We start from the raw sequence: 115,343 nt of genomic DNA, 5'->3' as shown, positions 1-115,343 counted from the left end.
AACTCAATGGCTTCTTTACCGCTCATATACTCAATGGCTAACTCTACAACGCATACCGGTTTGAACAGGTCGTCAATTTCCTGCAAACGTCCTTGCTCATGGTCAGGCGAATATCTCGCCGCTAATATTTCAAGAGCGCTTCTCTTTTCTACTTCATCCTCTAAAATACGCGCTTTTCCAAAGACAATGACACTTCGGAAATAAGTAGTATATTCTTCTGGCACTACGTTGTCTTGATCAATAACACAAAAGGAGACTTTATTATTTCTTGCAATAGCATCTAATTTATAGCCGGTTTTGGAGCTATGAAAAAAGATTTTAGAATCGTGATATACATAGCTGAGTGGCACAGCATAGGGATAATCATTATCCCCGGATACCGCCAGCACGCCGGATGTTCCATTATTAAGAACTGCAATACTCTCCTCTAAGGACAAAATCTGTTTTTTGCGACGCATTTCTCTAAACATATAGACCTCTATTTCGTAAAAAAATAAAACGCCTAATATTCATTCCTTCAAGGGCCTAATGGAATGAACAAAAGACGTTTACCCGGCGGCAAATTTAATATCGTATTAATTACTGCTCAAAAATCAAAACTATTTTGTCTTTTATCGTCAAAGACAGTTACCCTGCAATTATCCTTATTATTATAATGCCATGCCTTCCTCAATATCAAGAAGAAACGTGTATAAGAAATGCGTCCCCCTTGCTTGCTATGGGTGCGCCCCATCCCATGAGATTTGTGCTTGCGCCTGTCGCGATTTTTTCGCTATAATGTAACGGTAGTTTAGGAACGGTTTAACCAGCGTTTTAGCCTTGTCGGGGATAATGCCTTGAGCCAGAACGAGCCGCAAAAAGATTTCTTTATCAGCTACAACAAAGCCGACAAGGGTTGGGCGGAATGGGTCGCTTGGCAATTAGAAGCAGCCAAGTACACCACCGTTATTCAGGCGTGGGATTTCAAAAAGGGCGGCAATTTCGTGCTGGATATGCAACGCGCCGCCGGCGGATGCGAACGCCTGATTGCCATCTTCTCCTCCGATTACCTCACCTCGATGTTCACCGCGCCCGAATGGGCGGCTTTCTTCGCCAACGACCCCACCGGGGAAAAGGGGCTACTCGTTCCGGTCAAGGTGCGCGATTGCAAACCGGACGGCTTGTTGCGAGCGTTGGTGTACATTGACCTGACCAAAGAGCAGGAAGATACGGCAGCACAGGCGCTACTGGATGGAATCAAGCGGGTGCGTACCAAGCCCACCATTGCCCCGCGCTTTCCCGGTCAGGGCGTAGCGGCGCAAACCGCCAACGGTTCTAGCCCTGCCCCGCGCTACCCCGGCACGTTCCCGCCCATCTGGAATATCCCGCATCGGCGCAACGAGTATTTCACCGGGCGCGAGGATTTGCTGGATGCCCTCGAAAAGGCGCAGACGAGCGCGATTACGCAAGCGGTGGCGGGTTTGGGCGGGGTGGGCAAAACCCAAACGGCGGTGGAATATGCCTACCGCAATAAAGAGCGGTTCGAGTTGGTGTGGTGGGTGAACGCTGAGTTCGCCACTTCCCTGCGCTCTGACCTTGCCGACCTCGCTTTTGAACTGACGCTGGCGACTCCCGGCGCAACCGAACAAGCAGAAGCGATTGACCTCGCCCTGCGCTATCTGCACACTTGCCCCAAACCTTGGCTGTTGGTGCTGGACAACGTGGAAGAACCCGCCGACATCCTGCATTACATGCCGAACGGCGGCAACGGGCAAACCCTGATTACCTCGCGCTACAACGGCGATTGGGGCAAGAGCATCAAACCCCTACCTGCTCAAATATGGGAGCAGGCTTTCAGCGTGGAGTTCCTCGAAAAGCGCGTGGGAAAGGCTGACCCCGCTTTCGAGGAGTTGGCGCGAGAATTGGGGGGCTTGCCCCTTGCGCTGGAACAGGCTGCCGCCTACATGAACGCGAAATCCAGAAGCGGGGCGGACTACTTGCGCCTGTTCAAAGAGCGGAGAATGGAATTGTTCAAGAAGGGCGATGCGCCGGAGGGCTACCACAACGATAAGGTTGCCACCACTTGGGAGATTTCGTTTCGGGCGTTGGAGGAGGCGAACCCGGCAGGCGCGGAGTTGCTGGAGTTGTGCGCGTGGCTTGGTACCGAGCCTATCCCCTTCAGCCTGTTCCTTGAGAATGCCGAGGAGTTGCCGGAGCGATTGGCGGCAACGGCAGGGGATGAACTGGAGTGGGACGAGGCGATAGCGGCGATAAAACGCTACTCGCTGGCAGAAGTGAGCGAGGAAGGGCTGACACTGCACCGCTTGGTGGGGCTGGCGCTGCGAACGGCGCAAGGCACAGACACCGAACGGCTAGAGCAAGCGGCAGGGCTGCTGCGGGCGGCTTACCCTTACGATAGTGATGACATTAGTACGTGGGAGGAGTGCGGGCGGCTGCTGGAAAGTGGGCTGGCGGTGGCGGGCTACGCCGAGGAACGGGGCGCGGCGCTGGCAGCGGCAGATGGACTGTACAATCAGATTGGCTTGTACCTGAAAAATGCAAGGGCGGACTATCGGCAGGCGAAGGGCTGTTACGAGCGTGGGCTGAAACTCAAAGAGCAGATATATGGGGCGGAACACGCCACCCTAGCCACCGGACTCAACAACATGGGGTTATTGCTACAGGATATGGGAGAATACGCCTCCGCCCTGCCCCTCTACCAACGCGCCCTTGCCATCCGAGAGCAGCAGTTGGGTGAGAACCATCCCGATGTGGCGCAAAGCCTCAACAACATGGGTGGGTTGCTAAAGGCGATGGGAGAATACGCCTCCGCCCTGCCCCTCTACCAACGCGCCCTTGCTATTAGCGAGAAAACGCTAGGTTCTGACCATCCCACTGTGGCTACCCGCCTCAACAACATGGGGAGCTTGCTACAGGATATGGGAGATTTACCCGCCGCCCTGCCCCTCTACCAACGCGCCCTTGCCATTAGCGAGAAAACGCTAGGCTCAGAGCATCCGGGAGTTGCAACAGACCTCAACAACATGGGGAGCTTGCTACAGGATATGGGAGATTTACCCGCCGCCCTGCCCCTATACCAACGCGCCCTTGCCATTAGCGAGAAGACGCTAGGGTCTGACCATCCTACGGTTGCTACCCGCCTCAACAACATGGGGAGCTTGCTACAGGATATGGGAGATTTACCCGCCGCCCTGCCCCTCCTCCAACGCGCCATAGAAATTGGAGAGAAAACGCTAGGGTCTGACCATCCTACAGTTGCCCTTCGCCTCAACAACATGGGAGTGTTGTTGTATCAGATGGGGCAACGGGCGGAGGCAGAGCGGTTGCTTTCTCGCGCGTTGGACATATTCAAACGGACGTTGCCCCCCGCCCATCCCTATATAAAAGGTACAGCAGATGCGTTGGAGGTTGTGAGGGGTTCGGGTTCGTAGGGGCGTTGGGTTAAAACCGGGCGCATCGGAATGTGCCCCCCTGTCCCCCGGATGGGGGATACCCGGACGATGCAAATATACGTTGGGTGGCACAAACACGGGGAATTGGGGCATATGCGCGAACACGTAAGATTCCCGTAGGGGCGTATTTGAATACGCCCTTCGGATGGGTTAAAACCGGGCGCATCGGAATGCGCCCCTACCAATCCGAACGGTGCAAATATACGATGGGTGGCGCAAACACGGGGAATTGGGGCATATGCGCGAACACGTAAGATTCCCGTAGGGGCGTATTTGAATACGCCCGGATTTGGTTTCGTTTGTTGCCACAACCCCCCCGTATTTACCAAACCAACGCCGGGCGCATCGGAATGCTACGAATTAAAACAACCGCGCAAGGTTACGAGAGGAGGCAAATCTCTTGCGATACGACCCCGAAAAACACCACCGACGTTCAATTCGCTTGCAAGGATACGATTATAGGCAGGGTCTTTTTTTCCTGACGATTTGTACTTACCAACGTGAGCAGTTATTTGGTGAGGTCGTGGATACTACGACAAAGCTGAACCGATTCGGTGAAATTGTACAGGAAACGTGGGAATGGTTACCCCTACAATACCCCTCGCTGGAACTTGATATTTGCGTGGTAATGCCCGACCATTTTCATGGCTTGCTTTTTCTGGAAGGCGCATTCGATAATAACAGCAAACCTGAAATCAAAACTTTGGGACATATTGTTAAAGCGATGAAGTCTGTATCTGGGAAAAAAATCAATATATTAAGGGAAACTCCGGGCGCGTCCGTTTGGCAACGTAATTATTACGAGCATGTCGTTCGAGATGAGGCAGATTTAGCGCGTATCAGGGAATACATTACAAACAATCCGGCAAATTCGGAAGCAGATTTAAATAAGAGTTGGGGATAATCAAAACCGAGCGCATCGGAATGCGCCCCTACCCGAACCAACCCGAACCACATCCGAACGAGGCGGTTTTAATTCGTAGGGGCGTATTCAAATACGCCCTTCGGATGGGTTAAAACCGAGCGCATCGGAATGCGCCCCTACCCGAATCTCACCTGTTCGTGCGTTGCGCCCATCCCACGAACAACGCCACCCCATCGCGAGCGCATCGGAATGCGCCTTTCGTTTGTCTATTGCTCTCGATAATATCGGCGATTTATTTCTCGAAGTTTACAAACCCCTTGTTTTAATTCAGCCCTATTTGCCTGAGCGTTCAGACTTGACCAAGCTGTTCAAGTAATAGTAAAGTAAGCAAGCTGCCACACAAATATAGTAAAAGTGGCGAAGCTTTTGGCTCATTAAAAGCCGCTACCCATTCCTAAAGTGAAACTCATACTCGTTCCGTAAGCACAGTCGCTTGCGGAGGTTTGTCATATTGTTTTAGTATCGGTTAGTTTTACTTCTCCCCCCCTAAATTTATTAATGCAGTACACGAAACTCACAAGATTTAGCAATGATAATTCAGCCAAAGGAGGCAATCATGAGACTTGAGGGAAAAGTGGCAGTAGTAACTGGAGCAGCTTCTGGTATGGGGTTGGCTATTGCAACTCTATTTGCGAGTGAAGGCGCATCGGTTGTAGCGGGCGACTGGAATGAGCAGCGGCTTACTGAGGCAGTTAGCGCCATCCAAAGTAGCGGCGGCACGATTACGGGTGTAAACGGCAATATCGCCGATAAGGCTTCCGCAGAAGGGCTGGTTGATTTGGCAATCAGCAACTACGGGCGCATTGACGTATTGGTAAACAATGCGGGCGTGATGGATTATATGCAGGGCGTGGGCGAGCTTTCGGATGACATTTGGCGGCGTGTTCTGGGCATTAATCTGGACGGGCCCATGTTTACCTGTCGCCGTGCTGTTCCGCAAATGCTCAAACAGGGTAGCGGCTCAATCATCAACGTTTCCTCTACTGCCGGACTTAGTGGCGGCGCGGCGGGTGCGGCATATACATCTTCCAAGCATGCGCTGGTGGGCTTGACTCGTAGCACCGCTTGGATGTACGCCACCAGAGGTATCCGCTGTAATGCCATTCTGCCGGGCGGCACTAAAACCAACATCGCCGAAACAATGCCGCAGGATCGGCTCGACCCCACAGGCGCACAACGGGCAGGCGCGTTCGCCGCGCTGATTCCGGCGTTCCTCGACCCGATTGATATCGCCACCTTAGCTCTTTTCCTTGCTTCGGACGAGTCGCGTTACATAAACGGCGCGTTGATAACTGCCGATGGCGGTTGGATGGCGCTCTAGCCAAATCGCGGGGCGCATTTATGAAGATTAACAATTAAATCCGTAAAACGAGGATAGGGGTAAATCCACCAGATTTTACCATCAAACGAGGGCGCATCGCGATGCGCCCCTACAAATCGGTTCTCATGAGATTTGGTTCGTAGGGGCGGTTCGCACCCTCTACGGGGCGCAGGCGAACCGCCCTTCGGAAATCTCACCTATACGGATTTATTTCTTAAAGTACATGAATACGCCCTTCGCCCGTTTGCGCCAATTCCATGAGAATTATTCCACCTACTTGTTGGGCTTTGGGTTAGATAACCAGATCTGTTTTGTCGTACAAATTAACCAGCGGTATTTGCAGGTTAAACCAAGGTAACTTGATAACCTCATCCAGACGGCTGTAAGTTTCCATAAGCCATTTTGTTCCTTCCACCCGCCGATGATATTCCACATATATCCGGGCTTGATCTATTACTAGATAGTTTTCCAGACTAGTTAAAGCTCGGTATAACTCAAATTTTTGACTTCGGTCATATTTTTCGGTGGAAGGAGATAAAACCTCTATTATCAGAATGGGATTGGTAATAGTGTCGGTACGGCTTGTGGCAAACTCAACTTGCCCGCACACCACACTCACATCTGCATAAGTGTAAAGACCGTTAGATTGCACCTGTATCCGCATATCGCTGCTGTAAACTTTACAGGGTTTTCCACGTAATCCGCTGCCCAGTTCAATAATGGCGTTAGCGGCAATCAGGTTGTGAGATTCGGTAGCTCCTGCCATCAAGAAAATATCACCCTTATAAAACTCGTGCTTTTCAAGCGAGCTTTCCTCAAGACGCAAATATTCTTCGGGGGTATAATTTTGTCTGGCAGGCTGCACCATTGGCAGGTTCCTTTCAAATCACCGAAATTCTAAAGTGTCTTTGCCTTGGTAAGCGCTAAAGAAATACCAACATCAGTAATAGCTTTCCTGCTCAGTTTACTTTATTTCATCCCCTTTTTCCAGCCCAACACGGTGATAGATAGGCAGTGGCAAGACATGTTATTTCCGCAAGAGACGCTTTCTTAAAAAGACACGCGCCGGAGTTTCGTACCATTGGAAAAGAATAATGGAAAGAGTAGAGGTGATAATGATTATTGAGCCGTACAGGGCGTAATCCGTTACCCCTGAAACGGAAGAGACAAAATTATTGCCCATAAACAGAATGACCGCATTTTGCAAGAGATAGAAGCTATAACTCGCTTCTCCCATCAGCACAAAAACGGGGGCGGACAGCAACTTACTGGTACGGGTGTCGTAACGCGCCAGCCAGAAAATTATTATGGCAAAGGGGAGGGCGTAAATTGCGCCAAAACGGTAGATTTGCAGCACAGTTTTATCTACCGTCATTATTCCCATCACGCCAAGCAGTGAAATTAACGCCAGCACCGAAACCCAACGCCGCTCTATTTTGCTCACCGGACGCTGTCGCCACAGCAAGAATAATTTCCCCGCCAGAATGCCCATCAGAAACTCGCACAGCCTACCGGGTCCTAACCTGTAAAAAACAAGATATTGGTCGCTGTAACTCCACCCGCTGGCTAAGGTCATCAAACCGAATTGGATTGCCAATAAGCCTACGCCCGCGAATAGCAATTGAGGCACAGTTTTGAGATAGCGTATAACTAGGTATAGCAGGAAGGGGAAGAGCATATAAAAGAATACTTCCGTGCTTACACTCCACGAAGGGATGTTGAAAAACCAAAAGTAATTGGGGTCGAATATGTAAGATTGGAGACCTACCAGATGTACAAGGCTATAAAATGCGCCTGCTTTCTCAAAGTCGTTTACAAAGAACAGGCTAAGCAGGAAAGTTAGCAGATACATGGGGTAGATACGGGCAAAGCGGGCTACCCAAAAGTTCCACAGCTTCCCCTTCAAGCCCTTTTCAAAATTTGGATAGTAAGTATAGCAAAGGATAAAACCGCTCAGCACAAAAAAGAGGCTTACCCCAATAAAACCGTTGAGCGTTAGATTGTTTAAGGCGGGCGGCAAATCTGGGTCAAGCTCAAGAAAAAGCGAAATGTGAAAAATTAGCACCATGAAAGCGGCAATAAAGCGTAGGCTAGAGAGGGGGCGAATCTCGTTTTTGCCACCCGCCACGATTTCATTTTCAGAAGGGTTTTGCTTTTTAACTGCCCCTCTCATAAGTAAGCGGGCAATGAGTACGCTAATCACCAGCGCGTACTCGATTAACGCCAAGCGGTTAAAGTTATAGAAAAAGTTATCTAGGGCAGGGCTGAGGCTTAGTGGGTCGGACGCATACTGAAGCGCCAGCCACAGCGATTGCGCAAGGGCGATCGTGAGAAAAGCTGCCCAGAATTGCCAGCGGCGCGGATGCGGATATACCCCCACGATTAGCAACGCCCACAGCAGTAGCAGCAGACCCACCGAAATAAACAAAGCGCGAGGGGGTATCGGCAACCCGCCCGCTATTCTTTCTAGCTCAATTTTGGTAACAATAACCCCCAACTGACCGCGCCTGTCACTTTTCACCTCAAAGGGGGCAACCTCGAATTGGAAATTGAGTTTTCCATCCTCAATTAAGGGGGCAGGCACAACCACTTCGTATTGATGCAAGCCTTTGGTAAGCGTGCCAATGCTAGTAACCTTTTTACCATTAGCGCGGATGGCTAAGGGAGCAGGCGCAGCCGAGTCGGGCGGATACAACCACAGGCGCAATTTATAATCGGCTTTGGCGAGATAGGGCAGGTTCAGGGAGAATTGGGGCTTTGTCCAGCGGTAAAAGCCAAAACTTGTGTTTTGCTCTTTGGTGAAAAAGCCCGTTTTCTCCAAGTTCAAAAGCCCTAAGGCGGGTTGCTGCTCTTTATTTAAATCTATGGTTAGCTTGGGGTTTTGCGAATAAGTAAACTCAAATAGGAGGGCGATGGCTACAACAACCAAAACGAAAGCAAGCGCTAGAAAGAGAGGTTTTTTAAGCAAGACAATAACTTTCGTTTTCAGGGGGAGATTCTTAACTATCAATCAACCTCAAAATACCATAACGATTTTTTATTGTCAAACCCTTTTTGGTAGGGGGTAGCACGTATCCCCTGAAATTTGTGCTTGTGCCAATCGCGCTTTTCCCGCTATAATGTAACGGTAGTTTAGCAACGGTTTAACCTGCGTTTTAGCCTTGCCAGGGATATTGCTATGAGTCAGAACGAACCTAAAAAAGATTTCTTTATCAGCTACAACAAAGCCGACAAGAGTTGGGCGGAATGGGTCGCTTGGTATCTGGAAGCGGCGGGCTATTCTCTCACCATTCAAGCGTGGGAATCGCTGGCGGGAACAAATTTCGTAGGGTATATGCACAACGCGATTATTTCCTCGCAGCGCATTATCGCCATCCTCTCCGATAATTATCTGAACTCGCTTTACACCCTGCCGGAGTGGGCGGCTTTTTTCGCCGATGACCCCACCGGACGGCAGCGGCTGATTATCCCCGTGAAGGTGGCAGAGTGCGACCCGAATAAGCTCGGCTTGCTCAAGGCAATTGCCCGCATCAATTTGGTGGGCAAAGAGGAAGCGTCTGCGCGGGAAGAATTGCTCGAAGAAATTCGTAAAGTGTTGGCGGAAACGGGCAAGCCCACTACCGCCCCGCCCTTCCCCAAATCCGGCGATGCCCCGCGCTATCCCGGCACGTTCCCCCCCATCTGGAATATTACCCATCTGCGCAACGCCTATTTCACCGGGCGCGAGGATTTGCTGACCGACCTCGAAAAGGCGCAAACCTCTGCCATCACCCAAGCGGTAGCGGGTTTGGGCGGGGTGGGCAAAACCCAAACCGCGGTGGAATATGCTTTCCGCTTTGCCCATACTTTCGAGTTGGTGTGGTGGGTGAACGCTGAGTTCAAGAACTCCTTGCGCTCCGACCTTGCCGACCTCGCTTTCAAGCTAGGCTTGGCAAAGCAAGGCGCAACCGAACAACAAGAGGCGATTGCCAACGCCCTCCATTACCTGCGCACCTGCCCCGAACGCTGGCTGTTGGTGCTGGACAACGTAGAGCATCCCGCCGATGTGCTGCCCTACCTGCCGGGAGGGGGCAACGGGCAAACCCTGATTACCTCGCGCTACAACGGCGATTGGGGCAAAAGCATCAAGCCCCTGACCGCTGGAATATGGGAGCAAAGCCAGAGCGTGCAGTTCCTCGAAAAGCGCGTGGGAAGGGCTGACCCCGCTTTCGGGGAGTTGGCGCGAGAGTTGGGGGGCTTGCCGCTTGCGTTGGAGCAAGCTGCCGCCTACATTATTGCGAAATCCAAGAGCGGGGCGGATTACTTGCGCTTGTTCAAGGAGCGGAGAATGGAATTGTTCAAGAAGGGCAATGCGCCGGAGGGCTACCACAACGATAAGGTTGCCACCACTTGGGATATTTCCTTCAAGGCGTTGGGGGAGGCGAACCCGGCAGGCGCGGAGTTGCTGGAGTTGTGCGCGTGGCTTGGTACCGAGCCTATCCCCTTCAGCCTGTTCCTTGAGCATGCCGAGGAATTGCCGGAGCGGTTGGCGGCAACGGCGGGGGATGAACTGGAGTGGGACGAGGCAATCGGGGCGATAAAACGCTACTCGCTGGCGGAGTTGAGCGGGGAAGGGCTGACGCTGCACCGCTTGGTGGGGCTGGCGCTGCGCACGGCGCAAGGCACGGACACCGCACGGCTAGAGCAAGCGGCAGGGCTGTTGCGGGCGGCTTACCCTTCTGGGGATATAAGCGGGAAAATAGAGGTGTGGGAGGAGTGCGGGCGATTGCGGGAAGCGGGGCTGGCGGTGGCGGGCTACGCCGAGGAGCGGGGCGCGGCATTGGAAGCGACAAGCTACCTGTACAACCAGATTGCAGGGTATCTGCAATATGCGCGGGCGGACTATGGGCAGGCGTTAGGTTGTTTCCAACGCGCCCTTGCCATTAGCGAGAAGACGCTAGGGTCTGACCATCCTACGGTTGCTACCCGCCTCAACAACATGGGGTTATTGCTAAAGGCGATGGGAGATTTACCCGCCGCCCTGCCCCTCTTCCAACGCGCCCTTGCCATTTGGGAAAAGCAACTTGGCGCAGACCATCCCCAAGTAGCGACTGGCTGCAACAACATGGGGAGCTTGCTAAAGGCGATGGGAGATTTACCCGCCGCCCTGCCCCTCTTCCAACGCGCCCTTGCCATTGATGAAAAGGCGTTAGGCTCGGAGCATCCTGACGTGGCGATTGACCTCAACAACATGGGGGGCTTGCTAAAGGCGATGGGAGATTTACCCGCCGCCCTGCCCCTATACCAACGCGCCCTTGCCATTTGGGAAAAGCAACTTGGCGCAGACCATCCACAGGTTGCGCTTGGTTGCAACAACATGGGGGTGTTGTTGTACCAAATGGGGCAACGGGCAGAGGCAGAGCGGTTGCTGGAACGCGCGTTGGACATATTCAAACGCGCCTTGCCCCCCACCCATCCCAACATCAAGGTCGTGGCGGATGCCTTGGAGGTTGTGCGTGGTTCGGGTTCGTAGGGGGCGTTGGGTTAAAACCGGGCGCATCGGAATGCGCCCCTACCCAACCCGAACGGTGCAAATATACAATGGGTGGCGCAATCGGGGGAATTGGGGCATATGCGCGAACACGTAAGATTCCCGTAGGGGCGTATTTGAATACGCCCTTCGGATGGGTTAAAACCGAGCGCATCGGAATGCGCCCCCCTGTCCCCCGGATGGGGGATACCCGGACGGTGCAATGATACGTTGGGTTGGCACAATCGGGGAAATTGGCAAAGGCGCGAACAGGCGAGATTCGGGTAGGGGCGTATTTGAATACGCCCTTCGGATGGGTTAAAACCGGGCGCATCGGAATGCGCCCACCTGTCCCCCGAACGGGGGATACCCGAACGGGGGCGATGGGTGGCGCGGTTCGGTGCGATAAGCCTTGTGTGGCTGACCCCGCTGTGATATATTCTGAATGGATAAACCTTTTTACCAAATCTCAACTTAGGGAGGGGTGCAATATGTTCCCAGTTGCTTGGCGCAACTTAGAGATAAATAACACCATATCACGACCTCGAAGGTTTATTCGCTAGAGCATCCGGTTCAAAACCCGGATAGGTAAGGTAGAGCCGTTCGAGTGGGAGCGGCTTTTTTAATTTGTACAGCCGCGAACGTGAGCAAACGTTCGGGCTTTTTTATTTTAAAAGGAGTTAACCTATGTCGATGAATTTAACTCTGGCAATAGCGTTGGAATGTTCGCCGGAAGAGTGCCAAATAGAACTGGTCGAAAGCGGAGAGAAGCTCACAGTACGCTACTCCGCGCCGGTACAGAAAAACATCAAAATCTTTCCCGGTCAACTGGTGGCGCTGGATTTGAACCCGGCTATCCCCGAAGTTGTCTATCGCTGGCACTATCTAGCGGTGCGGCAAGTGCTTGACGGCAAGGTGGTGTTGGAAGACGGGCGCGGCAGGGCGGTGGAGGCAACTCTAGCGTCCGGTGTGGAGACGCTACCGCAGGTGGAAGATTGGGTGTTTGCCACCGTGGGCGGCTACCCGGCGCAAGCGGAGGTTATAGACACGGCTATCAATGGTCATCCGGCACATCCCGACCAAGTCGCCCGTTACACCTTCCCTCTGGTCGAGGAGTTTTACCGAAAATTGGAGGGAAAAGCTTAGACAACCTTGCACAGGGGCGTGGCTCGACACGCCTCGTTGCTAAAACCGCTTGTTTTAAGGCTTGGTTCAGGGCGCAATATCAGCCGGATGCGCTGGCGCTACTTCGACAAAGTTGTACCCTGTTTTGAGCTTGGATAAACCATTTTAAAACTCTAGCTTAGCTACCTTGACAACTTTTAGTCGCTATGATTAAATTAAGTTAATATGAACAGAGGATTGTACAAAGTTTGTCTTACTTCTATATCTCTACAAGCCAGTAAATTAATTTAGGTTTTGTTGTTTGCCAAATTAGCTACAAGTAAAATTTTTTGTTTCGTTTTATCTTGATAGGGTTTAAAGGAAATTTTCTTTAACTCTTGGCTACTTTTGGTAGCAAGATAATTTTACGCAACTAAAAATTATACCTTTGTTAATAGGGTAAGACAGAATTCAACTAGGAGCAGCTTTACTTCTACTGCTTCTTGTATTGTTTTACCCAAATTAAGAATGGCTAAAACTTTTACAACAAAACAATCACCTATAGCATCATTTGCGTTTGTGTTCGATTTAGCTACGCGGGAGGTTTCGTGTGAGATCGAAAAAGTTGGGTTTATCATTATCTATATGGATAATGCTTTCACTTGTATTGACAGCAAGCTTTGCAACTACTGTAAGTGCTAAGGGGCAAGCAGGGCGTTACATAGCCAAGGCGAAGAGTGCAGCAGATTATACGGCACTTCGTGATGAGGCTACAAAATCTGGAGCAAAAATTGTATCGGATTTGCCAGAGCTAAACACTTTAGTGGTGCAAGCTTCTGCCGATTCGCAAGTCCAGTTATCCGGCAGCTTGCATTTGGAAAGCCTTGCCAAAGACCAAGTGCGGACTCTAATTCAGCCTGAAGGTATGCAAACTGTTACCGCGCTTAAGCAGGGTAAATTGCCTGAAAGAACTCGGGTTAAGGCTGACCCGGCTTCCTCCAATCCCGGTTTGATGTGGAACCTTGACCGCATCCATACCCAAGAAGCTTGGAAATATACGACCGGTAAATCCTCGGTTATAGTAGGCGTAGCCGATACTGGTCTGGATTATACCCACAGTGAGTTGAAGAATCAGGTGTTAGACGTAGTGGATTTAACCGATCCTACACTTTGCAAAGACTACTATGGTCTTTCCGACTCGGAGTTGCCTGCTTATTTCGGTGTCTCTCCCGATATTGCCCCTGTAAATGGTGATTGGAACGGTCACGGTTCTTGGATTGGCGGCAATATTGCCGGAGCTTTGGACAAAGTGGGTATTAACGGCATTGCCCCAAATACAAAACTTGTTGCTCTGAAAATTTCTGAGTGGTGTGGTTCCGCTTATGACTCATCCATTCTTAACGCCTTCATTTATGCTGCCGATCATGGTATTGACGTGGTGAGCATCTCCTTCGGTGGCTATCTAGATCGCAGCGACCCACAGCAGGATGCTATTTATAAAGCCTACGAAGATGTAGTCAATTATGCTTGGAATAAGGGTACTGTGATTGTTGCAGCCGCCGGTAATGAACATCTTCGGATTGGCGATGGCGGCAAAGTCCTCAGCCATGGTCCTCTGACAATACCCGGCGACCCATTTGTTGACTACTATGGTCAGTATGAGACACCCGGTGGTATTAAGCACGTGGTTAATGTTTCAGCAACCGGCAATGTAGTTAATAAATCCTCCGCTTCTTGCCCTACTGGAACTTTTGAAAGTAGTGATGCTACCTGTAAGCCTAGCAGTGACGCGCACCAGCCAGCCGGAGCTGGGAAGAAGAATCAACTCACTTACTATAGCAACTACGGGCCTCGCATTGATATTGCCGCTCCCGGAGGCGCGCGTGAGTTCAACTTGCCAAATGCGGATAGAGGCGGTACAGGCGGTTTCCCCTATACTGCGGTGGATGGAACAACCGCGTGGGAAGAATTCAGTATCACTTCAAACTGGGCAACGCAAATTCCTTGCTTTTTAATTGGTGACCCCAATTTCTATCAGAATGAGTGTTACTCCACCATTCAGGGTACTTCAATGGCTACACCGCATGTCTCAGCCGTTATTGCGCTGGTGGCAAGCTACAACCCGGCTATCCGGCACAATCCTGCCAAATTGGTAGCCGCAGTTAAAGCGGGCGCGACCAATATTTCTGGTAACGCCACTCAACCATTGAGCGCTACCGACACGTCTGCTGGTGACCGAACTGGCTTGCTGTGTCCCACCGGATATTGCCACCTTGGCGGCAAAGCCATCTCTGACCGTGAAGCTTACGGCGCAGGGTTGGTAAATGCGCTTGGGGCAATTCTGGAGAGCAAGAAATACAACGGCAGAAATAGCCAATAGCTGGTATTTCTGTTCGCGTAAGGTTTTTTGCTAACGATAATTGAAAATAAAACCTCCCATTTTTCCGGTCTGGTATAAAATGGGAGGTTTTATATATGGTAACTATTACCCCCTCAAGTGGGGAGTAGGAGAGAGGAGTTCGAGGGGACACCCACCTGTGCCCCGTATGGGGTATGCCACCCCGCACAGGAGTTGCACCCCTGAGAACCCCCACTCGGATTCCCTCAAGTGGGGAGCAGGAGGGAGAAGCCCTTGCGCTGGTAGCCACAATATAGGCAAAGAAAAAGCCGGGGGCGCTTAACCCTCCGGCTTGATTTTTATACAGTGAGCGCGGTATTAGCCTCCGCCGTTATCACCTTCCTTAATAAGTTATGGTGTCACTTGGCTAATACGAGTGTACCAGTTGCCTAGCGAAACCCTAGTTCCACCGCAGCTACCGATCGCCCCTGTGGTATATTGAGCCAGAGTACAGGTTTGCCCGATATATTCACTGGCAATCCAGATTTTGTTGCCAACTGCTACCGCCGCTCCGTAATCACCCCAGCGTGGGCGGGGTGGATTGCCGAAGGCGTTGTAACCGCTAAAACCATCCTGTGGTCCTAGTCCCGCGGCGGCGATTTGAATTTTACCTGCGCCATCTTCTTGATTCAATGTCGCAAAGGCAGCAGAGGGGAAGTAATCCTGTCCGGTTAGGGTGAAGCTTATAACAGCTTTACCTTGAGCGGTAACTGCCATAGCCGGATAAGTTAGGTTGTTGTTAGCCAGCCCGAACTGTCCTTGCCGTGCTAATTCTGCCTTCACGCCACCTTTGGAAAGGGCTGGTTCAATAATGTAGTAAGCGATTCCGGCTTTAGTCGCGCCGCCCACATTTAAACCTGTACCTAACGCACCCCACAACTTATGTTGTGAGAAGTAAACCTGCTGCATTCGGGAATCACTGCTATCGAGCGTAGACTCGACTTCAGTGTGAGCAGGTTCGCCCACGAAAAAGTATTGCCAGCAACCCGGTCCAAAAGGTGTGGGCGTTGTAGTATCGTTTATACATTGCCCCAACGGGAAGTCCCCGGCTTTTTGATCGGCGGCGGGCGGAATACTATAAGACTTAACCTTTATAACGTTATTGCCCAGTTTCAAATTCGGTGCGCTACTGTTCAATGAACTGGTATTGGTTAAAGCCCAAACAGCCAGCCGATTATCTACGCCTGTGCCATTAGCTTCGGGAGCAGCCATCGAACTCAAGAAATATTCAGTACCGCCACCATCATTTTCGTATTGTGAATCGGGCGAAATTGCCGGGATGACAGTAAAGCCCGGATTTCCGGCTACCGCACCCGCTGTATTGAACTGGACAACGGTTATACTCGAAGCCCCGGCAGCCAGCGCTTTCTTGGAAAAAGCGTAAACTTGCGCGCCGATGAATTCAGGTCCGAAGAGTGAATATTCGTTGGTGGTGATATAGAAACCGTTCTTATCGGCGCCGATATGAGGATAGTCACCGATGCACGGGCCATAGCTACAACCGTGATTCGGCGTACCGTCCGTACCATCGTCCTGTACAGGAATTCGATAGATATTCCAGCTACCAAGAGGATTAGAAGTCGTGCTAACTGCTACATCAAGATGGTTTGCTCCGGTGAAAGTCCCGGTTACCGGGTTCACGTCTAGGGTCAATACAGCCTGGAACCACCGTTGAGTCGGCGCATCGTAAAAGCAACTTGGGTCGGTAACAAACGGACCGCGCGCGCCGGTAGTACGATTGATTGCAGCGGTGTAACCGTAAAAGCTGTTCAAGTCGGTTACAGCATTCAGCGCATTACCAGCACTATCATAAACCCGCAGAACATCATTGACCGATTCCATTACGTAAGTACCATTAGAACACATTCCTTGGTCGGGCGGTTCTACTGTAAACTGATTGCCACCGTTGGCGAGACGTTGGTTACGCAGATTCAAGCCATTGAAACTGGTATTCAACTTGGCTTTCGGTGCGCCCTTATCATCGTCATTTCCTTCAGCCTTGTAATTCCCCTTGCTTTGGGTCAGGCTTCTGTTGGTCAACTGGCTGGCAAGGCGCGGAGTAGGCGTAACCCCACTGCCACCACCTTCGGCAGCGCCACGAGGATCGGTGGCAAGTTCGGGGAATTGGTAATTATCACTACCATCTGCGGTTACACGAAAATTCGCCGTACCACCGCTTGCAATCAGGCGTGCATAGCCATCTCCGGCGGCACTTGCAACAAGGGTGGTAGATAAATCGAATACGCCTAAAACTAAGGCTAATAGGGTGGTGAGCACAACAAGTAGCTGAAAGCGAGCAGCCCTCTTGTGATTATGTAAATAATTGAACATTCAATTTATTCTCCTGCGGCATAAGTAGACTCTACCTTATAATGTGGCATACTTAAAGTTAAAATTGGTTCAGCCTCTGAAGCAACAAACTGTTCCCTATCTAATTAGGAAAGCGTTTAACAGCCTTAACAAAAGTTGCGGTAAATTTGCACAAGCTTAATAAACCGCCTAAAGCCATTTGCTTTTAGGTTGACTTAGTTTAAGTAGGTTAAAACGCTCTTAGCAACTAGATTAGTCGTTGGCTTGAGATTTTTGGAATTCTGTAGCTCGTCACTAATTCATTAAGACTGTTTCCGTTGGCGAACTACGGTTTTAAAAACCCAACTGAAATATAACTAAGTGTCTGCTAATTTAGTAAATTGTTGGGAAGTAATAACACTGTTCCGGGCACATTCAGCTTTTACAGCTAGATAAGGAAAGGCTCTTTAACAACCCATAAAAACTGAAGCAATAGCTAAATATTAGAATAGAATTAATAAGAAGTCAAGCATAAATTCAATATTGAATAGGATTGATTATTAGTAACTATTCACACCCCCTAACCCCCTCAAGGGGGGAAAGAGGGCGGGTGAGTTCAAGGGGACACCCCTTGCGACCCCGCACAGGGGTTGCACCCCTGAGCACCCCGCTCCGATTCCGTTAGTTCCCTCAAGGGGGGAAAGAGGGCGGGTGAGTTCAAGGGGACACCCACCTGTGCCCCGTATGGGGTATGCCACCCCGCACAGGGGTTGCACCCCTGAGAACCCCACTTAGTTACACAGGTCTAGAAATGTTTGATTAGCTCGTAGCGCAGGTGCGAAAAGCCCTCGCGTTCGTAGAAGCGCAGTGCAGCGCGGTTCGTGCCGTACACCTTGAGGGTGGCGCTGTGGATGCGGCGCGATTTCAGCCAATCGTAGCAGGCTTCCAGCAACATTGCGCCCGCGCCCTGCTGCCGCGCTTGTTCGGTTACGATTAGTTGCTCGATGTAGCCGTAGTGGTCGAGGGTATAATAGTAATCACTCATGATGCGCACCAGCGCAAAGCCCACCGCTTGTTTGCCCCTGAACGCCAGCAAGGCGCGTACCGATTCGTTATCACCGTAGAGCAACGCGCTAATACATTCTTCCATGTAGCTGGCTTGCGACGCAGGCTTGAAGGTTAGTCCCGGTTCACCCATGCCTAGCTTTTCGTGGTAATCGAAGGTTTCCTGCATCAACGCCCGCGCTGCCTCGCGGTCTTCCGGCGTGTTGCGTCCTTGCCTGACGGTGATGCGTTCGTTGTTGGGGATGTTATCTTTGCGCCAGAACTTACCAAACTCAAAACCCATCTGTATTCCCTCCTTATTGTGGCGTTATTATAGGATAAAGTGGCTAAATCTAACAAATTTGTCAAGCGGCTTTGAACTTGATAACATGCTCTCTAAATGCATTATGGACTCATCCTATATAACAAGGAGGAATACGAATGACCGAGGTGAAAGCCCCGATATCGGGTACAGTTTGGCAAGTACCGGCGGTAGTAGGACAAGCGGTGGAAGAAGAAGAAGATTTGATAATCCTTGAGTCCATGAAAATGGAAATCCCGGTAAGTGCGCCTATCTCCGGCACGGTTAGCGAAATTCTAGTCGAGCCGGGCAGGTTTGTGAATCAGGGTGACGTTCTGGTGGTGCTGGAATAATCGCCATGTTTAATAGAATATTGATTGCAAATCGAGGCGAAATTGCCCGCCGTATCATCCGCACTTGCAAGCGGATGGGCATTGAAACCGTGGCAGTACACAGCGATGCCGATATGATGCTGCCCTTTGTGAACGAAGCCACTTACGCTATCCTAATCGGGCTTGCCCCTGCTCACGCCAGCTATTTGAATATGGAAATCATTCTGGAGGTGGCGCAACAAGCCGAGTGCGAGGCGATTCATCCCGGCTACGGCTTTTTGGCAGAAAACCCGATGTTCGCCGATCGTTGTCAAGAGTTGGGGATGGTGTTTATAGGACCCTCGCCCGAAGCGATGGCGGCGATGGGCGAGAAGGTGGCGGCGCGCGAACTGATGCGTAAGGCGGGAGTGCCTGTCGCCCCCGGCACGTCCGAGCCGATCAGCGATATTGAACTGGCGGTGGCGTTGGCAGAAGAAATCGGCTATCCGGTGCTGGTGAAGCCGAGCGCGGGTGGCGGCGGTATCGGCATGACCATTGCCAATAACGCCGACAAATTGCGGCAGGGTATCAAAACCGCGCAAAGTCGCGCCCAACGCGCTTTTGGCGACGATTCGGTTTTCATCGAACGCTATGTGCCGGGGGCGCGCCATGTGGAAGTGCAAGTGCTGTTTGACGCGCACGGTCAGGGGGTGCATCTGTACGAACGCGAGTGCAGCGTGCAACGCCGTTACCAGAAGGTGATTGAGGAAACGCCCTCGCCCGCGCTGGTGAATAACCCGGAGTTGCGGCAGCGCATGACGCAAGCGGCGTTACAGGCGGCGGCAGCGGTGGGCTATCGCAACGCCGGAACGGTGGAGTTTATTTTGGGAGAGAACGGCGAGTTCTATTTCCTCGAAATGAATACGCGCTTGCAGGTAGAGCATCCCGTTACCGAGATGACGCTAGGGCTGGATTTGGTGGAGTTGCAGTTGCGCGTGGCGGCGGGTGAGCCGTTGCCGCTCAAGCAAGCCGAGTTTGCGCCGAAGGGTCACGCCATCGAGTTTCGCATCTACGCGGAAGACCCGGTGAGTTTTCTGCCGCAGCCCGGCACTATCAGTCTGTACCAACCGCCCGAATTGAGCGAGTTTGTGCGCCTCGATAGCGGCTACGGCAAGGGCGATGCGATTACGCCACATTACGATCCGCTGATTGCCAAGCTGGTGGTGTGGGGTGAGAATCGCGCCGAGGCGTTGGAGCGCAGTCGGGTGGCTCTTTCGCAGTTCCAAATCGAGGGTCTCAAAACCAACCTGCCGCTACATTTGCGCTTGCTGGACGATCCCGCTTTCGTCAGCGGCAATTACAATACCGGGCTTCTCAAAGCTTAATCCGCGTTTTTTTTGGAATTTGTTTTTGTAGGGGCGATTCGCCTGCACCCCGTAGAGGGTGCGAATCGCCCTTTATCCCGTGCCACCCATCGCGGGCTACGAATTAAAACCGCCTCGTTCCGATGCGCCCTTGATGTTAGGATGGGTGCGGATGGCTAAAACGCAGGTTAAACCATTGCTAAACTACCGTTACATTATGGCGGGAAAAACGCGATAGGCGCAGCACAGCGGCAAGGCGCATATTGAGGATAATAACCCTCTCCCATGCTTTCCAAAAAACCCTTATAATATACAAGACAACCTTGTCGGTAATAGTATTAAATTTGTAAAGGGTATTTGATTTATGGATGCACTACATGCGCTGATTGAACATGAACTGCTGGCTAATTTTGAAGGGAATTTGTTTGAGTTTCGGGGCAATATCCCCGCCTTGAATGGGCGCGTGCTAAACAGTTTTCAGCGTTATCCCTTGCAGGAGCAAATTCAGCTTGCGTTAGGGTTGGAGGCTTCGCAGGATTGTGACCAATCTTCCTACGCTTGCACCAAGTCGAAAATGGCATTTCTTAGCTCGGAACTGGTGGGTTTGACCTGTGGCGCAAGCGGTAGAGGCTTCCGCGAGATTATTCCCGCGCTGGCAGGAGTATTTTTAATCCAGCAAGCCAGTTCGATATTGGATGATATTCAGGATGGCGACCGGGAGACCTCGCTGGATAAAGTGCTGGATGTCTCCACCGCACTAAATCTGGCGCTGCTTATGCTCAATCGCGGTCAGGAGATTCTTGTCTGTAACCTTGCTCAACTGGCAGAGCAACGGCACACTCAGACCGATTATTTGGGCGTTGTGGTTGAGCTAAACCGGGCTATCGGGGGCGCGTTGCGCGGACAATTGCTGGATACGCAGGAAACTAAACAGCCGCTCCCGCTTAGGGAAGTGGACATTGAGCAGTATATCGCGAAAATTGCGCTCAAATCCGGTTCACGCTTTTCCTTTTTAGCGGGGTTAGGGGCAATTTTGGGGGGCGCAAACGCCGCCGAGTTGCAATGGTATCGACAGTTTGGCTACCGGGCGGGCATCGCCTTGAACCTGATGAGCGACTTATACGATTATGCGGGCGGCGGGGCGGACGGTATCGAGCAATGCCGGGATTACCGCACGGGCGTTTTCAACCTTCCATTAATCTACCTGTATGAGAATCAACCGGGTGCGGCTGAGAAACAGGCATTTCTGCAATTGTGGGCGCAAAGCTTAGAATCGGCGGAATATTTGCCGGCTTTTAAAGCGATATTGCCGTGGGAAGCGGCTTATCGGCAAACGCTAGAGCTAATCAATCACTACATTGATCAGGCTGAAGAAGCGTTGCGGCAGCTTGACCCTACGCTGGAAAAGCCGGAACATCGGGATTTGCTCTGGCTACTGCGTCAGCACTTGGTTGTCCCTGCCTAATCGGCACTACATATCCCCACGATAAGGAGAGAAGAGCAAGGGGTTTCACCGCCCCTTGTTTTGATTCGGGTTGTTCAGAGTAAAGTTACGCCCCTATTTGATGGTTATTCTATTCACTGTCTTATTATTAATAATACTTTATTGTTTAACTATTTATCTATATAATAATAGTGTTGTTTCGTAATATTTAATAAATACATTAATAAACTTGATGGGTGTAGAACCCGAATAATTGATATAGTAGCTTCCAACTAGCGGAAATTAGAAGGAAAGGAACTATTAATGCTTAATCAAGTTAGAGAAAGAAAGAAAAGGCACATAACGGCGCGGGGGCTGGCAGCTTTGGCTGGTATTGCGTTGCTGCTAGGGCTGATCACCTCGTCCTTCGCCGCCTATACCCCACCCGATTCCACCGCCGACAAGGTTTGGGGGCAGGGCGGGGATTTTACCACTAATACTTTGAACAAAGGCGGCACCTTTGACGGACTGAGCGGGAATTTACCAACCGCCGATAGCCTAGCATTGCCCAACGGGGTATTGGTTGATAGGCAGGGCGGTTTCTATGTGGCTGATAGAGGCAACAGCCGGGTGTTGTACTACCCGGCGGGTTCCACCACCCCCACCAAGGTTTGGGGGCAGGGCGGGGATTTTACCACCAATATTGCGAACAAAGGCGGGGTCCCTGCCAATCTTCCTTTTCTTCCTCGCTACCCCACCGCCGACAGCCTGTATAGTCCCTACGGAATTGCGCTGGATGGGCAGGGCGGTCTCTATGTGGCTGATGGCGGCAACAGCCGGGTGGTGTACTATCCGGCGGGTTCCACCACCGCCACGCGGGTGTACGGGCAAGGCGGGGACTTTACCACCGCTACTTGGAACAAAGGCGGTGCCCATGGTGTACGACAGGACGAAGTTTTCCCAACCGCTGACAGCCTAGATATGCCCTTTGGGGTAGCGGTGGATGGGCAGGGCGGTCTCTATGTGGCTGATCCTTTCAACAGCCGGGTGGTGTACTACCCGGCGGGTTCTACCACTGCCACGCGGGTGTACGGGCAGGGCGGGGATTTTACCACTAATATTGAGAACAAAGGCGGCGTCGCTACCAATCTTTTAATTCCTCCTTACTACCCCACCGCCGATAGCCTATATAGGCCCGCTGAGGTATTGGTGGATAGGCAGGGCGGTCTCTATGTGGCTGATGGCGGCAACAACCGGGTGGTGTACTACCCGGCGGGTTCTACCACCGCCACACGGGTGTACGGGCAAGGCGGGGATTTTACCACTAATACTTTGAATAAAGGCGGTGCCAATGACGGACAGGGTGGGTCTTTACCCACCGCCGACAACCTGGGTGGTCCCTACGGACTTGCGATAGATAGGCAGGGCGGTCTCTATGTGGCTGATAGCGGCAACCATCGGGTGTTGTACTACCCGGCGGGTTCCACCACTGCCACGCAGGTGTACGGGCAAGGTGGGGATTTTACCACCGCTACTGAGAACAAAGGCGGCGTCGCTACCAATCTTCTTATTCCTCTTCGCTACCCCACCGCCGACAGCCTATATTTTCCCTCTGGGGTAGCGGTGGATGGGCAAGGTGGTCTCTATGTGGCTGATGACAACAACAACCGGGTAGTGAAATTCGCCTTTCCTGCTCTCTACTTGGAATTCACTACCCAACCGAGTGGCGCAGCGCCTAATAGTACCTTCTCCACTAAATCGGTAGTGACGGCGAAAGATGTGAACGGCAACTTCGTTTCGAGCTACAACGGCGCAGTGACTATCGCTATCAAGAGCGGCACAGGCACTCCGGGCGCAATTCTCGGCGGTACGCTCACGGTCAATGCCGTGAATGGTGTGGCTACCTTCACCGATTTGCAGATTGATAAGAGTGGGTCGGGCTATGTGCTGACCGCTTCCGCCACCGGCTTGCCTTCAGTTGATAGCACTCCTTTCGATGTGGCAAGACCTTCCGAAATAGTGCCGCAATTTCGGGTTAGCCCTGATCGGGTGGTGGCTACCAACCCAGAGAACCTCGTCTCGTTCAGCTTCAAGGTGAAGAATATCGGGGCGGGCAACGCCAATAAAATCTTGGTGGAAATGCCGATCCCGCAAGGGCTAGATGTGGGCTACCTCGATGGGGCAAGCGCGGGGGTGTGGGTAACGCAAGTGACCGCCACCAGCGTGACAATTGCGCTGCCAAAACTGGAGCAGAATCAGGAAGCGAGCGGTACAGTGGTGTTCCGCCCGAACTCAAACGCGGTAGTGGGAACTGAAATCGAGACGCACTACACGTTGATATATGATGATGACACGGGAAGCGGAATGCGAGTGAACAGCAACAGCCAAGGCTTTGTGTACGGGGAAGCGGAGAGCAACCTTGACGAGAGCAAAGGGGCGGTGCAACCCGGGGCAGCGGTAAGCGCGAAAGCGGGCGAGAAGGTGAGCATCGTGCAGAAGGGCTACCTAGCCAACGAATGGGTCTCGGAGTGGTACACCGCGCCGGACGGAAAGAGCGTGAGCCTCGGGATGCAACTGGCGAACGCGAACGGGGAAGTGACCATCGCGGTGGACACGGCGGGATTAGCGGGCGATTACGCAGTGGTGGGCTACGGCAACCGCTCGGAAGTGACGCAAGTGAACATCCTGTCGGTAGTAGCGGCAAGTTAGTTTAATAGGAATTTATTAACACAGACAAGGGGTTTCACCGCCCCTTGTTTTGATTCGGGCTGGTGGATGGGTGTAACCCGGCGATAGGGACATATCCCCACGATGAAAAGAGGATGAGAAGAGGGGTAAGAGGATAGTGGCATCAGCCCAACTTGCGGGAGCGTAAGTCGCGCAGTTGCAGACCCACCACGCCCGAAATTATCAGCAGCGTGCCGCCCCATTGCAACCCGCTCATGGTGCGTCCTAGAAATATCAGCGAGAGTACGCCCGTCATAGAGGGTTCGAGGGTTTGAATCAGGCTACTGATGGCGGCGGGCAAATACTTCAGGCTGGCATTGAAAAAGGCGTAACCGCACAGCGAAATGAGCGAAAGGGTGATGAGCAGAAACCAACCGTTCCAGTTCAGGGCGGGAGTGAACAGCCGGAAGCCTTCTTGAATTAAACCGAGGGGAGTTAGTACCAGCGTGGCGGACAAAAAGTAGTAGAATAGGTTTATCAAACCGCCTCTGCGCTCGGTACGTGCCACCACCTTTCCTATTAGAATGTAGATTGCGAAAACCAGCCCACTGCCCAATCCCATTATCGCGCCGAGCGGACTTTTTATCAGCGCGGTTGGGTCGGTGATGCCAGCCACCAACCCACAGCCGAGCAGGATTACCACAATCGCGATGACTTGCGCCAGCGTCACCTTTTCGTTCAGCCACAACGCCCCGCCCAACGCCACGAAAACGGGTGAGCAGAATATCAGGGTGGTGGCAACCGCTCCGCCGTTTTCTTGCACCGAGCCGTTAAAGAGCAGCGCGAAAATGGCGATGCCCACCAGACCCGCCAGAAAAAACACGCCCATCTCGCGCCGAGAGATCAGCAACGCGCTGCCGGGATAGCGTTTCCGCACCACCACGCCCAATACTAGCGTAATGATAGAGGTGCGCCAGAAAGCCAGTTCCACCGTCGTCATGCCGAAATCGCGGTTCAGCACTTCTATAAAAAGGGCGGTGCTAGACCAAACCGCCGTCCCTCCGAAAGCCCACAGCAAGCCCGTTCGGTAGTCTTGTGCGTGGCTGTGTAATGGGGCTGAATCGGCTTTAACGGTCAAGGCGTAGCTCGCTTTCTCAACTTAAACCGAGATAAGCCACCAACTCTTCGTAGCCCGCGAAGGTAAAATCGGGGCGGCTGGCGCGTAATTCCTCGAAATCGTAGTAAGGGCTATTTGCCGGGGGTAGGAAAAGCCCGGTGTATGTGCCTGCTTCCTGTCCCGCCGCCACATCGTAGATATAATCGCCCACGAATAGGGTTTCGCCTGCCGCTTTCCCTAGCTTTGACAGCGCTATCAGCACCGACTCCGGGTGCGGTTTGGGCTTTTTGATATCGGTGCTGGTAATAATCGTGTCGAAATAATGCTCAATCTTCAGCCGACCTAGCGTATAAGCCAGCGCCTCTCGCGGCGAGGAAGTGACCAACCCCATTGTCAGCTTCTTTTGATGGCATGCTTCCAGCATTTCTCTTGCGCCGGGGTAAAGTTCTAGCGTGGCGAACGCTTTTAGAAAGCCCTTCTCCATATGTCCGGCAAACTCTCCAAAGGAAGGTGCGCCCACTTGCGCTATCGTTTCGGGCAAGGGCTGATACCAGTATTTTATAAATGCGCGTTCGTCTGCTAACTCTTTATCGTAGAAACTGAAGGTGTAACGATACGTTTCCAGCCATTTCGGTAGCGACTGTACCAGCGTACCATCGAAATCAAACAGAATCGTGGAAAGATTCATCATAGTTAGTCCTTGTCTAGGGGCGTAGCGGAAGCGTCCTTTGCGAAACCCCCTCGAATTGAACCTATTCAACGCGGGCGCATCGAGCCGCGCCCCTACCAATTAAAACCAACCACACGCGGGCGCATCGGAATGCGCCCCTACTACAACCGCGCCAAATCTTCGGGTGTATCAATGTCCTCATGTATGCCGGGATCATCCACCGCAAGCTCAATAACCGCTTGCGGATGCGCCTTCACTACTTCGCGTCCGCCGCTATCGCCCTGCAGGGCTGCCAGTTCGGGGAAGAAGCCGCGTCCGAATAATGCCGGGTTGCCGCGCTTGCGGTTAAAGGTGGGGAAGATGATTTTATTAGCCGAGTCGGGCAGGTTTAGGAAATGGGCAATTAGGTTACGCGCCGTTTCGGGCTTTACACGGGGTTGATCGGCAAGGAGAAAGAGCGCGCCTCGACTTTGGGGGTCAAGCGCCTCCACGCCTGTCGCCACCGAAAAGCCCTGCCCTTCCGCCCAACGCGGGTTGTAGGCTATTTGCAATAGCACATTCTTTGTGTCGGGTGGTCTGATATAGTTGTTGAGAATTTCCAACGCTTCTAGCCCCGCGTTGCCTAGCACCACAATCACTTCGCCCGCGCCAGATAGCAACGCCAGCGAAACTGCTCGTTCCAGCAAGGTTGCGCCGTCCGCCGGGTAGCGTTCCAGTTGTTTGGGTTTACCGTAGCGCCGCGCCGCGCCTGCTGCCAGCACTACCGCGCTTACCTGTTCCATCGTTGCCTCTTTTCTCAGAGAACCGATGCACCCTTACTTAGGGTAGGTTGAACTTTCCGAACTGCTCACTCCCCACCGTTATCAGCACTTGCTTCTGGTATTTGTCGAATTCGTAGAGCGGTTTGCCTTTATCGGGGGGCGGCAAGTTGTCCCACTTGTAACTTTCTTTGATGCTGCACCACTCGCCGCCGCTATCGCACTCCCACAGCTTTACCTCTAGCTTGTTGTTCAGCGAATATGCTCCCATCACCCCGTTATAATTGATGAGCGATTCGATTCGGTAGGCGTGGTCGGTCGTGCTGAAATCGTATGCCAACGTACCCTGTCCGGTGTATGCGCCTGTGCCGATGAAAAAACAAACGATGCCTATAAAGCACAACGCCGGACGCACAAAGATTAAATCGGGTTTGGGGGCAGGATAGAAGACTATGGCGATGAGAGCGGGGAAAATGAGTAGGAAATTGATGATGCCCGCCAGCAGGGTGAGCGATTTGCCGTTGCTATAGAGCCAGAAAGGGATGCTGCCTGTGCCGCTATAAGCAGGCTCAACCCACAATTTCGCTACCAGCGCGGTTGCCAGCGCAAAGACAAAAGCGATTAGTATAACAGCGGTTATATTTTTATCGAGCCTGTACCACATTGCTACTTTCTGTTTCCTAGCTAGAATGCTTTGAGCTAACCGCGCCTAGTATAGCACAGATTAATAGGCAGGTTTAATGGCGCTGAGTAGTTACGCCTTGACCGAATATGCTAACATGGTTTTGACGTAGTGTTCAGTTTAACAGCTAAGGAGGTGCAAGAGTAATGGCGCTTCGCAAGCAGGATCAGGCTTTCAATCTTACGCTTGACTATTATTATGATACTCACCCCACTCGCGAGGATTTGATGGGCGAAAGCACTTCTCAATCGGAGCTTATCCGCTATTTGGTGGATGTATTGCTCTGGCTATATCGTGCCGAAAATTGGTTTGTTGTCTCCAATCTTAATATCTACAACACCAAAGACCACCTAGAATACCCGCTTGCGCCCGATGTAGCGGTTTTCAAGGGAGTACAACCGCCCCATAGCGGGGTTAGAAGTTGGAAAATGCTGCTGCCCGAACGTCCTGCGCCGAGCATGGTTTTCGAGGTTTGCTCAGAAGAGACCATTACCGATGATATAGAGGAGAAGCCGGAGAAGTATGCGCGGTTGGGGGTGAAGGAGTATTTCGCCTATGATCCGCACGAGCCAGTTTTGCGCAAGAAGTACGCCGCGCGTTTGTACGGTTGGCGCTACAACGCCGAGCGGGAAGCGCAACGGATTGAGTCGGACGCGCAGGGGCGTTTGTGGAGTGAGGAATTGGAAAGCTGGTTGGCGGCAGATGGGCGTTATTTGCGGCTGTACGATGCTGCGGGCAATTTGCGCCTAACCGGAGTTGAAGCCGAACGCGCCGCAAAGGAAATGGAACGTTGGCGCGCCGAATCTGAACGAGCGGCAAAAGAAGCCGAACGCCGGAGAGCGGATTCCGAGCAAGCAGCGAAAGAAGTCGAGCAGGCAGCGAAAGAAGCCGAACGAGCGGCAAAAGAAGCCGAGCAAGCGGCGAAGGAGAAAGCATGGGCGCGTTTGCGGGAATTGGGCATAGATCCTGAGACTTTGTGAGCAAGCAGGGCAGTTGCAAGAAACCTTTTTAGGGTAAACAAAGCGCAGGAAAATTTGCCTCGCGCCAACTGTTGCAAAGTAAAGAGGGCTAAGTTATAATCTTTTTGACAGTGTTCCAATGTAAAGTCTATGTAAAATGAATAATACACTTGATTAAGGAATGATAAATTCTCAGTAAATCGGGAAAAGTGCCATTTTTCATAGCATTGGGAAGCCCTAAAAAAGGGGTACTGTCGGAAGACACCTAATCCTCGGAAGGGGTTTGCAGTGAAGTAGTAATAAAAAAGGCACAGCCCGCGCTGTGTTTTTTTTGCTTTTATAGGGGTTTATTTTTAGGGGAGGGCGGGTATGTTACCCTTCGAGAAGCGTTCGGGGCAAAAAGCAAGCTCATGTATTGCAATAGAGTATAATTGTTTGTAGAATAGCACAGTAATTTATTTAGTCCGGGAGCGAAAATTGAAGTTTAATTACGGTGGACAGGCAGTTTTAGAGGGAGTAATGATGCGGGGTCAGCGCCATATGGCGGTGGCGGTGCGCGCGCCGAACGGCGAAATCATCCTCAAAACCGAGCCGCTGCAATCGAAAATATATACCTCGAAACTCTGGCGACTGCCCTTTATGCGGGGGCTGGTTTCGCTGTGGGACGCGCTGGTACTTGGAACGCAAACCCTCTTTTTCTCCGCCAACGTTGCCATGCTCGACCCCGATGCGCCGCAAGGCTCTGAACAAAATGTTGATACCGAGCAAATCAGCGGTTGGGCTTTGTGGAGTACGATGGCATTCTCATTGCTATTCGCGATTGGCTTGTTTTTCGCCGCGCCGCCTTTCATCGCCACTCTCGCCTTTAGCTGGACTGACCAACATATAGCGGTGAACATCGCTGAAGGGGTTATCCGCCTTGCCATATTCATGGGTTATCTGTGGTTGATGGGCAAAATGCCGGATGTGCGCCGGGTCTTTATGTATCACGGGGCAGAACACAAGACTATCAACGCCTACGAAGCGGACGCGAAACTCGAACCGGAAACAGTGCAAACCTTTACCACCGTTCACACCCGTTGCGGCACAAGCTTTTTGCTGGTGGTGCTGGTGGTAGCCAGCGTCATTTTCGTGTTTATGGGCGATTTATCCTTTATCTGGAAGTTGGTTTCCCGAATTTTCATTATTCCGTTGGTCGCGACAGGGGCTTACGAATTTCTGCGCTTTACTGCCGCAAATTATCGCTTCCGGGTGGTGCGTTGGTTGGCTGCGCCCGGTCTTGCCCTACAAAAGATGACCACTCGCCAGCCTGAGTTGCCGATGCTTGAAATTGCCATCGTGGCGTTAGAGCATGTTTTGGCAGCGGACGGCATTATTTCTCAGGAAGAATATGAAGCTCGGCGGCTTCGACTCCCCGTGCGCCCCGCACAACCAGTGCGGGGGAACAGTGGAGCGGCTGCCTGAGAAACTGAACACTATTTATTTAGTTAGCAGTATATTGTCAGAGCAGCCGCAAGGGCTGCTTTTTAAGTTTATCGCATGAAAGGATAGGGAAGTGATTACCGAAGTCGAAGATGAAATGAACCACACCTCGGAAGCGTTGGGCAAAAATGGGGCAATTGTAATCAGACGCGCTCGCATGAAGGATGTGCCGCAGATTTTTAATTTGGTAAATCAGATGGCGCGTCTCAAGAATAATCTGTTACCCCGCAGCATGAGCGAGCTTTACGAGTACGTGCGCGACTTTATCGTGGCGGCGGACGGCGACAAAGTGATCGGCACTTGCTCGCTGCATATTTTCTGGGAAGATTTAGCGGAAGTGCGCTCGCTGGCGGTAGATGTGGACTATCAGGGGCAGCGTTTGGGCGAACACCTGATGAAAGCGATTATCGAAGATGCCCGCCAGCTCCAGATTTTGCGCCTCTTTACCCTAACTACTATCCCCGTTTTCTTCGAGAGGTTCGGTTTCCGCGAAGGTACGAAAGAACAATTGCCTCAAAAGACATGGAGCGAATGTTTCCGCTGTCCCAAGTTTACCGCTTGCGATGAGACCGGCTTGTTGCTCGATCTTGCGCCCGGTTACGTGGGACCTATGCCGGTACGCGCTCTGCCTACCCTGCCATAATAAAAAATCATTTCCCAAAACATGAGGGCGGGATTTCTAGCCCCGCCCTGATGCGGTTTAGCTTGCTGCGACTACGGTCAGAATGTTTACATGGGTAACTTCTGAGCGGTTGCCGTAGCCCACGATGTTGTAATCGCCCGGCGCAAATCCGGAGGTATTTACCACGATGGTTATTTCACCGTTGGCGTTGGCGCGTTGCTCTCCCAAGCTCACGCTCGTGCCGTCCGGTTTTGTGTACCACAGCGACACTATCTCGTTGGCAAGGTAGCCCTTCTGCACAAGGCTGACCTTCTCGCCGACAGTTGCGCTTATCGCTGCGCCGCGCTGAATTGCACCATCCTCGCTGCCGTTCGTTTCGCCGAATACAAAGCGTTGGGAGTTGCTGTTCAAGCTCTTGCCGCATCCCACTTCATCGTCAAACACGACTTTGTAACGCGCCTCGACTTCAGTACCGACTACCGCGCTGGCGTTGGGGCGGAACACTAACGAGCCGTGCGCTTCCTGATTTTGAGCAAGGCTCGGCAGGGCAATGGTCACGGTGGCGGTGGTCACTTGGGTAACCCACACACCCGCGCTTGCGCCATCGAGATAACCTACCTCTAGCCCTTGCGGTATCGGTATTTCTAATCGAACGTAGCTTGCGCTGCCAATCCCGATATTCTTCAGCTTGAAGCTGAAAGAAACGAAGTTCTCCGGGCTAATCGCTACCACCGGAGAGGGGCTAACCCGGAGTTGGGGTATCAAATCGGAGGCTGAAGAGGGATTAGCCTGACCAACCTCAAACGCGCCGATGTCGCAACCCGTGCCTTGTGGTCGGCTAATCCCGCGCTGGTCAGTGATAACTAGGCACTTATTCATCGGAATCGCATCTATTGCCGGGCTGCCGGACAGCAGCGCGATGGTGGCGGTTGCCCCGCCGTTATCGCCGAGAGTACCTAGTTTCGCATCGGTGGTGTTAATGCTGGTGCCGCTGAACCCGCAGCTATAGCTACCTGCCGCCTCTGCCTCAAGGTTATAGCCCCCATCTGTAATGCTTATGCCGCCGATGTAGTTGTAGCAGATATTGTTGCCCTGCAACAGGCTGTTCTGCAAAGTGACCACGCTGGTAAAGCTCCAAATAGCCCCGCCGTCGGTAGCGGAATTGCCGGACAGGGTGGAATTGCTTATTGTCAAACTGCCAGTGCTACTGCTGATATAAATAGCCCCGCCGTCGGTAGCGGAATTGCCGGACATAGTGGAATTGGTTAGCGTCACCGTGCCGCCATAGTTAACAATAGCCCCGCCGTAAGAGGTAGCGGAATTGCCGGACATAGTGGAATTGCTTATTGTAAGCGTACCAAAGTTCAAAATAGCTCCCCCGGTATTGGTAGCGGAATTGCCGTAGAAGGTGGAATTGGTTACCGTCACACTGCTGTTGACGTTGTTATAAATAGCCCCGCTGTAGATAGCGGAATTGCCGTAGAAGGTGGAATTGGTTACCGTCACACTGCCGCTGTCGTTATAAATAGCCCCGCCGTAGCCGCTGGGAGCAGAATTGCCGTAGAAGGTGGAATTGGTTACCGTCACACTGCCGTAGCTCTCAATAGCGCCGCCCAAGGTAGCCGTGCCATTGGTCAGGTTGAGATTGGTCAGGGATAGGCTTTTGCCGAGGTTGACGGAGAAAATCTGATATAGGTTATTCCCGTTGATAGTTACCTTGCCTGCCCCCGTGTTGGTGAGGGTCAGGTTTGTGGCAATAACCCCATTCCACGTCACATCAAGGGTGATGGTGGTATCGGCGGAGCAGGCAAGGTCTTGCGTACCACCATTGTTAACCGCCGCTTGCAGTCCTGCTAGGTCGCAGGTTTGTACTGCTGCTTGCGCCGAGCGCGCGCTTGCTCCAAACGTCGCCAACAACAGGGCGATACCCGCTAACACGACCGCTAACCGCCCTGTTAAGCTTCGCTTTTTTCCCGCTGTTACTTTATTCGGTTTGTGCATGCTTGTTCTCCTAAGACTGTACCTCATATTGTTACCGTTTAGCTTGCCGCGACTACGGTCAGAATGTTCACATAGGTAACTTCTGAGCGGTTGCCGTAGCCCACAATGGCGTAATCGCCCGGCGCAAATCCGGCGGTATCCACGATTAGCGTCACTTCACCGTTGGCGTTGGCGCGTTGCTCTCCCAAGCTCACGCTCGTGCCGTCCGGTTTTGTGTACCACAGCGACACTATCTCGTTGGCAAGGTAGCCCTTCTGCACAAGGCTGATCTTCTCGCCGACAGTTGCGCTTATTGCTGTGCCGCGCTGAATTGCACCATCCTCGCTGCTGTTCGTTTCGCCGAATACAAAGCGTTGGCTGTTGCTGTTCAAGCTCTTGCCGCATCCCACTTCATCGTCAAACACGACTTTGTAACGCGCCTCGACTTCAGTACCGATTACCGCGCTGGCGTTGGGGCGGAATACCAGCGTGCCGTGCGCTTCCTGATTTTGAGCAAGGCTCGGCAAGGCAATGGTCACGGTGGCGGTGGTCACTTGGGTAACCCACACGCCTGAGCTTGCGTTATCCAGATAGCCTACCTCCAACCCTTGCGGTATGGGTATTTCTAATCGAACGTAGCTCGCGCTGCCAATCCCGATGTTTTTCACCTTGAAGCTGAAAGAAACGAGGTTGTCAGGGTTAATCGCTACCACCGGAGAGGGGCTAACCCGGAGTTGGGGTATCAGGTCGGAGGGCTGCCCGCTCATAGCAACATTGAAGGGGTTACTTTGGGCTGAAGTTAAGCCTGTGGCGTTGAAAACCAGCACATAACCCCTCCCGCTCTTGTTAATCCTCAGATTGGAGAAGGTTGCCACGCCGTTAACGGCATTGACTGTGAGTGTGCCGCTAAGCAGTGCGCCTGTTGAGCCTGTGCCGCTCTTGATGGCAACGGTTACTGCGCCGTTAAAGCTGGTATTAGGGTTGCCGTTCGCGTCTTGCACCACCACTACCGGATGAGTAGTGAAGGCTGTACCCGCTACTGCGCCACTCGGTTGGGTGGTTATCACCAACTTGGCGGCTGTTCCGGTTGTTATATCGAAGCTGTTAGTATTGGCTGAGGTTAAGCCTGTGGCGCTGGCGGTCAGCACGTAGCCCGTGCCGCTCTTGTCAAGGCTCAGATTGGAGAAGGTTGCCACGCCGTTAACGGCATTGACGGTGAGCGTGCCGCTAAGGGTTGCGCCTGCTATGCCAGTACCGCTCTTGATAGCAATAGTCACTGCTCCAGTGTAAGGCGTAGGCGTATTACACCCATCGCACACCACCTGAGCAGTGAAAGCTGTACCTGACACTGCGCCACTCGGTTGGATAGTAAATGCCAGTATCGAAGTAGGTACATACTCAAATGCGCCAATGTCGCAATTCGCATCCTGCGGGCGGCTAACCCCGCGCTGGTCAGCGGTAACTAGGCAAGAGGCAGCCGGAATCGCGTCTATTGCCGGGCTGCCGGACAGCAGAGCAACGGTATTGGTTACCCCACCGTTATTTCCGGGAGTACCAAGTTTCGCGTCGGCGGTAACAACGTTGTTGTTGCTGAACCCGCAAGAAGCGCCGCCAACCTCAAGGTTATAGCCATTATCGGTGATTTTACCGATGTTGCCGCCACAGATAGTGCTGCCCTGCAACAGGTTGTTCTGCAAAGTAAGCGTGCTGTCATTATAAATAGTCCCACCGTCAGTCGTGGCGGAATTGCCGTAAAGGGTGGCATTGCTTATCGTCATCTCGCCGCCGTTGTTATAAATAGCCCCGCCGTAGTTGGTAGCGGAATTGCCGTAAAGGGTGGAATTGCTTATTGTAAGCGTGCCCCAGCTAAAAATAGCCCCGCCGAAGTTAGCGGAATTGCCGGACAGGGTGGAATTGGCTATTATCACCGTGCCATAGTCGTTAAAAATAACCCCGCCGTATTGGAGAGCGGTATTACCGGACAAGGTGGAATTGGATATCGTCACCGTGCCGCCGTTGTTATAAATAGCCGCGCCGAAGGTGCCAGCGGAATTGCCGGACAAGGTGGAATTGGATATCGTCACCGTGCCATAGTTATAAATAGCCCCGCCTGTGGTAGCCGTGCCATTGGTCAGGTTGAGATTGGTGAGGGATAGGCTTTTGCCGAGGTTGACGGAGAAAATCTGATATAGGTTATTCCCGTTGATAGTTACCTTGCCTGCCCCCGTGTTGGTAAGGGTTAGGTCTGCGGCGATAGTCCCATCCCACGTCACATCAAGGGTGATGGTGGTATCGGCGGAGCAGGCAAGGTCTTGCGAACCGCCTGCGAGAACGGCAGCTTTCAGTCCCGTTAGGTCGCAGGTTTGTACCGCCGCTTGCGCTGGGGGCGGGCTGATGAAAATTGCCAACAACAGGGCGATACCCGCTAACGCCACCGCTAACTGCCCTGTTAAGCTTCGCTTTTTTTCCGCTGTTACCTTATTCGGTTTGTGCATGCTTGTTCTCCTAAGACTGTACCTCATATTGTTACCGTTTAGCTTGCCGCGACTACGGTCAGGCTGTTCACGTCCGTCATTCCTGAGCGGTTGCCGTAGCCCACGATGGCGTACTCACCCGGCGCAAATCCGGAGGTGTTCAGCAAGATGGTTATTTCACCGTTGGCGTTGGCGCGTTGCTCTCCCAAGCTCACGCTTGTGCCGTCCGGTTTTGTGTACCACAGCGACACTATCTCGTTGGCAAGGTAGCCCTTCTGCACAAGGCTGACCTTCTCGCCGATAGTCGCGCTTATCGCTGCGCCGCGCTGAATTGCGCCATCCTCGCCGCTGTTGGTTTCGCCAAACACTAGGCGGTGGCTGTTGCTGTTCAGGCTCTTGCCGCATCCGACTTCATCGTCAAACACCACTTTGTAACGCGCCTCGACTTCAGTACCGATTACGGCGTTGGCGTTGGGGCGGAACACTAACGAGCCGTGCGCTTCCTGATCCTGTGCAAGGCTCGGCAAGGCAATGGTCACGGTGGTAGCGGTCACTTGGGTAACCCACACACCCGCACTTGCGTTCTCCAGATAGCCTAAATCCAACCCTTGCGGTATGGGTATTTCTAATCGAACGTAGCTTGCGCTGCCAATCCCGATATTCTTCAGCTTGAAGCTGAAAGAAACGAGGTTGTCAGGGCTAATCGCTACCACCGGAGAGGGGCTAACCCGGAGTTGGGGTATCAAATCGGAGGGCTGTCCGATGATAACAACATTGAAGGGGTTACTTTCGGCTGAAGTGAGGTTTGTTGCGTTGAAAACCAGCACATAACCCCTCCCGCTCTTGTTAATCCTCAGGTTGGAGAAGGTTGCCACGCCGTTAACGGCATTGACTGTGAGTGTGCCGCTAAGGGTTGCGCCTGCTGTGCCAGTGCCTGTCTTGATGGTAACGGTTACTGCTCCGTTAAAGCTGGTATTAGGGTTGCCGTTCGCGTCTTGCACCACCACTACCGGATGAGTATTGAAGGCTGCTCCCGCTACTGCCCCACTCGGTTGAGTAATTATCACCAACGTGGCGGCTGTTCCGGCTGTTACATCAAAGCCGCTAGTATCGGCTGAGGTTAAGCCTGTGGCGCTGGCGGTCAGCACATAGCCCGTGCCGCTCTTGTCAAGGCTCAAATCGGAGAAGGTCGCCACACCTGCCGTTGCGTTGACCGTAGCCGTACCGCTAAGGGTTGCGCCTGTCGTGCCTGTTCCACTCTTGATGACAATAGTCACCGAACCGCTAAAGCTCGTATCAGTGTTGCCGTTCGTATCTTGGGCTGTTACCTCCGGTTGAGTAGTGAAAGCTGCGCCCGCCGCTGCCCCACTTGGAGTAGTTACCACCAACTTTGCGCCTGTTCCGGCGGTTACAGTGAAGCCGCTAGTATCGGCTGAAGTTAAGCCTGTTGCGCTCGCGGTCAGCATGTAGCCCGTGCCGCTCTTGTCAATGCTCAAGCCGAAGAAGGTTGCCACGCCGTTAACCGCATTGACGGTGAGCGTACCGCTAAGGGTTGCGCCTGTTGTGCCAGTACCGCCCTTGATAGCAATAGTCACTGCGCCGCTAAAGTTCGTGGCGGTGTTACCATAGGCATCTTGGGCTGTCACTACGGGTTGGGTAGTGAAGGTTGAACCTGCCACTGCGCCGCTCGGAGTAGTTACCGCCAACTGGGTGGCTACTTGAGTCTCAAATGCGCCAATGTCGCACTTCGTACCCTGCGGTCGGTTAACTCCGCGCTGGTCAGCGGTAACTACGCAAGAAGCCGCCGGAATCGCGTCTAGTGCCGGACTGCCGGACAGTAGCGCAACGGTATTGGTTGCCCCACCGTTATTTCCGGGAACGTCCAGTTTCGCATCGGTGGTGTTAATGCTGCCCTTAGCGCCGCTGAACCCGCAGCTATAGCTACCCGCCGCCTCTGCCTCAAGGTTATAGCCATTATCGGTGATGCTGCCAGAACAGATATTGCTGCCCTGCAACAAGCTGTTCTGCAAAGTGACCGTGCCGCTGTTGTTAAAAATAGCGCCGCTTATGGTAGCGGAATTGCTGTAGAGGGTGGAATTGCTAATGGTGAGCGTGCCGCCCCAGTTCTCAATAGCGCCGCCTATGGTAGCGGAATTGCTGTAGAGGGTGGAATTGGTTATCGTCAAGTTGCCGCTGTTATAAATAGCCCCGCCCGTGCCGCCGAAGGTAGCGGAATTGCTGTAGAGGGTGGAATTGGTTATCGTCACCGTGCCGCTGTTATAAATAGCCCCGCCATCGCCGAAGGTAGTGGAATTGCTGTAGAGGGTGGAATTGGTTATCGTCACCGTGCCGCTGTTATAAATAGCCCCGCCGCTCACAGCCCTACCTCCGATCAGGTTGAGATTGGTCAGGGATAAGCTTTTGCCGGAGTTGACGGAGAAAATCTGATATAGGTTATTCCCGCTGATAGTCAGCTTGCCTGCCCCGGTGTTGGTGAGGGTCAGGTTTGTGGCAATAGTCCCATTCCACGCCGCATCTAGGGTGATGGTGGTATCGGTAGCACAATTGAAGTCGAGCGTGCCGCCTGTGCTAACGATAATTTTTAGCGCAGCCAAGCTGCACGTACTTGCTACATCAAAACCGCTGGTATCGGCTGGAGTCAAAGTGCCGCTAGTTGCAGTCAGCACATAGCCCGTGCCGCTCTTGTCAAGGCTCAAGCCGGAGAAGGTTGCCACACCGTTAACCGCGTTGACTGTGAGTGTGCCGCTAAGGGTTGCGCCTGTTGTGCCAGTACTGCCCTTGATGGCAACGGTTACTGCGCCGCTAAAGTTCGTAGCGGTGTTGCCATAGGCATCTTGGGCTGTCACTGTGGTAGTGAAAGCTGTACCCGCTACTGCGCCACTCGGTTGGGTGGTTATCGCCAACTGGGTGGCTACTTGAGTCTCAAATGCGCCAATGTCGCACCCAGTGCCTTGCGGGCGTTTAACCCCGCGCTGGTCAGCGGTAACTACGCAAGAAGCTGGCGGAATCGCGTCTATTGCCGGACTGCCGGACAGTAGGGCAACGGTATTGGTTACCCCGCCGTTATTTCCGGGAGTACCCAATTTCGCGTCGGTGGTGTTAATGCTAGTACCGCTGAACCCGCAGGTATAACTACCCAATGCCTCTGCCTCAAGGTTATAACCATTATCGGTGATACTGCCGCTGCTGTTGAAACAGATTTTGTTGCCTTGCAACAGGCTGTTCTGCAAAGTGACCGTGCTCCAGTTATAAATAGCGCCACCGCTGTTGGTAGTGGAATTGTCGTAGAGGGTGGAATTGGATATCGTCACCGTGCCGCTGTTGTTATCAATAGCGCCACCGCTGTTGGTAGCGGAATTGCCATAGAGGGTGGAATTGGATATCGTCACACCGCCCCAGTTAAAAATAGCCCCCCCCCCCACAGCGGAATTGCCGTAGAGGGTGGAATTGTTTATCGTTACCGTGCCAAAGTTCTCGATAGCGCCGCCCTGTTGTTGAGCGGAATTGCCGTAGAGGGTGGAATTGGTTACCGTCACCGTGCCGCTGTTGTTATCAATAGCGCCGCCCAAGGTAGCATTGCCTCCGGTCAGGTTGAAATTGGTCAGGGATAAGCTTATGCCGGAGTTGACGTAGAAAATTCGGTAGGTGTTTGCCCCGTTGATAGTTACCTTTCCTGCCCCCGTATTGGTGAGGGTTAGGTCTTTGGCAATAGTCCCATTCCACGTCCCATCTAGGATGATGGTGGTATCGGTAGCGCAGGCAAGGTCTTGCGTACCACCATTGTTAACCGCCGCTTGCAGTCCCGCTAGGTCGCAGGTTTGTACCACCGCTTGTGCCGGGCGCGCGCTTGCCCCAAACACTACCAGCAACAGGGCGATACCCGCTAACACAACCGCTAACCGCCCCAAAATGTGCCACTTCTTCCCTAGGTTACTCATAGTAATTTTCTTTGTCTCTTTCTTTGTTTCAAATGACACTGGTAGTTCACTTACTGGTTTAAGTTTGAGAATGCGCTATCCTTTAGCGAATTACTAGGTAGCTTGTTAAAGGAGGTAGGGACATATTTATTATAAATCATATAAGCGCTATTTAGAATTGGCACAATAAGTTTATTAAAATGATTTAATACCCTAAGATAAATATTTAAAAATATATCATTAACTATGAAGCTGTAAGATGAAAGATTAAACATCATGTATATATTGGTTAATAAATAGTGAACAGGAAATCGGTGAATGGGGGTGTAACTTCGCATCAGCAAACTGAATCAAAACAAGGGGCATTAGCCCCTTGCCTGTTATATGTTATTTATATTAAAACTAACTCGCCGCTGCTATGGTCAGAATGTTTACATGGGTAACTTCCGAGCGGTTGCCGTAGCCCACGATGGCGTACTCGCCCGGCGCAAATCCAGCGGTATTTACCACGATGGTAATTTCACCGCTTGCCGTGGCGCGTTGCTCGCCCAAGCTCACGCTCGTGCCGTCCGGTTTTGTGTACCACAGCGACACAATCTCGTCGGCTAGATAGCCCTTCTGCACAAAGCTCACCTTCTCGCCGACAGTTGCGCTTATCGCTGCGCCGCGCTGAATTGCGCCATCCTCGCCGCTGTTGGTTTCCCCAAACACTAGGCGTTGGGAGTTGCTGTTCAAGCTCTTGCCGCTTCCGGCTTCATCGTCAAACACCACTTTGTAACGCGCCTCGATTTCAGTACCGATTACCGCGTTGGCGTTGGGGCGGAATACCAGCGTGCCGCTTGCCTCCTGCTTTTGAGCAAGGCTTGGCAGGGCAATAGTCACGGTGGCAGTGGTCACTTGGGTAACCCACACGCCTGAGCTTGCGTTCTCCAGATAGCCTAAATCCAACCCTTGCGGTATGGGTATTTCCAATCGAACGTAGCTTGCGCTGCCTACCCCGATATTCTTCAGCTTGAAGCTGAAGGAAACGAGGTTCTCAGGGCTAATCGCTATCACCCGGTTAGGGCTAACCCGGAGTTGGGGTATCAGGTCGGAGGCTGAAGGGGGTTCAGAAATAAACTCAAATGCGCCGATGTCGCAACCCGTGCCTTGTGGTCGGCTAATCCCGCGCTGGTCAGCGGTAACTACGCAAGAAGCCGCCGGAATCGCGTCTATTGCTGGGCTGCCGGACAGTAGCGCGATGGTGGGGGTTGCCCCGCCGTTATCGCCGGGAGTACCCAGTTTCGCATCGATGGTGGTCTTGCTAGTACCGCTGAACCCGCAGGTGTAGCTGCCGGTTGATGATTCTAGGTTATAACCCCCGTCGGTAAGGATGCCTCCGGTGTTGTTGTAGCAGATATTACTGCCCTGCAACAGACTGTTCCTTAACGTCACCGTACCATCGTTAACACCATTAGTATAGATGCTTCCGCCGTTGACTGTGCCGGCGGCGGTGTTGTCGAGGAAGGTAGCGCTGGTCACTGTGACTGTGCTGAATTCGTCGTTATAAATAGCCCCACCGTAAGTAGCGGAATTATTGTATAGGCTGGAATTGGTAACGTCGATTATGCCATATATGAATCTGCCGAAGGTGAAATTAGAACCCCTTCTACCGATGTTATAAATAGCCCCACCGTAAGTAGCGGAATTGTTGTATAGGCTGGAATTGGTGACCGTGACGGTGCTAGCAAAGTTACAAATAGCCCCACCGTAAGTAGCGGAATTGTTGTATAGGCTGGAATTACTCAACGTGAATGTGCTGATTTTATAGTAAGTGGTTTTATTCACTAAATCGAGACCCATTAAGAGTGAATTACAGATAGCCCCGCCCGAAGTAGCGGAATTGTTGTATAGGCTGGAATTGGTGACCGTGACGGTGCCACCGACATTATAAATAGCCCCGCCATCACTAATAGCGGAATTGTTATATAGGCTGGAATTGGTGACCGTGACAGTGTTATTACTATTATAATTACCGTTGCTATAATCAGCCCCACTATAAATAGCCCCGCCTTTATCAGCCTTACCCCCGGTCAGGTTGAGATTGGTAATGGACAAACTTTTGCCGGAATTAACGTTGAAAATCTGATACGCGCCCACTCCATCAATAATCAGCTTGCCCGCCCCCGTATTGGTCAGGGTCAGGTCGCTGGTAATGTTCGGATTCCACGTCACATCTAGGGTGATGGTGGTATCGGCGGCACAGTTAAAGTCGAGCGTACCACCGCTGCTAACAATAGCTTTCAGCGCAGCCAAGTTGCAGTTATCCACCGCTTGTGCGGGGCGCGGGCTTACGAGAGAAATCACCAATAAAAGCGCGATACCCGCCAATACTACCAGAAACCATAGCGAGGCGTTTTTTTTCTTTCCTGCTGTTATTTGATTAAACATTGCTGATTCCCTTCCTTTGACTTGACTCGGCGCTTTTCTCCAACAATACTGGTTAAAGTTGGCAGATGAGTAAACCGCTAACCCTCTAAATGAGACAGAGCAAGTAGTTACAAGGCAAGGTTTGTTATTGTGGGTGGTGTAACGCTAGGGTTATTAAACTAGTCTAGTTCCCGCTCGAAAATCTAGTAACTTCCTATAAATAATTATACAAACACGCATTAGAATATTATTAATGTATTATAATTAAATTTGCAAAACGTGGCAAGCCCTCGGTTTCCAGTTTTGTAAAATTGGCGGTATCGCTATTGGTATAAAAAGGAAAAACCTCTACCGGGGAGGTAGAGGCTGTTCGTTTCGCAACAACGTTTATATGAGGCGGAGAGGGAGGGATTCGAACCCTCGAAGGAGGATAAGTCCTTAACCGCTTAGCAGGCGGTCCCATTCGACCACTCTGGCACCTCCCCATATTCAGTTGTATTAGGCGCAAGGCGGAGAGGGAGGGATTCGAACCCCCGGAGACTTTCGCCTCAACTGTTTTCAAGACAGCCGCCATAAACCACTCGGCCACCTCTCCATGCTAGTATGAGGCTTCTGGGAGCCACTCTCTCTCACAACCCTAGGCTGTAAGTACACATGATTATACTTTACCACCCGGCAGAGTGTCAACCGAAAAATAGCCCTGAGCAAGGCAGTTGCAAGGTCGGTATTTCCATTTTCAACGTCCGCCCCAAACGTTAAGAAAATCGTTTTTGTAGGGGCGGTTCGTGAACCGCCCTGCCTGAATCCCTCAAATTGAACCTATCCAACGAGGGCGCATCCCGATGCGCCCCTACGAAATCACCTTACGCCCTTACCCAAACCCTTTGAGAACCGTTTTATAGGGAAGCAATTTCTTTCTTGCAACAGCCCTGTGTAGCCCTGAGCCTACCTGCAATTCGAGGGGATAGGGCAATGGTGCATTACAATGCCGATATTTGGGCTTTAACTAGTACTAATTACTTCGGTTCGATAATTGTATTAGAATAACATTAAGGCTAAAATGATTGACAAGCCTATTCGAGCGTGTTAACATCGAAAAACATGCATCGCCTGCAAATATAATCTTTATCTCTTATTTTTAGGACAATTTCTATGCCCCATGAAGAGAATTTTCTGGCAAGCATCCCATTTTTTGCCTCAACCGATCCAGATGAACTAAAAGAGCTAGCCGTCCGAGTTAAGCGGCGAGTTTATAAACATGGTGAAACGATTTATCATAAAGATGATGCTGGTTCTACCATGTATCTTATTGTGGATGGAACGGTGAAAGTTAGCGTGCCTAGCGAAAGCGGCACCGAGATGATTCTGGCGATTTTGTGCAAAGGCGATTTTTTTGGAGAGTTATCCCTGTTCGATGGCAAGCCCCGTTCTGCTACGGTTACCAGCGTTGGACCGGCAGATGTGTTGATTATTTACCGGGATGATTTTATAGATTTTCTCAAGAAGCATCCAATGGTAGCGGTCAACGTGATTGCTACTCTCAGCCAACGTATTCGTTTGACCGATGCGCTGGTAGAAGATGTGGTTTTTCTCGATATACCGGCGCGTTTGGCTAAGAAGTTACTAGAGCTATCCAATAGCTACGGCAAGCAAAAGCCTGATGGTAGTATAGAAATAGATTTGCGCCTGACTCAGCAAGACATTGCCAATATGTTAGGCACTACCAGAGAAAGCGTTAATCGTCAATTAGTCGCGTTTCAAGAACGCAATTATATTGCAATTGATCGGCAACGTATTACGCTGATTAAGCCCGATGAATTAGCAAAAAGAATTTATTAGGAGAAGGTAAACCGGACGAATGGACGAGAATTGCATATTCTGCAAAATTGTGGCGGGCAAGTTGCCCTCTGCAAAAGCCTACGAAGACGATAAAGTATTGGTCTTCATGAATTTACAACAAAAGAATCCGGGACATACTTTAGTCATTCCCAAAGTACATTACCCAAATATATATGAAATACCTGATGATTATGTAAGTTATGTTGCTCAGGTGGGGGCGCGAGTGGCACGTGCGCTCAAGCGCCAGTTTGAACCGCTCGGCGTAAACTTGCTACAGAATAATGAACCTGCCGCTATGCAAAGTGTCTTCCATTATCATGTACATGTAATCCCACGCTACAAAGACGATGATTTGCTGGCAATCTGGAAAGCAAGCGCGTCTTCTCCCGATGTGCTGAACGCCAACGCGGAGAAGCTGAAAGCGGGTTTGTAAAAGTTTTCAGACAAGGGGCTTAATCCCCTTGTTTTTATGTCTAGGCTCTTTTTCAAAAATTGACTGCCCGATTCCTCTTTGTTCTTTCCACCGGAAAGCTAAGAATCACATGCTCGTTCGCAGGGGTGTTGTCTTGCGACTTGTTGATAAACTCGTCAGCCAGATACATATCGGGGCGAGTTTTCAGGCTATCGCCATACAAGCCTAACAGTTTGCCAAGAAATAAAAACATTTTGCTCATTGCTCTGAACCTATCTGCACTAAATATTACCGACAAATACATATAGAAACTAACCCCCGGCAAGGGTGTTTCAGTTATTGCTATCGGCGTTTCAACTTTTTGGACTTTCGCTTAAAGACAAGGGTCGATGAACTTTAAGAAATGAACCTGTGTGGAGGTGTGATGCAAACCCTGTAGATTTTACCATCCCACGCGGGCGCATCACGATGCGCCCCTACGAACCCAATCCCATGAGAACCGATTTGTAGGGGCGGTTCGAGAACCGCCCGGTCTCTCTTAATACACCGATTCAAAAATTAATCTTCATAAACTTCCTGCTGTATTCCCGGTTCATATTTATGTTCCGGGCGAACATTGCGATAAGAAGAAACGAGTGTTTGAAATTTATAGAATAGCGCGCTGTTTGGTTTCGCGCTTTAGTGCATACTCACGGTTGGCTGCAATTACTTGCCGCCGCTTATCCGCTTGTAGTCCAGAGCAAGACGCTCCGCAATGTGTTGCGTCACTTCGTTATTGTTCCAATATTCGGTATGCGCGGTTAAAGGATTTGTGCCAGTTTGAACCAGAAAATCCTTAACCTTGAACTTACCCTCGAAAAGCACTTCCAAAGGATAGCCAATTAAATCCTGCGCATCCAGAAAATTATACCATACCCCATCGCTGCGAACGGGGTCTAAATCCGGATTGGTATTTTTAGGGTCGAGATAGTCGGGGGTTGCGGCGCTGGTGAAATAGCGCGGCTTTTGCACCCCGGTATCGTCTTCCAGTTCAAGACTGAAAAGCCCGATAGGTGAGCCGATCGTAAAAAGGTTGCTGGGTTTAAACCCGGCGGCTAGCCAAGAGGGGTTTTTGCGGCTATTGTAATAAACCGTGTCGAAAGACACCACCGAGCCGAGGCTATGCCCCACCACCGAAACCGCGTCCCCGCTAGTTACAAAGGGATTTATCTTATCCAAGAGTCGTTGCCGAATCTGGTCGCGCCATTTTGTACTCTGATAGACCATCACATCACTGAGTGAAGTGATAATTTGGCGGCGTATTTGGTCGAAAGCGGCGCGCTCGATTAGCTGATCGAGGAAATTGTAAAGCTTGTTGCGTTCTTTGGTATAAGCGTCAAGAACAAGCAACTCCGCAGTATGTCCAATATCAGAGTAGTTGACATAATCGAAAACAATATATTGGTCATATTCTTCTTGCGAGGCTTTTTCAGGAATAACTTTAAGATGCTTGAGCTTATCGTAGAGCAGGTTCTTAAAATTATAGGTATAGTCGTCATGAAGAACAGAATCAGAAATGCCGTGAACCGTGATAACCACAAGTTTACTCAAGGGAGATATCCTTTCGAGGGAAGGGGGAACACACTACATTGTATGTCCACCCATTACACAGTTGGTATCTGCTGTCGAATATTTTACAACCGGAATGTGAAAAAATCAATAATCAATATTTAGTTAAAAATCAGTGTAGATTGTGTATAATTTGTCATAATTCTACATAAATCCTATACAATGCAAAGAATATCTTGACAATATAAATAATATTTAGTATTATATACGCCCTACCAAAAGCAATAGCTGAGGAGCACAGCACCTCACATACGCCTGTGGTGGCACGCGAAACATAAGGATAAGGTCTCAAAGTCGAGATTCTCACACAAGGGAATATGCAAAGAGAGTAGTATCCGTAATGTTTCTGCCATGCAGGTTTTTGTGTGTGTGCTTATTATCATTTAAGGAGTAATCGCGCATGACAATGACTGCTCTAAGTCTGGAAGCTCTGCCCCAAAGCGCCCCCCGCATATCCGTACTCGATGATAAAAAGTTGCAGCGTCCTCCACGGCTCTGGTTCAACCGCACCAGTACCGTTATGGAAATGCCTTATCTTATTTCTACTCAGGTGGACAGCTTCAAGTGGTTCCAGCGTGAGGGGTTAAGAGAGTTACTCGATGAAATCTCGCCCATAACCGATTTTACGGGCAAGAGCATGGAACTGCACTTTCTGGATTATCACTTTGACAAGCCACGCTATTCCCCCGATGAGTGCCGCGATCGTGACGCTACTTTTGCTGCACCCCTCAAAGTAAATGTGCGTTTGGTTATCAAAGAAACCGGCGAAGTAAAAGATTCCGAAATCTTTATGGGCGATTTCCATATGATGACCGATACCGGTACTTATGTGGTTAACGGTGCAGAACGGGTAGTAGTCTCCCAATTGGTGCGCAGTCCGGGCATCCTGTTTATTCGTACTGATGACCCTGTAACCGGTCACTCGCTGTTCGGCGCAAAGCTGATACCGAATCGAGGCGCATGGCTCGAATTTGAAACCAGCAATAAGAACGTCATCTCGGTAAAGGTTGACCGCAAGCGCAAAATCCCGGTTACGGTGTTGCTGCGCTCAATTCTGGCGGTGCTGGCAGATGATGGGGTAAAGCCTAGCGAAGTTGGTCACGATGAGCATCTAATTGAGATGTTCGCGGAGGCTAATGCTACCGCTTACACCGCTAATTCAAGCGGTGGAGAAGGCGCACCCCGCTTTAATAACCAGTTGCTTATCCAACAGACCATCGAGAAAGACCCCACCAAGAACGGGGAAGAGGCTCTGATAGAGCTTTACAAACGCTTGCGTCCGGGCGACCCGCCCAATATTGAAAATGCGCGCAACTTGCTGTTCTCGTTGCTGTTTAATCCGCGCCGCTACGATCTTGCCAGAGTAGGTCGCTACAAGTTGAATAAGCGTCTCAAACTGGATGTCCGCCCCGATTTGCGACATCTCACCAAAGACGATATTTTCAAAATTGTGGCTATGATCATTCGCCTCAACAACGGCGAAGGGCATGCCGATGATATTGACCACTTGGGCAATCGCCGTATTCGAGCGGTAGGTGAATTAATCCAGTCCCAATTGCGCGTTGGTTTGCTGCGAATGGAACGCGTCATTAAAGAGCGCATGAGCATTACCGACCCAACGACTGCCACCCCTAATAGCCTCGTAAACATTCGCCCGGTAGTAGCGGCAATGCGCGAGTTCTTCGGCGGTAGCCAGTTATCGCAGTTTATGGATCAGAACAACCCGTTGGCAGAGTTGACCCACAAACGCCGTCTGTCTGCCTTAGGTCCCGGCGGTTTGAACCGCGATCGCGCCGGATTTGAAGTCCGGGACGTTCACCATAGCCATTACGGTCGTATCTGCCCGATTGAAACGCCGGAAGGACCGAACATCGGTCTAATCGGTAACTTGGCAACCTACGCCCGCGTAAATGAATACGGCTTCATCGAGACCCCTTATCGCAAGGTGGTGCATCGCGTTGATGCGGTAGCCGAACAATTAGAAGGCAAAATTCTACGCGAGACGATTGCCGACCCCAACACCGGCGAGGTTATTGCCGAAGAAGGGGTGCAAATAAGCCTCGAACTTTCCGAGAAAATCGGTAGCTTGGGCTTACGCACCGTGCGTATTCAGCCCGTTGTAATCGCGCAGATAGATTACCTTAGCGCAGACCGCGAAGAAGAGTATCGCATTGCACAGGCGAACGTGGAATTGGATGACGATGGTCACTTCGTACAGCCCAGAGTAGCGGCGCGTTATGGTGACGAGTTCGTGATGGAAACGCCCGACCTGATTGACTACATGGATGTTTCGCCTAAGCAGGTGGTTAGTGTGGCAACCGCGCTGATCCCCTTCCTTGAACATGATGACGCGAACCGCGCGTTGATGGGTGCGAACATGCAACGTCAGGCTGTGCCGCTATTGCGCCCGCAATCCCCGGTGGTGGGAACAGGCGTGGAATGGCAAGCTGCCCGCGATAGTGGGCGTGTAATGCTATCACAAGCGGATGGGGTTGTTTCTAGCTCTACCGGCGAAAGCATTACCGTCACCGATGATAACGGCGAAGAATACGTTCACAAACTCACCAAGTTTGTACGCTCAAACCAAGATACCTGCATCAACCAACGCCCTAGCATTAATAAGGGCGAACGGGTTGCTAAAGGGCAGGTGGTTGCCGATAACAGTAGCACCGAAAAAGGCGAACTGGCTTTAGGTCAGAACGTACTGGTGGCATTTATGCCTTGGGAAGGCGGCAACTTTGAAGATGCCATCTTGGTCAGCGAAGAACTGGTACATGAAGATACTTTCACCAGTATTCATATAGAAAAGTATGAAACCGAAGCGCGGGATACCAAGCTCGGACCTGAAGAAATAACCCGCGACATCCCGAATGTGGGCGAGGAAAGCCTACGAGATTTGGACGAGCGCGGCATTATCTATGTGGGCGCAGATGTACAGCCTAACGATATTTTGGTAGGCAAGATTACCCCTAAAGGTGAAACCGAACTCACCGCTGAAGAACGCTTGTTACGGGCAATCTTCGGTGAAAAAGCTCGCGAGGTGAAAGATACCAGCTTGCGCGTGCCGAATGGTGTGCGCGGTAAGGTAATCGACGTAAAGATTTTCAGCCGCGAGAATAACGATGAGTTACCGGCGGGCGTAAACCAGATGGTGCGAGTCAGCCTAGCGCAGAAACGCAAAATCAGCGCGGGTGACAAAATGGCAGGACGACACGGCAACAAGGGCGTAATCAGCCGCGTATTGCCGATTGAAGATATGCCCTTCCTGCCGGATGGTCGCCCTATCCAGATTATCTTGAACCCTATCGGCGTACCTTCGCGTATGAACTTAGGACAATTGCTGGAAACCCATCTTGGGTGGGCAGCAAAACGCTTAGGGGTCAAAATTGCTACACCCGTATTTGACGGGGTGCATGAAGAAGAAATCCATAAAATGCTGGAGATGGCAGGCTTACCCGCCGATGGCAAAATCCAGTTATTCGATGGACGTACCGGTGAGCCGTTTGATCAACCCGTAATGGTAGGCATAATGTACTACCTGAAACTTGCTCACCTTGTGGAAGACAAAATTCACGCACGCTCAACCGGGCCTTACTCGCTGGTAACTCAACAGCCGTTGGGTGGTAAAGCGCAGTTCGGCGGGCAGCGTTTCGGTGAAATGGAAGTGTGGGCGCTGGAAGCTTACGGAGCAGCGCACATTCTGCAAGAGATGATCACCGTCAAATCTGACGATGTTATCGGTCGCGTAAAGACCTATGAGGCAATCGTCAAGGGCGAGGAAATTCTCGAAGCAGGCGTACCGGAAAGCTTCAAAGTGCTGGTCAAGGAACTCCAGTCGCTCGGCTTGAATATCGAGGTGCTGAACGAAGAAGAAGCGCCCATCGAATTTGCCGAGGATACCGGCGGCGACTATCTCAGCGAACTGGAAGGCATCAACCTTTCTGGTTTTGAGAATAGCGGCGGAGAATAATAGCACGGAGTCCGAACGGGGTTCTCAGGGGTGTCCCCTTGAACTCCTCTCTCCTACTTCGCCCTTGAGGGGGCTAACGGAATCCGAGCGGGGTTCTCAGGGGTGCAACCCCTGTGCGGGGTCGCAAGGGGTGTCCCCTTGAACTCCTTTCTCCCTTTCCCCCCTTGAGGGGGGCTAGGGGGGTGAATAGCTACGATTAAAATGACACACTCCGCAATTCTGCAAGGAACGGGGGAATAATAAATGCTCGAAGTAAACAATTTTAACGCAATTCGCATCAGCCTAGCTTCGCCGGAGCAAATCCGCGCTTGGTCGCATGGAGAAGTAACCAAGCCTGAAACCATCAACTACCGCACCCTTAAACCGGAGCGCGATGGTTTGTTTTGCGAACGCATCTTTGGTCCTACCAAAGACTGGGAATGCTATTGCGGAAAATACAAACGGGTACGGTATAAAGGGGTTATCTGCGACAAGTGCGGCGTGGAAGTTGCCCGCAGCAAAGTGCGCCGCGAGCGTATGGGTCATATCCAGCTTGCTGCCCCGGTTAGCCATATCTGGTTTGTAAAAGGTACGCCTAGCCGTTTGGGTTTGTTGCTGGATATATCACCCCGCAACCTAGAGCGCGTGCTGTATTTCGCCACCTATGTGGTAACTGAGGTAGATCAGGAAGAGATTAACAAGCTGATTGAACGCGCCAAGCAAGAAGGCGATGAGCGGGTCAAGCAACTTGAGGCAGAATCACAGGCTAAGATTAGCGAAAAGCGCAAAGGTCTGGAAGGGGATGTCAGCAATCTCAATACCAGCGCGGCTACTCGCAAAACTCAGCTTGAAGAAGAATTGCAACTGGCAGTCAGCGGGTTTGAAGCCGAAGTGGAAGAAGTACGGGAAAAAGTTAAGGGGCTGCGCAACAAGGCTGCGCCGACTGAAATTGCTTTCCGCACCAGTATCATTGCACGCAAGGATCAGATGCTGAATGATGATCGCCTTGCCGAGATGGATGAGATTATCGGTAGAGAGCGCGAGAAAATCGAACACGATATTCGCATCCAGCAATCCAATACCCAAACTTTGGCAGAAGGTGAGCGCGACCAGATTCAGTATGTGAAGCAGCAGGAGATCGAACAGGTTCTCGGCAAGCTAAACTCTGACATCGCGGCGGTTCGCGCTGAAGTTGAGAATACTATTGATGAGCTTGAAAGTATTCATCGCCTTCAGTTGCTCAGCGAGAACAAATACCGCGATTTGCGCTCAATCTTCTTCGATAAGCTGAATGTGCCTGCGCCTTTCAAGGCGGGTATGGGCGCGGAAGCGGTCTATCAAGTCGTCAAAGAAATGGACATGGATAAAATGGCGAGTGAACTTCGCCAAGAAATCCAAATCCTGAACGGACAGCGCAAGAAAAAAGCTACCAAACGGTTGCGGGTGGTGGAAGCCTTCCGCAAGAGCGGCAACCGCCCTGAATGGATGATTTTCACCATTCTTCCGGTTATCCCCCCAGACTTGCGCCCGATGGTACAACTTGACGGTGGTCGTTTCGCCACCAGCGATTTGAATGACCTGTATCGCCGGGTTATCAACCGCAACAATCGTTTGCAACGCCTTAAAGAATTGGGCGCACCTGAAATCATCATTCGCAACGAAAAGCGCATGTTGCAAGAAGCGGTGGACGCGCTGATTGATAACGGGCGGCGCGGACGAGTGGTAAGCGGTAGCGGTAAGCACAAGCTAAAGAGCCTCAGCGATATGCTGAAAGGCAAGCAAGGTCGTTTCCGCCAAAACTTGCTCGGTAAACGTGTGGACTACTCTGGACGTTCCGTAATTGTGGTAGGGCCTGACCTCAAGTTGCATCAGTGCGGTTTGCCCAAGAAAATGGCTTTGGAACTTTTCAAGCCTTTCGTAATGCGCCGTCTGGTAGAACGCGGTTACGCCCACAACATCAAGAGTGCGAAGCGCATTGTTGAGCGCGTCAAGCCGGAAGTTTGGGACGTGTTGGAAGAGGTAATCAAGGATTACTTGGTACTGTTGAACCGCGCTCCTACGCTGCACCGTTTGGGTATCCAAGCGTTTGAGGCAGTGCTGATTGAGGGTAGCGCAATCCAATTGCACCCGCTCGTTTGTAAGGCATATAACGCCGACTTCGACGGTGACCAAATGGCAGTTCACGTGCCGCTTTCGCGAAAAGCGCAGGAAGAAGCCCGCGAACGCCTGCTATCGGTATATAACGTGCTGCGCCCTTCCAACGGTCAGCCGGTTATTACCCCGCATCAGGATATTATTCTAGGGTGCTACTACCTGACGATTGCGCGACCGGGTACTTCCGGTGAAGGCAAAGTATTTTCAACTTTTGAAGAGGCTTTGCTGGCATACGAAACGGGTATTATCCATTCGCCTACCAGCGAAGAACGTCCTTTATATATAGAAGCGCCGATTCGGGTAGGTACTCCCGAACATTTGGTGGAGTCGGTTGCAGAACGACAACGCCGTGACAATGAAGTTGCCATTAAAAAAGGCGAGCCTGTGCCGTATCCGGTTTTAAACGGTAAGCTTTATGATACTACCATCGGGCGTATTCTGTTCATTGAAAATCTACCGCGCAAATTACAAACCTTCTTTGTGCGTGAGATTAACGACTGGGTAGGGGCGGCTCGGCTCGATGAGATTATGGCAGAGTGTTACCGGGTGTATGGGCCAGTTCCAACCGCAGTGGTGGCAGACCGTCTCAAGAAATTGGGCTTCAAGTATTCTACTAAGGGTGGTATCAGCATCGGGGTGGAAGACGTAGAAATTCCGCCGATTAAGGATGAGTTGCTGAGAGAAGCCGATAAAAAGGTAGATGCGATTGAGCGTCAGTTCAAACGCGGTCTTTTGACTGAAACCGAGCGTTACAAGCAGGTCATCAGAGTGTGGGATGATACCAAAGATAAGGTTACCGAAGCGGTGCGCAAACACCTTAACCCCTTTGGTTCGCTCTATATGATGACTACTTCCGGCGCGAAAGGTAACATTCGCCAGATCAGCCAGATGAGCGGTATGCGCGGTTTGATGGCTGACCCGACTGGTAAGACCATCGAAATTCCGGTGCGCTCAAACTTCCGCGAAGGTCTTTCCGTGATGGAATACTTCATCACTACGCACGGCGCGCGCAAAGGTCTTGCCGATACCGCGCTACGTACCGCCGACTCCGGTTATCTAACCCGCCGTTTGGTGGACGTGGCTCAGGATGTAATTATCGGTATTTACGACTGTGGCACAGAGCAAGGCATTGTTTTGAGCGAGGCGGATGCTATCGAGAGCGGGCGCATCACCGAGAAATTCGACAAGCGTATCATCGGGCGTATGGCGGCAATTGCTGTCACCCATCCTGAAACCGGCGAAGTGCTGGTGGAACGCAACGGTGAGATTGACGAAGTTGTAGCGCGTAAGGTCGGCGCAGCCGGTATCAAACAGATTTATGTCCGTTCACCTTTGGCTTGTATGGTTCAGTTTGGCGTTTGCCAATTGTGCTACGGGCGCAACCTTGCGAACGGCAAGTTGGTAGATATCGGCGAGGCAGTGGGTATCATTGCCGCCCAAAGTATCGGTGAACCCGGTACCCAATTGACCATGCGTACCTTCCATACCGGCGGTGTCGCAGGTAGTGATATTACCAGCGGTTTGCCTCGCGTGGAAGAATTGTTCGAAGCGCGTGTTCCCAAGAGCCAAGCAATTCTCAGCGAAATTGATGGCGCAGTTGAGATATTCAACGAAGGGGAAATGCGTAAAATCAAAGTAGTTTCGGTTGAAGTTTATCCCGACCCGCACGATATACCGCTCAATTATGAGTTGGTAGTGCGCGAGGGTGACGAAGTGCAAGAAGGTGCGGTACTTGCGCGCAGCAATCTGGTTGAGGATGAGGGCGTAATTACCTCGCGCCTCGCTGGTAGGGTATCCGTTCCTGCCGTCAATAAGGTGGTCATACGCCATGAGGAGCGTGAAGAACGCGATTATGACGTACCGGCAGCTTCCGAAATGCGGGTGCAACCGGGCGAACGGGTGAAAGCCGGTGACCCTTTGACCAGCGGTAGCAGCAATCCGCAAGAAATTTTGCATATTCTTGGAACCGAAGCGGTGCAGCGTTACCTCATTGATGAAGTACAGCGCGTTTATCGCTCACAAGGTGTTAATACCAACGAAAAGCACATGGAGATTATGGTTCGCCAGATGCTCCGCAAGGTGCAGGTTGAAACACCCGGCGATACCGATATGCTTCCCGGTGAGTTGTTCGATCGCTTTGCCTACGAGGAGTTTAACAGTCGGGTTTTGGCAGAAGGCGGCGAACCGGCAACCGCGCAAACGGTGTTGCTGGGCGTTACCAAATCTGCTCTAAAAACCGATAGCTTCCTCTCAGCCGCCAGCTTCCAAGAAACTACCCGTGTTCTGACCGAAGCGGCTATTCAGGGTAGTATCGACCGCTTGCGTGGTTTGAAGGAAAACGTCATTATCGGTAAGCTCATTCCGGCTGGTTCGGGTATCCGACACAAGCCCAAGAAGAAGACGAAAGTCTCTCTTTCTGAGTTGCTGGATATTGACCCGGATAACGAAGAGCATTTGCGAAGGCTGGAAGAACTCGAGGAAGAAATCGAGGAGATGCCGGAGCATAAGCCCGAAATCCTGATGCAATTGCCGTCTGTAGCGGTAGTTGTTAACGGTGAGCGCAGCGCCGAGCAAGAGATCGAACTTGAGGCATTGATGAGCCGCGTAGCGGAACGTCTAACCTTACCGGATGATGACGATCTCGATGAAGAAGTTGACCTCGATGTAGAACCGGATGAAGAAGACGAGGAGTAGTTTCTAAGTCTCTAGCCCCTTCTCAATCATATGAGAAGGGGTTTTCTTTTTCCCTATTATTTCTTCGTGCCTTGTAGCAGCGCATCCAAATATTCGAAGGGTTTTACCACTAACATTGCCATGGCAAAAGTAAAAGAAATGTAGCCGATGAAATTTATCAGCGCGGGGCTGAACCAGCCAAGCTCGATATTACTCTGCGCGAGATTCAGGCATAGCAACCCAAGTATAAACGCGGCTAACATCGAACCCCACTCATACCAGAATTTAACCATGTCGTGCCTCCCCTTTTAATCCAACTTCTGAGAGGCGAATATTCACTCGCCTGATTTCATTGTAGGTATAATAAACCGCCCTGTCAATTAGACTTTATCCCTATCGAGTAGGAGCAAGAAAGAAATTGCCCTCTATAAAACGGTTCTCAAAGGGGGTTGGGTAAGGGCGTGAGGTGATTTCGTAGGGGCGCATCGGGATGCGCCCTCGTTGGATAGGTTCAATTTGAGGGATTCAGGCAGGGCGGTTCGCCTGCGCCCCGTAGAGGGTGCGAACCGCCCCTACAAAAACAAACGATTTTCTTAACGTTTGGGGCGGATGTTGAAAATGGAAATACCGACCTTACGCCTGCGTAGGGTAAAACCGCTTAGCAGATAGTCCAAATATAAGCCTTGTGCTAAAATAAAGCTATGAAAGAAATACAATTCACCCTTGAGATAAATGCCACTAAGGATAGGGTTTGGAATACTCTGTGGCAAGACGAAACATTTCGTGAATGGGCAAGCATTATTGACCCGGAAACATACATGGTTGGTGATCTGAAAGAAGGCAATGAAATACAGTTTATCTCTGCTGCAAACGGGTATGGCGTAACAAGTTTGGTTGAAAAGCTCGTCTTAGGCGAATTTTTGCTGCTCAGACACCTTGTAGATACGCAGGAAGTCGGACAACAAGAGCGTGAAAAGCAGTGGACTGGCGGTGAGGAAAGTTACTCCCTAGCACAGAAAGATGGCATAACGACTTTAACCGTTGCGTTTGATGTTCCGCCAGAATTGGAAGAAGAGTTTACCGTCAACTATCCCAAAGCTTTGGAGCAAGTTAAATTGTTGGCTGAAAGAAAGCAGTGATAGTTTCTGGCTAGGCAGGAGGCGTGGGGGTTTTGGTTCGGATACACACAAGGGGGTTATGAACGTTAAGAAATAAATCCGTATATAGGTGAGATTTCCGAAGGGCGCATCGCGATGCGCCCGCGTTTGATGGTGAAATCTGGTGGATTTACCCCAAACCACGTTTTACGGTTTTAATTGTTAATCCTCATAAGCCCCTTGTTAAAAAATATGGTATTCGGCTCTATGCAGCAAAACAAATGGGGAAATATCAGCGGCGCGCATGGGCTTCCCGAACAAATAGCCTTGCACTATATCGCAATTCATAGTCTCCAGCGTATGTAACTGTACGATTGTCTCGACTCCCTCTGCTGCTACTTCCATGCCGAAACTGTGCGCCAGAGAAACCACCGCCTTCACCAAAGCATCCTGCGAGTGCTGCCCACTATCTGCGCCGAGCCGCGTTACGAAAGAACTGTCAATCTTGAGAATATCCACCGGCAGATTTTGCAAATAACTCAGCGAGGAATAGCCTGTGCCGAAATCATCAATCGCCACCGTTACGCCCAGTTCGCGCAGTTGTGCCAGCTTTTTATTTGCCTCAAGTGGTTGTCGCGTCAGCAAACTCTCGGTAATTTCTAGCCTCAGCAGGTGTGTGGGCAACTGGTAGCGTTCCACCGTAGTTTCCACCGTACTAACAAAATCGAAGCGTTCAAACTGAAGCGCCGAAACATTGACTGCTACCCCCAATTCGCCCAAGCCCGTATCCAACCACCTGCGACATTGGCGCACTGCTTCTTCCAGCACCCATTTACCAAGCAACATGATTATGCCGCTTTCCTCGGCAATCGGTATAAATTTGCTAGGCGGAATCATTCCCAATTGAGGATGTTGCCAGCGTATCAATGCCTCAAATCCTTGCAAATGCTGGTCTTTCAGCGCGAACATAGGTTGGAAATGCAACAGAAACTCGTTTCTGCTCATCGCCCCGCGCATCTGGTTTTCCAAATCGAGCCGTTCGTGAGAATAGGTATTCATCTCATCGGAGTAAAACACATAATTATTCATGCCGGTGGATTTGGCGCGATACATCGCCGTATCAGCTTTGCGCATCATCTCTTCCTCGTCATTGCCATCATCCGGGAACAGACAAATGCCAATACTGGCGGTGATATGCAAATCATGCGCCCCCACTTTCACCGATTGCTCTAGCGATTCTATAATGCGTTCGGCAATATGAGCGGCTTCCTGCGGGCCTTTTATGTCGCCTAGCACCACCGTAAACTCATCGCCCCCCATCCGAGCAAGCGAATCACTGCGGCGGATACAGCCGTGCAAGCGATGCGCCACCTCAACCAGCAATTGGTCGCCGACATGATGCCCCAATGTATCGTTAACCACCTTAAAGCGGTCAAGATCAATGTAAAAAAGACCTACTCTGGTATTATTGCGCCGTGCAAAGTAAATACTTTGCTCAAGGCGATCGTTGAACAAAAGACGGTTGGGCAACCCGGTCAAAGCATCGTGGTGTGCCTGATAGTTTAACATATCGCTCAACTGGCGTTGTTCTAGCGCAATGGCGGTAATGCGGGTAATCATCTCGAACAGTTCAAAATCATCAACAGATAGGGTATCCTTACCCTCAAAATAAACTGCCAGTACGCCCAACAATTGACCCGCGCTGGATAAAACGGGCGCGCTCCACTGCGTACCTGCCACTTCTATTTCATTAGACTTAGCGCTACCCGACCACTCATCGAGAAAATTTTCCAACACTTTCGGGTGGTAGGTAAAAAGGCTAGGCGCAATTGTAAAATAGGGTCGCCCCTCTCGCACCAGCATAATGGCGCAATACACGTTCGAACGGCGATGTTCCACCATCTCTACCAATTTGGTAATGACGGTTGATATCGGCTCACCCCGCACTACCATTTCCAGCACATCATTGCGCTCAACTGCCAGTTGTTCTGCCAGCTTTCTTTCATTTATGTCAATTACTTGGGCAAAGAAGAAGCAGTCATTTTCTATCTTGTCGCTTGTTATAGCATTTATTTCAAGCAGGATATAAATACATTTACCGTCGCTGGTAACCACTTGGCGTTCGGTCTGGTAATGATTGATTTCTTTGGAATAGAGCTTTTGCAACAGGTCATTCGGGAGAGCAGATTCACCGGGGCAAAGAAATTCTTTATAATTGCGTTTAAGTACGTCCGCTTGGGAGTAGCCCATTAATTCGCACAGGTAGGTATTAACCTGTACCAAATTTCCGTATTGATCGCTTATTGCCAACCCAACCGGCGCGTGTTCCAACATAAATTTGCTACGTGCTTCCAGTAAGGCTTTTAATTTTCTGGCACGGCGCGCTTCTTTGGACAAAGGGTTGCCGTGTTGTATCACATAGGGCAACAGCACCACAATAATGATAACAAGCACCAGCGCTTGAAATAATGAGCTGAAATCCCCGGTATTTGAGGTTAGATGGACTAAAACAAGATAGCCGAGGGACAATATAAGAATTACAACCTGTACTATAAAAATGGCGTTTTGAGCGGTAGGTTTTCTTAGAGTGGTTTTTATTTTCTCGCGGAGTTTGGGTTTCCCCGGTAGGTCATTATTAGTTTGCATTTTAATCGGATTCCACAACGTAGCTGCAACTTGGTTTACATAGTCTAAACTATTTTAACATTATATTACATTATTTGAAGTAAGTTTTCAGGCAAATAGTGTAAATACTTGCCTGAATCGAAGGCTCTTAATTTATTTTAATCTGTCACTTACTCGATAGCATTGCTTTTGTAAACAACACTTTCGAATACCCGTGTAACTTACGCTAATTATCGCTTGCCAACATTAAGACAAACATTAATTATTTTTGATTTTGGTAACAGGAGTATTACATAATCACTCCGTTAGGCTGCGGGCGAGTTTACGCCGCCAATCTTGCTCTTCTAGGGTTGCCACCAGCGCCGCGCTCATCACCAAATCATCGTGCAAGGTTGGGTCTGGTACACTCCAACGCAACATGCGCCCGGGCCCGTCCAACACCTCGAACTCCACCGCTGCCAGTTGCTCCCAGAATAAGCGAGTCTCCTCTGCGCCATCCTCTGCGTACTCGAAGTAACGTCCGCTCTCTATCAGTCCAAGCCATTGCCAGCCCAAATCGGATTTGCTCTTGAGGCTGAACACGAAGGGCAATACCTTTCTACCCAAACGCGCCCGCAAGCTCGAAGCCAAACCCGCCCCGATGCCCGTTGCGTCCAGTACCACAAAACGCGCCTGCCATGTCTCTCGCGCCAAGCCCACCAGCCTATCGGCTTGCGCTTGCAACGGCACATTCTGCCACAGGTAGCGATTTACCACCCGGTATAGCGGCAACCCCTCTCCGCTTTCCACCTCTACCACCGTTATAGCGGTACTATCGCGGTGACGGTTGGCGTTTTTCTCGCCCCCTGCCCGTGTCTCATCGCTACCCGCCACATCTACCAGCAAAGCGTATTCGCAACCGGGCAACGCGCTTTCCCGCCGCGCATGCGAACCGCGCATCAGGGCGCAACGAGAAGCGGGAAAAAGCCCGCCCTCTCCTTCCAATTCGTGGCACTCGTATTCGGTTTGCACGAAAGGATGCCGCTCTCCGAATTGGGCGATGCGCTGCCGCACCCGTTCGCCATAAGGCGGCACGTCCTGCGCCACCCTCCGCCAATCCACCACATACAAACGTTGTTGGCGTTGCGCTTCCTTCATCTCCCGCGCCAACAGCGTCCGCGAAGTCCATGGCGTACCCATAAACAAAGTGGGCGAATTGGTGGACGCGCCCATCGGGTCGAAACGCGCATCCCAAATCTCAGGGGCAATATCCTGCGCCTCGTTCGCTACCAGCAACAGGTCGGCGGTATCGCCCCGCACCTGTGCGGATGCTGCCCCACTCATGAAACGAACAGAGGCGTTACCCAGTTTCACCTCGCGCCCTGTCACCCTAAATCGCCCCTGCAACAGCGCGATATTCTCCAAACGATTTACCAATCTGTTCAACGAAATGCTGGCTTGTTGGTGGCTCGGCAATACCACCACCATGCGCCCGTCCCGCCGTTGCCGCGTGAACAACAAAAATGCCAGCGTTTGCGCCAGCATTTCATCTTTCCCGCTCTGCCTTGAGAACACCGCCGCTACTTTGCCGCCCCGTTTCCCCGCCACCAGCGATAAAATCGCCCTTGCCACCTCCAGTTGATAATCGCGCAGGGCATGTTCCGGCAACAATCGCCGCGAAAATTCCCCAATGTCCCGCACAATCGCCTCAATCACCCGCATAATTCCCACCCATTCTAACCCGTAGGGTTGGTTTTTCAACCCCTGCCTTGGTTATCGCTCGTTGCGACAAGCCCGTTACCAGCGCCACCACCTTGTGATAGCGCCGCCCTACCCGATAAATCTTTTCCAACCCAGCACAGGCGCACTCGGTCAGCGCGGGCGTATCGTTGGTGGGTTGCGGTAACGGCAGCGTGACATGGGCGGCGTGAGAATCGGCATACAAGAACACTTGTAACACACTCGCTGCCGACCACTGCCGTCGCAACTTCTCGCCCAAACGCGCCGTGTAACTCGAAACCGCCTCCTTCAAATCGCCCAATCTCGCCACCGCTTGCCCGAAAGTGTGCGACAACACCAGCGCGTTTGGAGAGGGTGTAGCCAGTTCCGGTGAAATACACGGCACACCCCGCAACTCCAACGCCGTGAGTTGGGCTACCACCGAAAGCCGTTGCGCCACCCAACGTTCCGGCGCATACTTCAGGTCGAACGCGCTGCTATAGCCATAATGCCGCAACAAGGTTGCCCACTGACTGCCGATGCTCCACACCTCCGCCACGTCCGTTGCTGCCAGCAGTTTGTCCACCTCCTGCTCGCCCCACTCCGAAATATCCAGCGCACCCTCATACCAAAGGTCTTTCTGGGCGCGTTGATTGGCAATTTTCGCCAACGTTTTGGTACGCGCCGCCCCCACGCTCACCGAAAGCCCGGTACAGTCTTTCACCTGAGTCCGCACCTTTCGGCAATATTCCAGCCGCGCCACTGCCGACATCTCCGGCAAAGTCATAAAAGCCTCATCCAACGAATAAATCTCCGGTTCATGACCAAAGCGGTGCAAGGTTTCCATCACTCGCGCCGACCTCTCGGCATAGGAAATTGCTGTGCCAACCGCTACCCCTTGAGAAGTTAGCTTGTGAGCGGCTACTTCGTCAGCCGATATTACCAAGTTCACCGCTGCCCCATCCATAAAATCAACCTTCCTTTTAAAACGTTCCTACCCCGCCGCTTGCGCCAAACCCTGCACCAACGCCCCGCTCACCTGCAAGGGCTTCCGCATGTTTGCGCCGGCTTGCATCTCCGCCAACGCTGCTTCCGCTTCTGCCTCTGGATTCTCCGTTCCCAACAGACGGTTCGCGGTGGCGCGACTGTGAATCCCTTGCCCCACCAGCGCAATTTCGTTTGCCACCAGCGTGGCGCGATCTCGCGGCAGAATATCCGCCCAAATTACCCGCACCGCCGTATCAGGCGAAAAGCCGAGCAAGCGCAACCCCATGCGAGCGCGTCGCTCTAACGCCTCCGTCCAGATTTGACGCTTGCGCCGTACCTTCTGCACCAACGGATACAGCAGCATTTCCAACGCCACGCCCGACACTCCTCCCGGCACATCCCGCGCAAACGCCGAGTGCGGCATCTCTGCCAAATCGAACAGGGCGCGATGCAACGCCGAAATATAATCCATGTGCGCCTGCAAACCGCCCTGTCCTAACAATTCTAATAGGTAGGCGCGACTATCCGGCGGCAATTCCCACACCGCGCCGGGTCCCACCCGCAAACGTCCATCGCTGCCATCCACCCCTTCCAGCACCAGCACCGGATTGCCCGAAAACTGCAAAAGCTGCGACATCACGCTCATTCGCACATTAAACTCCGAGCATAGTTCGAGTATATCCACCAAATCCGAATCGCCCCAAAACATGCGCGGTCGCCGCTCGTTCGGAAACACCACATAGGGGATAAAGCCGTAGGGGTTGGGCTGCACCTTGTCAAGGCGCGGGTCGTTCGCAAGGCGCACCCGGAACTCCTGCTCAGTCCAGCATTCTTCCACTTCCACCTCGCCTTGCAGCGGCAACATCCCCGCCAACTCAAACGCCTCGTCCGCGCTGAGCATATAGCGTTCGGTCACGCGCAAGAGGCGGCGCGTATCATCCCCTGCCCATTCGCAAGCAAGGTTCAGCACATCCGCACCACGTATTCGCACCGTCCCATCCTGTTGCAGCGTCACCTTGAACGCGCCATCGCCCAACACCGCGCTATCAATTGCCGCCTCGTAATCCAGCAAATCAAAACTGTTTTCGCCGCTCAAACGCTCTAACGCCGCTTGCGCCAGTGGGTCGGCGCACTCGTAGCGCACCCCCGCCCCTAACAAAAAGCTCGCCCCCTTCTTGATAAAAGCTCGCGCATAATTGGCAGTCAAGCGGCGTTGCCCCGCCCGTTCGGGAACAGTATTCGCCCACTGATTGCCCTTGTAAAAATCGAGATAACGCATATAACGGGCGCGTCGCCCCTCGTCATCCTCGTTCAATTCCTTGCCCCGCAACCGCAACGGGTACATCATCGCCGCATCCTGTCCAATCATTTAATTTTCTCCTTCTTCTCAATTTACCCGCCATTCATCGAGGACGCATCGGAATGCGCCCCTACCAACCTCTCACCTATACCAAGAGAATTAACCCGTAGGGGCGTATTTGAATACGCCCTTCTTTTATCGCCACCAACCCCCACGATAAACGCCACCCATCGAGGACGCATCGGAATGCGCCCCTACCAACCCCGCCTCACTCCTGCACCTCCGCCAACGTCAACGCCATCTCCCATTCGTAAGGGGCAGAGGCGGAAAGGCGCAACGCCTTGAAACTCGCCACCTTCACCCGATATGCGCCGCTACCGTCCAAATCATAAAAATCCACCGTATTACCGCTACTCCACAACGTCCTTATCGCGGACAAAGCGGACGAAACCGAACTCCAACCCCCGTTCGCGCTGCCCGGTTGCCCGCTCAATCCCGGCGTGGTGACTGGCTCGGATAGCGACAGCCGCAATTTCCACTCGCGCTTGCTGGCATGCTGCACCCGTTCCAAGCGATATTCCAGCCACACCCGCCGCACCGCCGGAAAATGCGCCCCTTCCAGCTTCAGCAAAATCTCGTAACAACCCGGCTGCGTCCCGGCTACCGTCACCGCCTCGCCCAACGTGGAATTTATCTCCCAACGCCGCTTCCCGTTCTGAAAATTCGCGCCTGCGGTTGGCGCATACGCTCCCGCCGAAGTCCAGCTTGCCCCCGCGTTAGTGGAAAACTGCGGCTCAAACTTGATTGTGCCTGCGCTTGCCCCGCCCGTTACATAGGGCGAAGGGTCGAACCAGTTATTCAAGCCCCCGGGCAAACCCCACTCCACCCCGATTGCGGTAATTCGCGCCACCGCCACCCGCCCGTTCTCTCCGCCCACCCGCGCCAAATCTTCCAAGCTCAGACCCGGCAAGCGGATATAGCCCGTTGCCGTCACATCGCTCAAGCCGAAGCTAGAAGGGTTGCGCCCAGAAGGATAGGAATTATCCAAACACCAGCGCGTCACCCGGTTTTCGCCCTGCACCGTACAGCAAATTGCCGCATCCCGACAGGTCGGAAAGCCGCAAAAAGGCTGCCCGTAATTTTGGGTACTCAGCCCGCCCGCGTCCAGCAACCACCATTCCAGCCCCGGCTCCCAACACCAGATATAACGCCAACCGCCCGACTCGCACACCCACACCACCAGCCCATCGCAAAAACTCAGACCGCGCGACTTCCCGTACAGCGGTTGTGGCTCGATAATGCCCTGCGCTACCCCCAAACTGTCCGAAAAGCGCAGGCGATACAACCGCCCGTTCACCGGAAACCACAAATAGCCGTGTGCTGCCACCATCCGATAAAAGTTATACTCCGAGAGTTGGCTGGCAAGCGGACGAAAAGGCGAAACAGGCGCGACCAGCACAAGCTCTGGCTCGAACAAATTCAGCACGCCCGGTGCGCTAGAAGGATTTCCCGCCCTCAAATGTCCGGTCAAGCGGAACAGCCCCGTTTCGCCCCCGACCCATAGCGAACCACCCGCCGGAACTAACGCTGCCACAATCGCCCCTATATTTTGGCTATAATTGACGCTGGTCGCCGGAATGCGCCAGTTCAACACCTCCGAAGAACCGCCCGAAGTCCAGAACAGCATCCCCGCGTAGCTCGCCACATAAAAAGAACCGCCGTAAGTGGCGGTTACGTCTATTAACGTTGCCCCGTCGTAGGTGTAGGTTTTTGAGCTAAGGCAAGCGATAAACAGCAACCCATTATGCACGCACATATCCGAAATGCTTCCGGCAAAGCTCAAGCCTGTATCCACAAAGCCCGTAAAACTCTTGCTGGCATCGGCGGTCAGCTTGTACAGCTTGCTGCCGATACTGAAATAATTCGTGCTGTTATACACGCAAACGCTATAGCGACTCTCCGAAGGTGTTCCCGCCAACGCAAAGCTGCGCGGCGCGGGTGGCAGCGTCACCGCCGTTCCGCCTAGTAAAGGGCGCACCCCTTGCAATTGTGCCGGTTTTCCGGGTTCGCTGGCATACCAATCTGCATCTGCTTGCCAATCCTCAAACACCATCCGCCGCACATCCGCCAGCACATTCGAGCAGCTTGCGCCCGTTGCCGCTCCGCTCGACAATCCCGGCGCACGCCCACTCGTCCCTCCGCAAACATAGGCATCCTTCCCTCCCGCCAGCATATAGCCCACTCCATCCAGCGCCACATCATGCGTCACTCCCGCCGTAACCATACCAACCTCCCTTCATAATTTCGGATTGACTTAACCCCTATGGTCGTTTCTAATTCGCCCTCTTTATCTATATCCGAACGTTCATTCATTCTTGCACAAGCATAATTGTAATAAACGAACGTTCATACATCTGCTTGAAATCTTCCTACAACCTCAAGCGCAACCCGCGACCCTTCGCCGCAAACAAACCCCGCTGCTCTCGGAACAGCTTCTCGTAATGCGCCGACCCGGTAGGAGAAGGCTGCCCCCGCGTCTTTCCGCGCTGCGATTCTAGCCAACTCAACGCCCGCTGGCACACCCGAAAAACCAACGCCCGTTCCGCGCTTCCCGCCACTTCCAACACACTTGCATCGGCGGTGGGTAGTGCGTACCAGCCCAAATATTCCAGCGTATAGCTCACCGAACCGGGATCGAACTCGAACGCCAGCCGTTGCACCGTCCCATCGCTTTGTTCGCGCCACAATCGCTCATCCAACGCCACATCACGCCCCGCTGCCCTCACGCTCAAAAGCCCCTGATGCGCCACCGCCAGCGTATAAACCAGCGTCCCCGCCACCGTAGTCAACGTCTGGCTGCGTTGCGGTGGAGCGAGGCGCGACCACTCCTCGATAGCCGCGCCGATCCACTCGTTCAAAGCCGCATCTGACCACAGATAAGTCGCCACCGTATCGCCCAACTCCACGCGCACCCGCTCGCGCAACTCTGCTTTACTGGTCATCGCGCCCTCCTAACTCGCGTTCACACCCGCCAGCCTTGCCACCCCCGGCGCACGAGTCACCGCCAAGGCGCAATACCAGCGAATCCGATAGCGGTGCGCGTTCTTGCTCTCCAACGCGCCCACTTCCTCTACCTGCAAACCGCCGTTGGTCAGACCGATTACGCCCCGCTTCATCCCGAATTGCAGCGCGTACACGCTTGATAGATTTGTTCCGGTGATGCCTGTCTCGTTGCCCTCCGTATCCGGCAAATTATCGTCCACCAGCACCGGAATACCGTCATACGCCAACGCCTGTTGCCCGAACGCTTCCATCGTTTCGTAGCCGATGCCCGAAGCCCTCCACAACGCTTTCAACTTGCGCCGAGTGCGCCGACTCAGCACCAACACATCGGGCTTGCCCGGCTTCACCGCATCAATCAGTTGGTCGAGCATATCCAGCGTCAAAGCCGCACCGGTTGCCCCTGCCACCAGCCGTTGCGTTCCCGTCCCGATATACTTCTTCACCCCGTCAAACTGATTCGTAGTAGTCGCCGAATCGCCCATAATAATCGCCTGATTAAACTGATAACCCACCGCCTTTGCCTTTTCCTCGATGGTAACAGCCACCAAATCGTTCGGGTTGCGGTAAGTCTGCGCCAGAAAATTATCCACGTCCGCATCGCCGCCCAACACCGTCAGAGCTTTGGTACGCTGTATCGGCGTAAAACTCGCCTCCTCCCAACTATCGCCCACCGCATACCAATAAGTGCTAGGGCTACCCAACGCGCTTTCCTCGTTCCACACCAATTGCGTGCCGTTCAAATCGTAAAACGGCAAGCGACTCAGCAACGGACATTCCGTCACAATTGCCTCCGCCACCCCCTGCACCAACACATCGTTTGTCAGGCTCGCTGCCTGTGTCAAAGTTAATCCCATCGTTCCTGCTCCTTTCTAACGTTTCTCCAAACCGTAGCGAATCTTCTGATACGGACTCATCCGCGTCACATCCACCAGCGTCACCCGCTGCCCACCGCCCGCGCCCACCGGAGTCACTCGCGGTGGCTCAGGCGCAACCTCTACCGGGCGCACCGCCTGTTCCTCTCGCTTCTCATCTGTCACCCTCGTTTCCATCTTCACCTTCCTTTTCCGGCTGGTCTTCAAAATCTGCCAACCACGTTTCAAGCTCACTTGCCAACTCGCCCTTACCGCTTTCCAGCAAATGCTGCCGAGCTTCCAGCAAACGGGCTTTATAAATCGCCACCATCGTTGCGTCCTTAAAACGCCCCTCCCGAAAGAGCCGCGCAAATGCCACCATCGTGACCCGAATCTCCCGATCCAGCCCGTAAAGCTCGCCCTGCGTAACCTGACCCAATTGCTCAAGTTCTTCCTCCGTCAAAATCTGCTCATACAAACCGGAACTCTCATGCTGCTTTGGCACTGGTGCAATCTGGTGAGAGGCACATAGCTCTCCGCCGCGCTTTGCCCACGCCTTGCAACCCTCACGGGCGCACCGTCTCGCCATCTGCCTCCCTCCTTTCGAATAGAAATACGAACATTTGTACTGTCAGTATCATACCCACTTCTCGCATGGCATCAAATTTTCGTGCTACATTTTTGTAGCTTTTAGCCCATCCGTGCATAAAATAGTACAAATGTACTAATAATTGGTTAATTCCGGTTAAGAAAATGCCCCATTTCAGCCGAATATTAAAATTAGATTAATAGAATTTTGAGGTTTTAATTGATTTGTAGGGGCGTGGCTCGACACGCCCGCGTTGGGTTGGCTTGCCCATCACCATTTACCTCGTTATAATATTTTCATGTTTAGCGGCAGTTTATCGCTTGTTTCAGATAAGCTAGGATTACACTATTTTTATGTAAAGTTGATGGTATGCCTAATATGCCCGCCCCCACCAAGCTAAGAGTCTTTCTATGCCACTCCTCCGGGGATAAAAAGGCGGTGCGGTCGCTATATCACCGCTTGCAAACCGTCAGCTGGATTGACCCGTGGCTGGACGAAGAAAAGCTACTGGCCGGACAGCGATGGCACGATGAAATCGAGAAGGCGGTGGAAGAAAGCCACGCAATATTGGTGTGTCTCTCGTCCGAATCAGTTAGCAAAGAGGGCTATGTGCAGCGCGAAATCAAGATTGCGCTGGATAAGGCGGATTATATGCCGGAAGACCGGATATTTATCATCCCACTCAAGTTGCGCGATTGCGAGATGCCGCGTCGCCTGAAAGAATGGCATTTGCTGAATTACTACGAAGCGAGCGCACATGAAAAGTTGCTGAAGACTTTGCAAGTACGAGCCGAGCAGGTGGGTGTGACGATAAACAAGGCTGCACCCCCCACACCCCCCACCGAGCAGGTTAAACACAAAGACGACCCGTTCAGAAAGGGGGAAGATTGGGGCAAATGGCTAAAATGGCTGGTGGGAGTAATTGTACTAGCACTTGTGATTGTGTTTGCAGTAATGCAAGCAACTGCCGGAAAATCCGTTACTTCTTTTAAGCTACTCAACACCCTCTCAGGGCATTTAGGTGCTGTATTTTCGGTAGCTTTTAGCCCGGACGGAAAGACCATCGCTTCAGGGAGTGAGGATAACACTATCAAGCTGTGGGATGTCAATTCCGGCAAGTTGCTCAATACCCTCTCAGGGCATTCTGGGTTTGTCGGATCGGTAGCCTTCAGTCCCGACGGGAAAATACTTGCCTCCGGCAGTGGAGATAATACCGTCAAGCTGTGGGATGCTAACTCCGGCAAGTTGCTCAACACCCTCGCCGGGCATTCTAACAATCTTTATTCGGTAGCTTTCAGCCCGGATGGGAAAACCCTCGCCTCTGGCAGTAGAGATAATACTATCAAATTGTGGGAAATCAGCTCTGGCAAACTGCTCAACACCCTCGCCGGGCATTTAAACATTGTCGATTCAGTAGCTTTCAGCCCGGATGGAAAGACTATTGCCTCTGGAAGTGTTGATGAATCTGTTAAAATTTGGGACAGTGTTTCAGGCAAATTGTTGAGAGTTCTCACGGAACATTCAACCGCTATCTGGACAATAGCTTTCAGCCCGGATGGGAAAACCCTCGCCTCCGGCAGTTCGGATAGTGCCATCAAATTGTGGGAAGTCAGCTCTGGCAAACTGCTCATCACCCTCTCCGTGCGCTCTGACTCTGTATATTCGGTAGCCTTTAGCCCCGACGGGAAGACCCTTGCCTCCGCCAGCAAGGATAATTCCATCAAACTGTGGGATGCTAACTCCGGCAATCTGCTCAACACTCTTTCCGGGCATTCTAACTGGGTCTGGTCGGTAGCATTCAGCCCCGATGGGAAGACCCTCGCCTCCGCCAGTGCGGATAGCACCATCAAGCTGTGGGGAGTGCAGTAGCAACATGGTAGAGGGGCGATTTCCCTCGCTTGCTTGCCCCTCACACCCCATCCCGTTATAATATTCCCGAAGTTTAGAGGCGGTTTAGGCTTTGTTTCGGACATGGCAGGAGGATAGTATGAGTAATGATCAAGAATCTCTCCAAAGTCAGCTTGATATTCAGCGCCAACGCCTCGCCACCATCAACGAGCGGATTGCCAAGTTTGGAGAACTCTATGCGCCGCCTCATATGATTATTGAGCGTCAGGATACAGAGCAAGCGATTGAACGTCTAGAAGAGCAGTGGCTGGTAGCTCAAGTTGCGCCACCTACTACTTCTTTTAAACCCCTCTCCGGGCATTCTCACACTGTCTTTTCGGTAGCCTTCAGCCCCGATGGGAAAACCCTTGCATCCGCCAGTGGAGATAACACCATCAAGCTGTGGGATGCCAACTCTGGCAAGTTGCTCAACACCCTCATAGGGCATTCTAATTTTGTCACTTCGATAGCGTACAGCCCGGACGGAAAGACTCTCGCTTCCGGTAGTTGGGATAACACCATCAAGCTGTGGGATGCCAACTCTGGCAAGTTGCTCAACACCCTCATAGGACATTCAAACAATCTTTATTCGATAGCATTTAGCCCGGACGGGAAAACCCTTGCCTCCGCCAGTGGGGATTGTACTATCAAGCTGTGGAATGCCGATTCCGGCAAACTGCTCAACACCCTCTTCGGGCATTGCAGTGCTGTCCAATCGATAGCATTTAGCCTCGACGGAAAAACCCTCGCCTCTGGTAGTTATGATAGAACCATCAAATTGTGGGAGGTCAACTCTGGCAAGTTGCTCAACACCCTCATAGGGCATTCTTACTGGGTCTTTTCGGTAGCGTACAGCTCGGATGGGAAAACCCTTGCCTCCGGTAGTTGGGATAACACCATCAAGCTGTGGGATGCCAACTCCGGCAAGTTGCTCAACACCCTCATAGGGCATTCTAATTTTGTCACTTCGATAGCGTACAGTCCGGACGGAAAGACCCTCGCTTCCGGTAGTTGGGATAACACCATCAAGCTGTGGGAGGTCTCTTCCGGTAATCTGCGCAACACCCTCGCGGGGCATATTTCCCTTGTCCATACGCTAGCTTTCAGCCCGGACGGAAACACCCTCGCCTCTGGGGGCGTGGATAGAACCATCAAGTTGTGGGGAGTTGGTTCGTAAGGGCGCGGCTCGACACGCCCGGCGTGCGGTTGGTGGTTCTGTGGGAGGCTGCTCTATCAGCCGATAAATCGCGATAACGTGCGCCCACACCCTCTAAAAGAGACAGGATTATTAAATTATTTTAACTCTATCGGGCTAACAACAATCAAACTACCTTAAAATATTTTAAACTGCCTTGACAAACAAAGTTGTTTTCACTTATCATTAATGATTAATAGCCATATTTCTAGGGTAAACTAAGGCACTGGTTTAAAATTACCCAGAATCTGTTTTAATCTTATAGCAGATACTTAGATTTCAGGTTAGGAATTTCGACCCAAAATTGATATTCAAAAAATACATTGAAAGAAGGCTATTACCCCCAATCAAAACTTACAAAAATCCGGCAGCAACATTACGCTTTAAAATGAAAATATCTGTCGCTATCTTAAATCTACACTTCAACCTAAATAGAGGAGCGAATGATGATCGAATTTAATACGCAAAAAGAGCCGCTGGTGTACGGTGTGGTAGCTGATATGTTGGTGCTATTGCCGAAATCCACCGCCGATTATTTGGTAGCCACTCTGCGCGCTATCCAAAATTCCAGAACTTGGGGCGAATTTAAAAAGAACGCACCTGCCGAAGCTTATCAAGAAGTGGTGGAAATTTTAGAAGAGAATGCAGAGGAAGAACCCCCGGCGAAAGAACCCTTTGACTCCGATGATATTCTCGATTACACCGATGGCGATTGGCCCGAATGGCCCGCTCAGCTAATGCTCTACTGGATTCCCAAAGATATTCAAAAGACTTACGGCGTAATACAGGTTTCCAGCATCAATGGGGATTTTCTTGAAATTAGTCCTGCGCGTGAGCAGCAAGTGGTAAAAGCCTTTGAGGAACGCGGCTATACCTGCCTAAAGGATGACAGGTTGGTCAATATCGCTTCGGGCTTCTGAACCCGCCTGCCCTATTTAGAAGCTTCTCCCCTATACATGGCTGCTCCCGGCAGCCGCTCTCTCCACTGCTTGCCCCTCACACCCCATCCCGCTATAATATCCCCGAAGTTTAGCGTCGATTTATCGTTTTGTTTTAGATGGGGCAGAATAACAGCATGAATAACGACCACGAATCTCTCCAAAGTCAGCTTGATATTCTACGCCAACGCCTCTCCAGCCTCAATGAGGAGATTGCTAAGTTTGGCGAACCTTTCGCGCCCCTTAAAAAAATTATGGAGCGTCAGGATACAGAGCAAGCGATTGCACAGTTGGAGAAGCAATTGGGGTTGACGCAACCTGCGCCGCCTACGCCCCAAGTTATGAGCAAGCACAAGCCGCGCAGTAAGTGGTGGGGCTGCGGGTGTGGGGTACTAGCGGTGATTGTGCTGATACTAGCGTTATCATTCTGGGTATTTCTCGATGGTGTGAATAATTCGACCGTCGGTGTAGTTTATTACGCGGCTAATTCGGTAGCCTTCAGCCCGGACGGTAAGACCATTGCCTCTGGCGGCAGTGATACGGTCATCAAGTTGTGGGATACCGCTTCCGGCAAATTACTCAACACCATCACTGGACATTCTAATGCGGTCAATTCGGTAGCCTTCAGCCCGGACGGGAAAACTCTTGCCTCTAGTAGTTGGGATAAGACCGTCAAGCTGTGGGATACCAATTCCGGCAATCTGCTCATTACCCTTACGGGGCAGGCTAACTCTGTCAATTCGGTTACTTTCAGTTCGGACGGGAAAATCCTTGCCTCCGGCAGCAGTGATGGAATTCTCAAGCTGCGGGAGGCAGCTTCCGGCAATCTGCTCATCACCATTCCGGGGCATGATAAGGCTGTCAATTCGGTAGCTATCAGTTCGGATGGAAAAACCCTTGCTTCTGCCAGCGCGGATTACACTATCAAGTTGTGGGATGCTAACTCCGGCAAATTACTCAACACCATCACTGGACATTCTAATGCGGTCAATTCGGTAGCTTTCAGCCCGGATGGAAAAACCCTTGCCTCTGCCAGTAATGATAAGTCCATCAAGTTGTGGGATACCAATTCTGGTAATCTGCGCAACACCCTCACGGGGTATTCTTACGCTGTCAATTCGATAGCCTTCAGTCCCGATGGTAAGATACTCGCCGCCGGTAGCAGTATAGATAAGTCCATCAAGTTGTGGGATACCAATTCTGGTAATCTGCGCAACACCCTCACGGGGTATTCTTACGCTGTCAATTCGATAGCTTTCAGTCCCGACGGTAAGATACTTGCCGCCGGTAGCAATATGGATAACTCCATCAAGCTGTGGGAGGTAGCTTCTGGCAAGCTACTCAACACCCTTACCAAGTAATATTCCTCTGTCACATCGGTAGCTTTCAGCCAGTGGAGATAGCGCCATCAAACTGTGGGGGGTGCAATAGAGGGTGGGAGAGGGTTATTGCCCTCGATTGCTTGCCCCTCACACCCCATCCCGTTATAATATCCCCGAAGTTTAGCGGCGGTTTATTGCTTGTTTCAGTTGGGTCAGGATAACATCATGAGTCGCGAATCTCTCCAAAGGCAGCTTGATAATCAGCGTCGTCACCTCGACATCATCAACGAGCGGATTGCTAAGTTTGGAGAACTCTATGCGCCGCCTCATATGATTATTGAGCGTCAGGATAAGGAACAGGAAATTGCGCGGTTGGAAGCGCAGTTGCAAGCGGTTCAACCTACACCCCCCACCCGACAGGTTATGGGCAATAGCAACCCTTCGAGCAACCGGGGCACCTTGGTAATAGGGCTTGTGATAACGCTTGTGCTAGGGTTGGTAGTGGTGTTTGTGGTAATGCCTGCAACTGCCGGACCAACCGATAAGACGCAACCAACAGTGGTTGCCGCCACCACCACTGCCAGAGTAAGTGCCACCACTGCCGCGCCTAGCACCGTTGCGACATCTCCCACAGCGGTTGCCGCTACCACCGCTACGACAATTGCGCCTACCATCGTTACAACACCGCCCACTACGGTTGCACCTGCCACCACTACGGCATCTCCCTCAGCGGTTGTCACTGGCACTGGCAAAGTAACCACCTCAGCGGCTGCACCATATAGCTGCTTCTCGTATGAGGCGCTTGTGATTTGCCCTGAGACCCCTTTGCCAACCGTTATTCCGGCTGCTTCCGATAAACTGCTCAACACTCTCTCTGGGCATTCTAACGCTGTCTTTTCGGTAGCTTTCAGCCCAGATGGAAAGACCCTCGCTTCCGCTAGTGCTGATAAAACCATCAAACTGTGGGATGCCAATTCTGGCAAGTTGCTCAACACCCTCTCCGGGCATTCTTCCTCTGTCAATTCGGTAGCCTTCAGTCCCGATGGAAAGATACTAGCCTCTGCCAGCGGTAATGGTTATGGCAGCGGTGATAATTCCATCAAACTGTGGGATGCCAACTCCGGCAAGCTACTCAACACCCTCTCCGGGCATTCTGAAGCTGTCTTTTCGGTAGTCTTCAGCCCAGACGGGAAAACCCTCGCTTCAACTGATGATGATAACACCATCAAGCTGTGGGATGCCAACTCCGGCAAGCTACTCAACACCCTCTCCGGGCATTCTTCCTGGGTCCGTTCTGTTGCATTCAACCCTGATGGGAAAACCCTCGCCTCCGCCAGTGAGGATAATTCCATCAAGCTGTGGGATGCAGTTTCCGGCAAACTGCTCAACACTTTTTCCGGGCATTCTTCCTCTGTCAATTCGGTAGCCTTCAGTCCAGACGGCAAAACCCTTGCCTCCGGCAGCAGGGATAAAACCATCAAGCTATGGGATGCCAATTCCGGCAAACTGCTCAACACCCTTACCGAGCATTCCGGCGTTGTCTGGAGAGTAGCATTCAGCCCTGATGGGAAAACCCTTGCCTCCGCCAGTGAGGATAAAACCATCAAGCTGTGGGATGCAGTTTCCGGCAAATTGCTCAACACTCTCACTGGGCACTCTGGTTATGTCATAGCAGTGGCATTCAGCCCGGATGGCAAGACCATTGCCTCCGGCAGCAATGATAACACCATCAAACTGTGGGGGGCGCAATGAGCAGCAGCAAATAGCCTTTCCCCTCACTCCAGCGTCCCTTTGTGGATTCTAAAAAGCGGCTCGCCTACCCTCGCCAACCGCTTCTACCAAACTATTTTTACTTGCGCTTAAAACAAACTGATTAGCGCGTTTACTCCGGTGTAAACCCCGAAAAGAATTACTACCGCACACAAAACCCACGCGAAATATTTGTACGTGCCCTTCATGCGATAACGCTCAGGCAACGCCACCCGTTCCAAAATCAGCAGAAAGCCCAACACCAGCGGCAGCAAAATCGCGTTCATCACCTCGATGTCCACCGCCAGATTCACCAGACCGATGCCGCTCAGCACCAGCGCCGCGCCCACCACATGCGATAGGATGTACAAACCGTAAAAGGTCTTGGCTTTTCGCACCGGAAGGTTCAGGCTATGCTTGATGCGCAACGCCTCGCCCATTCCCCAACTTGCCGCCAGCGAAACTACCAACGCCGCCAGAAAAGCCGCGCCCGCCATGCCCATTCCAAATAACAGCAGCATCCCGCTATGCCCTAGCACCGGCTCAACCGTGTGAGCAATATCCTGCATACTGTTCAGGCTCTGCCCCGCTTTATTTAGCTGCCCCGCCCCTACCGCCACCGCCACTACCACCGCTACCATCACCAGTTGGGTAATGACCGCACCGAGCGCAGTATCAATCTTAGCGGCTTTAAGCTGAGTTTTGCACAAACACTTGTCCAGCACTGCCCCTTGTTGGTAGAAAATCATCCAGGGCATGATAACCGCCCCCACGTTTGCCGCCAGCAAAAACAGGAAATCGCCATGCAGCAGCGGTATATTACTCGCCCCTTCCGCTACCTGCCCCCAATCTGGATGAGAAAGCAACGCCGCCGGAATCAGCAAAAGTTCAAACAGCCCCACCGCCAGCCCGATGCGCTCGACCCGCTTGTAACTGCCCGTCAGCACTATCCCGATCAGCAGGAAAGCGGCGAAAGAGACGGTTAACCACGGCGGCAGACCGAAAAGCTGCCCCACCCCCGCCAAGCCCACATACTCGGTGACAATTGCGCCGAAGCAAGCCACAAAAAGCGTCATTACCGAAAAAAGCGCCCAGCCTCTGCCAAAATGCTGGCTAATCAACGCGCCATGCCCTTTTCCGGTTACAATCCCAAGCCGAATGGTCATTTCCTGCACCACGTACAGCACCGGAATAAGCGCCAGTTGTGGGAAAACCAAAGCATAGCCCCACTGTGCGCCGGATTGCGCCGCCGTAATCATACTACCCGCGTCGGTATCTGCCAGCATCACCATCAAGCCCGGTCCAAAGCTAAGCAGCCAGCCCCACAATCGAAACTGCGGCAGGCTAAGCGGCGGGTTACTCGGCAAAGCTTGTTCAATGACGCGCGGTTGCTCAAGTTGTTGTAGCAGAAGTTTTCGTCGTTCCGAGTCCATAATCCTCACAGCAGGGAGTAATAAGCATATTAGTCAATATTTATAACTAATATTAGTATATACTAATAATTAGTATGCTTCAAGTCAGAATTATCCCTACTTGCTGGAGTGCAAATGCCTATAGGCTACAAAATAAGAGGATTGCGCTTGCGAAATGCGGTGGTTCTCATGGGATTTACGGGGTGGTGGGTTCGGGCATACCCCATTCGGGGCATACCCTTTCGGGGTATAGGCAGTCGGGGCGTGGTTTGACACGCCCGGGTTTAACTCCAATTGCGGCGTATTCAAATACGCCCTTCCTACTCATCGCCGGAAAAGGCGGAGATGAATTTTGCCAAGCGGAAACGCGCCTCGATTCCATCCTCGCCATCGGTGCGGGCATGCCCGAAAAACAGCAACGGACCGTTTCTACCGTACAGCACCCGCATGCCCGGTTGCTCTTCCGGCATAATCTCCAGCAACTTTGCCACTGCTCCGTCAATCTTGCTGTAATCCTCGAAGAAATAGACGCTGAATTGTGCGTCCGGCTTGAAGGCACGATAGCCCACTCCCGCCACTGCGTCAAGGCTGGCGGGGTCACTTTCGGGCGCGGATTCCTGCAAAGTAGTCTTGATTCTATTCTCGCTCAACAAACTTTGCAGACGTTCTTTTTGCTTCACCGGAAATTGGTCTGACATAGCTCACCTCTCACTCAGGAAATGCGCCGCAAAGCAGCGGCATAACGTTCTTTGTCCATATCCTTCAGGAAATCTTTCCAACTCTGTTCCTGCGCTGCCTCATCGTCGCCCTTGCCCTTGCGGAATTCGAGATATTTCTTTTTCATCTCATCCAGTTTACCATCGAAATAGGCACCCGCCATCACTGCTTCGCCTACCACATTGGATAAAGGCTCGATTACATCAAGCTGCTCTTGATAATTACCACGAGCGATGGGAGTGGGCAGGGACTTGCCGATTTTGCGAGTGAAATACTCGGTAATACCCTCGTTCATATCGAAATTCCAGTCGTTCAGTATCTTGTCCGAAGCATATTTATGCAAACCTTCGTGAATCATAGTCCCGGCGTTGCCCCGATCTTTATGAATCCACACCCGGTCTTTGCTATCCACGAACCCGTTAATCAGGTCTTTCTTGGGGTCTTTGGGGGGTGGTCCGTTAAACCACACATCATGCCCATAGTGCGCTTCGCCCGCTCTATCCCAATCGGAATCTCCGACCACGCCCACCATTCCCTCGATTTGGCGACCCGCCTTCACTGCGCCCGCCACATACGCGCTCAGTTTGTCCCGAATATCCTTGTCCGCATCGGTGGCAGAAGTATGGGTTTTGTTATCCTCGGCGGTAGTGCCGACTTGGAACATACGCAGCTTCGTTACAATCGTCAGATAATCGTCGTTGGTCATTTCGTCAAAGGCTTTGGTCATCAGAGTGGCATCCGACCAAACCGTTTGCCGTTCTGCCGGGCTTGCCTCATTTACCAGCTTGGTAATCGCCGCCATATCCAGCTTAATCGAATCCAGTTCCTTCTCGAACTGCTGCTTGAAAGTGGGCTTACTGGCAGGACTTTCCGGCTTCGTTTCCTTCGGGGCAGATTCGCCCACTTCGGGCGGCGCACTCTTGACGGTAGGGGCAGACTCTTTCGGAAGGTTAGTTGCGCCGCTTGCCGCCGCTGTCCCCGATACCGCATCGGCAGGAGAAGAAGCTGCCGCTGCTGCTGCCGCGTTTTGCGCCGAACCGGAAGCATCCTTGCTACCCTCATCACCTTTCAACTCCGCCCACGTTTTTTTGCCCACAATCCCATCTTCTACCAGCTTCCGCGCTTTCTGGAAAGCCAGCACCGCTGCCAGAGTTTTGGGACCAAAAATACCGTCTTCCGCCAGCGCCGGAGTTGCCATCCCCAGTTTGTTCAACTTCTGCTGCAATTTCAGCACCGTATTGCCCTGCGAACCTGTCAGCACGGTGCGTTCGCGCTGAATTACGCCCGCTTTCTCCCGCATAATCCGGGTGACGGCGCGATTGCCGATGGTGCGCTGCAAGGACAATACCTTTGTGGGTGTCAGCTTGCCGGAGAAAGCTTCGCTCACCTCTGACTGGGCGGTTTCATTGGCTGTTTCGACTTGAAATTCGAGATTGTCGCCGGAGTGGGTAGGAATAGCCTGCTCTGGCGACTTTGCCGCGAGATTTGTTCTTTCCATCTTTTTCCCCCTTACTACTAAAGACACGGGGTTACGAAAGGTATGATAGAAGAATAGTACGTTGCTGGAATAAACGTGGAATAAACGCAAATTATCCGGGTGAGAATACTTAAATTATAGAATAGCCCCGTGAAGAGTCAATCTTAATTCGATACTATAGCTGTTCAGAAAAGGTTTTGGAAAAATAAGGCGAGGGTTACCTGCCAGAAGATTCCAATCTATAACTCAGTGATCAAATATGTCAGCAGAGTAGGCATCTAAATTATAATGAACTCGTCCCTCATATGCGGAATATTCTTCAGAGAAGTCTGTCACAATTTTAGAGGAGCTTAATAGTTCTGTCATTTGATCCCAGACCTTCTGCCATTTGTTATTTAATTCTGAAAACAATTCATTTTCCTTCTGCCAGATGTATTCAAAAATTTCACTATAGTAATCTCTTTCAATTCTTAACCTCCTAACTTTAACCGATTCATCTAATTGCGAACTTAAGTCTATCTTTAAAGATAAATCATCGAATTCATTTAACCATTCTCTTAAAAGACTGACAGGTATTTCAATAAAACGTGCAGGGAGTTGTCCAATATATGCTTCTTTTTCTTTTCTTACCTTTGCCCTTTCAACAATTCCATTCCAAAAGACTGCTCTAAGAACCGAGTAATCTTGAGAGCTGTCAAATAAGTTACCGTAAACCGTACGAACTTCGTTCCGATCCTCCCATCCAAGCCTCATGTGTAGAGATAGAACTGACCAACCATAAAAAGAATCATGATCATGTTGCCAATAGAAGCTTGTTGGACCAAGTAAAAGGTTATGAACGTCTGTTCTAATCAGGCTATAATAAAACCTTTTCTTATTTATTTCATTAGGGTTATTATGCATTGCAATAAAAACTTCTCAAAAAATGACCAAGAACCTTTATTAAAATCAGCTTTGGTAATTGACTCCAATTCGTTGTTTATACCAGCTTTCTATCAGATTATACTCATTTACCAAGTCTTGAAACCAAATCGATCTAAATATTAGTAACTATTCACCCTTCTACCCCCCTCAAGGGGGGAAGTGGAGAGAGGAGTTCAAGGGGACACCCCTTGCGACGTACCTGTACCGGGAGTAGAAGTTCCTAACAAACCAGTGGAGAGAGGAGTTCAAAGGGACACCCCTTGCGACCCCGCACAGGGGTTGCACCCCTGAGAACCCTGCTCGGTTTCCGTTAGCCCCTCAAGGGGGGAAGTGGAGAGAGGAGTTCAAGGGGACACCCCTTGCGACAGGTGGTCTCCGTGCAGGTAGGTGGTACTCACTACCCAGCCCGCATCCCGCTGCTTGACCGCCACTGCCCTGCCCCCGAACTGGATGTACTCCTTCCTGCCCCCGGTACTGTCTTCTTCCCACACCCCGCCCGGATAGTAAGTGGTTACCCCGTTCCTGCTTCTGGCAACCCTCGCTCCATCGGCGTCATAGCCGTAGGTCTCGGTCACATTATCCAGTAGCGTGGTGATTGAGGTGGGCTTGTTCTCCACGTTCCAGGTGTAGCTTCTGTTCCCTCTACTAAACTTATGTTGAAATAAATGCTGCTATTTCGACTATTAAATTATAGAACCGATTATGCCTCTCTTTATAATTAGTCAATCATAACTTCATATGTGGACTGCACCATCCAACCAAATAATCCATAATTTCGAGAACAATATCTTCTTCTTGTTCCATATTACGTGATTGCAAATCTGCTCTTAACAATTCTAGCTCTTCTAAAATCTCCTCTTTCTTATGACCCTTTGATAACAATTCGCGAACCTTCTCGCGCATAGAACTTTGTGGGTCAGACGAGTGTGTTAATATATGATCAAATTCAGATTTCATAATAACCTCAATGTAATATTTATGGATTTACTAATTCCCAACTATCTTGAGTATTCCATATAGACTCTTGATACTGCTCGAAAGACATTTTTTTAGATGGCTCAATAAATCCATGCTGTGAATTATCTGGATCCTGTCTGTATAATAAATTATCTCCAAGTTTATCAGAGCTTATTTTCCATACGGGATCCTTACCTGTTCCGCCAAATTCAGGAGGACGTCGGAATGAAGGTAAGTTGTTTGGATCTTCTGGACTAACTGATACTCCTCCAGTATTTGGTTGAACAAAATTATCACTATCTTCATTTATATCACTACCAAGTCTAGCGCCAAGAGTACGTGCAGTATCACCTAAAGCAGGTTTTCCGTTTGAATCCATCCTCATTGAATGGTATAAAGTTGTCGGGCCATTAGCGACATCATTTTGAGTTTCACTACCACCTCCACCTGAATTTGCACCTCTACCAGCCTTCAGTGCTTCATTTATTATAGGAGAAGCGGCTCCGGCAACAGTATGAAGAATATCAGGGGAGTCATTGAAAAAGCCGTCATTTACCGCACTGAAGGTCAGTTCTACGGCGGCTGCCCCCACCCCTGCAAGGGGATTTCCACCTGATGCCATAAAACCTTCTACAAAACCTGCAGCGCCCGTTGCCAAACAATCAAGAAAGTCACCGCAATGGCCAGTTGGGTCAGTATGAATTAGAGGATTATCGTAAGCATAACCATATTTGTTGAAGGCCTGGGGATTGGCCGGGTTGGGTACAATCGAGTCGCTACTGACGAACTTACCGACCTGCGGGTCATAATATCTGGTGTTGTAGAAAAGTAGCCCCGTCCCGTCCAGCCTCTGCCCGGTGTAGTTCATAGTCGTCTGGCTGATGCTGCCTAGCCGCACCTTGCCCCACGGGTCAAACTCCTGCTGGCTGGCTACCTGCCCGCTGCTATCAGTCGCAAGGCTCACACTGCCAAGATGATCCCCGTGCAGGTAGCTGGTACTCACTACCCCGCCCGCATCCCGCTGTTGATCTCGATGAAATCCAGCTTGTTATTTACCGCCCCTGCCCCGTTGGTAACACTCAGCCTCCCGTCCTGAACATTCACTATCACGGTGCGGTCCACCTACGGGCTGATTGACTTGAGGTAAGGAGTATTTTATAGATATAATATTAGAGTAAATCCATCCGAAGTGCTATTCCAGATAGCACTTTGTTGATTAATTAAAATTAATTGAATAAGTTGTAAGCGATAATAGGCTTTTTAGGCAATTATTCCATTCCTGGCCGCAAATTTAGAAGGTGACTATGCAATAAGTCTCGACATCTAGAAAAATTTAAGGATTGAGTTTGTACCATAATTCCCAAGCCTCACTTGCAGATTTATTTTTAAATTTTTCAGCGAGAACTTTTATGTCCTCCCAGCTATATCTTTTTTCAGATATAAGAAACTTAGTCTCTCGAAAATTTGTAATAACAAATTTATATTTTTTTTCAAATACATAGCGACCAGTTACTGGATCAGCAAGGTAGCCAGCTGGCCGAAAAGCAATCTCTACTTGATCTATAGGGAAACGTTTTTCTACTGTAACAGCCTTATGACCATAGGGACATAGAGAGTCTTCAGGCTTTACCTGATAATTTTCATCCCTAAAAAATTCCCAAGTATGATTATCATCACATCTATAAATCCAATATATTTTCACCTGATTTTATGTGTCCTTTTCATAAAATAAATGCGTCTTAAACTGCTCTTTATCATTCCATACATTCACGTGGGGTTCTAATGAGTCACCATCTCCGAAATCATGTCCATTGAAATCATCACGCCAACCTATACTTCCATCACTTGATCTTCTTCCAATGATCATATTACTATTTCTCATTTTATAATCTCCTCCTTCATACTCATAGGCTCTTATTGGTACTGAGTCAGAACCTAAATCACCTGCAACCTCTATATCTATTTGTCTAAATCTGAACAATGTTTTTGCAAGACTTTCAGAAGGGTTGGGTAATTGCCCTCTTATCTCTAATATGTCGTTACAAATTGATGAAAGATTTTCTCTGAACCAGTTAGCTAATTCTTGCAAATCCCATTGCCACGTTAGCAGCGTTATATTTTTTTGTTGTAATGAGAGCGAGAAATACCCCCATTTTTCGTAGACATTTTGCCATTGTTCTTTCTCAGCTTGTGGAAGGAGTTTAAGTTGGAGTAGTAATTTTTCCATCAGGTTTCCAGACATAACTATAATTAAAAGTTTGCTAAGAGACTCGATTATTTTACAGCAAATTGTATAGGCATTGTGCAAATCAAAACATTTGCTCGGAACTCCGGCAATAAAAATTAACCTAATAGGCTGTAATTTTAACTTATACCCCACAGTTACTAATACGTTCCACCTTCTTTCGCAGGGGAAGGTGGATAGGAGATTAGGTCTTATTTACTCTATCCTAGAGAATTTTTAATAGTCAAAGTGTTTAATAAATTACCTTGTGCTTGCTTACTTAGTCAGGTAATTCTGATTGTTTATTTAGCTTTTTGTATGTAGGCTTATTAATTGTACCATCATTGAGTCATTCCTTTATTCCATCATTCAACACCTCAGTTGCCGTGTCATGGTCAAGGTCGATTTCGGTACCCCAACCCCCTTTTTCATGCTTGGGTGATGATTTATAAACCTTAGCTGGCTGAGATTCCGGCCCGGGAACTTCATCTGGTAAAACATCTGCAGGTTCTGTTGCTTTCTTTGGGTCATCTTGAGATTGTGTGTTTGTCTTAGCAACTATTTGGTCGTATATGCTTGTTATTGTTTTTTCCGCATCAGAGAAAACCGCATTACCACCTGAGTTATCATTCTGGGTTGCAGCATTGTAAACCTGACCAAGTAGCTGGGGTCGCCCGCTACTACCCGCACCGTGTAGGTGCCGTTGGGTACGGCTATCTCCCAGTAATTGTTAGCGCCGTTTTACTGCATGTGGTTAAAGGTGTAATAGCGCAGTTTCTAACTTTCTAAAGCCCTGATTAACCATTCACTATTTTGAAGGGAATTTGCTTTGTCTTTTAAATTGTTTAGAATTTCTTCAATTGGTTTCTTGTTTTTACGATATTTTATTAGTCGTAAAGGAATACTATGTAGTATATGAGCTATATTATAAATTTCCTTATTTCCTGATTTATAAGCCTCATAACGTATATCAATGAATGCAGAATATAGTAAAAAATGTAAATATATAATATGATTTAAATCATTCTCCTTATTAATCTTTTTTCGTTCAAAATAATCTTGATTTACTGCTTCAAACCAGTTATGTAACCCCTTTGTTTTTGCTAATGACCCTAAGTTTAAAATAATGTCAGCCATCCTAATTTCCCCTAAATTGTCTTTCTCTAAATTGTATGGCAAATTTAGAAAAAAGTCAGATAATGCAACAATAAAAGAAAAACTATTATTTTGAGCTATGGTTCTAATTTTTTCTAACCCAAAAGAAAAAGCTAAATATATTTTCATTTGAGCATCCATAAAACTCCTTATAATCCTTTGATCAATTCCCATTCGCTTGTGGTGAAACCTTTTTTAGCGAGGTAACTATTGGGTCACACCACTCATGAGGTTGCCGTTGGCATCGTAGCGGTAGTTCTGTCCGCCCACCGACACAGGGGTGTGAGCGAGAACTATTCTTCTAGTAGAACCCGATTTCATCTTAACAAATACAGATTATCGCTCTTCGGCTGTTAATGAATTGATAAATTCTTCAAAACTATCAGCGATAAAATAGACATTCTCATAACTATCCATACTGCTCTTATCTAGTTCGCCTTCATGATCCCAATAATAAACTTTACCAGCATCAGGACCTCTAAATGATATACAAATTATATTTCCTCCTGGATCTTCTCCAATTGTTAGGAAATTTGTAGGTATTCTTCCCTTAAAAGTATGCATATTTTCAATAATGTCATAGTTATAATTGACTTTATTGATTGAATACAACCAATGAATACTTCCTCTCGAGGTTAAAGAATCGCCAAAAAGTGGAAAACTGGTTAATTTAGGGCGTCCCCCATAATACTTCATTAAAAAATCTTTGTAAGCTTGAGGAAACTCAATACCCAATTCTCCTTCTGCTTGGATAATATCGGCTTCACTCAATGCTGGACCTAATTTAGCGAATTGAATTTCCCGCATAAACCTCCTCCTAGTCCCTAAGAGTTGCACCCCTGAGAACCCCGCTCGGTTTCCGTTAGTTACATAGGTCAATTTTCTATCTGGCTGAATTGTTACAAATATTATATGTTATGGATAAATCCCCTCTCCGTTTAGAAGAGGGGATGGGTTTAAGTTAACAGATAGGACAATGGTTCGTGATAGTTATCTTGCCACCAGTATTTGCTCAAGCGAGGTGACAGGTTCTTTTGTATAGTTTTCGTTCCAGCGCTGCACCAGCGATTGCTTGAGCTTTGCCTGATCGTTTAGTTGCGATATAGACGGAATAGCGCCTGTACCGTTCAGAAGAACCCGATATTCCCAATAAAAGGTTTCCAAATCGAGCGGTTTTTTAAACTTACGGTTTCCGATCAAATTCAAGTAGTTGTTCGAGACTATAATCCAGTCTTCCTCTTGCAAATAGCCGCGCACCTGTTCTATTTGGTTGGGGTCGCTGGAATTGGTCAGCACAATATTCGCTTGCTTCAACCGCTCTTCAAGCGACACCGGAACAGGCGTAGCCGTTGAGTCTGGTACAGCGGTTGGGGTGGGAACAGGCGTAACGGTTGGGGCTGGTGTAGCCGTCGCCGTTGGGACGATAGCCGCTTTTGTGGTTGGCGGTATAGGCGCAGCGGTAGTAGTAACAATTGGGTTGGCGGTAGTCGTAGCCGGAGACTGGGTTGGTACAGACGTGGCTGTCGGCTCAACCGTTACCGTAGCGGTTGCCTTTGTCGTAGCGGTTCGAGCTGCAAAAAGAGTTTCCAGAGGGCTAGTGCCACTACTCGGCGTTGTGCCTGCATTCACCGTATGCTTGTTCCAATTAAATACCAGTACCACAAAAGCTACACAAACCAGCGCAACACCAGCCGGTAAAATCGCCAATACCAACCTGTTCTGATTTTTGGCAGTACGCTTCATCAACTTGATGGAAATCGTTCCGGTATTTCTGCCAACCTCTGCCAGTTCCCTTTCCAGCCGCGCCACTTCAATGCGCTGATCTTCTAATTCAAGCTTCAAGCTGGCAGGGATATCCAGCGAGGTATAACCCGCCGCCCTTTCTTCCAAAACCGCCAGTATGCGCCGCGCTTTTTTCAAAGCCGCGTTCAATATTTCGCGCTCACTTACTACCATAAATTTATCCTCATACCTGTTAACTTTACTTACAAAATAATATGTTTATATTAACGCTAAGGAATAGGTTATTTTTAGTAAAATAGTCACACCAATTTTGTGATATAGACTGCTATTCACGAAAATAGACGCGCCAACATACCACCGATAGACGTTTCATAATATTCCTCCGTTGTATAACATAAATGCCACCGGGAAATGAGCCGCTAAGAAGCCAAACAAATCCCGGAAATTAGCAAACGGGAGATTTTATGGATCAGATCGAGTCCAACACCCATTCATTTATTATCAAGGTTTGGCTCGAAGAAACGGCTGTAGAAACTCATAAGCCGCTCTGGCATGGTTACATTTCACATGTGGGCAGCGGTAGGCGTCGTTACTTGAAAAATCTGGATGAAATCAAACCCTTCCTCGCCGGGTATCTGTCGGAGATGGGGGTTAAGCTCGGCTTCTGGGCGCGCCTGAGAGCTAAACGGCAATTGAAACATTAATGGGTATTCTGAAAAAGGAGAATTAACAATGGCAACTGTTGAAAGCATTATCCCTTCCGCCCTTTGGGCAGCCGATTTCACTATGACGGTACTTGATCCTAATGGTCGCAACCCTAGTACCATTATTCGCAATACCGACGCTTGGCAGTTAAAGGTTGATATCAATTTAAGCGGTCTTATCGTTCCTCTAGTGGGCGGCACTTTCCATATTCAGCCCTACATCGAAGCGTTGGGCGCAGATCAGGAAGGCAAACTCGTTGCCGAAAAAACCCAAGCCCTGACCGGCGCTAGTAACTATTCCCTTACCTTTAACGTTCCGAACGCGGCTTCCTATCCGATCGTACCCGGTGGCGTAAAATTGGATCCCGGACCGTACCGCTTAACGTTGGTGCTGACCTATACAAATTTGGTTAACAATCCTGATGAGATTGCCGGGTTTGTAGAAGGTCCTGTTATCCAGATTTACCTTCCATAATAAATAGTGCAACCTATCAGTTAGTTAACAGGCTTGTGGGGCGAGAAAATAACGCGCTGCAAGCCTGTCCCCATATATATTTGAGAAGCAGGAGTGACAAGGCAATGGGTAACAGACGTACCAAATCCGATCTGCCCGATGAGCCGCAGAAAGGCGATGATTTTAAGCAAATACACGGCATTGGTCCTTCGGTGGAAACGCGCCTACAAAAAGCGGGCATCCTAACCTATTCCCAATTCGCGCTGCTTTCGCCCGCCGATGTTGCCGCCCTATTGCTGGATATAGCCGGAATGACCGCCGAGCGCATCGCCAAACAGGATTGGATTGGGCAAGCGCGCGCACTCGCCCCCGGTAATAGTCCGGTGGAACGGTTTGAGAATCCGGTTAGCAAAAAGAAAAAGGAAAGTTACGCTATTTTTACCCTTGAAATGTTGTTGGACGAGCAGCATATCGTACAGCGCATGAGCGTGGTAAATGTGCTGGAAGGGCTGGAAGAAACTTGGGATGGTTGGAACGAAACATGGTTGCGCGAGTTTATTTCTCGTAGCGCAAATTTGAGCCTACCCGAAACTGCCCCCGCCCCCCGCCTTTCAAAAGGCATCCGCGAGGTAAAACCTGTGCTGGAGGGAGAAGCTCTTTTGGAAACGCTTGAAGCCGTTCCCACCCATCGGCATAACAGCAACAGCGTTTTCCGTTCCGGCGAGCCGTATATTGTCAGCTTGAATCTGGATTTGAGCAAGGTGGTAGTGCAGCCTACCGCTCCTCTAAAGCTATCGGCAGTGGTAAAAGCCAAGAGCTTGAGCGGCGGTAATCGCTACACTTTATGCGAGGCAACCGAAACCGCCGAACCGGGCAGCAAAGCCAGCCTGAAGATGAACGGTGTCGCTCTTAAGCCGGGGCTTTATCGTACCGAAGCGGTAGTTACGTTAATAACCCCGGAAAGCATTAATGGACTGACTACCAAATTCGAGGGAAGCCTGTTTCAGATTTATTAGACTGCCCTCTAGCGCAACTCAATCAGAGTAGGTGATCGAGGGCGGCAGCCTTGAGCATCTTGCGTAAATCGTCCAAATTTTCTTCGACTACGGCATGGTCTTCCGCGATTTGCCCGCCTGTAGCCGTGCTACTTTCGGACACATCCAGTTGAAGACCGTACTTTGTGCCGGAATGAGTTGCCATTTCATCACCGGGGGCAAGCACTTTTTTGGAGTAATTGGGTGGGGCATGCATTAAAAGTCGCCTCCCACAAAGGGGACAAAGCCATTCTTCAGATCCTGACAAGTGCTTTCCCACAAATACCATTTGATGTTTTTGAGAACCGTTCATCTTAAACTCCCGAAATATATAATGAATTATAGTCGCAACAACACACTATGGGTTGTTGTAGCCCGCTTTTCCCTATAATGGATTAGCTTTTTTTGTCTTTGTTTCCCAAGGGGTGCATTGGTACTGGTGGTGTAAGGCATTTCGGGGAGGTGGCAAGCTCTTCAAAATTAATTTGTCAAACCTGCTCAATCCAGCTAACTAATGTATTAATCCCATTGATAAAAAACCCCAAGCAATTCCACCCTAATTTTTAGCAATAAATCAGCTTATTGCCAAAAATACAGATTCGATAGCAGAACAGATATACATAACCCCTACTATTATACATAAGTATAACACGGTTTATTTTTTAAAAGAAGAACGATTAATAAATATTTATGTATAGCTAAGCAATTTCGCTCTGTCCGCGGGCGGGTAATTGTTTGAGGTTCTGCTCCATCTTTTCAATCCCAAGCTTAAGTTGGTCATCGATACCGGAGAGAATTGTTTGTAGTTGCTTGAGGTGGTTAATAACTTCGGGCAATTGCACTATCCCAACTTGAGGATGGGTATCGTTTGTCTCTGGGCTAGGTACTAGCAAATCGGCGCGGATTTGTTGATACAGTTGATAGGTGCGGCGCGAGGGTTTGATGCCTAGTTCTTCCTCCAGCACTTGCGCGCAACGTTCATACTGCCGCATTGCCGCGCCCCTATCGCCCGTCAGGTAGTGCAGTTTCATCAGGCGTTGGTGGGTGCGTTCGCGGGTGCGGTCGTGGCACAGAATCCGCAGCCCGTAAGAGATACCTTTTTCATAGATGCTGTGCGCCTCGCAATAATCCATCAGCTTATCCATCATCGACAGATAAATATTGTGCAGACGCTCGCGCTCGTTCAAGCACCAATCCCAATACCAGCCTTCCAACAGGTCGCTTTGGTATAGGCGCAAGGCTTCTTCCATAAAGCGGGCGCGTGGAAGATCGAGTTCATGCCCTTTCATGCCCTGCACAAAAGCATAGACTTCCTCAAACACTCCCACATCCAGCCATAAACCGGCTTTAGAATTTAGCAAGACCCATTCCGGCTCTACTACTAACAGCGCGGTAGTATCACATTCCGGCGATAGTGCCGTAAGCGCGCTTTGTAATTGCCACAGCGTTTGCCGCAAATTCTTTTTTGCCTGTGCGCCCGGTAAATCAGGCCACAGCACCGTTGCCAGCACCTCGCGTTGTAAGGGGCGATCTCGATTTAATAATAGATAGCTGAGTAACTCCTGCAACTTGCGAGCGTCAAAACCCTCAAGCTCGCAGTTATCGCTTTCCACGCGAAGTTTGCCAAACAAATAGACCTGCAATACGGTCATCGTTGCTAACTCCTGTTCGGATTGATAGTTTTATGACAGCAAGTTATTCAAAATATATTGGCTCAAGGCGAAACATGGAATTACCGATTATGGGTTTGGACTGCGATGAAAAATTGATACATGTGAGCCTATTTTTCAGTACGGACTACAAAAGTCCGGCTGGTTTCCTCTTATCCCTTGTAATAAACGTATTTTATCACGGTTTTACCCATAAAACGGTTAATTTACTATAAGATTAATCTTTTAATTTTATTATTTTTTAATTAATTTTGTAATAATAAAACTTACAATCTTATTTACAGTATTTAATATCTTCTTCTACCAAATCCCATGAAAGTTAATGGTTGAATACGCCCTCGTTTGTCCTACTACGCAGGGCTGTTGCAAGAACCCATTTTAAGGCTGCACCAACCGGAGGAGAGAAGAGGACACCCCCGGCAGGCGTTTTGCTGTCTAGCCTGTGCCCTGAAAGGGTGGTTACACTCCCCTTCCGACCTTGCAACCGCTCTGGTTTCATAATACAGCTATGTGAAGACAGCAACCTAAAATATACAAAGGTGTGACCAAGCCCACTTTGTTACGAAACTTTTTTGCTTATAATATGAGGGTCGAGATTATTATAATCGTTAATCCCGTGCCCGAAATACAGGTTTAAATAATAAGAGGATTAACCCATTTTTTAAAAGGTAAAAGGAGAAAGTAGAAGGCATGGCAAAAGATAAAAGCTCCAAAAAAAAGTTAGCTGTTGAAAAAGAGCAGAAACCACAAACTGAAAACTTATCAAAGCAAGAGTTAAGCGAGGAAAATCTAGAGCAGGTTTCAGGCGGGCACGGCTTTTTCCAGCTAATTCAGGGGACTGACGGCGGGATTACCGGGGGTATACAAGCGAACGATGGAGGAATTACAGCAGGCAAGGGGATATTAAAGAAATAATGAATTGAACTCAAGCGCAAGTTATTGTACTGTCCCTACCCCTCGGTGGTTTTATTTATTGTGACCTAGAACTTACCGCATTTTCCTGACACCCTTCTTGGATCGCCCTCTTGTCCCTGTTGCCACTATCTGACTAATCTAAAAGAAAGGTATAGCGAGGTTCATGCTTAATCAAATTTCCCCCTTGAGGGGATTAGGGGGTGAGTAGTTATAATAATTATAACAATACCTCTTGGCAACTTGTAAAATTTCAGAAGTGGCAGCAAGCTCAACTTGTTAAACACTGAATCGCCCTGTCCTACTACGAATCGAAGTGGTAAATTAGCCCCGTTTGTATTATTCTGTTAGATACTACCAAAAAAGAATGGTCGGGCAGACCATACAAATTAGGACTTTTGCTTGGAACAGTAAAAATGAGCCTAGATTCCAGACAAGGGGCTTATAAGCTTTAAGAAATTAATCCGTAAATATGTTAGATTTCCGAAGGGCGGTTCGCACCCTCTACGGGGCGCAGGCGAACCGCCCACCTGTCCCCCGGATGGGGGATACAAATCGGTTCTCATGAGAATTGGTTCGTAGGGGCGCATCGTGATGCGCCCGCGTTTGCTGGTGAAATCTGGTGGATTTACCCTGATCCTTGTTTTACGGATTTAATTGTTAATTTACATAAGCCCCTTGCCTAAAAGCGAAAGCCATACAAATATAAAAAAGGAATATATTTATGCAACACCGTACTTTTGGCAGAACGGGCTGGGAAGTCAGCGAAATCGGCTATGGTATGTGGGGGTTAGCGGGCTGGACAGGCTCGAATAAAGACGAAACCGGCGCCGCTCTGCAACTCTCCGTTGATTTGGGCTGCAATTTCTTCGATACCGCGTGGGGCTACGGCGCGGGCGCAAGCGAACGTATTCTCGGCGATTTGGTACGCGCCAATCCCGACAAGCGTCTCTATACTGCCTCCAAAATCCCGCCCAAGAACTTTAAATGGCCCTCGCGGCGCGGCTTTTTGCTGGAAGATTGCTTCCCGCCCGATCACATCCGCGAGTACACCGAGAAAACCCTCACCAATCTCGGTTTGCCTCATCTCGACCTGATGCAATTCCATGTTTGGGAGGACGCTTGGGCGGAAGATGAACGCTGGCAACGCGCCGTAGATGACCTCAAGCGCGAAGGGTTGGTTTCCAGCTTTGGGGTTAGCATCAATCGTTGGGAGCCGTGGAACGCCCTGCGCACGCTGCGTTCAGGCTTCGTAGATGCGGTACAGGTTATTTACAACATCTTCGACCAGAACCCGGAAGATGAGCTTTTCCCGCTGTGTAGTGAGCTTAACATCGGCGTAATTGCGCGTGTTCCTTTTGACGAAGGTACGCTAACCGGAACGCTTACCGCCGAATCGCACTGGCCCGAAGGCGATTGGCGCAACACCTATTTCGTGCCTGAAAACCTGATTCCGAGCGTGGCGCGTGCCGATGCTCTTAGAGGGCTTGTGCCGGACGGTTCTAGTATGACGGATATGGCGTTGCGCTTCATCCTCGCCAACTCCGATGTACATACCATCATACCGGGGATGCGCCACCCTTCTTATGTGCGTACCAACCTTGCCGCCAGCGATGCGGGCCCACTTCCTACCGCGCTATTGACCAAACTGCGCGTGCATCGTTGGGAGCGTCAGCCCACCGAATGGTCGCAATAACTAAAGAGGAATATTATGGCTAACACTTTGCTCAACATCAGGGTCGGCTCTTTCAACTTTACGGCTACCCTCGAAGAAGAAAACGCCCCTCAGACCTGTGCTGCTTTGCGCAAGATGTTACCTTTCAGCAATAAACTGATTCAGGCGCGTTGGAGTGGTGAATCGGCTTGGGTTCCAATGGGCGCGTTTCCGGTGGGGGTGGGTTACGAGAACCATACCAGCCACCCCGCGCCCGGCGAACTCTTAATTTATACCGGCAACCTGAGTGAAACCGAGATTTTATTTCCCTATGGCGCGTGCCTGTTTTCCAGTAAACTCGGTCAGCTTGCCGGAAACCACTTTGCCACTATCTTGGAAGGTCGCCAAAAGCTAAAGGAGATGGGGCAAATAATTCTATGGCAAGGGGCGCAGGATATTTCAATTGAGTTAGCCCTTGCTGAATAAGCTACCGCGCGGTTACTCTGGTTATATAAACTCAAGCAGGGCAGTTGCAAGGTCGGTATTTCCATTTTTAACTTTCGCCCCAAACGTTAAGAAAATCGTTTTTGTAGGGGCGGTTCGCGAACCGCCCCATGGTCGTCAATTTAAAAAGAATGGGAAGTAGACAAAAGAAAGTACCTGTGGCAAAGATTTAATTGCAAAAAAAAACCTTAAGCCAAACACAGGTACTTTCATGGAAAAGCTTAAACAAATAGCGGGGAATTTGCAAGCCCTATTTAATGAAACAGCGCAACATCTGGCAGTGGAGACGGGTTTTCGACAACGACGATCAAAACTGGATGGCGCCACATTCGCCAAAGCGCTAATCGGAGGCTGGCTGTCCAATCCTGAGGCAAGTCGGAGTGAACTGGCACAAATAGCCAAGGTTAGCAAACAAGCGCTTGACCAGAGTTTTACAAGCCAAGCGGCAAGTTATTTACAGGCTTTGTTAGGTTGGTGTGTAGAAAAAATGCTAGGGCAGGAACCAGCGAGTTTGAGCCTACTGCAACGCTTCAAAGGGGTGTATGTACTGGATAGTTCGACTATCAGTTTACCGCCAACCTTGAGCGCCCATTGGCAAGGGTGTGGGAAAGAGGGTAGTCAAAGTGAGGCTGGTCTGAAACTGCACGTGGGTTTGGAACTGCTAAGCGGGGCGCTACTGGGACCGGAATTAAGTCCAGCCCGTCTGCACGATCGGCAAGGACCGCATCAAAAGCTAAGTTTACCAGCGGGGGCGCTACGGATAACCGATTTAGGCTATTTCAAATTGGGACGATTGAAAGAATTAGAAGCGCAAGCGGTATTGTACCTAACCAAAGCTCAAACCGGACTACAAGTGTACGGGGCGCACCAACAACCCTTAGCTTTGAGTAAATGGTTGGGACAACAGTCACAAAAGCTGATAGATAGGGTAGTAGAGGTGGGGGTAAAAGAACGTTTGCGCTGTCGGTTAGTGGCATGGCAAGTACCTTCTGGAGTAGTACAAACTCGTCAGCAGGCTTTCAAGGAGTTGGCACGCAAGCAGCAGCGTCCGGTCAGCGCCGAACGTCAAGCCTTAAGCTACTGGAGTGTGTATCTAACCAATCTGTCGCAGGAGCAGGCTAGTCCCGCAGAAGTGGCAGTATTGTATCGGTTACGCTGGCAGATTGAACTTCTTTTCAAATTGTGGAAAAGTGGGGGTGGATTGGAACGCTGGCATAGCCACAAGCCTTGGGCGATATTATGCGAAATATATGCCAAACTGATTGGGCAAATTATTCAGCACTGGTTAGTGCTGGCAGGGGTGTGGCAAGAAGCGGAACGCAGTCTCATCAAGGCTAGTCGTATTGTGCGAGCACACGCCCGCAGCTTACTGTTTCGTATTGATAATCCGCCCCACTTATTGCAAGAATTGATTTATATTTGTGCTAGTATGCAAAAAGGCTGTCGTTTGGATAGGAAAAAATCCAAACCCTCCAGTTTTCAGCTGCTTAATAGTCCTCCTATTTTGGTTCCGCAGCTCTTAAATTGACGACCATGGGGCGGTTCGCGAACCGCCCCTACAAAAACGATTTTCTTAACATTTGGGGTGAACGTTGAAAATGGAAATTCCGAACTTGCAATACCCGCCCTGCTTCAAAGCTTTGCTTTTATGAAAGGCTCTTGGTTACAGAACTGAACATAGTTCCAATCTGAGGTCCTAGAAATACCAGTATAGCGATTACCACGATTGCCACGAACATCAAGACCAAAGCGTATTCTACCAAACCTTGCCCTTGCAATCGGGGCAGCAAACCGGATTTTTTCTCAACCGTTACCTTATTTTTAAGCAAATCCCGTAGTGTAATCATATTAATATATCTCCCTTTTGTTAAAGCAGCTAGCTAAATTCGGGAAATTCGGGCTACGCTGAAGCAAAGGTCTTTTTTGCCATTCTTGGGAGAATATTACACGGAATTTGAGACAAGATGCCCTTGGCTCTTTGATAAATTTTACTCCATCAGGAATATTAAAAAAAGGTCATAGCCCGATTGTACTATAACAACAAATCAGGCTTAATGCTATATCTTCTTTTAACTGTTGCTCTCGCCGGAGAGGAGGAGGGCAGGTGAGTTCAAGGGGACACCCACCTGTGCCCCGTATGGGGTATGCGACCCCGCACAGGGATTTCACCCCTGAGAACCCCGTTCGGATTCCCTCACCCCTCAAGTGGTGTTTTCGATTTGAACTGTATATAAATGTTAATCTTCGAGCTTTTTCAACCACAGACTAGCCCCTAAAGGTTGCTGTAAGGTGGGAGGCAATTTATCTTTAACTAACTGGGAAAAGTGAGTCTGAACGAAATCTACAAAGTAATAAATTTCAAACTGCTTGTTGTACTCCAGAAATGCTCTAAGCATGTAAGCTTCATTCCAGCCTCTACCCTCATAAACCCAATTCGAGACGTATTCAAAAGGATAGAACACATCGTGAAAATGGATATATACCCCTTTATTCAAGGCGGGCAAAATGTGGAACAAAATATAGTTTACATCGCTACCCGTTTTTGCCACATGGGTTGAATCAATAAATAATATGTCGCCCGCTTCCAACTCCCTGAACTTATCCAACGGCACGTCTTGAAGCTTCTGTTGGAACAGCCTGATTCGCTTCTTTTCTTCTTCTCCAAGTAACAATAATAAACGCTCAGGATAAGGCTCGATAAAAGTTAGCTCTATCGAATTATCCAAAAACAGTTCATTTGTATCCAGCATCAGCGCGGAAGAAAAGCCTGAGCCTATCTCAAAAAGCTTGGGGGGCTTCAAGTGGCGCAGGATAGAGTAGAGGGATAGGGCATCCCAGTGTCCAAAAAAGTCATTATTCTGGTAGTACCGGAGGTTTTCGGATTTATCAGGTGAAAAGGGCCAATCTGAAAAATAGCGGGATAGTTCCAGCAATAGCGCAACTTGCGCTGGTTCGTTTAATTCTATCGCGGGTAAATGTTTATTCGCTTTATCGAATATTTCGGCTTCTTGCTGTTTTATTTCCTCTACGGCGGGGAAGGGTGAATAGAAATGCCCAACCGGCACAAATAATTTTTGGCTTTTTGGTTGCAGTATGCCAGCAACTTGTTCTGCTAAAGTTTCTACCGTTGAGTTCAATTGCCGGAACTCTTGCTGCAAATAATCTCTGGCAGTTTCAAGGTCTTGAATATGCTTATTTTGATGCCGGGACTCTTGCTGCAAATAATTTCTGGCGGTTTCAAGGTCTTGAATATACTTGTATAGATTTTTGAAACCCGGTAAAGTCTTTGCAATATTCCTAAACGTAGGCATAATAAATCCTTATCACCTAGAATTAAGCCTTAAGCGGCATCTTTTTTTGAAGAACCTATTATAGCAAATAACCAGCCCTAATTTTTCTATTTTTAAGAGTTTCCGCACGACTACCTATCAAATTTGCGCTCATAATAATAACATTTTTCAATAGCAGTTTGACTGTAAATAGATAGTGTACTTGTCACGATATGGTATCATATACAAAATTTTGTACCTATTCAGCCGGATAGAAAATAGACCTTTAATCTGAGCGGGGTTCTCAGGGGCGCAACCCCTGTGCGGGGTGGCATACCCCATACGGGGCACAGGTGGGTGTCCCCTTAAACTCCTCTCTCCTATTTCCCCTCTTGAGAGGGTTAACGGAATCCGAGCGGGGTTCTCAGGGGCGCAACCCCTGTGCGGGGTGGCAAGGGGTGTCCCCTTGAACTCCTCTCTCCTACTTCCCCTCTTGAGGGGGTAGGGAGTTGAATAGTTACAAAACTTGTACTATCAAGGAGATTCAGTAATGAACAGGGCGCAGCAACGCACCGCTGAAGGAATTCTTTTCACCGATCAATATCAGCTTACAATGGCACAGCTTTATTTTCGGCAGGGCTTGCACGAAAAGAAGGCGCAGTTTGACCATTATTTCCGCAATTATCCCGATTACGGCGGACATTCGGCGGGCTTTTGCATCAACGCCGGGTTGGAATGGCTGGTTGACTGGATGAAAGAGAGCTATTTCCGGGATGAAGATATAGAATACCTGCGCAGCCACACCAACCGCAACGGGACGCGCTTGTTCGCCGATGATTTTCTGGAATGGCTTCGCGCCAACGGTAATTTTGAAGGGTTGACCCTGCACGCTATCCCGGAAGGGCGGGTGGTGCATCCCGATGTGCCGCTGACGGTGGTTACTGGCCCTATCGGGATGGCGCAAGTTATCGAGTCGGCGTTGCTCAATATCCTGAATTATCAGGTTTTGATTGCTACCAAAGCGGCGCGGTTGCGGCAGGCAGCGGGTGGCAGAACGGTGCTAGAATTTGGGATGCGGCGCGGGCAGGGAACGGGCGCAAATGCCGGGGCGCGAGCGGCTCTCATCGGTGGCGCGGATTTTACCTCGAACGTGGGGATTTCGCATGTGCTAGGCTATCCGCCACGCGGCACACACGCCCATAGCATGGTGCAATTGTTCAATGCGCTAGGCGAGGGCGAACTGGAATCCTTTCGCGCCTTTGCCGAGGTTTATCCTGACGATTGTATTTTGCTGGTAGATACGGTCAATACCCTCGAAAGCGGGATACCGAACGCCATCAAGGTGTTCGAGGAATTGCGCCGCAAGGGTCACAAGCCCGCCGGTATTCGCCTCGATTCGGGCGACCTTGCTTACCTGAGCATTCAAGGGGCGCGTATGTTGGATGCTGCCGGTTTCCCCGATACTTCTATCGTGCTTTCCAATGAACTGGATGAATTGTTAATCTGGCAAATCCAGAGCCAAATTGTGACGGAAGCGCCCCGCTATGGGGTTGAACCGGACAAATTGTTGGCGCGTTTGGTTTATGGCGTAGGAACGCATCTCATCACTTCGGGCGGACATCCCGCGTTGGGGGGAGTTTTCAAGCTGGTAGCGGTAGAGCAAAAGGGCGAGTGGTTGCCCGCTTTGAAGCTATCCGAATCGCCTTCCAAAATTCCCAATCCCGGCAACAAGCAGGTTTGGCGATTGTACGACAAGCGCGGCAAAGCCACCGCCGATGTGTTGAGCCTCGAAGGGGAAGAACTGAATCAGCATGAGCATCTGCGCTTGTACCATCCCGCCGACCCGACAAAGTATCGTATTTTGAACGTCAGCGAAATTGAGAAAATCGAGCCGTTGTTGGTGGAAGTGGTGCGCGAGGGCAAATTCGTTTACGATAGCCCTTCGCTGGAGGAGATGCGAGCGGTGCGCGATACCGATTTAGCCCGGTTGGATGAAGGGGTGCGCCGCCTCATCAAGCCGCATGTTTACCACGTTTCCCTAACCGAGAACCTGTGGCAACTCAAGCAACGCCTGATTGAAGAAACGCTGCAAGAGCGTTACCCGGAATAGTCCCCGTTCGGGTAGGGGCGCATTCCGATGCGCCCGGTTTTAACCCAAACGGAGGGCGTATTCAAATACTCGAATCTCACCCGTTCGCGCCTATGCCAATCCCCCGATTGCCCACCCCTCGCCGGGCGTGTCGAGCCACGCCCCTACCCGAACCGAATCTCATGAGAACCGATTTGTAGGGGCGGTTCGCGAACCGCCCGGTTTCTCTTTCAGAGTTCAGAGGGGCGCAATAGCGGAACACAACACCACCCGAAAACCAAAAGCGAGGCTACCGCGGTGCGGAATGACGTGGTTGCGGGACATACAGGACGCAAGAGTCCGACTGCCGGGGAAAGCTCCGCCCCGTATCACCCGCATCTCTCCGCTCCCGTCCACCACCACTTCCGAAGGCTTCTGGTATTTGTTCTGACACCACTCCAACAGATTGCCGCTTATATCCATTGCCCCACAAGTCGCTGCCCCTTGCGGATACATGCCCACCGCCGTTGTTCGCTTCAAACCCGCTTCCACCGTATTGGCGTAGCCCTCTTGCCATGCGCCCCACGGATATTCACGCTGTTGGCTACCCCCTTGCGCTGCCCACTGCCATTCCCATTCGGTTGGCAAACGCACCTCCGCGTTATTGCCGATGATTAAAGGGTTGCCTATATCTTCCGAACTGGTCAATTGCCAACCCTGCATGTGTTTGTTCAGCCACCGCCCAAACGCCACTGCCTGATACCACGACACCCTGTCGCTAGGGTTGCTCAAACCTTTTTGCTTTTGCTCGTCCAGCCTTTGCGGCTGGTATTTTTCCGGGAAACCTTGCCACCACTCCCGGTTTTGGTAGCCATCCGTTGCTTTCACAAAGGCTTTATATTGAGCGTAAGTCACTTGATATTTAGCAATATAATAAAAGAGTTGAATTTCAAAGGTCTGTTCCTCAATCTCCAGCCTTCCGCCCGGATATACGGGTAGCCACGCAATGTCGGGCAGCCCATCCTCGCGCACGCCCACGCCGCGCCGGGGGTCGCCGATTTCGCTCAGCCTGTCGCCGATTTGCAAACGGCGGGTGTGGCTGGTATTGAGGTCGGCAATTTCGCGCAGCATCATTTCGCGCTCGCTTTCGGGCGTGGCGGGTTTTGGCTCTGCCACCTTTATTACGGGTGTTAGCGCAGGGTTTTGCGATGGTGAAACGGGCGAGTCGGGTATAACCACGCCGAAATTCTTGGCATGGTGACGCAGCCCTCTTATCAACAGGTCGCGCCCGCGCTCGTCATAGAAATTCACCGCTTGCCAACGGCTCAACTTTCGGGGTAGCTCGCACTCCGCCAGTTTCAAGGGGATGATGTTGCTCAACCCTTCCGGCATATATTTGGCAAATTGTAGCGCGGTTTCTATCTCAGCCTGTACATAGCCGATTTTTGCCGCCGATTCGGGCGTAAGGCACACCAAAATGAGGTGAGTCTCTTCCAAAGCCTTCTCGATTTCATCGCGCCATATCTGTCCGGGTAGCAGTTCTTCTTCGTCCAACCACGGCTCAAGCCAGTGGCTTTCAGCTTGCAAGCGGCGATACAGTTCGCGCACTATGGGCTTATCCCCGGAGGAGTGGCACAGAAAGACTTTCAGTTTGGCGGGTTCGGGCATGTTTGCGCTCCGGTGTAGGGGTTTAGCTGTAACGCAACTACGCTCTAATTATAACCGTAAGGGTGCACCTTTGCCAACCGACCGCCCCGAACGACTCTAGCTGTCGGTGTAATAGTTTACTCAACTTAATTCTAATGAAAAATTAATTTAATTTGTTAAGAATTTCACCTGAATTTTTACCCTGTTTTGCTATCCTTAACTTAAATTGTAGCAACAATGCTTTCGCCTTTTAGCCTTTGACGCAGTTCAAATCCTCCACCAATTCAACTTTCACGCAAATAGAACTAATACCGGGCGCATTCAAATACGCTCCTACCGAATTGAACTACCGAACCCGATTCCCGTAGGGGCGCATCGTGATGCGCCCGGCGATGGGTGGCGCAAATCTTATGGGATAGAGCAACGGGCGAAGGGCGTATTCAAATACGTCCCTACGAACCCGAATCTCACGTATTTGCGCCTATGCCCCATCCACCCGATTATGTCACCCATCGGGGCATTGTACCGAACGGGGGGGATACCGAACCCGATTCTCTTAGGAACATACGCCCTCGCGGGGGCTTGAAACCGATTTTACCGATAGCATTAATCCCTACACCGCTGCTTCGATTCTAATTGTTAGAACAGGGTTCAACTTCCTGACAAGCAATTACCCCTATAGGCTTACCTTGGCAGGATGACGCTTTTCTTGGACAACCGAAGTTACTCTAACAGTCTGTTTTGCAGTCACAAAGAGGTGGTAGTACGAAAACGGAGGGATAATTTATGAGAAATGTTAAGAAGTTTAGCCTTGCGATGGTCTCTATGCTGCTTGTTTTTCAGCTTACGTTGGGAATGAGCTTTGCCAAAGAACAGGAAGAGGATTGGGGCAAAGACGGGCATGGGAACTTGCAAACGCTGGTTAAAGGCTCGCCTATTCACGGCGCAAACGGCATTGCCTTTCACAATGGGCTACTGTATATCGCCAGTGTATTCGGTAGCGAAATTGTGGTGATGAATCCCTACAGCGGGCAAATTGTTAAACGCTTGGGGCAGGAATACGGTGTCCAAACACCGGACGACCTAGTTTTCGGACCGGACGGTTCGCTATACTGGACTTCGCTATTTACCGGAGAGGTGGGTAAACTCGCCCCGGACGGCGTAACGCACAGCATCGTGGCTACCAACTTACCGGGCGCAAACGCGATAGCTTTTACCAGAGATTTCAAACGGCTCTTTGTATCCGCCGATTTCTTCGGTAACGGCTTGTACGAGATTGACCCTACCGGGGCAAATACAACCCCAATCGACATACTAAAATTCCCCGAATACGGTGTACCCAATGTCGCAGGAGAGATGAATGCGATGGCGTTTGGCGCGGATGGTTATCTCTACGGACCGATGTACAACAAAGGGCGAGTGGTTAAGGTAAACGTGGCTACTAAGGAAATCACTACTGTGCTGGAATTACCGCAACCGGGTATCAATCCCGCCGCAGTTAAGTTTGATTCACAAGAACGACTTAATATAGTCACCAGCAACCCGAACCAAGTTATTCGGTTAAATCTTCATAATATGCAGCAAGAAGTGCTGGCGAATCCGGTTAGCGGGATTGATAACCTTGCTTTTGACTCACATGGGCGGCTCTTTATTTCCGATGCTTCAGGCGGAAGCATCAGTGAAATACTTAAAAACAAGCAGTTGCGCGAGGTAAGCCCTGCCGGAATGATGGCAGCCGGGGGCGTAGCAGTATTGCCCGGCAAGGATGGGCATGATCGCGTATTCGTGGCGGATTTCTGGACGTTGCGCCAGTATGACGGCAAATCCGGAACGCCCAAGCCGTTGGGTAAGTTCACCAGCGCGGTACAGCCCATGACGGTAGCGCCATTTGGGGACAAACTGGTATGGACTTCCATAAACGGAAATGCGGTGCAAATCTGGGATCCGGTAACCAAACAGGTGGTGCAAGATTATCGTGATTTCGCAGGTCCAACGAACGCTATCGAGTTCCGAGGCAATCTTGTGGTTGCTGAGATTGGCACGGGAAAAGTAGTGATGCAAAATCCTGCGGAAGTGCGGACAGTTCTTACAACAATACAGGGCATTCCGTTCGGGCTGGCAAGCAATGATAAGGAACTATACGCCGCCGATTGGTACAGTGGCTTGATTTACAAGCTGGCGGAGGGAGGCACTATCATAGCCAAGCCGAACCCCATTCTCAATGGGCATCAGTTCTCACAGCCGGAAGGCTTGGCGCTAGAACGGGACGGTCATTTGCTGGTGGTAGAGGTCGGCGCGGGTCGGCTTTCGCGGGTTGACCTTAAAACCGGAACTATAACTACGGTGGTGGATAAACTTCAGATAGGGGCATGGTTGCCGCTACTGCCGCCCACAACTTTCTTCAATGGTGTAGCGGTGGGACATTCAGGCACAATTTATCTGACTGCCGACAAGGCAAATGCGCTCTATCGTATCAGGGGCGATAACGATTAATACGCTAAAGCAGATAAAAGCAAAAGAGCGGTTCGTTACGAGCCGCCCTTTTTTTGATTAGTGTTCGCTCAAACCCGCCACTTCTAGTTCAGCATCGGGGTTGGCGGGCGGTTCGGGCATTGGGGCGTTACGTTCCAATTCGTTGCGGTGCATATAGTAGAGCAGAATCGGACGGTCTGCCGGGATGTATTTATCGCCGGAGGACAGCCCACCCTGTTTGGGACGCTGCGAGATTACCACGCCCTCGTCCTGAGTTAGAATCTTGCGGCTGCTCTGAGCGGCAATGAAACTGAACAGCTTGCGCAAGGGCTTCGCGCTTACAAAGTTCTGGTAGAAACGGATGTACATCATGGTTTGCTCATCGTCAATAGGCACGAAAGCTGCCACCAGCATAAATTTGCTAGAAAGACGATTGAGCCAAAGGTTAGGATATTTGAAGCTAATCAGCCAATCCCCGGCAGGACGCGACATTTCGCCCGGTTTAAGACCGGGTTGCCCTTTATCCAATACATTATTTACCCACACGTAAAGCGTTTCGCCTTCCAATACGGTGTAAGGACCGTTGACGAGTTTGCGCCCGCCCCGTCCGATGGTGGTGGCATGTACGAAGGGCAGATGCGCCACATCAAGCTGGTTTTCGATGGCGCGGGTGTAGTGGGTATTCCAGCGTTTGCGCAAGGTGCTGTAGCTGAAATTCTCTAGCCCTTGCTCGGTAAAGAAGGGGATGGGCGGATAATCCCCGGTGGCTCTGGCTTCACCGTGCCACAGCCAGATGAAATCGTGTGCCTCTTGCGTTGGGAAAACGCGCGGGCGCATAGCTTTGGGTTTTGCTCCGTTTATGCCGTTGGCAGGAACGAGCGCACATTCGCCATTTGAGTTGAACTGAAAACCGTGGAAAGGACATTCGATGTTGCCATCCACGATTTTACCAAGACTGAGTTTAGCCTGACGGTGCGGGCAGCGATCTTCCATCGCCACGATTTTACCCGCCTCGCTGCGCCAGAAAACGAGGTCGTAGCCAAGCCGCTTATAATAGAAGGGCTTGCCCACTTTCACCTCGTCACTTTCCAAAACCGCGTACCATTGTTCACGAAGCATGATTGTTACCTCTTTCACTATTTACGCTTTCAGTTTAACCTCAAAAAGCAATAGTAGAGTTAAAAGCAGCGATGGATTTGGTAATGAATTCAAATTATAATGGAGAGAATAAAAGTGAAATGACATTGATACGAAATGTTACAATTTATAAATAATATATTGCTCTACAGTGTAAGGCTGGGTATAATGGCTTGAGTTGTTTCCTAAATTTAGCTTGCTAATCTTCGCTGTATATTCTGCACACTATTTTTCTGTTGCTGTTGAAGGAGTAGTTATGCCAATCGTCAATAACCGCCCTGCTTACAACGTTAGAGAGACGGTGATGAGGACGGGCAACAATGCTCTGGAAGAACAGAATAGCGAGTTCCAGCCGGAAACAAGCCCCTTGGAAAGGCAACTTGCCCTTGCCGATACCACTCGCGACAGCCATTTCATAAAAAACACCAAACTAACTCCTGCCAGAATATTGCAGCTTCAGCGAACCCACGGCAATCAATATGTGCAACGCCTTCTAGCTTTTCAGTCCAAACCCACCCCTAAAGTTGCCATACAAAGGCTTTCTGATGTTCCTGATATTAATAAAGATCATTTTCAAGAAAAAACAGTAACAGATGGTAAGGAAAAGCTAAAGGATTCGGCGGTTGACACTACAAAGCTGGCAAGCGCCGCGCAAACCCTACTTGACTGGATTAAGGAAGCGCAGGACGAAGAAACTAAAGATGCTAATGTTCAAACTGCTAAGGATTTTAGCCTCGATGAGAAAAACAAAAGGCTTATTCGCAAATTAATTAGCATGTATTATGCTTACTCTAACTCCGATGATTTTATAGAAAAGAGTCCCATCCCTAAGCCGAACCCCTCAGAAACCTTGCAATATTATTTGTTGGATGTTTTGAGACGCGAATTAGCCAGTTCAACGGTGCGCCGTATCAAGAGAAATAGCGTCCAAACTTTGGCGACGTTAACCAAAGAAATGGGTGTTGCGCTCACAAATACTGACATAGATGACGTTGTTTCCGACAAGGAAGGTCCGAAACTTAAAGCATACAAAGAAAAAATCCTTGAAAAATACCAGAAGGATATTAAGAAGCAAGAGGAAATGGCAAGCAAGGTCACCTTTGAAGTGGCTTATGCTATAGCCAAAGGCGCGATAGCTGAGGATAACCCTGTAGTTGAACAATATCTGCTTGATTACAACCGACAAGTGAAGTTGATTAATAGCGTCCATGAAAAAATTAAATCCAACCAAGATGTGGTTAAGGACGCAAGCGCCTCTTTAGAGCGCAGACGCTTTAAGATAGTAGCCCTCCAAAAAGATATTCAAAAAAACACCTACAGGATGGGTGTTACCCTGAATAGATTCAAGGCTAGGTTGCTGAAGAAGCGCGAGAATCTTAAAGATGCCGATTACAAGAAGAACTTGCTAGAAGCAGCGCAAAACTTCTCCGGGAAGAAAAATGACCTTATCAAGAAAGAAACCGAAGCCGCTATTGTAGCTATTAAGCCAACCGCAGGCGAAGAAGTATTGGCTAAATTCAAAGCTACCAAGCTAACTATAAATAAAAAGAACAATAATGAATCGCGCCGGAAGTACAAAACGGATATTACCCAACAGACGTTGGATGTACTCAGCGGGAAACAGACCACTATTGACACCCTCGATGCTGCCGGAAATAAGGAACAGAAAAATACCGCTGATCTGATTAAGAGCGCGAAAGAATCGGCTATTAAAGAATCTTTGGAAGGTCCGATTCACTCGCGCTTCCGTTACATCGGCTCTGTGGTTGAACCGCTGGTGGCGCAAGATGGCGACAAGGCTAAACTTGAGTTTGTGCTTAAAGTGCCGGTGGGCGACCCCTCCGGTGGGGCTTATCTTGGTTTCCGCCTGACCGGTCAGGTTGAACACGAACTTGAGTATGATGAAGAAAAGACGGTGCGCTCCGGCGAAACCTTCTTGCGCCGCACCAAAGACGAAAACGGCAATGACAAATTAAAAGCCAATACTTTCAAGGTTAAAGCCGAATTGGCATTTATCGGCGGGTGGCGCGTGCCGTTTGTGGTGGATGTGGGCGGCGAAATCGGCGGTTATCTGGATGTAGAGACAGATAATGTAAGAAACGCAAATTCCGGCGCAAAAACCATCGGAGCTAATGCTACGGGCGGTTTAGGACGCGCTATGGAACTCATCTCGTTTGGCTACTATAAACGCGCGCGCGAAAGTACCGTCTTCCCGAACCTCTTTATCAATGCCCTGTGGGGTCTTGGGGGCGAAAACGATGAAGTGAGAGGCGAACAGGCTAGAGCGTGGGGCGATGCCTTTAGAGAGAGCTTTAGCGACAAAGATACGGTGGAAACCGGAGGTTTTGGGGCTGCCACCGCTTCGGCTTCCATGACTGGCTTGGCAAGCTTTAAGGGTGGGCTAAAGGGTTATAGGGGCAAACGCTATACCAAACAGACTATGAATGCGCTGGAAAAGAACAAGAAAGAAAAGCAAAAAACGCTTGGTACGCGGCGGGATAGAAATATCGGGCGCAACATGAACGGCGCTGAACTGGCGTTTGAGTTTGCGGTCGGTCCGTTTGCTACGGGCGGCAAAGTTAAACTATCTTGGTTGGATAATCAGGCTGGCGGTCAGTTAGATAAAAACTTGGATGAAAAAATTGCCGACCTTAAGGAGGCTTTGCTTGGTAAGGGCGGCTTAAACCCTAACAATGACAAAGAGCAAAAGGTTAGGGATGCCCTGAGCGATAAAAAGAGGTATGTCGAAATAACCCCGGCGGTGATTGCAGCAGTGGGCAACCCAAAAACCAACCCAACGGCCGCACTTATACAGGAATTTGTCGATTCTCTCGCCGACCGAAGGCTTCTCAAGCGTCAGTTCTTTGCGCTCGAAACCGAACTTTCTGCTGCCAGCAAGGGCGGCAACTTAGGCAACCCCTCTCAAATTGCAGCCGAAGCCTTGAAATGGTCTGGAGAGGCGGGCGCGAAAATCCGAACGACCATTATGTCGCTAGAGGATCAGTACGGCAAAAATAATAAGGGTAAAAACATTGGCTCTAGCTTCTTCAACACCGCTTTGATTGCGATTGATGAGGGCGTTAATGGCGCAATAAATTACGACCCCCAGAAAATTGCCAACAAACTAGAATCTGCCCAGAAACTAACCAATACTCAAATGAATAGTAGCCTGCATACTGCCGCTACCAATCAGACCGCTTTGGATAAAATGACCACCTTTGCGGTAAAGAGTTCCAGCGGTTTGAAGCCTACCCTCAAGCATAGTACCAAACGCGATTTTGCTTCTTCGCAAGAAGGGGCAAAATTCTCTAAGAATTATCCTACCAAATTTGAAATAATCTTTGACCAAGTGGTAGGCGGTTCATTAGGTTCGCAAATTGCGGTGGTTTCGGCAGAGAAAGGCACTCGCCTGTTACGCTTTGGCATAAAATACAAAGATGGTAATAAATCTTTGATGACGATGTAAATAGTGGGCGTATCGAGCCGCGCCCCGTTCCCTCGAATTAGTTTTAACCTCTTGTCTTTGTTTGTAAGGGCGTATTTGAGTACATCCTTCATTCGTTGCCCCATCTAACACGATTCCTCGCCATTCCCCCATTAATTTACAGTAAATGGCAGTAGCAAACCTGTTATTGACAGCTTGCGGCGGGTTAAACTGATAGTGGAAAAGAGTTATTGCAAGGAGCAAGCAATGTCAACGATACGGACGCGGCTGAAACGAGGGGTAGGTTTTGGGCTGATGCTGGCAGGGGCGATACTCGCGCTGATTTTCGCCGGGGCGGGTTGTCCCATTCCCGTATTCGCAGGTTTTGGGCTGGCAGTAATCGGCACGCTATTGTCATTCTTATAAAATTCTATTTAATAGAATCGAGTGGAATAGGAAGATATTAACAGGAAGTGGCGCAATGCGTAAAAGTGGAATAACCAGCTTGGTTTTTATGGTAATAGGTTTCATTCTTTCATTGCTATGGCTAAATGTTAAGAAAACTACCAATTCAATAGAGCTTAACTGGTTTTTTCTTATTTCAGGTATAGTGTTGGGGTTGCTCATTGCAATATTATTAGCTATCTCCCCAAAAAAACCTGTTTTAGCAGGTGTTATCGCAATAGTGCTAAGTTTACTCGGGCTTTTAATTTTTGGTTTGCTTCTGTGTGGTTATCTTGCGGCATTGGGACTAATTAGAGGTCAAGAAGTAGAATTATATTCACTAGCTATTCTTCTGTTGTATTTTTCTTCTAGTATTGCCTTATTTATCGGTGGGATAAAATCAGTTAGGAGACGTGCCAGAGTAAACCGTGCGAATGTAGATAAAAAGTATTAAAAGGAGTTGATGAAAGTGCGTATATTTGGAATAATCAGCCTGAGTTTGCTGGTAGCGGGAACCATCGTTCAGTTTGTTGCATTGTTAAGCACTCATGACTCTGACCAGTCACTTGTAATGGTAGGTTGGATGCTATTGGGTCTCCACACTATTGGGGTTGGGTCTCCTATAGTCAGCTTGAGATTTGTCGCAACTAAAAAACCCCGAATGGCAGGTGTTATCGCAATAGCGCTAAGTGTACCCGGAATATTACTCTGGATATACTTTCTGATGAATCATGAATTGGCGCGTATTGACGGCAGTTTAGTTATTTTACTATTTTTAGCCTCAGCCATAGCCTTATTTATCGGTGGGATTTTATCTCTTCGTGAGGATTTGCAAGCAAAAGCGGCTATCGAGCCAAAGCAAGAAAAAATCCCTGAACCGCAGAATAAACCCGCACTACGCAGCGGCGTTTATTCCAAACCGCGCTCGAAGTTGTAAGCTGGTAAAAAGCTATTTGCAGGAGGTGTAACCATGCGAAAATTTGGGATAGCCAGCCTGATTTTGCTGGTAGCGGGAACCGTTGCAATTTGGATAGAAACATCAAATTCTTCGCCATATGAAGGGGAAGCCTTTTATGGGAAGCTTTTAATTGGTGTTGCTATTATAATTGGTATTACTATACTATCAATAATAAAAATCTCCCCCAAAAAACCTGTTTTAGCTGGTGTTATCGCAATAATGCTGAGTTCATTTGGAATTCTTCTTTGGGCTATTGCATTAATCTTGATAATCATAAACCATAACTTCAGGGATATTCCCCACAGATTTCTATTTTTCACTTCGGCAATTGCCTTATTTATCGGTGGGATTTTATCTTTTCGTGAGGGTTTGCAAGAAAAAGCGGCTATCGAGCCAAAGCAAGAAAACGCGCCTGAATAATCCGTGAACGATTAGGTATTAGGAGTTGAGCAAGATGAACGAACCTGTGACCAAACCAAGCGAAAATCCCGGCAAGCCCAAAGAGCGCGACTACTTTTTGATGGTAATTGTCGGAGGAATCGGGCTACTGACGCTACTGGCAATCGTCAGCCTGTTTTTGTTACGTCCCACGCCACCGGAGATTTCAGAGAATAGCCCCGGTGGGGTGGCGCAAAGCTATATCAATGCTTATAACAACCGGGATTACGACAAAGCTTATGATTTACTCGATAGCGCTCTTCAAAAAAGAATTAGCCGTCAAAATTACAAAAACAGTATTTATCAACAAAATTCTCAGAATATCTCGGTTAGTATTAAATCCGAAAATATTAACGGTAACAACGCTTCGGTCATACTTGAAATAAGGCATTACAACCAATTTAGCCCTTTCGCTAACGGGGAAAGCTGGAACGAGGATAGCACAATGAGCTTGAGCCTTGAAAACGGCGTGTGGCGTATAGGCAATTTGAACTATCCTTACGGATTTCAATACTGGCTAAACTGAAAGGAGCTTGGCAATGTTCATAGCAAGGCGTTTGTATATTTATGCCACTAGTTTTATAAGCCTGATGATGTTGGTGGGTGGTTTGTCCTACCTGTTAAATCTTCTTTTAAAAGATTGGCTGGCTTTAGCTCAGAGTTATTATTATAGCTCCTTACAAGACCAATACAGCCAAGCGGGGGCGATTGCGGTAGTGGGCGGTGTGGTGTGGCTGATTCACTGGATACTGGCGCAACGCAGCGCGAGGGCGAAAGATTCGCACGGTATAGAAGAACGGCAATCGGGGTTGCGCAAGTTGATGCTTTACTTCACCTTGTTTGTTACGGCAATCCAAGTGTTTACTGCGGCGGGTCGCCTTTTAGCGGATATACTAACGCAAATAGCTCGCGGAGTCGGGAATCTAAATTACAGCCTTGTAGATAACATTCCTGTATTGCTGGTAAACGCGCCGGTGTGGTTATATTTCTGGCTGGTGATTCGCGCCGATAATCGGATTGCGCCGGATACGGGCTACAAAGCGAACGTGCGCCGCTTGTATTTTTTTCTGATGAATTACGGCGCGGTAACGGCGTTGACTATCAGTGTGGCAATACTGGGGCAGGATTGTTGGCAATATATTTCGAGCAGCAATAACTCATATTATCGTAATAATAATTTTCTGGGGGTTATTGCGCCTGTCACGGCATTGGTTATCGTCAGTCTGGCGGGTTGGTTATGGCACTGGTGGCAAGTCGAGCGACTTAATGCCACTTCGGAAGAAGAGCAACATTCGCTTTTGCGGAAATTTTACCTCTATTACCTGTTATTCCAGACCATTGCAGTGACGATTACTGCCTTTGCGGTATTTATATACAACCTGATGCGGTTAGCGTTGAACAGCGAAGCAATGAAAAATTCGAGCGAACCGCTGCTTACGCAAGTGGGCAACCCTTTGGTGGTGGCGTTGGCTTTCGGCATATTCTGGGGCTATCACGCCGTGGTTTTGCATCGGGATATGGAGTTAGTGGCGAAAGAACCGCCGCTTCAAGCTAACCTGCGCCGCTTGTACTGGTATCTGCTAACCTTGATCGGCTTTGTGGTACTTTCGGTGGGTCTTGCCCGGTTAATCAGAATAATGCTGGATGTAGCGTTGGGCGGCTCTGATTCTACCGCGCTAAAACGAACAGGCTGGAGCGATGAAATAAGCCTACTTGTCACGCTGATTCTGGTGGGTGGCGGCTTGTGGTTTTACAGTTGGCTAAAGTTGCAACGGCAGAGTTTGGCACAGGAACATGCGGAAGAACGCCGCTCGACTGTGCGCCGAATATATCTCTATCTGGTGCTTTTCATGAGCGTGGTGACTTTGCTTATCAGCGGCGCTACCTTAATCTACCTAGTTTTTAGAAATATCGGCAGCTCTTTCACAAGCTCTTTCACAAGCTCTATTTGTTGGGCGTTGGGTATTACACTCACCGCCGGGCTATGGTTGGTTTACCACTTGTGGGTGTTGCTCAAAGACCAAAAGGCTAATAAAGTTGGCGATGTGCGGACTGGACAAGCGGCGGTGGCGGCAGATTTTAGACCGGAGGTAACAACACTGGTGTTTATTCGGGGTAGGGATACTGCCCTTATCGCGGGAAAGATTGCTCAATTGCAACGACAACTCCCGGCAGATTATACGATCGAGAGCCTACCAGCCGCTAACCTGAACCTTGATTGGCTCAGGGCGAGCCTAGTCGGGCAAACGCAGAATAAGGATTCGGGTAGTGCGCCGGAATCCGGTTTGTAACAAGTAACGGCTACCGCAGAAAAGGGTAGCGAGTTCAAATAGGTTGAAGCGGTTTAAATCCTAAAGAAATCGAGGGATGGGGGCGCGATAAAATATTGCCGGAACGGGCTAACCGCTGCTTCAAACTCGCTACTATTTTCGAAATTATCCGATTCGTATTTGGTTTTCCAGATGCAGATAACCACTCCTTTACCGGTGTCACTATTAGTTAGGGCGTAGCCGCGCATAAAACCCCTTTGTCGCTGGAGTATGGGCGTGGCGTGATCCCTCCAGAGTTTCATTACCTTTTCTCTAGTGGTAGGGTCAATCTCGATGTTTAAAGCGCGAGTGAACATCCCTAGAAAACTCCTTTTTAACTAACCCATAATAAAGGTCGAAAGCGGTTACCAGAAGTACCGAGAATACTATTATTGTTTTAGGTAGGTTTACTAGGAGGGCAGTTATAAATTGTTGAGTGAAACGCGCCGAGATTTATAAACACAGGAAGTGTTAGGTTAGAATACTAATAATACATTAAAATAGTATAGCAAGCATAGTTTAATTATATTACAGAGAGTCAAGAGTAATAACATCAGGATTCAGGTTTCAGCCCTGCAAAGAATGAATAGTGGGTTAACTTTTGTTAACATTATAGCGTTTGTTGTATTAGTGCAATCTTCGTGTTATTAAATCATTCTGAAATTCGGGCGGAGTGCCTCAAGCTAAACTATTAGAGGCTGACACAAATAGCGGTTACTGCAGAATGGTAGCCAATTCACTCAAGAGTTTGTGATAGTTTAAACAATATTTTCTTCGTCAAAGTAATCAATGTAAGGAGGAGTGATAAAATATTGGCGGATTGGGCTAATTGCCGCTTCAAAATCGCCGCTCTTTTCGTAATATGTCGCATCCTCTTCGGATTCCCAAATGCTGATAATCAGACCTTTGCCGGTGGTAGAATTGGTTAGGGCATAGCCGCGCACAAATCCCTTTTGTCGCTTTAAGATGAGCGTGATATGTTCCCGCCAGATTTTCATCACTTTGTCACTATTGGCAGGGTCGATTTGGGTGTTTAAGGCACGAGTGAACATCGCTTGAAATCTCCTTTTTAACTAACCCATAATAAAGGTCGAAAGCGGTTATAAGAAGTAACCGAGATACTATCACGATTCAGGTAAGTTCGACAAAAAGAGCAAGTTTATGGAACGCGCCGACATTTAGAAACAAGGAAAATGGCGTTGTAGGGTTGCTATTATTATAGTTAATAGCAAGATAGAAACACTTTAATTATATTATGAGGAGTCAAGATTACCAACGCAAAAAAGGGACAGCAAGCTAACCTTTGTTATCAACATAGCGCCACTGGTAATAGTGTTGTCCTAGATTTGTCATTTCAATTTGATAATCGGCTGGAACTGAGGGAGTATAGGTTAAAATTCGGCGTTCAAATAGCTGAACCAGTATATCCCGCTCAACACCTGCTACAGGCGCACGTGTCCAATAAGCTTCGGTGATTGGTCTGCCAAAGAAAATATCGGGGGTATTCAGATACGTGGCATCGGCAAATATTTTTCTGGTTTCGATTGTGCCATTTTCGTTCTGGATTAGTCCAGTTTTGTTCATGTAGTTTACAAAAACATCAGCAATATTATGTCCGCTAGAGCTATCATAGCTAGCCATTTTCCGTTCTTCGGGTGGGTTAAATGTAGTTACATTTCCGGCTTTATCAATTCTGGTGTTAATAACCGCACCAATCGCAGAAGGCTTGTTATTATTATTGTCCCATAGTGTGGCAACACTTTTAAAAGTAGCATAGGTAGGCGATATATTGTTTTGTGCATCCCCCACAACCGGAATAGCGCTTGCCTCAAGTTCGGTGTAAGTATTATCCCCATCCATCCGTCGCCCCGACACTAACTCCATGACCAGAAGACCATTGGTTACGTAGAAAGCGCCTGTGGTATTATTTCCCGGATAATTTACTTCCATGCGTCCTTTATCGAAATATTGAACCACTCGTGGGCTGTTATTGTACATTTCGGTACTGACTTTAGAAATGGGTGAAGCTCCCCATGTAAAACTTCTACCTATTCCCGGAATTTCACTAACAGGTTTATCTATTCTGTTCCAGACTCTTTCAATGCCAACATCATTAAACCCGGTAGCGGTTGGCACAACGGTGAAGCTTACCGGAGTTTTGACGGTGGTAACAGGCGCAGCAGTAGTGGTGGGGATGGTTGGGGGAGTGGTGGGCGGAGTTGTTTTTATGGTGGTAGCAGTAGTTTGACTTGTTACTACTACGCTAGTGGCAGCGGTAGTTTGAAGCTTAGTAGTAGTTGCTGTGGTAGGTGCTAAAGTGGTCGGGGCAATGGTGGTGGGAGTAGCAGTATTTTGATCTGTTACTAGATTAATGCTATTGGTAATGCCTGCAACAGGTGTATTGCCGGAAGCCTTATTGCTAGTAAACAACAACGCTACTACTAGAATTAGAATTGCTACTACCGCTATTATTGCCGCCCACACCGTATAAGAACTATTTACACGGGCGGGTGAATTTGAGGCGCGTTGAGTTATAACTGGTGGTGTATGAACCTGTGTCACGTTTGGGGGTATTGAAGCTTCGCGGGTGCGTAATGCTTCTATTAACTTGGCATAGCCGTTTGCCTCAAAAAGATTTACCCAATGCCAACGGCTTAAACGTCGCGGAACTTCACACTCTTGCAGTTTGGCAGGGATAATAAACAAAGTGCCTTCGGGCTTGTAATCAGCAGCATCCAAAGCTACTCGAATTTCGCGTTGGACATAGCCTTCCTTCGTGATTGAAGCAGGGGTGAGGCATACCAACACCACATGGCTTTGCTCTACCGCTTTTTCTATCTCATCTTGCCATATCTGACCCGCTATTAGATTAACTTCATCTAGCCAAGGGTCAAAGCCTTCTGCCTTTAACCGATTATATAGCTTACGTACCGCCAGTTTGTCCGAAGAAGAGTGGCACAGAAAAACCCGTAGAAGGTTATGATTTTGGGTAGTAGTCATATAAATAACTCAATCTGTTGAGCTAGAACGTTAGCCTTTAGCTACTACGTAGGTAAAATTTTAGTGTGAAGCTGACTCACCGAAATAGTAAACTCTCAATAAAAATTGGTTAAAAAGAAAAGAAACCCGCTATTGAGAATTACCGACATTATTTTGCCATAAATCAGGGTATGTTGCAATTTTTAGGCTTGAGTTTACAGGGCTGTTGCAAGAAAGGAATTGTCCCCCATAAAACGTTTCTCAAGGGGGTTTGGGTAAGGGCGTGAGATGATTTCGTAGGGGCGGTTCGTGAACCGCCCCATGGTCGTCAATTTAAAAAGAAAGGGAAGTAGACAAAAGAAAGTACCTGTGGCAAAGTTTTAATTGCCAAAAAAAACCTTAAGCCAAACACAGGTACTTTCATGGAAAAGCTTAAACAAATAGCGGGGAATTTGCAAGCCCTATTTAATGAAACAGCGCAACATCTGGCAGTGGAGACGGGTTTTCGACAACGCCGTTCAAAACTGGATGGCGCCACATTCGCCAAAGCGCTAATCGGAGGCTGGCTGTCCAATCCTGAGGCAAGTCGGAGTGAACTGGCACAAATAGCCAAGGTTAGCAAACAAGCGCTTGACCAGAGTTTTACAAGCCAAGCGGCAAGTTATTTACAGGCTTTGTTAGGTTGGTGTGTAGAAAAAATGCTAGGGCAGGAACCAGCGAGTTTGAGCCTACTGCAACGCTTCAAAGGGGTGTATGTACTGGATAGTTCGACTATCAGTTTACCGCCAACCTTGAGCGCCCATTGGCAAGGGTGTGGGAAAGAGGGTAGTCAAAGTGAGGCTGGTCTGAAACTGCACGTGGGTTTGGAACTGCTAAGCGGGGCGCTACTGGGACCGGAATTAAGTCCAGCCCGTCTGCACGATCGGCAAGGACCGCATCAAAAGCTAAGTTTACCAGCGGGGGCGCTACGGATAACCGATTTAGGCTATTTCAAATTGGGACGATTGAAAGAATTAGAAGCGCAAGCGGTATTGTACCTAACCAAAGCTCAAACCGGACTACAAGTGTACGGGGCGCACCAACAACCCTTAGCTTTGAGTAAATGGTTGGCACAACAGTCACAAAAGCTGATAGATAGGGTAGTAGAGGTGGGGGTAAAAGAACGTTTGCGCTGTCGGTTAGTGGCATGGCAAGTACCTTCTGGAGTAGTACAAACTCGTCAGCAGGCTTTCAAGGAGTTGGCACGCAAGCAGCAGCGTCCGGTCAGCGCCGAACGTCAAGCCTTAAGCTACTGGAGTGTGTATCTAACCAATCTATCGCAGGAGCAGGCTAGTCCCGCAGAAGTGGCAGTATTGTATCGGTTACGCTGGCAGATTGAACTTCTTTTCAAATTGTGGAAAAGTGGGGGTGGATTGGAACGCTGGCATAGCCACAAGCCTTGGGCGATATTATGCGAAATATATGCCAAACTGATTGGGCAAATTATTCAGCACTGGTTAGTGCTGGCAGGGGTATGGCAAGAAGCGGAACGCAGTCTCATCAAGGCTAGTCGTATTGTGCGAGCACACGCCCGCAGCTTACTGTTTCGTATTGATAATCCGCCCCACTTATTGCAAGAATTGATTTATATTTGTGCTAGTATGCAAAAAGGCTGTCGTTTGGATAGGAAAAAATCCAAACCCTCCAGTTTTCAGCTGCTTAATAGTCCTCCTATTTTGCTTCCGCAGCTCTTAAATTGACGACCATGGGGGTGAAGAAATCCAGCCCAAAATGAAGACCCTGCCTCTGACTGTACAGGGCGTGGCGTTGGCGATAAGCCCAACTAGTGTTGCCGTACCATTGGCGCAAATACCAAGTGGAAAAACTGGGCGAGCCGTCAAAGGGCAAGCGGAAGGGGGTTGCTTGGGCTTGCAGGTTGGCGGGAAGCAACACCCCCAATAGGGCAAGCCCGCCTACTTTTAATAAATTGCGCCTGTTGATTAGCCACCTCTTTTCTTGCTATACTGGAAGAAAAGTTGATGCCAAATATAGCACACGCGGGAATATATGAGCAATCACTACATCCTAACCCTTTCTTGCCACGATATAGCGGGTATTGTTGCTGCCGTTGCCGGGTTCTTGACCGAAAACGATGGGTTTATCATCGAGTCAGCCCAGTTTGGAGACCCCTCTACCGGGCGGTTTTTCATGCGTACCGAGTTCGTATTGGGCGAATACTCTTGCGGCTTTGCGGCGTTGAAACAGAAATTCGGGGTGGGGGTGGCGCACCACTTTAGTATGGAATGGCAGCTTGCCGATACCTCCATCAAACCGCGTGTGGTGATACTGGTTTCCAAATACCGTCACTGCCTGAACGACCTGCTCCATCGTTATTCCACCGGCGCGTTACCCATCGAAATCCCCTGTGTTATTTCCAATCACGATGATTTGCGGGAGCTTTGTACTTGGTACAAAATCCCCTTTATTTATATCCCGGTTGTGAATGGGGATAAATTGGCGCAAGAAGCCAAAGTGTGGGAGCATTTGGAGCAAGCGCAAGCCGAAGTGGTGGTGCTGGCGCGTTATATGCAGGTGCTTTCGCCGGGTCTGGTCTCCAAAATGGCGGGGCGTTGTATCAATATCCACCACTCGTTTCTGCCTAGCTTCAAGGGGGCGCGTCCTTATCATCAGGCGTATGATCGCGGCGTTAAGCTCATCGGCGCAACCGCTCACTATGTCACCAACGCTTTGGATGAAGGCCCGATTATCGAACAGGAAGTTGTCCGCGTAGATCATAGCAACAGCCCCGAAGCTTTGGTGGCGGTGGGCAGAGATAGCGAATGCCTCGTCCTCGCCCGCGCTCTGAAATACCACATCGAACATCGGGTGTTGGTTAATGGAAATAAGACGGTGGTGTTTCGGTAGCGGCTTATATTTAAGCAAGTCCTTTTCAATTGACACCCGTTTGGGGGAATCCTATAATCACCAATACAAAGTGCAGACAGAAGTTTGTTTGTAATGTTAGGGAGTTGTAAAACAGCATAATATAACTAGTACCAAGAATTCTAGAAGCTGCTAAGCCACCTCCAAAGCTCGGCAGTTTGCAGCTTTTAGAGACCTCACCTACTAGCTTCTTTGTAATATTCCCAATCCAAAATGTAGTTACCAGCAATAAATATTTCAACGCGACTTTGTCGTAGTATAGGATAAATAAAGATGAAGTTACTTCACATTGTAGCTACCCCACGTGGGCTTACTTCTAATACCGTGCGCGTTTCTAACGTATTATTGGAGACGCTGCTGGAAAAGTACGATGACCTGACGGTCAAGACGTTGGATTTGTTCAAAACCGACCTGCCCTCTGTGGCGGGTAGCAATATCGAATCCAAATATATGCTCATGACCGGGCAGCAACTTGAAGAGTCTGCTCTAACCTCATGGCAGCAAATCGAAAAAAGCATCGCGCAATTTTTGGATGTCGATGTTTACCTTTTGACCGTGCCGATGTGGAACTTTGGGATTCCCTACGCCCTAAAGTATTAC

Annotated in this window: 95 protein-coding genes, 2 tRNA genes and 2 pseudogenes (2 of these 99 running past the window's edge); 49 read left to right on the top strand and 50 right to left on the bottom strand. The window is 50.0% G+C overall.

What is annotated here, in order from left to right; translation table 11 throughout:
- Positions 1-470: the 5' portion of a pyridoxamine 5'-phosphate oxidase family protein gene (locus tag OZ401_RS21510; protein ID WP_341470585.1), read on the bottom strand. It extends 31 nt beyond the left edge of the window; 470 of the gene's 501 nt are visible here — the first part of the coding sequence; it begins with the start codon at positions 468-470; the stop codon falls past the left edge of the window.
- Between the two features lie 366 nt (positions 471-836).
- On the opposite strand from OZ401_RS21510, the gene OZ401_RS21505 reads away from it, so the two are divergent.
- The 4 genes from OZ401_RS21505 (at position 837) to OZ401_RS21490 (ending at position 5,698) form a co-directional block, all read left to right on the top strand.
- On the top strand, positions 837-3,431 hold the full coding sequence (locus OZ401_RS21505; protein ID WP_341470584.1) for a tetratricopeptide repeat protein: 2,595 nt from the start codon (positions 837-839) through the stop codon (positions 3,429-3,431).
- 32 nt (positions 3,432-3,463) lie between these two features.
- Positions 3,464-3,706 carry a hypothetical protein gene (locus OZ401_RS21500; RefSeq protein WP_341470583.1) on the top strand — a complete coding sequence of 81 codons (243 nt, stop codon included), beginning with the start codon at positions 3,464-3,466 and terminating at the stop codon, positions 3,704-3,706.
- Positions 3,707-3,852: 146 nt separating this feature from the next.
- Positions 3,853-4,356, top strand: a complete 504-nt coding sequence (locus OZ401_RS21495) for a transposase (protein WP_341470582.1) — start codon at positions 3,853-3,855, stop codon at positions 4,354-4,356.
- 577 nt (positions 4,357-4,933) lie between these two features.
- Complete coding sequence (locus OZ401_RS21490; RefSeq protein ID WP_341470581.1) at positions 4,934-5,698, top strand: glucose 1-dehydrogenase; 765 nt, start codon at positions 4,934-4,936, stop codon at positions 5,696-5,698.
- A 292-nt stretch (positions 5,699-5,990) separates the two neighbouring features.
- Here OZ401_RS21490 and OZ401_RS21485 read toward each other — a convergent pair whose 3' ends face one another.
- Together OZ401_RS21485 and OZ401_RS21480 are read right to left on the bottom strand one after the other, a co-directional pair.
- Positions 5,991-6,566 (bottom strand): Uma2 family endonuclease, encoded by a 576-nt coding sequence (locus OZ401_RS21485; RefSeq protein ID WP_341470580.1) that lies wholly within the window; start codon positions 6,564-6,566, stop codon positions 5,991-5,993.
- A gap of 159 nt (positions 6,567-6,725) precedes the next feature.
- Positions 6,726-8,666 carry an acyltransferase family protein gene (locus OZ401_RS21480; protein ID WP_341470579.1) on the bottom strand — a complete coding sequence of 647 codons (1,941 nt, stop codon included), beginning with the start codon at positions 8,664-8,666 and terminating at the stop codon, positions 6,726-6,728.
- Positions 8,667-8,876: 210 nt separating this feature from the next.
- On the opposite strand from OZ401_RS21480, the gene OZ401_RS21475 reads away from it, so the two are divergent.
- Positions 8,877-11,210, top strand: a complete 2,334-nt coding sequence (locus OZ401_RS21475) for a tetratricopeptide repeat protein (RefSeq protein WP_341470578.1) — start codon at positions 8,877-8,879, stop codon at positions 11,208-11,210.
- Here the strand turns inward: OZ401_RS21475 and OZ401_RS21470 are convergent.
- The gene (locus OZ401_RS21470; protein ID WP_341470577.1) at positions 11,161-11,541 is read right to left on the bottom strand and encodes a hypothetical protein; all 381 of its coding nucleotides are present in this window, start codon (positions 11,539-11,541) and stop codon (positions 11,161-11,163) included. The genes OZ401_RS21475 and OZ401_RS21470 overlap by 50 nt on opposite strands.
- Positions 11,542-11,894: 353 nt before the next feature.
- Between OZ401_RS21470 and OZ401_RS21465 the strand changes: the two genes are divergently transcribed.
- Together OZ401_RS21465 and OZ401_RS21460 are read left to right on the top strand one after the other, a co-directional pair.
- A complete protein-coding gene (locus OZ401_RS21465; protein ID WP_341470576.1) occupies positions 11,895-12,353 on the top strand; it encodes a hypothetical protein in 459 nt (152 codons plus the stop codon).
- 568 nt (positions 12,354-12,921) lie between these two features.
- On the top strand, positions 12,922-14,691 hold the full coding sequence (locus tag OZ401_RS21460) for a S8 family serine peptidase (RefSeq protein WP_341470575.1): 1,770 nt from the start codon (positions 12,922-12,924) through the stop codon (positions 14,689-14,691).
- Between the two features lie 369 nt (positions 14,692-15,060).
- Here OZ401_RS21460 and OZ401_RS21455 read toward each other — a convergent pair whose 3' ends face one another.
- Together OZ401_RS21455 and OZ401_RS21450 are read right to left on the bottom strand one after the other, a co-directional pair.
- Positions 15,061-17,040: a hypothetical protein gene (locus tag OZ401_RS21455; protein ID WP_341470574.1), complete on the bottom strand. Its 1,980-nt coding sequence runs from the start codon at positions 17,038-17,040 to the stop codon at positions 15,061-15,063.
- A 763-nt stretch (positions 17,041-17,803) separates the two neighbouring features.
- A complete protein-coding gene (locus OZ401_RS21450) occupies positions 17,804-18,346 on the bottom strand; it encodes a GNAT family N-acetyltransferase (RefSeq protein ID WP_341470573.1) in 543 nt (180 codons plus the stop codon).
- Between the two features lie 137 nt (positions 18,347-18,483).
- Here OZ401_RS21450 and OZ401_RS21445 point away from each other — a divergent pair, with 137 nt between their 5' ends.
- The 5 genes from OZ401_RS21445 (at position 18,484) to OZ401_RS21425 (ending at position 24,150) form a co-directional block, all read left to right on the top strand.
- Complete coding sequence (locus OZ401_RS21445; RefSeq protein ID WP_341470572.1) at positions 18,484-18,696, top strand: biotin/lipoyl-containing protein; 213 nt, start codon at positions 18,484-18,486, stop codon at positions 18,694-18,696.
- Positions 18,697-18,701: 5 nt separating this feature from the next.
- Complete coding sequence (locus OZ401_RS21440; protein WP_341470571.1) at positions 18,702-20,039, top strand: acetyl-CoA carboxylase biotin carboxylase subunit; 1,338 nt, start codon at positions 18,702-18,704, stop codon at positions 20,037-20,039.
- A gap of 58 nt (positions 20,040-20,097) precedes the next feature.
- On the top strand, positions 20,098-20,256 hold the full coding sequence (locus OZ401_RS21435) for a hypothetical protein (protein ID WP_341470570.1): 159 nt from the start codon (positions 20,098-20,100) through the stop codon (positions 20,254-20,256).
- Positions 20,257-20,382: 126 nt separating this feature from the next.
- Positions 20,383-21,483 (top strand): polyprenyl synthetase family protein, encoded by a 1,101-nt coding sequence (locus OZ401_RS21430; protein ID WP_341470569.1) that lies wholly within the window; start codon positions 20,383-20,385, stop codon positions 21,481-21,483.
- 282 nt (positions 21,484-21,765) lie between these two features.
- On the top strand, positions 21,766-24,150 hold the full coding sequence (locus OZ401_RS21425; protein ID WP_341470568.1) for an NHL repeat-containing protein: 2,385 nt from the start codon (positions 21,766-21,768) through the stop codon (positions 24,148-24,150).
- A 142-nt stretch (positions 24,151-24,292) separates the two neighbouring features.
- Here the strand turns inward: OZ401_RS21425 and OZ401_RS21420 are convergent, their stop codons facing one another.
- The 4 genes from OZ401_RS21420 to OZ401_RS21405 all read right to left on the bottom strand — a co-directional run bounded on the left by OZ401_RS21420 (position 24,293) and on the right by OZ401_RS21405 (position 27,317).
- Positions 24,293-25,246 (bottom strand): DMT family transporter, encoded by a 954-nt coding sequence (locus OZ401_RS21420; protein ID WP_341470567.1) that lies wholly within the window; start codon positions 25,244-25,246, stop codon positions 24,293-24,295.
- A 16-nt stretch (positions 25,247-25,262) separates the two neighbouring features.
- Positions 25,263-25,916: an HAD family hydrolase gene (locus OZ401_RS21415; RefSeq protein ID WP_341470566.1), complete on the bottom strand. Its 654-nt coding sequence runs from the start codon at positions 25,914-25,916 to the stop codon at positions 25,263-25,265.
- A 140-nt stretch (positions 25,917-26,056) separates the two neighbouring features.
- A complete protein-coding gene (locus OZ401_RS21410) occupies positions 26,057-26,677 on the bottom strand; it encodes a nucleotidyltransferase family protein (RefSeq protein ID WP_341470565.1) in 621 nt (206 codons plus the stop codon).
- A 37-nt stretch (positions 26,678-26,714) separates the two neighbouring features.
- Entirely contained in the window at positions 26,715-27,317 is a 603-nt protein-coding gene (locus OZ401_RS21405; RefSeq protein ID WP_341470564.1) for a hypothetical protein, read from the bottom strand.
- Between the two features lie 164 nt (positions 27,318-27,481).
- Here OZ401_RS21405 and OZ401_RS21400 point away from each other — a divergent pair, with 164 nt between their 5' ends.
- From OZ401_RS21400 to OZ401_RS21390, 3 genes are all read left to right on the top strand, one after another.
- Complete coding sequence (locus OZ401_RS21400) at positions 27,482-28,315, top strand: Uma2 family endonuclease (RefSeq protein ID WP_341470563.1); 834 nt, start codon at positions 27,482-27,484, stop codon at positions 28,313-28,315.
- 456 nt (positions 28,316-28,771) lie between these two features.
- Positions 28,772-29,758: a DUF1385 domain-containing protein gene (locus OZ401_RS21395; protein ID WP_341470562.1), complete on the top strand. Its 987-nt coding sequence runs from the start codon at positions 28,772-28,774 to the stop codon at positions 29,756-29,758.
- 91 nt (positions 29,759-29,849) lie between these two features.
- A complete protein-coding gene (locus tag OZ401_RS21390) occupies positions 29,850-30,419 on the top strand; it encodes an N-acetyltransferase (protein WP_341470561.1) in 570 nt (189 codons plus the stop codon).
- Between the two features lie 57 nt (positions 30,420-30,476).
- Here OZ401_RS21390 and OZ401_RS21385 read toward each other — a convergent pair whose 3' ends face one another.
- The 6 genes from OZ401_RS21385 to OZ401_RS21360 all read right to left on the bottom strand — a co-directional run bounded on the left by OZ401_RS21385 (position 30,477) and on the right by OZ401_RS21360 (position 41,794).
- Positions 30,477-32,399: a right-handed parallel beta-helix repeat-containing protein gene (locus OZ401_RS21385; RefSeq protein WP_341470560.1), complete on the bottom strand. Its 1,923-nt coding sequence runs from the start codon at positions 32,397-32,399 to the stop codon at positions 30,477-30,479.
- A gap of 38 nt (positions 32,400-32,437) precedes the next feature.
- Positions 32,438-34,873, bottom strand: coding sequence for a right-handed parallel beta-helix repeat-containing protein (locus OZ401_RS21380; protein WP_341470559.1), 2,436 nt, complete (start codon positions 34,871-34,873; stop codon positions 32,438-32,440).
- A 38-nt stretch (positions 34,874-34,911) separates the two neighbouring features.
- Positions 34,912-38,811, bottom strand: a complete 3,900-nt coding sequence (locus tag OZ401_RS21375) for a beta strand repeat-containing protein (RefSeq protein ID WP_341470558.1) — start codon at positions 38,809-38,811, stop codon at positions 34,912-34,914.
- A gap of 381 nt (positions 38,812-39,192) precedes the next feature.
- Positions 39,193-41,220, bottom strand: a complete 2,028-nt coding sequence (locus tag OZ401_RS21370; protein ID WP_341470557.1) for a choice-of-anchor Q domain-containing protein — start codon at positions 41,218-41,220, stop codon at positions 39,193-39,195.
- A gap of 376 nt (positions 41,221-41,596) precedes the next feature.
- Positions 41,597-41,684: transfer RNA gene (locus OZ401_RS21365), tRNA-Ser, on the bottom strand.
- Between the two features lie 25 nt (positions 41,685-41,709).
- Positions 41,710-41,794 (bottom strand) — tRNA-Ser (locus tag OZ401_RS21360).
- Positions 41,795-42,351: 557 nt separating this feature from the next.
- On the opposite strand from OZ401_RS21360, the gene OZ401_RS21355 reads away from it, so the two are divergent.
- Positions 42,352-43,038 carry a Crp/Fnr family transcriptional regulator gene (locus OZ401_RS21355; RefSeq protein WP_341470556.1) on the top strand — a complete coding sequence of 229 codons (687 nt, stop codon included), beginning with the start codon at positions 42,352-42,354 and terminating at the stop codon, positions 43,036-43,038.
- 19 nt (positions 43,039-43,057) lie between these two features.
- Positions 43,058-43,471 (top strand): HIT family protein, encoded by a 414-nt coding sequence (locus OZ401_RS21350; RefSeq protein WP_341470555.1) that lies wholly within the window; start codon positions 43,058-43,060, stop codon positions 43,469-43,471.
- Positions 43,472-43,523: 52 nt separating this feature from the next.
- Here the strand turns inward: OZ401_RS21350 and OZ401_RS21345 are convergent, their stop codons facing one another.
- On the bottom strand, positions 43,524-43,703 hold the full coding sequence (locus tag OZ401_RS21345; RefSeq protein ID WP_341470554.1) for a hypothetical protein: 180 nt from the start codon (positions 43,701-43,703) through the stop codon (positions 43,524-43,526).
- A 452-nt stretch (positions 43,704-44,155) separates the two neighbouring features.
- On the bottom strand, positions 44,156-45,040 hold the full coding sequence (locus OZ401_RS21340) for an alpha/beta hydrolase (protein WP_341470553.1): 885 nt from the start codon (positions 45,038-45,040) through the stop codon (positions 44,156-44,158).
- A gap of 418 nt (positions 45,041-45,458) precedes the next feature.
- On the opposite strand from OZ401_RS21340, the gene rpoB reads away from it, so the two are divergent.
- Both rpoB and rpoC read left to right on the top strand, forming a co-directional pair.
- On the top strand, positions 45,459-49,028 hold the full coding sequence (gene rpoB / locus OZ401_RS21335) for a DNA-directed RNA polymerase subunit beta (protein ID WP_341470552.1): 3,570 nt from the start codon (positions 45,459-45,461) through the stop codon (positions 49,026-49,028).
- 243 nt (positions 49,029-49,271) lie between these two features.
- Positions 49,272-53,855, top strand: a complete 4,584-nt coding sequence (gene rpoC / locus OZ401_RS21330) for a DNA-directed RNA polymerase subunit beta' (protein WP_341470551.1) — start codon at positions 49,272-49,274, stop codon at positions 53,853-53,855.
- A 56-nt stretch (positions 53,856-53,911) separates the two neighbouring features.
- Here rpoC and OZ401_RS21325 read toward each other — a convergent pair whose 3' ends face one another.
- Positions 53,912-54,127: a hypothetical protein gene (locus OZ401_RS21325; protein ID WP_341470550.1), complete on the bottom strand. Its 216-nt coding sequence runs from the start codon at positions 54,125-54,127 to the stop codon at positions 53,912-53,914.
- 408 nt (positions 54,128-54,535) lie between these two features.
- Here OZ401_RS21325 and OZ401_RS21320 point away from each other — a divergent pair, with 408 nt between their 5' ends.
- On the top strand, positions 54,536-54,973 hold the full coding sequence (locus OZ401_RS21320) for a hypothetical protein (RefSeq protein ID WP_341470549.1): 438 nt from the start codon (positions 54,536-54,538) through the stop codon (positions 54,971-54,973).
- A gap of 201 nt (positions 54,974-55,174) precedes the next feature.
- Here the strand turns inward: OZ401_RS21320 and OZ401_RS21315 are convergent, their stop codons facing one another.
- From OZ401_RS21315 to OZ401_RS21270, 10 genes are all read right to left on the bottom strand, one after another.
- A complete protein-coding gene (locus tag OZ401_RS21315) occupies positions 55,175-57,577 on the bottom strand; it encodes a sensor domain-containing protein (protein ID WP_341470548.1) in 2,403 nt (800 codons plus the stop codon).
- A 276-nt stretch (positions 57,578-57,853) separates the two neighbouring features.
- Positions 57,854-59,296 (bottom strand): phage terminase large subunit family protein, encoded by a 1,443-nt coding sequence (locus OZ401_RS21310; protein ID WP_341470547.1) that lies wholly within the window; start codon positions 59,294-59,296, stop codon positions 57,854-57,856.
- Positions 59,244-60,221, bottom strand: a complete 978-nt coding sequence (locus tag OZ401_RS21305; RefSeq protein WP_341470546.1) for a Y-family DNA polymerase — start codon at positions 60,219-60,221, stop codon at positions 59,244-59,246. Before OZ401_RS21305 ends, OZ401_RS21310 begins: the two co-directional genes overlap by 53 nt.
- A 27-nt stretch (positions 60,222-60,248) precedes the next feature.
- The gene (locus OZ401_RS21300) at positions 60,249-61,610 is read right to left on the bottom strand and encodes a phage portal protein (RefSeq protein ID WP_341470545.1); all 1,362 of its coding nucleotides are present in this window, start codon (positions 61,608-61,610) and stop codon (positions 60,249-60,251) included.
- A 23-nt stretch (positions 61,611-61,633) separates the two neighbouring features.
- Positions 61,634-61,783: a hypothetical protein gene (locus tag OZ401_RS21295; protein WP_341470544.1), complete on the bottom strand. Its 150-nt coding sequence runs from the start codon at positions 61,781-61,783 to the stop codon at positions 61,634-61,636.
- 26 nt (positions 61,784-61,809) lie between these two features.
- Positions 61,810-63,825, bottom strand: a complete 2,016-nt coding sequence (locus OZ401_RS21290; RefSeq protein WP_341470543.1) for a hypothetical protein — start codon at positions 63,823-63,825, stop codon at positions 61,810-61,812.
- Between the two features lie 145 nt (positions 63,826-63,970).
- Positions 63,971-64,543: a phage adaptor protein gene (locus OZ401_RS21285; RefSeq protein ID WP_341470542.1), complete on the bottom strand. Its 573-nt coding sequence runs from the start codon at positions 64,541-64,543 to the stop codon at positions 63,971-63,973.
- A gap of 9 nt (positions 64,544-64,552) precedes the next feature.
- Positions 64,553-65,458: a major capsid protein gene (locus OZ401_RS21280; protein ID WP_341470541.1), complete on the bottom strand. Its 906-nt coding sequence runs from the start codon at positions 65,456-65,458 to the stop codon at positions 64,553-64,555.
- A 15-nt stretch (positions 65,459-65,473) separates the two neighbouring features.
- A complete protein-coding gene (locus OZ401_RS21275) occupies positions 65,474-65,653 on the bottom strand; it encodes a hypothetical protein (protein ID WP_341470540.1) in 180 nt (59 codons plus the stop codon).
- On the bottom strand, positions 65,631-66,044 hold the full coding sequence (locus OZ401_RS21270; RefSeq protein ID WP_341470539.1) for a hypothetical protein: 414 nt from the start codon (positions 66,042-66,044) through the stop codon (positions 65,631-65,633). The genes OZ401_RS21275 and OZ401_RS21270 overlap by 23 nt, the downstream gene beginning before the upstream one ends.
- Before the next feature lie 369 nt (positions 66,045-66,413).
- Between OZ401_RS21270 and OZ401_RS25960 the strand changes: the two are divergent.
- From OZ401_RS25960 to OZ401_RS21245, 6 genes and pseudogenes are all read left to right on the top strand, one after another.
- Positions 66,414-66,776, top strand: a pseudogene (locus OZ401_RS25960) (toll/interleukin-1 receptor domain-containing protein); the annotation flags it as partial.
- Positions 66,777-67,034: 258 nt separating this feature from the next.
- Positions 67,035-67,913 (top strand): annotated as a pseudogene (locus OZ401_RS25955) (WD40 repeat domain-containing protein); the annotation flags it as partial.
- A 118-nt stretch (positions 67,914-68,031) separates the two neighbouring features.
- Positions 68,032-69,108 (top strand): WD40 repeat domain-containing protein, encoded by a 1,077-nt coding sequence (locus OZ401_RS21260; protein WP_341470537.1) that lies wholly within the window; start codon positions 68,032-68,034, stop codon positions 69,106-69,108.
- Positions 69,109-69,569: 461 nt separating this feature from the next.
- Positions 69,570-70,046 carry a hypothetical protein gene (locus OZ401_RS21255; protein WP_341470536.1) on the top strand — a complete coding sequence of 159 codons (477 nt, stop codon included), beginning with the start codon at positions 69,570-69,572 and terminating at the stop codon, positions 70,044-70,046.
- 155 nt (positions 70,047-70,201) lie between these two features.
- Positions 70,202-71,425, top strand: coding sequence for a WD40 domain-containing protein (locus OZ401_RS21250; protein ID WP_341470535.1), 1,224 nt, complete (start codon positions 70,202-70,204; stop codon positions 71,423-71,425).
- 186 nt (positions 71,426-71,611) lie between these two features.
- Positions 71,612-73,138, top strand: coding sequence for a WD40 repeat domain-containing protein (locus OZ401_RS21245; protein WP_341470534.1), 1,527 nt, complete (start codon positions 71,612-71,614; stop codon positions 73,136-73,138).
- 107 nt (positions 73,139-73,245) lie between these two features.
- Here the strand turns inward: OZ401_RS21245 and OZ401_RS21240 are convergent, their stop codons facing one another.
- The 5 genes from OZ401_RS21240 to OZ401_RS21220 all read right to left on the bottom strand — a co-directional run bounded on the left by OZ401_RS21240 (position 73,246) and on the right by OZ401_RS21220 (position 77,644).
- Positions 73,246-74,544: an NRAMP family divalent metal transporter gene (locus tag OZ401_RS21240; RefSeq protein WP_425607642.1), complete on the bottom strand. Its 1,299-nt coding sequence runs from the start codon at positions 74,542-74,544 to the stop codon at positions 73,246-73,248.
- Between the two features lie 120 nt (positions 74,545-74,664).
- A complete protein-coding gene (locus OZ401_RS21235; RefSeq protein ID WP_341470532.1) occupies positions 74,665-74,856 on the bottom strand; it encodes a hypothetical protein in 192 nt (63 codons plus the stop codon).
- A gap of 11 nt (positions 74,857-74,867) precedes the next feature.
- Positions 74,868-75,245 (bottom strand): hypothetical protein, encoded by a 378-nt coding sequence (locus OZ401_RS21230; protein ID WP_341470531.1) that lies wholly within the window; start codon positions 75,243-75,245, stop codon positions 74,868-74,870.
- A 14-nt stretch (positions 75,246-75,259) separates the two neighbouring features.
- Positions 75,260-76,762: a peptidoglycan-binding domain-containing protein gene (locus tag OZ401_RS21225; RefSeq protein ID WP_341470530.1), complete on the bottom strand. Its 1,503-nt coding sequence runs from the start codon at positions 76,760-76,762 to the stop codon at positions 75,260-75,262.
- 225 nt (positions 76,763-76,987) lie between these two features.
- The gene (locus tag OZ401_RS21220) at positions 76,988-77,644 is read right to left on the bottom strand and encodes a hypothetical protein (RefSeq protein WP_341470529.1); all 657 of its coding nucleotides are present in this window, start codon (positions 77,642-77,644) and stop codon (positions 76,988-76,990) included.
- Positions 77,645-78,024: 380 nt separating this feature from the next.
- Between OZ401_RS21220 and OZ401_RS21215 the strand changes: the two genes are divergently transcribed.
- Complete coding sequence (locus OZ401_RS21215; RefSeq protein WP_341470528.1) at positions 78,025-78,252, top strand: hypothetical protein; 228 nt, start codon at positions 78,025-78,027, stop codon at positions 78,250-78,252.
- Positions 78,253-78,391: 139 nt separating this feature from the next.
- On the opposite strand, the gene OZ401_RS21210 is transcribed toward OZ401_RS21215, so the two are convergent.
- The 7 genes from OZ401_RS21210 to OZ401_RS21180 all read right to left on the bottom strand — a co-directional run bounded on the left by OZ401_RS21210 (position 78,392) and on the right by OZ401_RS21180 (position 83,957).
- Positions 78,392-78,622: a hypothetical protein gene (locus tag OZ401_RS21210; protein ID WP_341470527.1), complete on the bottom strand. Its 231-nt coding sequence runs from the start codon at positions 78,620-78,622 to the stop codon at positions 78,392-78,394.
- A gap of 19 nt (positions 78,623-78,641) precedes the next feature.
- Entirely contained in the window at positions 78,642-79,625 is a 984-nt protein-coding gene (locus OZ401_RS21205; RefSeq protein WP_486599298.1) for an RHS repeat domain-containing protein, read from the bottom strand.
- 330 nt (positions 79,626-79,955) lie between these two features.
- On the bottom strand, positions 79,956-80,324 hold the full coding sequence (locus tag OZ401_RS21200) for a hypothetical protein (RefSeq protein WP_341470525.1): 369 nt from the start codon (positions 80,322-80,324) through the stop codon (positions 79,956-79,958).
- A 6-nt stretch (positions 80,325-80,330) separates the two neighbouring features.
- Positions 80,331-80,849 (bottom strand): hypothetical protein, encoded by a 519-nt coding sequence (locus tag OZ401_RS21195; RefSeq protein WP_341470524.1) that lies wholly within the window; start codon positions 80,847-80,849, stop codon positions 80,331-80,333.
- A 774-nt stretch (positions 80,850-81,623) separates the two neighbouring features.
- The gene (locus OZ401_RS21190) at positions 81,624-82,142 is read right to left on the bottom strand and encodes a hypothetical protein (protein WP_341470523.1); all 519 of its coding nucleotides are present in this window, start codon (positions 82,140-82,142) and stop codon (positions 81,624-81,626) included.
- Positions 82,143-82,337: 195 nt separating this feature from the next.
- Entirely contained in the window at positions 82,338-82,808 is a 471-nt protein-coding gene (locus tag OZ401_RS21185) for an SMI1/KNR4 family protein (RefSeq protein ID WP_341470522.1), read from the bottom strand.
- A 183-nt stretch (positions 82,809-82,991) separates the two neighbouring features.
- Complete coding sequence (locus OZ401_RS21180; protein ID WP_341470521.1) at positions 82,992-83,957, bottom strand: hypothetical protein; 966 nt, start codon at positions 83,955-83,957, stop codon at positions 82,992-82,994.
- Between the two features lie 251 nt (positions 83,958-84,208).
- Between OZ401_RS21180 and OZ401_RS21175 the strand changes: the two genes are divergently transcribed.
- The 3 genes from OZ401_RS21175 to OZ401_RS21165 all read left to right on the top strand — a co-directional run bounded on the left by OZ401_RS21175 (position 84,209) and on the right by OZ401_RS21165 (position 85,918).
- The gene (locus OZ401_RS21175) at positions 84,209-84,448 is read left to right on the top strand and encodes a hypothetical protein (RefSeq protein ID WP_341470520.1); all 240 of its coding nucleotides are present in this window, start codon (positions 84,209-84,211) and stop codon (positions 84,446-84,448) included.
- Between the two features lie 28 nt (positions 84,449-84,476).
- A complete protein-coding gene (locus OZ401_RS21170; RefSeq protein ID WP_341470519.1) occupies positions 84,477-84,923 on the top strand; it encodes a hypothetical protein in 447 nt (148 codons plus the stop codon).
- A gap of 104 nt (positions 84,924-85,027) precedes the next feature.
- Entirely contained in the window at positions 85,028-85,918 is an 891-nt protein-coding gene (locus OZ401_RS21165) for a hypothetical protein (RefSeq protein WP_341470518.1), read from the top strand.
- Positions 85,919-85,940: 22 nt separating this feature from the next.
- On the opposite strand, the gene OZ401_RS21160 is transcribed toward OZ401_RS21165, so the two are convergent.
- Positions 85,941-86,153: an ASCH domain-containing protein gene (locus tag OZ401_RS21160; protein ID WP_341470517.1), complete on the bottom strand. Its 213-nt coding sequence runs from the start codon at positions 86,151-86,153 to the stop codon at positions 85,941-85,943.
- A 481-nt stretch (positions 86,154-86,634) separates the two neighbouring features.
- Positions 86,635-87,588, bottom strand: a complete 954-nt coding sequence (locus OZ401_RS21155; RefSeq protein WP_341470516.1) for an AfsR/SARP family transcriptional regulator — start codon at positions 87,586-87,588, stop codon at positions 86,635-86,637.
- Between the two features lie 708 nt (positions 87,589-88,296).
- Here OZ401_RS21155 and OZ401_RS21150 point away from each other — a divergent pair.
- The 4 genes from OZ401_RS21150 to OZ401_RS21135 all read left to right on the top strand — a co-directional run bounded on the left by OZ401_RS21150 (position 88,297) and on the right by OZ401_RS21135 (position 92,204).
- The gene (locus OZ401_RS21150) at positions 88,297-88,521 is read left to right on the top strand and encodes a hypothetical protein (RefSeq protein ID WP_341470515.1); all 225 of its coding nucleotides are present in this window, start codon (positions 88,297-88,299) and stop codon (positions 88,519-88,521) included.
- Between the two features lie 721 nt (positions 88,522-89,242).
- Positions 89,243-90,214 carry an aldo/keto reductase gene (locus OZ401_RS21145; protein WP_341470514.1) on the top strand — a complete coding sequence of 324 codons (972 nt, stop codon included), beginning with the start codon at positions 89,243-89,245 and terminating at the stop codon, positions 90,212-90,214.
- A 15-nt stretch (positions 90,215-90,229) separates the two neighbouring features.
- Positions 90,230-90,658, top strand: a complete 429-nt coding sequence (locus tag OZ401_RS21140; RefSeq protein WP_341470513.1) for a DUF3830 family protein — start codon at positions 90,230-90,232, stop codon at positions 90,656-90,658.
- A 229-nt stretch (positions 90,659-90,887) separates the two neighbouring features.
- Positions 90,888-92,204, top strand: coding sequence for an IS4 family transposase (locus tag OZ401_RS21135; RefSeq protein ID WP_341470512.1), 1,317 nt, complete (start codon positions 90,888-90,890; stop codon positions 92,202-92,204).
- A gap of 118 nt (positions 92,205-92,322) precedes the next feature.
- Here OZ401_RS21135 and OZ401_RS21130 read toward each other — a convergent pair whose 3' ends face one another.
- The gene (locus OZ401_RS21130; protein ID WP_341470511.1) at positions 92,323-92,523 is read right to left on the bottom strand and encodes a Flp family type IVb pilin; all 201 of its coding nucleotides are present in this window, start codon (positions 92,521-92,523) and stop codon (positions 92,323-92,325) included.
- A gap of 390 nt (positions 92,524-92,913) precedes the next feature.
- Complete coding sequence (locus OZ401_RS21125) at positions 92,914-93,987, bottom strand: class I SAM-dependent methyltransferase (protein ID WP_341470510.1); 1,074 nt, start codon at positions 93,985-93,987, stop codon at positions 92,914-92,916.
- Between the two features lie 508 nt (positions 93,988-94,495).
- Here OZ401_RS21125 and OZ401_RS21120 point away from each other — a divergent pair.
- On the top strand, positions 94,496-96,055 hold the full coding sequence (locus OZ401_RS21120) for a nicotinate phosphoribosyltransferase (protein WP_341470509.1): 1,560 nt from the start codon (positions 94,496-94,498) through the stop codon (positions 96,053-96,055).
- 27 nt (positions 96,056-96,082) lie between these two features.
- Entirely contained in the window at positions 96,083-96,220 is a 138-nt protein-coding gene (locus tag OZ401_RS21115; RefSeq protein ID WP_341470508.1) for a hypothetical protein, read from the top strand.
- A 51-nt stretch (positions 96,221-96,271) separates the two neighbouring features.
- Here OZ401_RS21115 and OZ401_RS21110 read toward each other — a convergent pair whose 3' ends face one another.
- Positions 96,272-97,681 (bottom strand): SUMF1/EgtB/PvdO family nonheme iron enzyme, encoded by a 1,410-nt coding sequence (locus tag OZ401_RS21110; protein ID WP_341470507.1) that lies wholly within the window; start codon positions 97,679-97,681, stop codon positions 96,272-96,274.
- 375 nt (positions 97,682-98,056) lie between these two features.
- On the opposite strand from OZ401_RS21110, the gene OZ401_RS21105 reads away from it, so the two are divergent.
- Both OZ401_RS21105 and OZ401_RS21100 read left to right on the top strand, forming a co-directional pair.
- On the top strand, positions 98,057-98,296 hold the full coding sequence (locus tag OZ401_RS21105; RefSeq protein WP_341470506.1) for a hypothetical protein: 240 nt from the start codon (positions 98,057-98,059) through the stop codon (positions 98,294-98,296).
- Between the two features lie 150 nt (positions 98,297-98,446).
- Positions 98,447-100,153, top strand: coding sequence for a Vgb family protein (locus OZ401_RS21100; protein ID WP_341470505.1), 1,707 nt, complete (start codon positions 98,447-98,449; stop codon positions 100,151-100,153).
- A 57-nt stretch (positions 100,154-100,210) separates the two neighbouring features.
- Here OZ401_RS21100 and OZ401_RS21095 read toward each other — a convergent pair whose 3' ends face one another.
- Positions 100,211-101,251 carry an aromatic ring-hydroxylating oxygenase subunit alpha gene (locus tag OZ401_RS21095; protein ID WP_341470504.1) on the bottom strand — a complete coding sequence of 347 codons (1,041 nt, stop codon included), beginning with the start codon at positions 101,249-101,251 and terminating at the stop codon, positions 100,211-100,213.
- Between the two features lie 274 nt (positions 101,252-101,525).
- On the opposite strand from OZ401_RS21095, the gene OZ401_RS21090 reads away from it, so the two are divergent.
- The 7 genes from OZ401_RS21090 (at position 101,526) to OZ401_RS21060 (ending at position 108,824) form a co-directional block, all read left to right on the top strand.
- Positions 101,526-104,735, top strand: a complete 3,210-nt coding sequence (locus OZ401_RS21090) for a porin family protein (RefSeq protein WP_341470503.1) — start codon at positions 101,526-101,528, stop codon at positions 104,733-104,735.
- A gap of 225 nt (positions 104,736-104,960) precedes the next feature.
- Positions 104,961-105,119: a hypothetical protein gene (locus tag OZ401_RS21085; RefSeq protein WP_341470502.1), complete on the top strand. Its 159-nt coding sequence runs from the start codon at positions 104,961-104,963 to the stop codon at positions 105,117-105,119.
- Positions 105,120-105,174: 55 nt separating this feature from the next.
- The gene (locus OZ401_RS21080) at positions 105,175-105,591 is read left to right on the top strand and encodes a hypothetical protein (protein WP_341470501.1); all 417 of its coding nucleotides are present in this window, start codon (positions 105,175-105,177) and stop codon (positions 105,589-105,591) included.
- Positions 105,592-105,606: 15 nt separating this feature from the next.
- Entirely contained in the window at positions 105,607-106,074 is a 468-nt protein-coding gene (locus OZ401_RS21075) for a hypothetical protein (protein WP_341470500.1), read from the top strand.
- Positions 106,075-106,107: 33 nt separating this feature from the next.
- Positions 106,108-106,515, top strand: coding sequence for a hypothetical protein (locus OZ401_RS21070; protein ID WP_341470499.1), 408 nt, complete (start codon positions 106,108-106,110; stop codon positions 106,513-106,515).
- A gap of 34 nt (positions 106,516-106,549) precedes the next feature.
- Positions 106,550-107,059 carry an NTF2-like N-terminal transpeptidase domain-containing protein gene (locus OZ401_RS21065; RefSeq protein ID WP_341470498.1) on the top strand — a complete coding sequence of 170 codons (510 nt, stop codon included), beginning with the start codon at positions 106,550-106,552 and terminating at the stop codon, positions 107,057-107,059.
- Between the two features lie 13 nt (positions 107,060-107,072).
- Positions 107,073-108,824, top strand: a complete 1,752-nt coding sequence (locus tag OZ401_RS21060; RefSeq protein ID WP_341470497.1) for a DUF5671 domain-containing protein — start codon at positions 107,073-107,075, stop codon at positions 108,822-108,824.
- Between the two features lie 53 nt (positions 108,825-108,877).
- On the opposite strand, the gene OZ401_RS21055 is transcribed toward OZ401_RS21060, so the two are convergent.
- The 3 genes from OZ401_RS21055 to OZ401_RS21045 form a co-directional block, all read right to left on the bottom strand.
- A complete protein-coding gene (locus OZ401_RS21055) occupies positions 108,878-109,159 on the bottom strand; it encodes an antibiotic biosynthesis monooxygenase (RefSeq protein WP_341470496.1) in 282 nt (93 codons plus the stop codon).
- Between the two features lie 441 nt (positions 109,160-109,600).
- Entirely contained in the window at positions 109,601-109,894 is a 294-nt protein-coding gene (locus tag OZ401_RS21050) for an antibiotic biosynthesis monooxygenase family protein (RefSeq protein WP_341470495.1), read from the bottom strand.
- 244 nt (positions 109,895-110,138) lie between these two features.
- A complete protein-coding gene (locus OZ401_RS21045) occupies positions 110,139-111,842 on the bottom strand; it encodes a toll/interleukin-1 receptor domain-containing protein (RefSeq protein ID WP_341470494.1) in 1,704 nt (567 codons plus the stop codon).
- 401 nt (positions 111,843-112,243) lie between these two features.
- Between OZ401_RS21045 and OZ401_RS21040 the strand changes: the two genes are divergently transcribed.
- From OZ401_RS21040 to OZ401_RS21025, 4 genes are all read left to right on the top strand, one after another.
- Positions 112,244-113,560, top strand: coding sequence for an IS4 family transposase (locus OZ401_RS21040; protein ID WP_341470493.1), 1,317 nt, complete (start codon positions 112,244-112,246; stop codon positions 113,558-113,560).
- 31 nt (positions 113,561-113,591) lie between these two features.
- Positions 113,592-113,762, top strand: a complete 171-nt coding sequence (locus tag OZ401_RS21035; RefSeq protein ID WP_341470492.1) for a hypothetical protein — start codon at positions 113,592-113,594, stop codon at positions 113,760-113,762.
- Between the two features lie 105 nt (positions 113,763-113,867).
- Positions 113,868-114,725: a formyltetrahydrofolate deformylase gene (gene purU, locus OZ401_RS21030; RefSeq protein ID WP_341470491.1), complete on the top strand. Its 858-nt coding sequence runs from the start codon at positions 113,868-113,870 to the stop codon at positions 114,723-114,725.
- 291 nt (positions 114,726-115,016) lie between these two features.
- Positions 115,017-115,343, top strand: partial view of an FMN-dependent NADH-azoreductase gene (locus OZ401_RS21025; RefSeq protein WP_341470490.1) — the 5' portion only. 369 nt of this gene lie beyond the right edge of the window; the window shows 327 of its 696 coding nt (coding positions 1-327); the start codon lies at positions 115,017-115,019; the stop codon falls past the right edge of the window.

It is taken from the genome of Candidatus Chlorohelix allophototropha (assembly GCF_030389965.1).
Classification (GTDB): Bacteria; Chloroflexota; Chloroflexia; order Chloroheliales; family Chloroheliaceae; genus Chlorohelix; species Chlorohelix allophototropha.
This window is presented reverse-complemented; position numbering and strand designations above follow the sequence as displayed.

Bases quoted from the DNA above. Each gene is read 5' to 3' on its own strand.
- OZ401_RS21490 (WP_341470581.1), top strand. From the start codon at position 4,934: ATGAGACTTGAGGGAAAAGTGGCAGTAGTAACTGGAGCAGCTTCTGGT.
- OZ401_RS21485 (WP_341470580.1), bottom strand. From the start codon at position 6,566: ATGGTGCAGCCTGCCAGACAAAATTATACCCCCGAAGAATATTTGCGT.
- OZ401_RS21475 (WP_341470578.1), top strand. From the start codon at position 8,877: ATGAGTCAGAACGAACCTAAAAAAGATTTCTTTATCAGCTACAACAAA.
- OZ401_RS21470 (WP_341470577.1), bottom strand. From the start codon at position 11,541: ATGCGCCCGGTTTTAACCCATCCGAAGGGCGTATTCAAATACGCCCCT.
- OZ401_RS21465 (WP_341470576.1), top strand. From the start codon at position 11,895: ATGTCGATGAATTTAACTCTGGCAATAGCGTTGGAATGTTCGCCGGAA.
- OZ401_RS21455 (WP_341470574.1), bottom strand. From the start codon at position 17,040: ATGTTCAATTATTTACATAATCACAAGAGGGCTGCTCGCTTTCAGCTA.
- OZ401_RS21450 (WP_341470573.1), bottom strand. From the start codon at position 18,346: ATGGGTTTTGAGTTTGGTAAGTTCTGGCGCAAAGATAACATCCCCAAC.
- OZ401_RS21445 (WP_341470572.1), top strand. From the start codon at position 18,484: ATGACCGAGGTGAAAGCCCCGATATCGGGTACAGTTTGGCAAGTACCG.
- OZ401_RS21440 (WP_341470571.1), top strand. From the start codon at position 18,702: ATGTTTAATAGAATATTGATTGCAAATCGAGGCGAAATTGCCCGCCGT.
- OZ401_RS21430 (WP_341470569.1), top strand. From the start codon at position 20,383: ATGGATGCACTACATGCGCTGATTGAACATGAACTGCTGGCTAATTTT.
- OZ401_RS21425 (WP_341470568.1), top strand. From the start codon at position 21,766: ATGCTTAATCAAGTTAGAGAAAGAAAGAAAAGGCACATAACGGCGCGG.
- OZ401_RS21415 (WP_341470566.1), bottom strand. From the start codon at position 25,916: ATGATGAATCTTTCCACGATTCTGTTTGATTTCGATGGTACGCTGGTA.
- OZ401_RS21410 (WP_341470565.1), bottom strand. From the start codon at position 26,677: ATGGAACAGGTAAGCGCGGTAGTGCTGGCAGCAGGCGCGGCGCGGCGC.
- OZ401_RS21405 (WP_341470564.1), bottom strand. From the start codon at position 27,317: ATGTGGTACAGGCTCGATAAAAATATAACCGCTGTTATACTAATCGCT.
- OZ401_RS21400 (WP_341470563.1), top strand. From the start codon at position 27,482: ATGGCGCTTCGCAAGCAGGATCAGGCTTTCAATCTTACGCTTGACTAT.
- OZ401_RS21385 (WP_341470560.1), bottom strand. From the start codon at position 32,399: ATGCACAAACCGAATAAAGTAACAGCGGGAAAAAAGCGAAGCTTAACA.
- OZ401_RS21380 (WP_341470559.1), bottom strand. From the start codon at position 34,873: ATGCACAAACCGAATAAGGTAACAGCGGAAAAAAAGCGAAGCTTAACA.
- OZ401_RS21375 (WP_341470558.1), bottom strand. From the start codon at position 38,811: ATGAGTAACCTAGGGAAGAAGTGGCACATTTTGGGGCGGTTAGCGGTT.
- OZ401_RS21370 (WP_341470557.1), bottom strand. From the start codon at position 41,220: ATGTTTAATCAAATAACAGCAGGAAAGAAAAAAAACGCCTCGCTATGG.
- OZ401_RS21355 (WP_341470556.1), top strand. From the start codon at position 42,352: ATGCCCCATGAAGAGAATTTTCTGGCAAGCATCCCATTTTTTGCCTCA.
- OZ401_RS21350 (WP_341470555.1), top strand. From the start codon at position 43,058: ATGGACGAGAATTGCATATTCTGCAAAATTGTGGCGGGCAAGTTGCCC.
- OZ401_RS21345 (WP_341470554.1), bottom strand. From the start codon at position 43,703: ATGTTTTTATTTCTTGGCAAACTGTTAGGCTTGTATGGCGATAGCCTG.
- rpoB (WP_341470552.1), top strand. From the start codon at position 45,459: ATGACAATGACTGCTCTAAGTCTGGAAGCTCTGCCCCAAAGCGCCCCC.
- rpoC (WP_341470551.1), top strand. From the start codon at position 49,272: ATGCTCGAAGTAAACAATTTTAACGCAATTCGCATCAGCCTAGCTTCG.
- OZ401_RS21325 (WP_341470550.1), bottom strand. From the start codon at position 54,127: ATGGTTAAATTCTGGTATGAGTGGGGTTCGATGTTAGCCGCGTTTATA.
- OZ401_RS21320 (WP_341470549.1), top strand. From the start codon at position 54,536: ATGAAAGAAATACAATTCACCCTTGAGATAAATGCCACTAAGGATAGG.
- OZ401_RS21315 (WP_341470548.1), bottom strand. From the start codon at position 57,577: ATGCAAACTAATAATGACCTACCGGGGAAACCCAAACTCCGCGAGAAA.
- OZ401_RS21305 (WP_341470546.1), bottom strand. From the start codon at position 60,221: ATGGATGGGGCAGCGGTGAACTTGGTAATATCGGCTGACGAAGTAGCC.
- OZ401_RS21300 (WP_341470545.1), bottom strand. From the start codon at position 61,610: ATGATTGGACAGGATGCGGCGATGATGTACCCGTTGCGGTTGCGGGGC.
- OZ401_RS21295 (WP_341470544.1), bottom strand. From the start codon at position 61,783: ATGCGTCCTCGATGGGTGGCGTTTATCGTGGGGGTTGGTGGCGATAAA.
- OZ401_RS21290 (WP_341470543.1), bottom strand. From the start codon at position 63,825: ATGGTTACGGCGGGAGTGACGCATGATGTGGCGCTGGATGGAGTGGGC.
- OZ401_RS21285 (WP_341470542.1), bottom strand. From the start codon at position 64,543: ATGACCAGTAAAGCAGAGTTGCGCGAGCGGGTGCGCGTGGAGTTGGGC.
- OZ401_RS21280 (WP_341470541.1), bottom strand. From the start codon at position 65,458: ATGGGATTAACTTTGACACAGGCAGCGAGCCTGACAAACGATGTGTTG.
- OZ401_RS21275 (WP_341470540.1), bottom strand. From the start codon at position 65,653: ATGGAAACGAGGGTGACAGATGAGAAGCGAGAGGAACAGGCGGTGCGC.
- OZ401_RS21270 (WP_341470539.1), bottom strand. From the start codon at position 66,044: ATGGCGAGACGGTGCGCCCGTGAGGGTTGCAAGGCGTGGGCAAAGCGC.
- OZ401_RS21260 (WP_341470537.1), top strand. From the start codon at position 68,032: ATGAGTAATGATCAAGAATCTCTCCAAAGTCAGCTTGATATTCAGCGC.
- OZ401_RS21255 (WP_341470536.1), top strand. From the start codon at position 69,570: ATGATGATCGAATTTAATACGCAAAAAGAGCCGCTGGTGTACGGTGTG.
- OZ401_RS21250 (WP_341470535.1), top strand. From the start codon at position 70,202: ATGAATAACGACCACGAATCTCTCCAAAGTCAGCTTGATATTCTACGC.
- OZ401_RS21245 (WP_341470534.1), top strand. From the start codon at position 71,612: ATGAGTCGCGAATCTCTCCAAAGGCAGCTTGATAATCAGCGTCGTCAC.
- OZ401_RS21230 (WP_341470531.1), bottom strand. From the start codon at position 75,245: ATGTCAGACCAATTTCCGGTGAAGCAAAAAGAACGTCTGCAAAGTTTG.
- OZ401_RS21225 (WP_341470530.1), bottom strand. From the start codon at position 76,762: ATGGAAAGAACAAATCTCGCGGCAAAGTCGCCAGAGCAGGCTATTCCT.
- OZ401_RS21220 (WP_341470529.1), bottom strand. From the start codon at position 77,644: ATGCATAATAACCCTAATGAAATAAATAAGAAAAGGTTTTATTATAGC.
- OZ401_RS21210 (WP_341470527.1), bottom strand. From the start codon at position 78,622: ATGAAATCTGAATTTGATCATATATTAACACACTCGTCTGACCCACAA.
- OZ401_RS21195 (WP_341470524.1), bottom strand. From the start codon at position 80,849: ATGGAAAAATTACTACTCCAACTTAAACTCCTTCCACAAGCTGAGAAA.
- OZ401_RS21190 (WP_341470523.1), bottom strand. From the start codon at position 82,142: ATGGATGCTCAAATGAAAATATATTTAGCTTTTTCTTTTGGGTTAGAA.
- OZ401_RS21185 (WP_341470522.1), bottom strand. From the start codon at position 82,808: ATGCGGGAAATTCAATTCGCTAAATTAGGTCCAGCATTGAGTGAAGCC.
- OZ401_RS21180 (WP_341470521.1), bottom strand. From the start codon at position 83,957: ATGGTAGTAAGTGAGCGCGAAATATTGAACGCGGCTTTGAAAAAAGCG.
- OZ401_RS21175 (WP_341470520.1), top strand. From the start codon at position 84,209: ATGGATCAGATCGAGTCCAACACCCATTCATTTATTATCAAGGTTTGG.
- OZ401_RS21170 (WP_341470519.1), top strand. From the start codon at position 84,477: ATGGCAACTGTTGAAAGCATTATCCCTTCCGCCCTTTGGGCAGCCGAT.
- OZ401_RS21165 (WP_341470518.1), top strand. From the start codon at position 85,028: ATGGGTAACAGACGTACCAAATCCGATCTGCCCGATGAGCCGCAGAAA.
- OZ401_RS21160 (WP_341470517.1), bottom strand. From the start codon at position 86,153: ATGCATGCCCCACCCAATTACTCCAAAAAAGTGCTTGCCCCCGGTGAT.
- OZ401_RS21155 (WP_341470516.1), bottom strand. From the start codon at position 87,588: ATGACCGTATTGCAGGTCTATTTGTTTGGCAAACTTCGCGTGGAAAGC.
- OZ401_RS21150 (WP_341470515.1), top strand. From the start codon at position 88,297: ATGGCAAAAGATAAAAGCTCCAAAAAAAAGTTAGCTGTTGAAAAAGAG.
- OZ401_RS21145 (WP_341470514.1), top strand. From the start codon at position 89,243: ATGCAACACCGTACTTTTGGCAGAACGGGCTGGGAAGTCAGCGAAATC.
- OZ401_RS21140 (WP_341470513.1), top strand. From the start codon at position 90,230: ATGGCTAACACTTTGCTCAACATCAGGGTCGGCTCTTTCAACTTTACG.
- OZ401_RS21135 (WP_341470512.1), top strand. From the start codon at position 90,888: ATGGAAAAGCTTAAACAAATAGCGGGGAATTTGCAAGCCCTATTTAAT.
- OZ401_RS21130 (WP_341470511.1), bottom strand. From the start codon at position 92,523: ATGATTACACTACGGGATTTGCTTAAAAATAAGGTAACGGTTGAGAAA.
- OZ401_RS21125 (WP_341470510.1), bottom strand. From the start codon at position 93,987: ATGCCTACGTTTAGGAATATTGCAAAGACTTTACCGGGTTTCAAAAAT.
- OZ401_RS21120 (WP_341470509.1), top strand. From the start codon at position 94,496: ATGAACAGGGCGCAGCAACGCACCGCTGAAGGAATTCTTTTCACCGAT.
- OZ401_RS21115 (WP_341470508.1), top strand. From the start codon at position 96,083: ATGCGCCCGGTTTTAACCCAAACGGAGGGCGTATTCAAATACTCGAAT.
- OZ401_RS21110 (WP_341470507.1), bottom strand. From the start codon at position 97,681: ATGCCCGAACCCGCCAAACTGAAAGTCTTTCTGTGCCACTCCTCCGGG.
- OZ401_RS21100 (WP_341470505.1), top strand. From the start codon at position 98,447: ATGAGAAATGTTAAGAAGTTTAGCCTTGCGATGGTCTCTATGCTGCTT.
- OZ401_RS21095 (WP_341470504.1), bottom strand. From the start codon at position 101,251: ATGCTTCGTGAACAATGGTACGCGGTTTTGGAAAGTGACGAGGTGAAA.
- OZ401_RS21090 (WP_341470503.1), top strand. From the start codon at position 101,526: ATGCCAATCGTCAATAACCGCCCTGCTTACAACGTTAGAGAGACGGTG.
- OZ401_RS21085 (WP_341470502.1), top strand. From the start codon at position 104,961: ATGTCAACGATACGGACGCGGCTGAAACGAGGGGTAGGTTTTGGGCTG.
- OZ401_RS21080 (WP_341470501.1), top strand. From the start codon at position 105,175: ATGCGTAAAAGTGGAATAACCAGCTTGGTTTTTATGGTAATAGGTTTC.
- OZ401_RS21070 (WP_341470499.1), top strand. From the start codon at position 106,108: ATGCGAAAATTTGGGATAGCCAGCCTGATTTTGCTGGTAGCGGGAACC.
- OZ401_RS21065 (WP_341470498.1), top strand. From the start codon at position 106,550: ATGAACGAACCTGTGACCAAACCAAGCGAAAATCCCGGCAAGCCCAAA.
- OZ401_RS21060 (WP_341470497.1), top strand. From the start codon at position 107,073: ATGTTCATAGCAAGGCGTTTGTATATTTATGCCACTAGTTTTATAAGC.
- OZ401_RS21055 (WP_341470496.1), bottom strand. From the start codon at position 109,159: ATGTTCACTCGCGCTTTAAACATCGAGATTGACCCTACCACTAGAGAA.
- OZ401_RS21050 (WP_341470495.1), bottom strand. From the start codon at position 109,894: ATGTTCACTCGTGCCTTAAACACCCAAATCGACCCTGCCAATAGTGAC.
- OZ401_RS21045 (WP_341470494.1), bottom strand. From the start codon at position 111,842: ATGACTACTACCCAAAATCATAACCTTCTACGGGTTTTTCTGTGCCAC.
- OZ401_RS21040 (WP_341470493.1), top strand. From the start codon at position 112,244: ATGGAAAAGCTTAAACAAATAGCGGGGAATTTGCAAGCCCTATTTAAT.
- OZ401_RS21035 (WP_341470492.1), top strand. From the start codon at position 113,592: ATGAAGACCCTGCCTCTGACTGTACAGGGCGTGGCGTTGGCGATAAGC.
- purU (WP_341470491.1), top strand. From the start codon at position 113,868: ATGAGCAATCACTACATCCTAACCCTTTCTTGCCACGATATAGCGGGT.